This is a genomic window from Desemzia sp. C1 (assembly GCF_020882875.1).
In the GTDB taxonomy this organism is placed as follows: Bacteria; Bacillota; Bacilli; order Lactobacillales; family Carnobacteriaceae; genus Desemzia; species Desemzia incerta.
In genome coordinates this window covers 2,223,539-2,338,881 of the sequence record NZ_JAJIZP010000003.1, presented here as the reverse complement: position 1 = coordinate 2,338,881, position 115,343 = coordinate 2,223,539, and the positions used below count along the sequence as shown (strand labels likewise).

110 protein-coding genes, 1 other RNA gene and 1 riboswitch (2 of these 112 running past the window's edge) are annotated in these 115,343 nt (G+C 38.5%); of the genes, 98 read left to right on the top strand and 13 right to left on the bottom strand.

Annotated features, from left to right (window positions below; all coding sequences use genetic code 11):
* The 18 genes from LMF32_RS11735 to pknB form a co-directional block, all read left to right on the top strand.
* Positions 1-14, top strand: the end of a protein-coding gene (locus LMF32_RS11735; protein WP_230524845.1) for a V-type ATP synthase subunit I. Its footprint begins 1,945 nt before the window's first position; 14 of the gene's 1,959 nt are visible here — the last part of the coding sequence; its start codon lies off the left edge, out of view; it ends in the stop codon at positions 12-14.
* A 37-nt stretch (positions 15-51) separates the two neighbouring features.
* Positions 52-531, top strand: coding sequence for a V-type ATP synthase subunit K (locus LMF32_RS11730; protein WP_092480180.1), 480 nt, complete (start codon positions 52-54; stop codon positions 529-531).
* 45 nt (positions 532-576) lie between these two features.
* A complete protein-coding gene (locus LMF32_RS11725) occupies positions 577-1,158 on the top strand; it encodes a V-type ATP synthase subunit E (protein WP_230524844.1) in 582 nt (193 codons plus the stop codon).
* Positions 1,159-1,173: 15 nt separating this feature from the next.
* Positions 1,174-2,178 carry a V-type ATP synthase subunit C gene (locus tag LMF32_RS11720; protein WP_092480178.1) on the top strand — a complete coding sequence of 335 codons (1,005 nt, stop codon included), beginning with the start codon at positions 1,174-1,176 and terminating at the stop codon, positions 2,176-2,178.
* Entirely contained in the window at positions 2,168-2,479 is a 312-nt protein-coding gene (locus tag LMF32_RS11715) for a V-type ATP synthase subunit F (RefSeq protein WP_092480177.1), read from the top strand. The genes LMF32_RS11720 and LMF32_RS11715 overlap by 11 nt, the downstream gene beginning before the upstream one ends.
* A gap of 12 nt (positions 2,480-2,491) precedes the next feature.
* Positions 2,492-4,276, top strand: a complete 1,785-nt coding sequence (locus tag LMF32_RS11710) for a V-type ATP synthase subunit A (RefSeq protein ID WP_278046299.1) — start codon at positions 2,492-2,494, stop codon at positions 4,274-4,276.
* Entirely contained in the window at positions 4,269-5,645 is a 1,377-nt protein-coding gene (locus LMF32_RS11705; protein WP_092480175.1) for a V-type ATP synthase subunit B, read from the top strand. Before LMF32_RS11710 ends, LMF32_RS11705 begins: the two co-directional genes overlap by 8 nt.
* Positions 5,646-5,651: 6 nt before the next feature.
* Positions 5,652-6,281, top strand: coding sequence for a V-type ATP synthase subunit D (locus tag LMF32_RS11700; RefSeq protein ID WP_092480174.1), 630 nt, complete (start codon positions 5,652-5,654; stop codon positions 6,279-6,281).
* Positions 6,282-6,440: 159 nt separating this feature from the next.
* A complete protein-coding gene (locus LMF32_RS11695; RefSeq protein ID WP_230524843.1) occupies positions 6,441-7,808 on the top strand; it encodes a patatin-like phospholipase family protein in 1,368 nt (455 codons plus the stop codon).
* A gap of 131 nt (positions 7,809-7,939) precedes the next feature.
* Complete coding sequence (locus LMF32_RS11690; RefSeq protein WP_092480172.1) at positions 7,940-8,167, top strand: YdbC family protein; 228 nt, start codon at positions 7,940-7,942, stop codon at positions 8,165-8,167.
* 47 nt (positions 8,168-8,214) lie between these two features.
* Positions 8,215-8,829 carry a guanylate kinase gene (gene gmk / locus LMF32_RS11685; RefSeq protein WP_092480171.1) on the top strand — a complete coding sequence of 205 codons (615 nt, stop codon included), beginning with the start codon at positions 8,215-8,217 and terminating at the stop codon, positions 8,827-8,829.
* A gap of 5 nt (positions 8,830-8,834) precedes the next feature.
* On the top strand, positions 8,835-9,050 hold the full coding sequence (gene rpoZ / locus LMF32_RS11680) for a DNA-directed RNA polymerase subunit omega (RefSeq protein WP_092480170.1): 216 nt from the start codon (positions 8,835-8,837) through the stop codon (positions 9,048-9,050).
* A gap of 540 nt (positions 9,051-9,590) precedes the next feature.
* Positions 9,591-10,796: a bifunctional phosphopantothenoylcysteine decarboxylase/phosphopantothenate--cysteine ligase CoaBC gene (gene coaBC / locus LMF32_RS11675; protein WP_092480168.1), complete on the top strand. Its 1,206-nt coding sequence runs from the start codon at positions 9,591-9,593 to the stop codon at positions 10,794-10,796.
* 14 nt (positions 10,797-10,810) lie between these two features.
* On the top strand, positions 10,811-13,231 hold the full coding sequence (priA, locus tag LMF32_RS11670) for a primosomal protein N' (protein WP_230524842.1): 2,421 nt from the start codon (positions 10,811-10,813) through the stop codon (positions 13,229-13,231).
* 65 nt (positions 13,232-13,296) lie between these two features.
* Positions 13,297-14,244, top strand: a complete 948-nt coding sequence (gene fmt, locus LMF32_RS11665; RefSeq protein WP_230524841.1) for a methionyl-tRNA formyltransferase — start codon at positions 13,297-13,299, stop codon at positions 14,242-14,244.
* Positions 14,237-15,607: a 16S rRNA (cytosine(967)-C(5))-methyltransferase RsmB gene (gene rsmB, locus LMF32_RS11660; protein WP_188203765.1), complete on the top strand. Its 1,371-nt coding sequence runs from the start codon at positions 14,237-14,239 to the stop codon at positions 15,605-15,607. The genes fmt and rsmB overlap by 8 nt, the downstream gene beginning before the upstream one ends.
* Positions 15,608-15,711: 104 nt before the next feature.
* Positions 15,712-16,476, top strand: coding sequence for a Stp1/IreP family PP2C-type Ser/Thr phosphatase (locus LMF32_RS11655; protein ID WP_317450519.1), 765 nt, complete (start codon positions 15,712-15,714; stop codon positions 16,474-16,476).
* A 3-nt stretch (positions 16,477-16,479) separates the two neighbouring features.
* Complete coding sequence (gene pknB, locus LMF32_RS11650) at positions 16,480-18,471, top strand: Stk1 family PASTA domain-containing Ser/Thr kinase (RefSeq protein WP_230524840.1); 1,992 nt, start codon at positions 16,480-16,482, stop codon at positions 18,469-18,471.
* 191 nt (positions 18,472-18,662) lie between these two features.
* On the opposite strand, the gene LMF32_RS11645 is transcribed toward pknB, so the two are convergent.
* A complete protein-coding gene (locus tag LMF32_RS11645) occupies positions 18,663-19,943 on the bottom strand; it encodes an ISL3 family transposase (RefSeq protein ID WP_230524118.1) in 1,281 nt (426 codons plus the stop codon).
* A 275-nt stretch (positions 19,944-20,218) separates the two neighbouring features.
* Here LMF32_RS11645 and rsgA point away from each other — a divergent pair, with 275 nt between their 5' ends.
* From rsgA to LMF32_RS11630, 3 genes are read left to right on the top strand one after another with little or no spacing between them, the layout of a single operon-like run.
* Entirely contained in the window at positions 20,219-21,115 is an 897-nt protein-coding gene (gene rsgA / locus LMF32_RS11640) for a ribosome small subunit-dependent GTPase A (protein ID WP_188203763.1), read from the top strand.
* Positions 21,116-21,126: 11 nt separating this feature from the next.
* Positions 21,127-21,777: a ribulose-phosphate 3-epimerase gene (rpe, locus tag LMF32_RS11635; RefSeq protein ID WP_188203762.1), complete on the top strand. Its 651-nt coding sequence runs from the start codon at positions 21,127-21,129 to the stop codon at positions 21,775-21,777.
* The gene (locus LMF32_RS11630; protein ID WP_223155917.1) at positions 21,777-22,433 is read left to right on the top strand and encodes a thiamine diphosphokinase; all 657 of its coding nucleotides are present in this window, start codon (positions 21,777-21,779) and stop codon (positions 22,431-22,433) included. The genes rpe and LMF32_RS11630 overlap by 1 nt, the downstream gene beginning before the upstream one ends.
* A 70-nt stretch (positions 22,434-22,503) precedes the next feature.
* On the opposite strand, the gene rpmB is transcribed toward LMF32_RS11630, so the two are convergent.
* Positions 22,504-22,692: a 50S ribosomal protein L28 gene (gene rpmB / locus LMF32_RS11625; RefSeq protein ID WP_092480160.1), complete on the bottom strand. Its 189-nt coding sequence runs from the start codon at positions 22,690-22,692 to the stop codon at positions 22,504-22,506.
* A 271-nt stretch (positions 22,693-22,963) separates the two neighbouring features.
* On the opposite strand from rpmB, the gene LMF32_RS11620 reads away from it, so the two are divergent.
* From LMF32_RS11620 to LMF32_RS11485, 28 genes are all read left to right on the top strand, one after another.
* A complete protein-coding gene (locus LMF32_RS11620; protein WP_092480159.1) occupies positions 22,964-23,326 on the top strand; it encodes an Asp23/Gls24 family envelope stress response protein in 363 nt (120 codons plus the stop codon).
* A 58-nt stretch (positions 23,327-23,384) separates the two neighbouring features.
* A complete protein-coding gene (locus LMF32_RS11615) occupies positions 23,385-25,052 on the top strand; it encodes a DAK2 domain-containing protein (RefSeq protein WP_188203761.1) in 1,668 nt (555 codons plus the stop codon).
* 214 nt (positions 25,053-25,266) lie between these two features.
* Positions 25,267-27,321, top strand: coding sequence for an ATP-dependent DNA helicase RecG (gene recG / locus LMF32_RS11610; protein ID WP_092480157.1), 2,055 nt, complete (start codon positions 25,267-25,269; stop codon positions 27,319-27,321).
* Between the two features lie 41 nt (positions 27,322-27,362).
* On the top strand, positions 27,363-28,385 hold the full coding sequence (gene plsX, locus LMF32_RS11605; protein ID WP_188203760.1) for a phosphate acyltransferase PlsX: 1,023 nt from the start codon (positions 27,363-27,365) through the stop codon (positions 28,383-28,385).
* 130 nt (positions 28,386-28,515) lie between these two features.
* Positions 28,516-28,758 (top strand): acyl carrier protein, encoded by a 243-nt coding sequence (acpP, locus tag LMF32_RS11600; RefSeq protein WP_092480155.1) that lies wholly within the window; start codon positions 28,516-28,518, stop codon positions 28,756-28,758.
* 405 nt (positions 28,759-29,163) lie between these two features.
* Positions 29,164-30,204 (top strand): ABC transporter ATP-binding protein, encoded by a 1,041-nt coding sequence (locus LMF32_RS11595; protein ID WP_188203759.1) that lies wholly within the window; start codon positions 29,164-29,166, stop codon positions 30,202-30,204.
* 1 nt (position 30,205) lies between these two features.
* Positions 30,206-31,165, top strand: coding sequence for an ATP-binding cassette domain-containing protein (locus LMF32_RS11590; protein WP_188203758.1), 960 nt, complete (start codon positions 30,206-30,208; stop codon positions 31,163-31,165).
* Positions 31,165-32,127, top strand: coding sequence for an oligopeptide ABC transporter permease (gene opp4B, locus LMF32_RS11585; RefSeq protein ID WP_230524839.1), 963 nt, complete (start codon positions 31,165-31,167; stop codon positions 32,125-32,127). Before LMF32_RS11590 ends, opp4B begins: the two co-directional genes overlap by 1 nt.
* A gap of 32 nt (positions 32,128-32,159) precedes the next feature.
* Positions 32,160-33,071: an ABC transporter permease gene (locus tag LMF32_RS11580; RefSeq protein ID WP_092480151.1), complete on the top strand. Its 912-nt coding sequence runs from the start codon at positions 32,160-32,162 to the stop codon at positions 33,069-33,071.
* An 18-nt stretch (positions 33,072-33,089) separates the two neighbouring features.
* Positions 33,090-34,928: an oligopeptide ABC transporter substrate-binding protein gene (locus LMF32_RS11575; protein ID WP_188203757.1), complete on the top strand. Its 1,839-nt coding sequence runs from the start codon at positions 33,090-33,092 to the stop codon at positions 34,926-34,928.
* 540 nt (positions 34,929-35,468) lie between these two features.
* Complete coding sequence (gene ltrA, locus LMF32_RS11570) at positions 35,469-36,758, top strand: group II intron reverse transcriptase/maturase (protein ID WP_230524382.1); 1,290 nt, start codon at positions 35,469-35,471, stop codon at positions 36,756-36,758.
* A 196-nt stretch (positions 36,759-36,954) separates the two neighbouring features.
* Entirely contained in the window at positions 36,955-37,674 is a 720-nt protein-coding gene (gene rnc, locus LMF32_RS11565; protein ID WP_188204224.1) for a ribonuclease III, read from the top strand.
* Positions 37,675-37,856: 182 nt separating this feature from the next.
* Positions 37,857-39,335 (top strand): AAA family ATPase, encoded by a 1,479-nt coding sequence (locus LMF32_RS11560; RefSeq protein ID WP_230524838.1) that lies wholly within the window; start codon positions 37,857-37,859, stop codon positions 39,333-39,335.
* The gene (gene smc / locus LMF32_RS11555; RefSeq protein ID WP_230524837.1) at positions 39,293-41,425 is read left to right on the top strand and encodes a chromosome segregation protein SMC; all 2,133 of its coding nucleotides are present in this window, start codon (positions 39,293-39,295) and stop codon (positions 41,423-41,425) included. The genes LMF32_RS11560 and smc overlap by 43 nt, the downstream gene beginning before the upstream one ends.
* A 28-nt stretch (positions 41,426-41,453) precedes the next feature.
* Positions 41,454-42,272, top strand: coding sequence for a Cof-type HAD-IIB family hydrolase (locus tag LMF32_RS11550; RefSeq protein ID WP_188204222.1), 819 nt, complete (start codon positions 41,454-41,456; stop codon positions 42,270-42,272).
* A gap of 25 nt (positions 42,273-42,297) precedes the next feature.
* Entirely contained in the window at positions 42,298-43,305 is a 1,008-nt protein-coding gene (ftsY, locus tag LMF32_RS11545) for a signal recognition particle-docking protein FtsY (RefSeq protein ID WP_188204221.1), read from the top strand.
* Positions 43,306-43,509: 204 nt separating this feature from the next.
* Complete coding sequence (locus LMF32_RS11540) at positions 43,510-45,111, top strand: PTS transporter subunit EIIC (protein WP_092480145.1); 1,602 nt, start codon at positions 43,510-43,512, stop codon at positions 45,109-45,111.
* A gap of 535 nt (positions 45,112-45,646) precedes the next feature.
* Positions 45,647-46,936 (top strand): group II intron reverse transcriptase/maturase, encoded by a 1,290-nt coding sequence (gene ltrA, locus LMF32_RS11535; protein ID WP_230524654.1) that lies wholly within the window; start codon positions 45,647-45,649, stop codon positions 46,934-46,936.
* A 218-nt stretch (positions 46,937-47,154) separates the two neighbouring features.
* Positions 47,155-47,499, top strand: coding sequence for a putative DNA-binding protein (locus LMF32_RS11530; protein WP_092480144.1), 345 nt, complete (start codon positions 47,155-47,157; stop codon positions 47,497-47,499).
* 15 nt (positions 47,500-47,514) lie between these two features.
* Positions 47,515-48,942, top strand: coding sequence for a signal recognition particle protein (gene ffh / locus LMF32_RS11525; protein WP_188204220.1), 1,428 nt, complete (start codon positions 47,515-47,517; stop codon positions 48,940-48,942).
* 103 nt (positions 48,943-49,045) lie between these two features.
* A complete protein-coding gene (gene rpsP, locus LMF32_RS11520) occupies positions 49,046-49,318 on the top strand; it encodes a 30S ribosomal protein S16 (RefSeq protein ID WP_092480142.1) in 273 nt (90 codons plus the stop codon).
* 14 nt (positions 49,319-49,332) lie between these two features.
* Entirely contained in the window at positions 49,333-49,575 is a 243-nt protein-coding gene (locus LMF32_RS11515; RefSeq protein ID WP_092480141.1) for a KH domain-containing protein, read from the top strand.
* A 146-nt stretch (positions 49,576-49,721) separates the two neighbouring features.
* Positions 49,722-50,240 carry a ribosome maturation factor RimM gene (gene rimM, locus LMF32_RS11510; protein ID WP_092480140.1) on the top strand — a complete coding sequence of 173 codons (519 nt, stop codon included), beginning with the start codon at positions 49,722-49,724 and terminating at the stop codon, positions 50,238-50,240.
* Positions 50,237-50,968 carry a tRNA (guanosine(37)-N1)-methyltransferase TrmD gene (gene trmD / locus LMF32_RS11505; protein WP_092480139.1) on the top strand — a complete coding sequence of 244 codons (732 nt, stop codon included), beginning with the start codon at positions 50,237-50,239 and terminating at the stop codon, positions 50,966-50,968. Before rimM ends, trmD begins: the two co-directional genes overlap by 4 nt.
* Positions 50,969-51,123: 155 nt before the next feature.
* A complete protein-coding gene (rplS, locus tag LMF32_RS11500) occupies positions 51,124-51,471 on the top strand; it encodes a 50S ribosomal protein L19 (protein WP_092480138.1) in 348 nt (115 codons plus the stop codon).
* A gap of 130 nt (positions 51,472-51,601) precedes the next feature.
* Positions 51,602-52,042: a hypothetical protein gene (locus LMF32_RS11495; RefSeq protein WP_188204219.1), complete on the top strand. Its 441-nt coding sequence runs from the start codon at positions 51,602-51,604 to the stop codon at positions 52,040-52,042.
* Positions 52,043-52,066: 24 nt separating this feature from the next.
* A complete protein-coding gene (locus LMF32_RS11490; protein WP_188204218.1) occupies positions 52,067-52,480 on the top strand; it encodes an OsmC family protein in 414 nt (137 codons plus the stop codon).
* 183 nt (positions 52,481-52,663) lie between these two features.
* Positions 52,664-53,566, top strand: coding sequence for a YitT family protein (locus tag LMF32_RS11485; protein WP_317450536.1), 903 nt, complete (start codon positions 52,664-52,666; stop codon positions 53,564-53,566).
* Between the two features lie 46 nt (positions 53,567-53,612).
* On the opposite strand, the gene LMF32_RS11480 is transcribed toward LMF32_RS11485, so the two are convergent.
* A complete protein-coding gene (locus tag LMF32_RS11480; RefSeq protein WP_230524836.1) occupies positions 53,613-54,425 on the bottom strand; it encodes a Cof-type HAD-IIB family hydrolase in 813 nt (270 codons plus the stop codon).
* A 108-nt stretch (positions 54,426-54,533) separates the two neighbouring features.
* Between LMF32_RS11480 and LMF32_RS11475 the strand changes: the two genes are divergently transcribed.
* Both LMF32_RS11475 and LMF32_RS11470 read left to right on the top strand, forming a co-directional pair.
* Complete coding sequence (locus LMF32_RS11475) at positions 54,534-55,292, top strand: prolyl oligopeptidase family serine peptidase (protein WP_092480134.1); 759 nt, start codon at positions 54,534-54,536, stop codon at positions 55,290-55,292.
* 47 nt (positions 55,293-55,339) lie between these two features.
* Positions 55,340-55,681, top strand: a complete 342-nt coding sequence (locus LMF32_RS11470) for a metal-sulfur cluster assembly factor (RefSeq protein ID WP_092480133.1) — start codon at positions 55,340-55,342, stop codon at positions 55,679-55,681.
* A 146-nt stretch (positions 55,682-55,827) separates the two neighbouring features.
* Here the strand turns inward: LMF32_RS11470 and LMF32_RS11465 are convergent, their stop codons facing one another.
* Positions 55,828-56,763 carry an NADP-dependent oxidoreductase gene (locus LMF32_RS11465; protein WP_188204216.1) on the bottom strand — a complete coding sequence of 312 codons (936 nt, stop codon included), beginning with the start codon at positions 56,761-56,763 and terminating at the stop codon, positions 55,828-55,830.
* A 167-nt stretch (positions 56,764-56,930) separates the two neighbouring features.
* On the opposite strand from LMF32_RS11465, the gene clpB reads away from it, so the two are divergent.
* Positions 56,931-59,543, top strand: coding sequence for an ATP-dependent chaperone ClpB (clpB, locus tag LMF32_RS11460; protein WP_230524835.1), 2,613 nt, complete (start codon positions 56,931-56,933; stop codon positions 59,541-59,543).
* 46 nt (positions 59,544-59,589) lie between these two features.
* Here the strand turns inward: clpB and LMF32_RS11455 are convergent, their stop codons facing one another.
* Complete coding sequence (locus tag LMF32_RS11455) at positions 59,590-59,778, bottom strand: YjzD family protein (RefSeq protein WP_092480130.1); 189 nt, start codon at positions 59,776-59,778, stop codon at positions 59,590-59,592.
* Between the two features lie 226 nt (positions 59,779-60,004).
* Between LMF32_RS11455 and dnaE the strand changes: the two genes are divergently transcribed.
* The 22 genes from dnaE (at position 60,005) to LMF32_RS11345 (ending at position 85,823) form a co-directional block, all read left to right on the top strand.
* Entirely contained in the window at positions 60,005-63,334 is a 3,330-nt protein-coding gene (gene dnaE / locus LMF32_RS11450; protein WP_230524834.1) for a DNA polymerase III subunit alpha, read from the top strand.
* A gap of 191 nt (positions 63,335-63,525) precedes the next feature.
* Complete coding sequence (gene pfkA / locus LMF32_RS11445) at positions 63,526-64,488, top strand: 6-phosphofructokinase (RefSeq protein WP_230524833.1); 963 nt, start codon at positions 63,526-63,528, stop codon at positions 64,486-64,488.
* 115 nt (positions 64,489-64,603) lie between these two features.
* On the top strand, positions 64,604-66,361 hold the full coding sequence (gene pyk / locus LMF32_RS11440; protein WP_230524832.1) for a pyruvate kinase: 1,758 nt from the start codon (positions 64,604-64,606) through the stop codon (positions 66,359-66,361).
* Between the two features lie 133 nt (positions 66,362-66,494).
* Complete coding sequence (locus LMF32_RS11435) at positions 66,495-67,373, top strand: S1-like domain-containing RNA-binding protein (protein ID WP_092480126.1); 879 nt, start codon at positions 66,495-66,497, stop codon at positions 67,371-67,373.
* Between the two features lie 61 nt (positions 67,374-67,434).
* Positions 67,435-68,325 (top strand): site-specific tyrosine recombinase XerD, encoded by an 891-nt coding sequence (gene xerD, locus LMF32_RS11430; protein WP_092480125.1) that lies wholly within the window; start codon positions 67,435-67,437, stop codon positions 68,323-68,325.
* 78 nt (positions 68,326-68,403) lie between these two features.
* Positions 68,404-69,573, top strand: coding sequence for a phosphopentomutase (gene deoB / locus LMF32_RS11425; RefSeq protein WP_278046297.1), 1,170 nt, complete (start codon positions 68,404-68,406; stop codon positions 69,571-69,573).
* Positions 69,574-69,594: 21 nt separating this feature from the next.
* Complete coding sequence (locus LMF32_RS11420) at positions 69,595-70,416, top strand: purine-nucleoside phosphorylase (protein ID WP_092480123.1); 822 nt, start codon at positions 69,595-69,597, stop codon at positions 70,414-70,416.
* Positions 70,417-70,596: 180 nt separating this feature from the next.
* Positions 70,597-71,916: a diaminopimelate decarboxylase gene (gene lysA / locus LMF32_RS11415; RefSeq protein WP_230524831.1), complete on the top strand. Its 1,320-nt coding sequence runs from the start codon at positions 70,597-70,599 to the stop codon at positions 71,914-71,916.
* Positions 71,917-71,982: 66 nt separating this feature from the next.
* Entirely contained in the window at positions 71,983-72,357 is a 375-nt protein-coding gene (locus LMF32_RS11410) for a GNAT family N-acetyltransferase (protein WP_092480122.1), read from the top strand.
* Positions 72,358-72,371: 14 nt separating this feature from the next.
* Positions 72,372-73,142 carry a segregation/condensation protein A gene (locus tag LMF32_RS11405; RefSeq protein WP_230524830.1) on the top strand — a complete coding sequence of 257 codons (771 nt, stop codon included), beginning with the start codon at positions 72,372-72,374 and terminating at the stop codon, positions 73,140-73,142.
* Positions 73,135-73,719, top strand: a complete 585-nt coding sequence (scpB, locus tag LMF32_RS11400) for an SMC-Scp complex subunit ScpB (RefSeq protein ID WP_230524829.1) — start codon at positions 73,135-73,137, stop codon at positions 73,717-73,719. Before LMF32_RS11405 ends, scpB begins: the two co-directional genes overlap by 8 nt.
* Positions 73,720-73,831: 112 nt before the next feature.
* On the top strand, positions 73,832-74,551 hold the full coding sequence (locus LMF32_RS11395; RefSeq protein ID WP_092480119.1) for a pseudouridine synthase: 720 nt from the start codon (positions 73,832-73,834) through the stop codon (positions 74,549-74,551).
* Positions 74,552-74,787: 236 nt separating this feature from the next.
* A complete protein-coding gene (locus LMF32_RS11390; RefSeq protein WP_230524828.1) occupies positions 74,788-75,510 on the top strand; it encodes a response regulator transcription factor in 723 nt (240 codons plus the stop codon).
* 12 nt (positions 75,511-75,522) lie between these two features.
* Entirely contained in the window at positions 75,523-77,349 is a 1,827-nt protein-coding gene (locus LMF32_RS11385) for an ATP-binding protein (protein ID WP_230524827.1), read from the top strand.
* A 72-nt stretch (positions 77,350-77,421) separates the two neighbouring features.
* Positions 77,422-77,544, top strand: a riboswitch (FMN riboswitch).
* Positions 77,545-77,672: 128 nt separating this feature from the next.
* A complete protein-coding gene (locus LMF32_RS11380; protein WP_230524826.1) occupies positions 77,673-78,266 on the top strand; it encodes an ECF transporter S component in 594 nt (197 codons plus the stop codon).
* 168 nt (positions 78,267-78,434) lie between these two features.
* The gene (locus LMF32_RS11375) at positions 78,435-79,502 is read left to right on the top strand and encodes a helix-turn-helix domain-containing protein (RefSeq protein ID WP_230524825.1); all 1,068 of its coding nucleotides are present in this window, start codon (positions 78,435-78,437) and stop codon (positions 79,500-79,502) included.
* Positions 79,495-80,952 carry an ATP-dependent DNA helicase RecQ gene (locus LMF32_RS11370; protein ID WP_230524824.1) on the top strand — a complete coding sequence of 486 codons (1,458 nt, stop codon included), beginning with the start codon at positions 79,495-79,497 and terminating at the stop codon, positions 80,950-80,952. The genes LMF32_RS11375 and LMF32_RS11370 overlap by 8 nt, the downstream gene beginning before the upstream one ends.
* Before the next feature lie 59 nt (positions 80,953-81,011).
* Positions 81,012-81,653 carry a LysM domain-containing protein gene (locus tag LMF32_RS11365; RefSeq protein ID WP_230524823.1) on the top strand — a complete coding sequence of 214 codons (642 nt, stop codon included), beginning with the start codon at positions 81,012-81,014 and terminating at the stop codon, positions 81,651-81,653.
* 147 nt (positions 81,654-81,800) lie between these two features.
* Positions 81,801-82,472 (top strand): (d)CMP kinase, encoded by a 672-nt coding sequence (cmk, locus tag LMF32_RS11360; RefSeq protein ID WP_230524822.1) that lies wholly within the window; start codon positions 81,801-81,803, stop codon positions 82,470-82,472.
* Positions 82,473-82,575: 103 nt separating this feature from the next.
* Positions 82,576-83,802 carry a 30S ribosomal protein S1 gene (gene rpsA, locus LMF32_RS11355; protein WP_230524821.1) on the top strand — a complete coding sequence of 409 codons (1,227 nt, stop codon included), beginning with the start codon at positions 82,576-82,578 and terminating at the stop codon, positions 83,800-83,802.
* Between the two features lie 175 nt (positions 83,803-83,977).
* Positions 83,978-85,291 carry a ribosome biogenesis GTPase Der gene (gene der / locus LMF32_RS11350; RefSeq protein ID WP_230524820.1) on the top strand — a complete coding sequence of 438 codons (1,314 nt, stop codon included), beginning with the start codon at positions 83,978-83,980 and terminating at the stop codon, positions 85,289-85,291.
* Between the two features lie 256 nt (positions 85,292-85,547).
* Entirely contained in the window at positions 85,548-85,823 is a 276-nt protein-coding gene (locus tag LMF32_RS11345) for an HU family DNA-binding protein (protein WP_092480109.1), read from the top strand.
* A 189-nt stretch (positions 85,824-86,012) separates the two neighbouring features.
* Here LMF32_RS11345 and LMF32_RS11340 read toward each other — a convergent pair whose 3' ends face one another.
* A complete protein-coding gene (locus LMF32_RS11340) occupies positions 86,013-86,231 on the bottom strand; it encodes a DUF3006 domain-containing protein (protein WP_230524819.1) in 219 nt (72 codons plus the stop codon).
* Positions 86,232-87,071, bottom strand: a complete 840-nt coding sequence (locus LMF32_RS11335) for a ComEC/Rec2 family competence protein (protein WP_230524818.1) — start codon at positions 87,069-87,071, stop codon at positions 86,232-86,234. It lies immediately after the preceding gene.
* Between the two features lie 309 nt (positions 87,072-87,380).
* On the opposite strand from LMF32_RS11335, the gene LMF32_RS11330 reads away from it, so the two are divergent.
* Both LMF32_RS11330 and LMF32_RS11325 read left to right on the top strand, forming a co-directional pair.
* Positions 87,381-88,646 (top strand): tetratricopeptide repeat protein, encoded by a 1,266-nt coding sequence (locus tag LMF32_RS11330; protein WP_092480106.1) that lies wholly within the window; start codon positions 87,381-87,383, stop codon positions 88,644-88,646.
* Between the two features lie 46 nt (positions 88,647-88,692).
* Entirely contained in the window at positions 88,693-89,268 is a 576-nt protein-coding gene (locus LMF32_RS11325; protein WP_230524817.1) for a ReoY family proteolytic degradation factor, read from the top strand.
* A 54-nt stretch (positions 89,269-89,322) separates the two neighbouring features.
* On the opposite strand, the gene LMF32_RS11320 is transcribed toward LMF32_RS11325, so the two are convergent.
* Together LMF32_RS11320 and LMF32_RS11315 are read right to left on the bottom strand one after the other, a co-directional pair.
* Entirely contained in the window at positions 89,323-90,210 is an 888-nt protein-coding gene (locus LMF32_RS11320) for a YitT family protein (RefSeq protein WP_188204197.1), read from the bottom strand.
* A gap of 203 nt (positions 90,211-90,413) precedes the next feature.
* A complete protein-coding gene (locus LMF32_RS11315) occupies positions 90,414-90,830 on the bottom strand; it encodes a hypothetical protein (RefSeq protein WP_230524816.1) in 417 nt (138 codons plus the stop codon).
* A 253-nt stretch (positions 90,831-91,083) separates the two neighbouring features.
* Between LMF32_RS11315 and LMF32_RS11310 the strand changes: the two genes are divergently transcribed.
* From LMF32_RS11310 to nth, 10 genes are all read left to right on the top strand, one after another.
* Positions 91,084-91,407, top strand: a complete 324-nt coding sequence (locus LMF32_RS11310) for a nucleotide pyrophosphohydrolase (protein ID WP_188204195.1) — start codon at positions 91,084-91,086, stop codon at positions 91,405-91,407.
* Between the two features lies 1 nt (position 91,408).
* Entirely contained in the window at positions 91,409-92,197 is a 789-nt protein-coding gene (gene dapB / locus LMF32_RS11305; RefSeq protein ID WP_230524815.1) for a 4-hydroxy-tetrahydrodipicolinate reductase, read from the top strand.
* Positions 92,194-93,390, top strand: coding sequence for a CCA tRNA nucleotidyltransferase (locus LMF32_RS11300; protein ID WP_230524814.1), 1,197 nt, complete (start codon positions 92,194-92,196; stop codon positions 93,388-93,390). Before dapB ends, LMF32_RS11300 begins: the two co-directional genes overlap by 4 nt.
* 12 nt (positions 93,391-93,402) lie before the next feature.
* Complete coding sequence (locus tag LMF32_RS11295) at positions 93,403-93,585, top strand: hypothetical protein (protein ID WP_230524813.1); 183 nt, start codon at positions 93,403-93,405, stop codon at positions 93,583-93,585.
* Positions 93,586-93,762 carry a hypothetical protein gene (locus LMF32_RS11290; RefSeq protein WP_230524812.1) on the top strand — a complete coding sequence of 59 codons (177 nt, stop codon included), beginning with the start codon at positions 93,586-93,588 and terminating at the stop codon, positions 93,760-93,762.
* A 104-nt stretch (positions 93,763-93,866) separates the two neighbouring features.
* Positions 93,867-96,671 carry an ATP-dependent DNA helicase DinG gene (gene dinG / locus LMF32_RS11285; protein ID WP_230524811.1) on the top strand — a complete coding sequence of 935 codons (2,805 nt, stop codon included), beginning with the start codon at positions 93,867-93,869 and terminating at the stop codon, positions 96,669-96,671.
* A gap of 79 nt (positions 96,672-96,750) precedes the next feature.
* Complete coding sequence (locus LMF32_RS11280) at positions 96,751-97,227, top strand: DUF5590 domain-containing protein (protein WP_230524810.1); 477 nt, start codon at positions 96,751-96,753, stop codon at positions 97,225-97,227.
* 93 nt (positions 97,228-97,320) lie between these two features.
* Positions 97,321-98,619, top strand: a complete 1,299-nt coding sequence (asnS, locus tag LMF32_RS11275; RefSeq protein ID WP_092480097.1) for an asparagine--tRNA ligase — start codon at positions 97,321-97,323, stop codon at positions 98,617-98,619.
* 143 nt (positions 98,620-98,762) lie between these two features.
* Positions 98,763-99,479, top strand: a complete 717-nt coding sequence (locus LMF32_RS11270; RefSeq protein ID WP_230524809.1) for a DnaD domain-containing protein — start codon at positions 98,763-98,765, stop codon at positions 99,477-99,479.
* A 1-nt stretch (position 99,480) separates the two neighbouring features.
* Entirely contained in the window at positions 99,481-100,128 is a 648-nt protein-coding gene (nth, locus tag LMF32_RS11265; RefSeq protein ID WP_278046318.1) for an endonuclease III, read from the top strand.
* 51 nt (positions 100,129-100,179) lie between these two features.
* Here the strand turns inward: nth and LMF32_RS11260 are convergent, their stop codons facing one another.
* Positions 100,180-102,786, bottom strand: a complete 2,607-nt coding sequence (locus tag LMF32_RS11260; RefSeq protein WP_230524807.1) for a PBP1A family penicillin-binding protein — start codon at positions 102,784-102,786, stop codon at positions 100,180-100,182.
* 74 nt (positions 102,787-102,860) lie between these two features.
* Positions 102,861-103,478, bottom strand: a complete 618-nt coding sequence (gene recU / locus LMF32_RS11255) for a Holliday junction resolvase RecU (RefSeq protein WP_230524806.1) — start codon at positions 103,476-103,478, stop codon at positions 102,861-102,863.
* Positions 103,479-103,546: 68 nt separating this feature from the next.
* On the opposite strand from recU, the gene LMF32_RS11250 reads away from it, so the two are divergent.
* The 4 genes from LMF32_RS11250 to LMF32_RS11235 all read left to right on the top strand — a co-directional run bounded on the left by LMF32_RS11250 (position 103,547) and on the right by LMF32_RS11235 (position 106,237).
* Complete coding sequence (locus LMF32_RS11250) at positions 103,547-104,089, top strand: DUF1273 domain-containing protein (RefSeq protein ID WP_230524805.1); 543 nt, start codon at positions 103,547-103,549, stop codon at positions 104,087-104,089.
* A gap of 138 nt (positions 104,090-104,227) precedes the next feature.
* Complete coding sequence (gene gpsB / locus LMF32_RS11245) at positions 104,228-104,566, top strand: cell division regulator GpsB (protein WP_092480091.1); 339 nt, start codon at positions 104,228-104,230, stop codon at positions 104,564-104,566.
* A 32-nt stretch (positions 104,567-104,598) separates the two neighbouring features.
* An RNA gene (gene rnpB, locus LMF32_RS11240) (RNase P RNA component class B) lies at positions 104,599-104,973 on the top strand.
* A 106-nt stretch (positions 104,974-105,079) separates the two neighbouring features.
* Positions 105,080-106,237 (top strand): class I SAM-dependent RNA methyltransferase, encoded by a 1,158-nt coding sequence (locus LMF32_RS11235; protein ID WP_230524804.1) that lies wholly within the window; start codon positions 105,080-105,082, stop codon positions 106,235-106,237.
* Positions 106,238-106,567: 330 nt separating this feature from the next.
* Here LMF32_RS11235 and LMF32_RS11230 read toward each other — a convergent pair whose 3' ends face one another.
* Positions 106,568-106,978 carry a ribonuclease HI family protein gene (locus LMF32_RS11230; RefSeq protein ID WP_188204183.1) on the bottom strand — a complete coding sequence of 137 codons (411 nt, stop codon included), beginning with the start codon at positions 106,976-106,978 and terminating at the stop codon, positions 106,568-106,570.
* Positions 106,979-107,084: 106 nt separating this feature from the next.
* On the opposite strand from LMF32_RS11230, the gene LMF32_RS11225 reads away from it, so the two are divergent.
* Complete coding sequence (locus tag LMF32_RS11225) at positions 107,085-107,522, top strand: EbsA family protein (RefSeq protein ID WP_143084237.1); 438 nt, start codon at positions 107,085-107,087, stop codon at positions 107,520-107,522.
* Positions 107,523-107,660: 138 nt separating this feature from the next.
* On the opposite strand, the gene LMF32_RS11220 is transcribed toward LMF32_RS11225, so the two are convergent.
* The gene (locus LMF32_RS11220; protein WP_092480087.1) at positions 107,661-107,864 is read right to left on the bottom strand and encodes a cold-shock protein; all 204 of its coding nucleotides are present in this window, start codon (positions 107,862-107,864) and stop codon (positions 107,661-107,663) included.
* 233 nt (positions 107,865-108,097) lie between these two features.
* On the opposite strand from LMF32_RS11220, the gene LMF32_RS11215 reads away from it, so the two are divergent.
* The 7 genes from LMF32_RS11215 to msrA form a co-directional block, all read left to right on the top strand.
* Entirely contained in the window at positions 108,098-109,768 is a 1,671-nt protein-coding gene (locus tag LMF32_RS11215) for a formate--tetrahydrofolate ligase (RefSeq protein ID WP_230524803.1), read from the top strand.
* 191 nt (positions 109,769-109,959) lie between these two features.
* Positions 109,960-111,852, top strand: a complete 1,893-nt coding sequence (locus LMF32_RS11210) for an ABC-F family ATP-binding cassette domain-containing protein (RefSeq protein ID WP_230524802.1) — start codon at positions 109,960-109,962, stop codon at positions 111,850-111,852.
* A 43-nt stretch (positions 111,853-111,895) separates the two neighbouring features.
* Positions 111,896-112,843: a thymidylate synthase gene (locus tag LMF32_RS11205; RefSeq protein ID WP_230524801.1), complete on the top strand. Its 948-nt coding sequence runs from the start codon at positions 111,896-111,898 to the stop codon at positions 112,841-112,843.
* Positions 112,844-112,892: 49 nt separating this feature from the next.
* Positions 112,893-113,387, top strand: a complete 495-nt coding sequence (locus LMF32_RS11200) for a dihydrofolate reductase (RefSeq protein ID WP_230524800.1) — start codon at positions 112,893-112,895, stop codon at positions 113,385-113,387.
* 213 nt (positions 113,388-113,600) lie between these two features.
* The gene (locus LMF32_RS11195) at positions 113,601-114,440 is read left to right on the top strand and encodes a GDSL-type esterase/lipase family protein (protein WP_230524799.1); all 840 of its coding nucleotides are present in this window, start codon (positions 113,601-113,603) and stop codon (positions 114,438-114,440) included.
* Positions 114,441-114,481: 41 nt separating this feature from the next.
* Entirely contained in the window at positions 114,482-115,108 is a 627-nt protein-coding gene (locus tag LMF32_RS11190; protein WP_230524798.1) for a YpmS family protein, read from the top strand.
* 23 nt (positions 115,109-115,131) lie between these two features.
* A protein-coding gene (msrA, locus tag LMF32_RS11185; protein WP_230524797.1) for a peptide-methionine (S)-S-oxide reductase MsrA crosses the window boundary here: on the top strand, positions 115,132-115,343 show its beginning. 310 nt of this gene lie beyond the right edge of the window; only the first 212 of its 522 coding nucleotides appear in the window; the start codon lies at positions 115,132-115,134; its stop codon lies beyond the right edge, outside the window.

The following is a 115,343-nucleotide window of genomic DNA, read 5'->3' as shown; positions in this document are numbered from 1 at the left end:
AGGATACAAAATAAATAAAAATAGATTTATATATAAATGGAGGAATTACAAATGGAAAACTGGTTAACTTTTTTTGCTGAAAATAATGGTGGACTTATGTTTGCTGCATTAGGAGCAGCTATGGCAACAATCTTCGCAGGTATCGGATCTTCTAAAGGTGTTGGGATGACAGGGGAAGCAGCTGCTGCTTTAACGACAGAACAACCTGAAAAATTCGGTCAAGCATTGATTCTTCAATTGCTTCCAGGTACTCAAGGTCTTTACGGTTTCGTTATTGCTTTCTTGATTTTCTTGAATACAGGAGCAGATACTACTTTAGCTCAAGGTCTTTACATGTTTATGGCTGCTTTGCCAATCGCATTCACTGGTTTATTCTCAGGGATTTCTCAAGGACGCGTTGCTTCTGCAGGTATCCAAATTTTAGCTAAAAAACCTGAACATGCAACAAAAGGGATCATCTACTCAGCCATGGTTGAAACTTACGCAATCTTAGGATTCGTTATTTCATTCTTATTAGTATTAAACGGCTAGTCAGTTATTTATGGCCTGCAATATGAAAGAGAATGGAGGGAAAATATGGCTGACTTAAAATTACTCACAGATCGCTTAATGGAAAATGAGCGCTCAAAAACTCAAGTTTTGATCAAAGAAGCAGAAAAGGAAGCAGAAGAAATTTTGCGTGCCTCTGATGAAGCTTTAAAAGATGAAAAACAAAAGAGACAAGAGCGTATTCAAACTGAACAAAAAGCGCAATATGAGCAAGATAAAAATGCTTTATCGAATAAAAGAAGAAATGAACTGTTAACGGTAAAACAACATGCTTTGACAGATGTATTTGATTCGGCAAAAGAACGTATGGAACAATTGGATAATACTGAATTTCAACAGTTTTTTACCGCTGTTCTAGGGCAATACCAAGACAAAGAAGTGGACTTGATTTTAGGTGAAAAAACTCAACCGCTGGTTTCTCCTGAGTTTATCAGTGAGTTGAAGGAAACAACTAAGACAACGGTTCATTTAAAAGAAGAAACGATTGCTAAAACAGCTGGTTTTATTATTCGTCATAACGGTATTGATTACAACTATACGTTTGATGCTTTGATTGATGACATCAAAGAAGACGTTTTACCTACTGTGTCACAAAAACTGTTTCAATAAGGAGGAGGGGAATAAATGAGAGATACAGCTTTTGCTGGATCGAATGCACGAATTCGCGTTTATGAAAGCCAACTCCTTCAAAATGATCAATTTGAGCGTATGTTGCAAGCTAATAGTTTTGAAGAAGCGGCTCGGGTCTTAAGAGACACTCCTTATCGAAATGACGTGGATGAACTGCTAGAAACGAGAGATTATGATGAATTACTCTCTAAAGAACTACAACGTGTGTACGATGAAATGTTCAGCTTAAGTCCAGATCCTGCTTTGGTAGAACTTTTTTCCTTGCGTTATACGTACCATAATCTAAAGGTTCTCTTTAAAGCACGAATGACAGGAGAAAATTTTGATTCAATGCTGATTCCGATTGGAAAAAATCCAATGTCTGACTACCGTCAAGCCGTTGAGATCGGAAAGTCAGATGAGTTAGATCAAGCCTATATTGATAGTATTCAAGAAGTACTCGTTGCTGAGGAAGAATATAATTCTATACAGTCTGTAGATATCATTTTAGATCGTCGCTATTTTACTCATTTAAGATGGCTGGCTGAAAAAATAGATGATCGCGAAATTATCGATTTTGTGAAATATTATATTGATCTAAATAACTTGTCTACTTTGTCAAGAGCGATCAAACAACGCAAAAACCGGAATTTCTTAGTGACTATTTTATCTAGTTCTGGAAATATTCCGAAAGAAACTTTAGTTGAATTAGGCAAAGAAAGCTTAGAAACAGCTGGGAAATTGTTATCAGAAGGACCATTTGCTTCTATTGTTCAAGATTCGTTAGACCCAGAAACGCATGAGTTGTCTCCAGTGAAAGTAGACTTAGAGACGGATAATGCCATTATGGACAAAATGAAAGAAGCTAAATTGCAACCTTTTGGTGCACTTCCATTACTAGCCTTTATTCATGCTAAAGAAACAGAAGTGAAGAATTTACGGATGATTTTCGCAGGTAAAGAGAATAATTTGCCTATCGAGAGCGTCAGAGAAAGGATGCGTATGAACTATGGCTCATAAAATAGGTGTAGTTGGAGACAAAGATTCTATCTTACCTTTTAAAATGCTGGGTTTTGATGTTTTTTACGCATCTGAAGCTAAAGAAGCCAGAAAAATGGTTGATCAACTAGCGAAAAATGAATATGGAATCATTTACCTTACGGAAGAACTAGGGGCAAAGATTCCAGATACCATTAAGCGTTACGACAGCAAAATACAACCCGCAGTTATTTTGATCCCAAATCATACGGGAACATTGAATATCGGGAAACAACGTATTCAAGATAATGTTGAAAAAGCAGTGGGACAAAATATTTTATAGGAGGTAACCAGTTTGAACAAAGGAAAAATTGTTAGTGTCTCTGGACCGCTTGTTACGGCTGAAGGCATGGAACATGCCAATATCCAGGATATCTGTAAAGTCGGAAATCTTGGTTTGATTGGTGAAATTATTGAGATGCGAGGAAGCATTGCCTCCATTCAGGTATATGAAGAAACTTCAATGGTTGGACCAGGAGAACCAGTTGAAACAACAGGGGAAGCTCTGTCTGTTGAATTGGCTCCAGGAATCATGTCACAAATGTTTGACGGGATCCAAAGACCATTAGACACGTTTTTAAATCAAACACAAAGCAATTATCTTAACCGTGGGGTTTCCATTGAACCACTTGATCGCACAAAAAAATGGACTTTTGAACCAACTATTACAACCGGAACTAAAGTAACTGCTGGCGATATCGTTGGGCACGTTAAAGAGACTCCTGTAGTGGATCACAAAATCATGATCCCAATTGGAATTGAAGGAACAGTTACAGATGTTAAAGCTGGAGACTTCACTATTTCTGAAACGATTTATTCTGTAGAAACAGAAGAAGGCGTTAAAGATTTTACCATGACTCAAAAATGGCCTGTTCGTCGTGGACGTCCAGCTGCTCGTAAATTAAACCCAACAACTCCTTTAAAAACAGGACAACGAGTAATTGATACGTTGTTCCCAGTTGCTAAAGGTGGATCTGCGGCAGTACCTGGTCCTTTTGGAGCTGGTAAAACAGTCGTACAACATCAAATCGCTAAGTATGCAGATGTAGACATCGTAGTATACGTAGGTTGTGGTGAACGTGGAAATGAAATGACGGACGTTATTAACGAGTTCCCTGAATTGATCGACCCGAATACCGGCGAATCTATTATGGCTCGTACTATTTTGATTGCAAACACATCTAATATGCCCGTTGCGGCTCGTGAAGCCTCAATTTATACAGGTATCACTATTGCAGAATATTTCCGTGACATGGGATACAGTGTAGCTATCATGGCTGACTCGACTTCTCGTTGGGCGGAAGCATTGCGTGAGATGTCTGGACGTTTAGAAGAAATGCCTGGTGATGAAGGATATCCAGCTTATCTGGGTAGTCGTTTGGCTGAATTCTATGAACGTGCTGGAAAAGTCATCACATTAGGAAGCGAAGGCCGTGAAGGAAGCATCACTGCTATCGGTGCTGTTTCGCCTCCAGGTGGAGATACTTCTGAACCCGTTACTCAAAATACAATGCGTGTAGCAAAAGTATTCTGGGGATTAGATGCAGATTTATCTAGAAGACGTCACTTCCCGGCAATCAACTGGCTTGATTCTTATTCATTGTATTTGACTGAAATGACTAGTCATATCGGTGAAACACTAGGTGTAGACTGGAGCAGTATGGTAGCTCACAGCTCTTCTTTATTGCAAGATGAAGCTGAATTAGAAGAAATCGTTCAATTGGTCGGAGCTGAATCGTTATCTGAGAGAGATCGCTTGAAACTTGTGATCGCACGAATGATTCGTGAAGACTACTTGCAACAAAACGCTTTTGATGATGTAGATACAACGACTTCTCTTAAAAAACAATATGAAATGTTGCATACTATCTTAACATTTGAAGAAGAGTCGAAAAAAGGAATGGAATTAGGTGCCTACTTTGATGAAATCGTCAAAGGTACGGTAGATATCAGAGAGCGTATTGGTCGTGGTAAATTCTTACCTGAAGCAGAGATTGCTCAGTTTGAAGACATGCGTAACTCAATAAAAGAAACCATCCACCAAGTTGTTGAAAAAGGAGGAATGGATACAGATGCTTAAAGAATACCGTACAATTAATGAAGTTGTAGGTCCTTTGATGACTGTTGAAGGCGTTGAAGGTGTAAAATTTGATGAATTAGTAGACATTCAAATGCAAAATGGCGAAAAACGTCGAGGACAAGTATTGGAAATCGATGGCGACAAAGCTATGGTCCAAATCTTCGAAGGTCCGTCTGGAATCAACTTGAAAGATACAAAAGTTCGTTTTACAGGAAAACCGTTATCTTTAGGCGTTTCTGAGGACATGGTTGGACGTGTGTTCACTGGGATGGGTGAGGTCAACGATGGTGGTCCTCAAATCATTCCTGAAAAAACATTGGATATCAACGGTGAAGCGATCAATCCGATGGCTCGTGATTATCCGGATGAATTTATTCAAACAGGAATCTCTAGTATTGACCATTTGAACACATTAGTTCGTGGACAAAAATTGCCAGTATTCTCTGGTTCAGGTTTGCCGCATAAAGAATTAGCTGCTCAAATTGCTCGTCAAGCAACTGTTTTAAACTCTGATGAGAAATTTGCTGTTGTGTTCGCAGGTATAGGGATCACTTTTGAAGAAGCTGAATTCTTTATGGAAGATTTCCGTAAAACGGGTGCTATCGACCGTTCAGTAGTCTTCTTGAACTTAGCAAATGACCCAGCGATCGAACGTATCGCTACACCTCGTATGGCACTGACAGCTGCTGAATATTTAGCTTACGAAAAAGGGATGCATGTATTGGTTATCATGACCGACATGACAAACTACTGTGAAGCTTTACGTGAAATTTCTGCAGCACGTCGTGAAGTACCTGGTCGTCGTGGTTATCCTGGTTACTTGTATACCAACTTAGCAACGTTGTTTGAACGTGCTGGCCGTTTGGTAGGAACATCAGGGTCAGTTACTCAGATTCCTATCTTAACGATGCCTGAAGATGATATCACTCATCCAATCCCAGATTTAACTGGATACATTACTGAGGGACAAATCATTCTTTCGAGAGATTTGTACAACAATAATGTCCAACCTCCAATCGATGTATTGCCTTCTTTATCTCGTCTAAAAGATAAAGGAACTGGAGAAGGAAAAACCAGAAAAGATCATTCTGCAACCATGAACCAATTGTTCGCGGCGTATGCAGAAGGGAAAAAAGCGAAAGAATTAGCAGTAGTATTAGGTGAATCAGCTTTATCAGATACAGACAAGAAATTTGCTGCATTTGCTACTGAATTTGAAGAAAAATATGTCAACCAAGGTTTCTATACGAATCGTACGATTGAAGATACGTTAGACTTAGGTTGGGAGTTATTGTCTATCTTGCCTAGAACTGAATTGAAACGGATTAAAGATGACATGTTAGATGAATACTTACCGAAAGGGGAGTGAGTCTAAATGGCTAGGTTGAATGTTAATCCGACTCGTATGGAACTGGCAAATTTGAAAGACAGACTCAGTTTGGCAAGTCGTGGACACAAATTATTAAAAGATAAACAAGATGAATTGATGCGTCAGTTTATTGAGTTGATCAAAAAAAATAATGAACTGCGTACTGTTGTAGAGGGGAAATTGATTTCTGCAATGCAATCTTTCGTTATGGCGAAATCATTGTTAAACGAAAAATACATTGAAGAGTTAGTGGCTGTTCCTCCGCGCAGCGTTAGTTTAAGTGTCTATGAAAAAAACATCATGAGTGTAAATGTACCGGTCATGAACTTCGATTATTCAGAAGAAGAGGCTAATCCAAGTGATGTCCCATATGGATATCTGAACTCTAACAGCGAGTTGGATGTTTCGATAGAAGAAATGTCTGCCGTTATGAAAGAGTTGTTGGAACTCTCTGAAATCGAAAAAACATGTCAATTATTGGCAGATGAGATCGAAAGTACAAGACGTCGAGTAAATGCTTTAGAGTACCGTACGATTCCACAATTAGAAGAAACGATTTACTTCATTCAAATGAAATTAGATGAGAGCGAGCGTGCTGAAATCACTCGCTTGATGAAAGTTAAAGACATGGGCTAAGTCCTGTGTGCATTTGCTGGATAGATTTTTTATTTGAAATGTCTTCAAAAGAAGAGAAAAACCAGTTTAGATGGTTTTTCTCTTCTTTTTATTTTGGTTACCGCATAGTTCTAGGTATACTAAGGATAAAGCTGCAATCGATAGGAGTTGATTATTGGAATGAGTGAAGAGAGGTATGTAAAAACAGAAAGCTCTCGAGTGGCATTAGTTCTTGGAGGAGGGGGCGCACGAGGATCTTATCAGGTCGGCGTGTGGAAAGCTATCAGAGAATTAGGCATTCAGCCGGATATCATTACGGGTACTTCTGTAGGAGCTTTAAATGGGGCAGCGATTTTACAAGGTGATTATGAACTTGTTGAGCAGATGTGGAAAGAGTTGGAAATTAAAAACGTGGTTGAATTTGAACTGCCTGAAAAACCATCCAGCTTTAATGAATATGGAGCAGTTCTCAGCAAATTTATACTGACCGCTATTAAAAATAGAGGGATCAGCTCCAAACCGCTTCATACCTTAATCAAAGAATTCATTATCGATGAGAAAAAGATTCAAGAAAGCGGAATCGATTTCGGAATAACCGTTACCGAACTCTCTTCTAGAGAACAACAAACTTATTATTTAGAGGATATTCCATACGGACAGCTGGATTTGTATTTGTTAGCCAGTGCCTCGCTTTACCCGGCAATGTCTTTTACTGAAATTGAAGGCAAGCATTATGCAGACGGAGGATACAGAGAAAATGTTCCAGTTGATCCAGCGTTAACTAAACAGCCAGATCTCTTGATCATAGCAGACATCAATACCAATGGAAAAATAAGAGACTATACGATTCCTGATGAAATCGAGACACATCATATCACAAGCAAATGGCCATTGGGGGATATGCTGCTTTTTGATGGAAGCCGAGCAAAAGTCAATATTCAATTAGGTTACTTGGACACAATGAAGAGTTTTGAAATGTATGAAGGCTCTTGGTATACATTCGATAAAGACAGTCTTCAACAGCACTCTAAACGATTCTACAAACAACTTGCGGATTTTTTATTGACGGTAAATGACGATGTGAAAAGTTACTTGCATCAAGAAGAAAACCAATTGTTTTTGTTGGGGCAGCTCAATACTGAATGGATGGGGATGATGGGGAAAAAAGAACTCCCATATGCTCTATATGAACTGACAGGGAAAATGCTTCATATCCCTCCTACAAAAGTGTATGAGTTTAACGAATTTGAGCAAGAAATATTGGATCGTTATGAACGAATGACGAATGAAACGTCTTTTCAAGATTTAGTAAAAGTACTGCAAAACAACCGCACTTATGATTTTGTAAAAACGGCCAAAGAATGGCAGGAAGAATTGAAAGAAAGCATCCCGTTTTTGTCTCCTCTAAAAGTGTGCTTTTACTTTTTATCTGTACTAGAGAACGAAAATGCAAATGCTTTTAAAGACTGGAAAGGACAACTATTGATTCGAATATATCCTTATCCATTTGCGATAGCATTATTTTTGTACTTTCTGAAACAAAAATAAGATAAATTAATCATGAAAGACTAAGGAAAGCAAAAAAGTTGTTTAGTAAATGGCGGATTTATGTTAAAGTAGAAGGTAAGCAAAAAAATCTTTGATACTTGCTCAATCTTTTTTGAACGAGGTGAATAAATATGGCACAAAAATTTTCTTTTGAAATCAAAGAAGAACTTTTAGTCCTTTCTCAAAATGCTAAAGGCTGGCAGAAAGAATTAAACTTGGTGAGTTGGAATGGAAATCCGCCCAAATTTGATTTACGTGATTGGTCTCCTGAACATGAAAAAATGGGCAAAGGAATTACCTTAAGCAATGAAGAAATGAAAAAGTTGACAGATTTTTTAAAAGAGTCTGAATTTATGTAATGAGGATTATCTTTAAGTGGAAACTGTTTAGATAGGAAGGGTAACGTATGACTGAACGTGGTTTATTGATTGTTCTTTCTGGACCATCCGGTGTAGGAAAAGGAACAGTCAGAAAAGCAATTTTTGATAGTGGAGAAATTGATTTTGAATATTCTATCTCTATGACGACTCGTCAAAAACGAGCGGGCGAAGAAGATGGAGTAGATTACTTTTTTAGATCTAAAGAAGTATTTGAGCAACTGATTGAAGATGGTGGATTATTGGAATATGCTGAATATGTTGGGAACTATTATGGCACGCCGCTTGAATATGTTGAACAGACTTTAAGTAGTGGAAAAGATGTATTCCTTGAGATTGAAGTAAATGGAGCAAAACAAGTACGTGAAAAAATGCCAGAGGGTATTTTTATTTTTTTAACTCCGCCAGATATAATGGAACTCAAATCGCGTATTCTTAATCGAGGCACTGAAAAAATCGCTTTGGTCGAACAACGTTTAGAAAAAGCCGTCGAAGAAATCAAAATGATGGATCACTATGACTATGCTGTCGTGAATGACAAAGTAGAAAATGCTGTCACGAAAATCAAGCATATCATCGAAAGTGAACACTTAAAAGTACCTAGAGTAATCAATAGATATAAAAAAATTGTTGAGGAGATGTAAAAATTATGATGTTAGATCCTTCTATAGACGCATTACTAGAGAAAATTGATTCAAAATATTCACTAGTCATCGTTTCAAGTAAAAGAGCTTACGAATTAGATGATAAAGCTATGCCAATGTTGGAAGAATACAAATCGTATAAAAACGTAGGAAAAGCTTTAGAAGAAATAGCAAGCGGAGATTTGGTCATCGACCCAACAACCGTAGACCCTGAAGTATAATTTAAAAGACAAAAGAGTGGAACAGACAAATGTTCCACTCTTTTATTTTTAGAGAGCGGAGCGAGGCGTTCAGCTTACTGGATAGCATCCGGATTTGACCAGTTAGGTGTTTTATCTAACAGGTCAAATCCAGATGATAGACATGTAAGCTGCCTCGCGCAGCTCGTTTTAAAAGTAGAGAGCGTTTAGGGTTCCGTAGAGTTCGATTTCCCCTCTTTTAATTGGGTGGTCTTTCCCAATAAAAGAGGGGAAACGAAACCATAGGAGACCTGCTCTGTCCAGCTCGTTTTAGAAGGATCTGACCAGTTAGGCGTTTTACCTAACAGGTCAGATCCAGATGATAGACATGTAAGCTGCCTTGCGTAGCTCATTTTAAAAGCAGAGCGTTTAGCTTGTTGAATATGAACCCGATGAGACACGCAAAAAGCCATTTTAAAAATCCCCTTGGAGTATTTTTATTCAAGAAGACAAACGGAAGTATTTTTAGTAGAATAGAGAAGAATGCACAGATAAAGTGCTTTAAAGATCGGGGGACTTTAAGTGTTAAAAGGGAAAAAAATAGCGGTATACATTACTGGCGGGATAGCGGCGTATAAGGCAGCTGATTTGGTGAGACGTTTGATCAAACAAGGAGCTGAAGTGCGAGTCGCCATGACAAAAGCGGCAACAGAATTTATTACACCGTATACTTTACAGATTTTGAGTAAAAATGAAGTCTTTACGAATGTATTTGAAGATAAAGACCCAGCTGAAGTGAGCCACATCCACTTAGCAGACTGGTCAGAATTAGCAGTTGTAGCACCTGCTACAGCGAATGTTATGGCAAAAATGGCTCATGGAATAGCGGATGATTTTGTGACAACGACTTTATTAGCTACAACAGCGCCTGTTTTTATTGTACCTGCGATGAACACGCACATGTTAGAAAATCCAGCAACGGTCAGAAATTGGGAACGATTAGAGCAAGACGGACATTTTGTGATGGAACCCGATACGGGATTTTTAGCAGAAGGATATGAAGGAAGAGGCCGTTTTCCAGAGCCTGAAGCTATTGTTGAAGCTATCCAAGAATATTTGATCCGACAACAGACTGATTTACCTTTGAGTGGTAAAAAAGTAGTTGTTACAGCGGGCGGAACAAAGGAACGGATTGATCCAGTCCGTTACATTACGAATGATTCATCGGGTAAGATGGGGTACCAATTAGCTATGGCTGCTAGAGATAAAGGGGCGAAAGTAGTGTTGATCTCTGCTTCTACGCAATTAAAACACCCTTTTGGAATGGAAGTTGTTGCCGTAGAATCTGCTCAGCAGATGTCAGATGCTGTGTTCAAGGAGTTCGAATCAGCAGACATCGTTATTATGGCAGCGGCAGTGTCGGATTATACACCAGAAACGCAAGCGACCCAAAAAATCAAGAAAAAAGAAAACCAAATGGTTATATCTTTAGCTAAAACGCAAGATATTTTAGCGACCATGGGGCAGCAAAAAAGTCATCAATTTTTAGTTGGTTTTGCGGCTGAAACCCATGATGTTGCAGAATATGCTATGGGGAAATTAGAAAAGAAAAATGCGGATATGATTGTAGCCAATGATGTTTCTAAACCTCATGCAGGATTTAACAAAGAAACAAATGAAGTTACGTTATTTTCCAAAGATACCCCACCTATAGAATTATCTGTGCGATCAAAAAGAGACATCGCAGATAGTATCATTCAAGAAGTGATTCAGAAATTGAGCAAATAAAGGTGTGAACACTAGTGAATTTAATTGCTAAAGTTATTGTTGACGTACCGACGATGCAAACAAATCAACCGTATGATTATCAGATCCCAGATCAATTCAAAGATCAAATCCAACCAGGGATGCGAGTCGAAGTTCCTTTTGGTCAAGGGAAAAGAGTTGTTCAGGGATTTGTGGTATCAATAGTTGAAGAACCTTCATTTACTGGAGCATTGAAAAACATCACAGGTGTAATGGATCTGCATCCGGTTTTGAACGATGAATTGATCCAATTAGGAAAAGACATGGCTGAAAAAACTTTCAGCTTTCGAATTACTTGTTATCAGACTATGCTTCCAGCTGTACTGAGAGCTAAATACGAAAAAACCATTCGTCTCATTGATGATATTGATGAAGACTTGTTTTTTGAATTGTTTAAAGGGAAAGACGAACTGACATGGGAAGATGCGGTCAATCGTGATTTGCTGCCTCAATTAGCCCAGCTGAAAAAGCAAGAGCGTGTAGAAGTCGTGTATTCAGTCAAAAATCGCGCAAACAAAAAGAAAAGAAGAATGATCAAACCCGCTTTGTCATTTGAACAACTAGAAGAAGAAAAAATGGGCTTACGAAAAACGGCTAAAAAGAAACTCGAGTTGTTAGAAGTGTTGCAGACTCTCTCTCTCGCTGACCAATCGATCAGCAGTCAAGAATTGAGCAAAAACTATCAGTTGACCTCATCCCATATTCGTGATGGAGAAAAGAAAAACTGGTTGACAGTCTATGAAGAAGAAGTTTATCGTGATCCATTTGAATCACAAGATTTCAAACAAACAGACTCTCATACTCTGACTTCCCATCAACAAGCTGCATTTGATAAGATACAAGAAGCCGTGAAACAAGAACGTGCTGAAACGTTCTTATTAAGAGGTGTAACAGGGAGCGGGAAAACAGAGATCTACCTTCAAACCATCGCTTCTGTGTTAGAAAAAGGACAAACCGCATTGATGTTGGTTCCTGAAATCGCTCTGACTCCACAAATGGTAACGAGTTTTAAAGGACGTTTTGGAGAGAAAGTAGCTGTGTTGCACAGCGGCTTATCAGATGGAGAAAAGTACGATGAGTGGCGGAAAATCGAACGAGAAGAAGCCAAGGTAGTTGTAGGGGCGCGTTCTTCCATTTTTGCTCCTGTGAAAAACTTAGGAGTTATCATTATGGATGAGGAACATGAAACAAGCTACAAACAAAGTGAAAATCCGCGTTATCATGCTCGTGATGTAGCGTTGTGGCGTTCTGAATTCCATAATTGTCCGCTGATTTTAGGTAGTGCGACACCTTCTTTAGAATCACGCGCAAGAGCACAAAAAAAGGTTTACACCTTAGTGGAACTACCAGAACGGGTAAACAAAAAAGTGTTGCCTGAAGTAGAGATTATCGATATGCGAGATGAAGGCAAAAACGGCAATCGCAGTAGTTTCTCAATTCAGCTGCAAGAAAAAATTCGTGACCGGTTAGCTAAAAAAGAGCAGATCGTATTGATGTTGAATCGAAGAGGGTATTCTTCATTTGTGATGTGCCGAGATTGCGGATTTGTTTTACCTTGTCCGAATTGTGATATTTCATTGACACTTCATATGGATACTAAAAGTATGAAATGCCATTACTGCGGTCATGAGGAGAGAATCCCTCATACATGTCCAGTTTGCAAAAGTTCAAAAATTCGGTATTATGGTACAGGTACGCAAAAAATACAAGAAGAATTGGAACAAGTCATTCCTGAAGCAAGAGTGATTCGGATGGACGTGGATACGACTCGTAAAAAAGGTGCTCACGAGAAAATACTGAGTGCGTTCGGCAACCATGAAGCAGACATCTTGCTGGGAACGCAAATGATCGCTAAGGGTTTAGATTTTCCGAATATTACGTTGGTGGGTGTGTTGAATGCTGATACTTCACTAGGTTTACCAGATTTCAGGTCCAGCGAAAAAACCTTTCAGTTGTTGACTCAAGTGAGTGGAAGGGCAGGAAGAGCGGAGTTGACTGGTGAAGTCATCGTGCAAACGTATAACCCTGAACATTACGCTATCCAATTGGCTCAAATGCATGATTACAACCAATTCTATAAAACAGAGATGATTATTCGTCACCGTGGAAATTATCCACCTTATTATTTTACAGTGTCTATCACTGCTAGTCATGAAGACGAAAAAAAAGCGGCCAAAAAGATGTATGAGATCGTCAACTTTTTAGCGCCTCATTTGCAAAAAGAGACCATTGTATTAGGCCCTACGCCAAAATCGATCGCCAGAGTGAACAATCGCTTTTATTATCAAGTTTTGATCAAATATAAAACCGAACCGCAATTGATTCCTTTGCTGCATCAGATTATCAATGAATCTCAAAAAGAAATGGCTAAGGGATTAATGATCGCGATAGATAAAGAACCGCAACAATTCATGTAAAAAGAAATGATAAAAAATTGACAGATTCTCACTATCCACACGAGAAGATGAAGGAGTTAAGACAAATGAAAATAGTTTTTATGGGGACACCAGCTTTTTCAGTACCAATTTTAGAAGCCTTAGTACAATCTTCTTATGAAGTGATCGCAGTTGTTACTCAACCGGATCGCCCAGTAGGACGAAAAAAAATATTGACTCCATCACCAGTAAAGAAAGCTGCTTTGGAGCACAATATTGAGGTGTTGCAACCAGAAAAAATCTCAGGCTCACAAGAAATGGAAAGAATCATGGCTTTGGAACCTGATTTGATCGTGACAGCCGCTTTTGGACAGTTTTTACCTACTAAACTGTTGAATGTGCCTCGCTTTGGTTCGATCAATGTCCACGCTTCTTTGTTGCCTAAATATCGAGGAGGCGCTCCTGTTCATTATGCTTTGATCAATGGAGAGACAGAAACGGGCGTCTCTATTATGTATATGGAGAAGAAAATGGATGCCGGAGATGTGATCTCGCAAAAATCCCTTCCAATCACGCGTAACGATGATGTAGGAACTTTATTTGACCGCTTAAGTCTATTGGGAAGAGACTTGTTGATGGAGACTATCCCTCATATTATTGACGGAACCATTGATCCGGTCAAGCAAGATGAAACGCAAGTGACTTTTTCTCCAAATATCACTCGAGAACAAGAAGTTTTGGACTGGAACAAAGAAGCCAAGCAAATTGATTTTCAAGTTCGAGGAATGCGTCCATTCCCAGGTGCTTATACCTTTTTAAATGGGGAAAGATTTAAGATTTGGGCTGTTACACCTCTTTCTAACCAAACTGACCAGGAACCAGGAACCATTGTAGATATCCAAAAAGAGTCTATTTTAGTAGCTTGCGGCAATGGGACTGTTGTACAGTTAGACGAAGTTCAGCCAGCTGGGAAAACAAGAATGTCAGTTGCGGCTTATATCAGCGGATTAGGCAGTCAATTAACACCAGGAGAGGTTTTGGGAAAACATGAGTGAAGAACAACCAACAGGTAAACGTACTATAAAGAAAACAAGTCGTTTCCAAGCATTGCAAATTTTAGAAAAAACAGAAAAAAGCGGTTCGTATTCGAATCTTCTTTTGAACGAAGCCATTCAAAAAAATAACTTAACTCCAGCGGATGCACGTTTGATGACAGAATTGGTGTACGGGGTTTTACAACACAAAATTACCTTAGACTACTATTTGAGTCGATTTGTGAAAAAAAATCAAAAAGTCGACCCATGGGTAAGCAATTTATTGAGAATGTCAGTATATCAAATGGTTTACCTGGAAAGAATTCCTAGTCATGCCATTTTGTTTGAAGCCGTTGAAATCGCAAAAAAACGCGGCCATGTCGGTATCAGCAAATTCGTGAACGGTATTTTACGAAATGCAGAACGCAAAGGATTTCCTTCTGTAGAAGATATCGAAGATCCTATCGAACGGTTGAGTGTGACGTATAGTTTGCCTAAATGGTTAGTAGAAAAATTTGTTTATGAAATTGGTTATGAAGAGACGGAAGCGTTGGGAGAATCATTGTTGATGTCCAGCCATTCAAGTGCACGGGTAAATCGTAAACTGACTACAGTCCAAGAAGCTTTGGATTATATGGAAGAAGAAGGCTTTTATGTGCGCCAGAGTGAACTGTCTACGGATGGTATCGTAAGCGACAGCGGACATTTTGCTTCTTCAGAATTGTTCAAAAACGGGAAAATAACCATTCAAGATGAAACATCCATGCTGGTAGCTCCAGCTTTACAAGTAGAGCCTCATCACCAAGTATTAGATGCTTGTGCAGCACCAGGTGGAAAAACGACTCATATTGCGGCCTATCTTTCTAAAGAAGCCGGAGGAAAAGTAACTGCACTGGACTTGCATAAGCACAAAGTAAAACTGATCAATGAGAATGCTCGCAGATTGCAAGTGGATGATGTAGTAGAAGGCCTTGAACAAGACGCACGAAAAGTGAAAGACGTCTTTGAGGATGAAACATTTGATCGTATACTAGTAGATGCACCATGTTCTGGATTGGGATTGATGCGCAGAAAACCAGATATCAAATACACTAAACGACCAGAAGACTTTGATCAGCTGCACAATATTCAAATGGCTATTTTAAATGAAGTAGCTCCTAAATTAAAATCTGGTGGACTTCTTGTCTATAGTACATGTACAATAATCAAAGAAGAAAATCATCAGACTGTAGCGGCTTTTTTGTCACAGCATCCAGAGTTTGAAAAAGAAGACGTATTTGTTGAAGGTCCTGCCAAAGATTGTTTAGAAGACAACTTATTAACTATTTATCCGCATCATTTTGATTCTGATGGATTCTTTATCAGTGCCTTAAGGAAGAAATAAACTAAGGAAATCTCGAAGAAAAGTAAAATCTGAGAGATTCTCCTTTTTACTGCCTTGATCAGCAGTCGTTTAAATCAATCGTCAATATAAAGGGGCTTGAAAAGGTGGAAAAATGGGGTGTCGGTATGAAAATGGTTGTAAAGACCGATAAAGGAAAAAAAAGAGAAACCAATCAAGATTTTGCCAATACATATAAAAACAAACAAGATTTTACCCTAGCTGTACTGTGTGACGGCATGGGAGGACACCGAGCAGGCGATATCGCCAGTGAAATGGTCGTATCGCACTTGGGAAATCATTGGGAAAAATCTTTTTTCGCATCAGTAAATGATGTGGCAGAGTGGCTGGAAGAGAGAATCAATCGGGAAAATGAACGATTGGTTGAAAAATCTCAGCAGTATTCTGATCTAAAAGGCATGGGAACGACGTTAGTGGCAGTAGCAGAAGCTAACGATGGATTTGTTATTGCCAATATAGGGGACAGCCGAGCTTATCGTTTGATTGATGGCCACTTGACTCAAGTGACAGATGATCATTCCTTAGTGGGAGAATTGCTTAGAAGCGGTGAATTGACAGCTGAAGAAGCTTCAAATCATCCGAAAAAAAATATTTTGACTCGCTCTTTGGGTGTTTCAGAACAACTAGGCATCGATATTGATATTTATTCCTATAAAGAGGATGAGTTTATTTTACTATGCTCTGATGGGCTGACCAATATGGTAGCTGATAAGGAAATTGAGAAAATCATTTATGCGTCTGAATCATTAGAAACGCGTGCTGCTATGCTGGTAGACTTAGCCAACGAACGTGGCGGAATCGATAATATTACGGTCATTATGATCGATTTATATGAAGGAAAGGGGGAATAGACAATGGAAATCGGAAAGAAATTGAGTGGACGATACAAAATTTTGAAACCTATCGGCAGTGGCGGTATGGCAAATGTTTATCTAGCACATGATTTGATTTTGAATCGTGATGTAGCGGTCAAGGTACTGAGATATGATTTTAGAAAAGACGAAGATACGATTCGCCGCTTCAAACGAGAAGCCCTATCTTCTACAGAATTGGTTCATCCTAATATTGTCAGCATCTATGATGTTGGAGAAGAAGATGGAACACAATTTATTGTAATGGAATATGTTAAAGGAATGGATTTGAAAGAATACATCATCAATCACTTCCCTATCGCTTACCACAAAGTATTGAACATTATGGATCAAATTTTATCCGCTGTTTCTTATGCGCATCAAAACCAAATCATTCACCGAGATTTAAAACCGCAAAATATCTTAATGGATGAAAACGGAGTAGCGAAGATCACTGATTTTGGAATCGCAGTAGCTGTTTCACAATCTTCGATCACTCAAACGAACTCCCTGTTGGGATCGGTACATTACTTATCGCCAGAACAAGCTCGCGGGTCGATGGCTACAAACCAATCAGATATTTATTCCTTAGGGATCATTTTATATGAACTGCTGACTGGCAGCGTACCATTCGAAGGGGAATCTGCGGTTTCGATTGCTTTGAAGCATTTCCAAGAAACCATTCCTTCTGTTAAAAAGTTTGATCCAAGAATCCCTCAAGCATTAGAGAATGTTGTTTTGAAAGCTACTACGAAAGAAATAGCAGATCGTTACAAGACAGTTGAAGAAATGGCAAAAGATTTAGAGACATCATTGTCTTCAAGCAGAGTAGATGAGCCGCCGTTTACACCAGTTAGTATGCTGCAAGAAACAAAAGTAATTACGCCAATATCTGTTCCTACAGACAATGAACTGGAAGATACAATGGTCATTGAGCCGGTCAAAGAAAGTCCGAAAAAATCGGATCCTGAAGAACCTAAGAAAAAGAAAAGCAAGAAATGGTTGTGGATCGTTCTTTTGGGTATTTTCTTGATTGCAGCGATCAGTGTCTCGGCTGTATATATGATGACACCCAAAGACGTTGTGATCCCCAATGTTGTTGAAATGACGCCAGAAGAAGCTGAAGAAGAACTATTGACAGTCAGTATTACTGTCGATGAAGTCATTGAAGAGCCTAATGAGGACATCGAAGAAGGATTGGTCATTCGGACAAACCCTGATGTTGGAAATAGTGTAAAAGAAGATACGAGTGTCGACTTGTATGTGAGTTCGGGGAAAGCTACAGTGGAATTCAAAGATTATACTGACGAAGATTACCAAGAAGTAAAAGCCGAATTGACCGAATTAGGTTTTACAGTAGAAGCGGTTGAAGAAAGCAGTGAAACTGTACCCGCCGGTATGATCATCGAGCAAGATGTTGACGAAGATGAAGAAGTGGTTCCTTCTGAAACGACAGTTACCTTCACTGTAAGCAGTGGTAGAGCCGGCTTTAGTATGAGAGATTTAGATGGTTACTCTCAAAAAGGAGTCGAAGATTACGCAGCAGAAAATGGGCTGAATCTACAAATCACAGAAGAATATTCTGAAGAGACTCCTGTAGGTTACATTATTTCACAGGATATCGAACCGGGAACAACTGTTTACAGCGGAGACACGCTGAATATCGTTGTTTCATTAGGGCAAGAAGACATTCCAGAACGTCAATTTACAGTTCCGGTGTCTATCCCTTATAAAAACCCAAGTGAAGAATCCTCTTCGCAAGAGGATTCAGACGGAGAGAGTTCCGAAGAGCCGGATCCAATGCCTAATACGATCGAAATTTATATTTCCGATGCAGAACACACGATGGACACATTGTTCCAACAATTTACCATCACTGAAGATTCAGATATGGCTATACCGTTTATTTTAGAAGAAGGCGCTACGGGCGGTTACAAAATCGTTAGAGACGGAGAAACAATAGAAGAAAACAATTCTGTTAAAGCTCCTGAATAAGTTATTAAGACTCTTCGTTGAGTGTATACACGTATGTTGTATACTGCTCAATGAAGAGTTTTTTGTCGTCATTCACTGAACCATCTGTGTAAAATTGTGGCTCTTTGTCAAATAGTGTTGGTAAGAAAATAATTCAATAAAATGAAGTATCCAATAGAGTATTCAAACCTAGTCGTTTGAATACTCTATTGCTATTTTTGAACCGTATTACAAGATAAAAGAATACGGGTTTTAAACTTGGTAAAACGACGAAAACCAAAAGCAATTCGCTTCAATACTTTGATTTTGTTATTCGTCCCTTCTAACGGTCCATTTGTGAAGGGATAAGAAAACGTGTTTTCTACGTAGATCTGGTATTTTTTAAGCGTTCGTAAACTAGTTTTCATATAAGAGGAGAGCCCTTTAGGAGCTGATTTTAAACAATCATTAAACATGGCGTAGTCTTGCTTATCAAAGGCGTATAATAGGCGTTGATAAAAGTCATAGGTCACCTTAAAGGTGTCTCCTAAATCCAATAAGTAATCGACAATTCCTCGTTGTGTTTTCATTCCTTTGAATAAGCGTTGGTAAGTGTAGTCAAAGGAATGAAGATTTTTCTCTTTTTTTAAGACGAGCGGCCAGTAGTTTTTTAGCTTACGATACTTTTTCATCTCTTCTCCATCAGAGGTTCGGTAAGAGTTCATTAAGGCTACTCTTGTTTGATTCATCGAGCGACTGATGAGCTGGACTAAATGAAACGGGTCAATAATGATTTTTGCCTTGGGAAAGAGTTCGTTGATTAAAGTAAAATAAGGTGCATTCATATCAATAACGATAGTTTTAACCTTTAACCGAGTTTTGTAAGCATATCTTCCAAAATGCAGCCGTAAGGTTGTCAGTTTTCTATCAGGGAGAACATCGAGTACTTGGTGCGTTTCAGCGTCCATATAAATAAAGCTTAACTTCTTAGAGACCGATTTAAATTCATCAAAACAAAGGTTCTCAGGAAGCCATTCGGTATTCAATTTATAGTGGTTTCCTAACAACTCCAAGATTCTCGAGGTGGATGCAACACTAACATGGTGCCGTTTAGCCAAATCTTTTTCAGAAATTTTATCCGCTGCTTCAATCGCAATGGACTGTTTTGTTTGCTTTGAAATAAAACAATGACGAGCCACTTCGTCTGTTTCCGCAGAAAAGGTAGACGCACATTGCTTACAGAAAAAACGTTGTTTTTTCAAAAACAAATAAGTAGGGTAGTGAGTCGGACTGTTTAAGGTAATGCGCGATTCTTTATACCCATGTTTGATAATAGAGTACTCTTTTTTCTTCATGCCGCAGTTGGGACACCGTTCAGGTGTGTAAGTTAATGTAGCATAGAAAGCTTTAGCAGACCGCTCTTTTAGCTGAATATCTTTACAAAATTCTTTTTCAAATTGAATGTTTATATCTTTCAAATTCAGTGAAGTTCTTATAGAATGAGAGTAGGACATGTGAGATTCTCCTTTAGAGTGGTTGTGTAGTAACTTCATTCTATCGAAAATCTCCACATGTCTCTATTTTTTTGCCAAAAAAGAGTGCTAGTGATTTTTCTTCACCAACACTAAAAATTATAGAACCAAAATTGTCTGTTCATGTAAAAGGATAAAATAACTTATAGATAAGCCGATATTAAGGAAAGAAAGAGAAATAATGCTTTTTAAGTTTGCATTCTAGTTCATAGTTCAGTAAAGTAAAAAGGGAAGAAAACGTTGAGGAGGACGCCTATTTGCCAGAAGGACAAATTAGAAAAGCTTTAAGTGGTTTTTATTATGTATATTATCAAGGCGAAACATATCAAACCAGAGGAAGAGGGAATTTCAGAAACCGTAACTTGACACCTTTAGTAGGAGATTTTGTAGAGTTTGAGAGTGGAAATAAAGATGAAGGCATCTTAAAAGAATTGCTGGAACGAAGAAATGAACTGGTACGTCCGCCGATCGCCAATATTGATTTAGGAGTTGTAGTGACATCTGCTGTTGAGCCTGATTTTTCTCCGCAACTGTTAGATCGGTTTTTAGTGACATTAGAAAATAAAGGAATCAAAGCCATTATTTATATCACAAAAACAGACTTGATCGATGAAAAGACTTACCAAGAGTTAAAAGAGTATCAAGAGTATTACAAGTCTTTGGGATACACAGTTTATTTGCCCAAAAAAGCGGAGCAAGAAGCTGCTGTTCAACAATTGTGCACACATTTTGCTGACCAATTGACCGTGTTCATGGGGCAGTCGGGAGCAGGAAAATCAACCTTACTGAATACGATCTCTCCAGAATTAGTGCTCAAAACTGCTGAGATCTCAACCTCTTTAGGTCGAGGAAAGCATACTACAAGACACGTAGAATTGATTCCACTGCATGGAGGATTGGTGGCAGACACACCAGGATTCAGTGCAATTGATTTGGCTGAAATAGAATTGGAAGATTTGAGAGAGTTGTTCCCAGAATTTTTAAGGGTACAAGAAGATTGTCGTTTCAGAGGCTGTGTTCACCTTAAAGAACCTAAGTGTAAAGTAAAAGAGTTGGTTGAAGCCGGTGAAATAGCTGATTACCGCTATGCAAATTACAAGCAGTTTTACGACGAAATCAGTCAACGCAGACCAGATTATTCTAAAAAGAAATGAGGAAAAGAACAATGAAATTAGCTCCATCTATTTTAAGCGCAGACTTTGCCAATTTAGAAAGAGATATCAAACTTGTTGAAAGAGGGGGTGCTGATTACATTCATATTGATGTAATGGACGGACATTTTGTTCCCAACATTACTTTTGGACCAAATGTGGTAAGTGCAATCAGACCCATTACTAAACTGACCTTAGATTGCCATTTAATGATTGAAAATCCAGAGAATTATATTAACGATTTTGCTAAGGCAGGAGCGGATATCATCAGTGTGCACGTTGAAAGTACTCGTCACATTCATAGAACGCTGCAAATGATTCGCAACGCCGGAGTTAAACCTGGAGTAGTGATCAACCCGGGAACTCCTGTAGCAGCAATTGAACCCATTTTAAATGATGTAGACTTAGTATTGGTCATGACAGTGAATCCTGGGTTCGGCGGTCAAAGTTTTATTCCTGAAATATTGGATAAAATCCGCCAGTTGGAACAATTGAAAAAAGATAATGGCTACCATTATGAGATTGAAGTAGATGGTGGGATCAATGAAAAAACGATTCAACTCTGCCATGAAGCGGGCGCATCTGTATTTGTCGCAGGATCTTATATTTATTCAGCAGATGCTCCATTAAAACGAATGGATCAGCTGAAAGAAGCGGTCCAATAATGACAGAAGTTAAAATCATGGTTGGCGGGCCTGAAAGCTCGCTGCCTTTAGACGTCTACCAATCGAATGCCGCTGATGTGATATGGGTCGGAGTAGATCATGGAGCTATTCGCTTATTGAAAGAAGGCATCTTGCCTGATTTGGCTGTGGGAGATTTCGACTCTGTCACAGAGGAAGAGCGAACCTTACTAGAAGAGAAAATCACCGATGTCCGGTCTGCGCCTTCTGAAAAAGATGATACAGATACAGAACTGGCTTTACAGTTAGCGCTTGAAGAGTATAAGCCGGACAAAATTTCGATTTATGGCGCAACAGCTGGAAGATTAGATCATTTGATGAGTAACTTTTTCTTTGTTTTTCAACCTAGATTCAAATCTCATGCGTCCTTAATTTCGTTGTACGATCGTTTCAACAGCGTTTCTTTTTATCTTCCAGGCGAGTATGAGCTGACACGAGAAAAAAATAAATCATATGCTGGGTTTGTTTGCATGACTCCAGTACAGAAATTATCTTTGAGAGGGTTTAAATATCCTTTAGATGAGAAAGACTATGCGTATCCGATCTCATTAGCCAGCAATGAATTTAAAGAAACGACTGCTTCGTTTTCTTTTACAGAGGGATTAGTTGCTTTTATCCAAAGTAAAGATGGAAAATAAAGACAAAAAAACAACCTGAGCAATAAAAGCTGCTTAGGCTGTTTTTTTGTTTCGTTCATAAATAGAAAAATTAAACACGTTCAACTTTTCCAGATTTAAGAGCACGAGCAGAAACCCATACTTTTTTAGGTTTACCGTCTACTAAAATACGGACTTTTTGCAAGTTTGCGCCGAAACTTCTCTTTGTTTTGTTTACTGCGTGAGAACGGTTATTACCACTTTGTGCTTTACGTCCTGTTACATAACATACTTTTGCCATTTTTTCTTTCCTCCTTTGCCGTAAATGAAGCAAAGCTTCAATAATCATACCTAAACAATTTAGCATATCTTTTGTTTATTTGCAAGATAATTCGTTCAAGTAATTTTACTTGACACAATTAAATGATCAGGAAGAAATCAGGTTATAGTAAGGTTAGAATGAAATGGCTAAAAACGACCGTTTTCGGTTTTATCTTTTATTCTTCAAGTTGCTATGCTACAATGTAAGGTAGTTATTTATGACTTTTTAAGTCAAGAGGAGGATTTTAAACATGGCAGTTAAAATCAAAACACAATATGGTTTAGTAGATATTTCAAATGACGTGATCGCTACAGTAGTAGGCGGAGCAGCGACTGAGATTTTTGGAATCGTTGGAATGGCGAGCAAAAATCAAATTCGCGACAATCTTAACGAAATTTTGAAAAAAGAAAATTATTCCAAAGGTGTTATTGTTCGCCAAGAAGAAAACGGAGTAGCCGTAGATGTTTACATTATTGTCAGCTATGGTACAAAGATTTCTGAAGTTTGTCGAAATGTACAAGAAAAAGTGAAATACAACTTGGAATCTATGCTAGGTGTTTCTGCAAATGCAGTTAACGTTTTTGTGCAAGGTGTACGAGTATTACAAGATTAGAATAAAGAAGGTTAATGTCACCGTTTCTTAGCGTAGTGACATGAGGAGGATATTAACGGTGAAAGTTGAAAAAATTGAGGCGAAGCAGTTCCGATTAATGGTAGCAAGGGGAGCTAAACGCTTAGAAAAAAATGCAGAATATGTGAATTCTTTAAATGTGTTCCCTGTGCCTGATGGCGATACTGGAACGAATATGAATTTATCTATGACTAGTGGAGCAAAAGCAGTAAGCACTAGCTCTGCAGAGCACGTAGGCGAATTGGCAGGTGCTTTAGCTAAAGGTCTTTTAATGGGAGCTAGAGGAAACTCTGGAGTTATTTTATCTCAATTGTTCAGAGGGTTCGGCAAATCGATGACAGACAAAGAAACTGTCAATGCATCTGATTTAGCTGCAGCTTTTACAAAAGGTGTTGAAATTGCCTATAAAGCAGTTATGAAACCTGTAGAAGGAACTATTTTGACAGTGGCTCGCGAATCTGCAAAAGCAGGTGAGAAAAAAGCTGCCCAAACGACAGATGTTGTAGAAGTAATGGAAACAGTCTTGTCAGCAGCTAAAAAATCTTTAGCTAAAACTCCTGATCTATTGCCGGTATTGAAAGAAGTAGGAGTTGTAGATAGCGGTGGTCAAGGGTTAGTCTACATTTTTGAAGGATTCTTAGAAGTTTTATCCGGTAAAGTGATTGAAGAAGAAGTATACCAACCAACTGAACCAGAAATGACAGATATGATCAATGCTGAACATCATAGAGGCGTTCATAACCATATTGCTTCAGAAGATATTAAATATGGCTACTGTACTGAAATCATGGTTCACATCGGTCAAGGAGAAACGGTAGACAGTGAATTTGATTACGATACATTCCGTAACCATTTGAATGAAATCGGGGATTCTTTATTGGTAGTAAACGATGATGAGATCATCAAAGTGCACGTCCATACAGAAAAACCAGGAGAAGTAATGAACTACGGCCAAAAATTTGGTTCTTTGATCAAAATCAAAGTAGACAACATGCGTGAACAACATGATGCATTAGTGGAAACTGATACAGCTGCTAAACCTGCTGAAAAAGCTCCATACGGCATTATTGCTGTTGCAGCAGGAGAAGGAATCCAAGAGTTGTTCAGAAGTCTGGGTGTCAACTACATCATTAATGGTGGGCAAACAATGAACCCTAGTACAGAAGATATCTTGAAGGCTATTGATGCTGTTCATGCGGAAAATGTTATTGTGTTGCCAAACAACAAAAACATTTTCATGGCTGCTGAACAAGCTGCACAAGAAAGCGACACACCTGTAGTTGTAGTACCTAGCCGCACGATTTCACAAGGTATGACTTCTATGCTGGCTTTCAATGAACAAAATGATTTGGAAACCAACAAAGCTGAAATGAGCAGCGAATTGGAAAACGTTATTAGTGGACAAATTACCAATGCTGTACGCGATACTGAAATAAACGGCGTTAAAATCACTAAAGACGACTTCATGGGAATTATTGATGGAGATATCGTTTTATCAAAAGACGACCGTAAAGAAGCGACTATTGAAACGCTTAAACAAATGTTGAATGACGATAGCGAAATCGTAACGATCATTTTAGGAGATGGCGTGCCTCAAGAGGAAGCTGAAGAAATTGCTTCAGTCATTGAAGCAGACTACTCAGATGTCGAAGTTGAAATCCACGAAGGTAAACAGCCTGTGTATCCTTATTTCTTATCTGTAGAATAGAATAAAAAAGTAGACAAAAATAATAAAGAAGTTTTCTTGATTATTTTTCTGTCTACTTTTTACTGTTTCTATTTTGAGGAACAGAATATGCAGGACTAAAGGAGCTCGGATAGTATCCCGGCTCCTTTGACGAATACCAATTAAGACACAAGGAGGGCTGGAGACAATCTTAAAGGAACGGAATTCCTTTAATGGATAGATTGTCCGTATACTAATGGAAAAAACAATCTATGACCCTGTCTCAGTACTTCAAAATGTAGGTGAGAAAAGGGTAGAAGCTTTAAATGAATTGGGCATTTACACGATTGCTGATTTATTGAACCATTTCCCTTTTCGTTACGAAGATATTCAAGTAAAGAATTTATTCGAGTTAGAAGATCAAGAGAAAACCAGTCTAAGAGGAGAAGTATTAGCAGATGCAGTAGTTTCTCGTTTTGGGTATAAGAAAAGCCGGCTTTCTTTTCGTATGAAAATCGACCAGGCTATTATCGTAGTTACTTTTTTCAACCAGCCGTACCTTGCCAAACAAATCGTCGGCGGCAGTGAAATCACTGTCTATGGCAAATGGGACGATAGAAGAAAAAACTTAACAGGGATTAAGATTATCGGATCTACATCAGTGGAACAAGATGCGGATTTTGAGTCTGTTTACCATACGAACAAAAAAATACGCCAAAAGACTATAGTGGCTTTGATCAAACAAGCTTATGACAGTTATAAAGACGTGATACCTGAGACTATACCGAATGAATTGCGTGTGAAGTATCGCTTGATCTCGCATAAAGAAGCGGTCTATGCTATGCATTTCCCCGTCTCTCCTGAGCAGACCAAGCAAGCGCGCAGAGAAGTCATTTTTGAAGAGTTTTTGTTGTATCAAACTAAAATGCAACTGTTGAGAAAGAAGCAAAAAAAAGTTGGATTTGGTACAGCTATCCACTATGACATCCAACGCTTAAAAAACTTTATTGCTACACTGCCATTTGAATTGACGAATGCTCAAAAAAGAGTCGTCAATGAAATCTGCAGAGATATGAAACAACCGATCAATATGCATCGGCTTCTGCAAGGAGATGTAGGGAGTGGGAAAACGCTAGTGGCGGTTTTGGCTATTTATGCTGCCGCTACTGCCGGGTATCAATCTGCATTGATGGTACCGACAACGATATTGGCTGAACAGCACAGCAAAAGTTTAAACGACTTATTTGACCCTTTAGAAATCCGCACAGCACTGTTGACAGGATCCACTACGGCCAAAGAGAAGCGGCTGATCGAAGAACAATTGCGTTCAGGTGAAATCGATGTAGTAGTCGGGACCCATGCTTTGATTCAAGACACCGTTGAGTTTTCTAAGTTAGGATTGGTCATTACGGATGAGCAGCATCGATTTGGTGTGAATCAGCGTAAAAAACTGCGCAGTAAAGGAATCGAACCGGATGTGTTGTTTATGACGGCAACGCCTATTCCTAGAACATTAGCCATCACAGCGTTTGGAGAAATGGACGTTTCCATTATTGATGAAATGCCTGCTGGCAGAAAACCAATCCAAACGACTTGGGTAAAGCCGAAACAATTCGAACATACATTGGAATTTATTGAAAAACAATTGAGCATAGGATCTCAAGCTTATGTGATTTGTCCACTGATTGAAGAATCAGAAAGTTTAGATGTAAAAAACGCTACAGAAGTATATCAAAAATTATCTCAATTTTACCAAGGGAAATATCGAGTCGGTTTGCTCCATGGTCAAATGAAACCAGCCGAAAAAGATGCCGTGATGCAAGCTTTTAAACAGAACGAACTGCAAGTGCTTGTTTCCACAACAGTTATCGAAGTGGGTGTCGATGTCCCTAATGCTACAACGATGGTCATATATGATGCAGACCGTTTTGGTTTAGCGCAATTGCACCAATTAAGAGGACGAGTCGGTCGAGGATCGAAAGAGTCGTATTGTATCTTAGTAGCCGATCCTAAAGGCGACATGGGGATCGAGCGGATGAAAATCATGACAGAAACAAATAATGGTTTTATATTGAGCGAAAAAGATTTAGAATTAAGAGGTCCAGGGGACGTTTTTGGAAACAAACAATCTGGGATCCCTGATTTTAAAGTAGGGGATATTGTGACGGATTTCAATGCTCTTGAAACGGCTCGTTTAGATGCTGCCGAGCTGGTCCAGCGACCAGACTTTGAGTCTCATCCGGATTTTGCTGCTTTAAGAACGGCAATAGCATTTGACCCGATGACTAGCGAGTCTGATGTGTTCCATTAAGCTGCAACAAATAGAGTATGGAATTAAAAGGAGGAAGATACATGAAAATTGCTGTAGATGCTATGGGTGGAGATAATGCTCCAAAAGCTATAGTAGAAGGAGTAGTGTTAGCTGCTCAAGAATTTAAAGATATCGAGTTTCAATTATATGGAAAAGAAAGTGCTATTCGTGAGCACTTGATTGATGAGACAAACATCACTATTATTCATACCGACGAAAAAATCATGAGTGAAGATGACCCTGTACGTGCTGTACGGAGAAAAAAAGATGCTTCTATGATTCTTGCAGCTAAAGCTGTTAAAGAAGGTAAAGCGGATGCTTTATTCTCTGCTGGGAACACAGGAGCTTTACTTGCAGCAGGATTGCTGATTGTAGGAAGAATGAAAGGTATCGACCGACCAGGGTTATTAGTTACCTTACCAGCCCTTGGGGAAGGCGTAAACGCGTTTAATATGATGGATGTTGGAGCCAATGCTGACAGCAAACCTGAGAATTTGAATCAATTTGCTACTTTGGGCAGTTATTATGCTCAATTTGTCCGCGGAATTCAAAAACCGAGAGTTGGTTTATTGAACAACGGAACTGAAGAAAATAAAGGTAACGAACTGACAAAACAAGCCTATGCCTTGTTGAAAGAAAACCACGAGATCAACTTTATTGGAAATGTAGAAGCCCGCGAATTATTGAACGGTGTGGCTGATGTTGTTGTGACAGATGGTTTCACTGGTAACGCGGTCTTGAAAACAGTAGAAGGAACGGCTTTGAGTATGATGAAACTCGTCAAAAAAGCTACGATGGAAAATGGTACAAAAGCTAAATTAGGCGGTTTATTATTGAAAGACAGTCTAACTGGACTAAAAGATGTGTTGGATTACTCAAAACACGGCGGCGGCGTCTTATTTGGGTTGAAAGCGCCCGTTGTAAAAACACATGGGTCAACCGAAAAAGAAGCGGTATACTTTACCATTAAACAAATCCGTGAAATGCTGGCTTCTAATGTCATGCGGGATCTAGTGAACTATTTTGAAACAAAAACGGATTCTAAAGAAGAAGAAACTAAGTAATGCCCATTGGACATAATAACGGTTTCAAAAAAAGAGATAGACAGAAATTGGGAATAAAGTTAAAATAGAATAGACATAAGATTTAAAATATAGTCAACTGACTATAACATAAGAGTTGGAGGTGTATGGTGTGTTGAATAACGAAACCTTTGAAACAGTAAAAAAAATCATCGTAGAACGTTTTGGAATCGATGAAGATCGTGTAACAGCAGAAATGACTTTTAAAGAGGATTTAGGTGCTGACTCGTTAGATATTGTAGAATTGGTAATGGAAATGGAAGACGTTTTCGGAACTGAAATATCTGATGAAGATGCAGAACAAATCACTACAGTAGGAAATGCAGTTACTTATATCGACAATAATCGTCAATAATCAAAGATAAAAACATAACTGAAACCAATAGACTGGAAAGGAAACTTTCTGGTCTATTTTTTTACCTAAAATTAAGTCGTCAACCAATCCTTTAGACAAATATTATTCACAGATGTATTTATCAAAATAAAGTTGGTTCTGAAAAAATTAAAGTATTCTTTTCATGAATAAAGTTGCAGTAATCACAAGGGTTCTTTTCGTTTTTTCATTTTATTTCAAGACTTATTTATTTCTCATTCAAATAATTTGTCACCCCTTTCAAAATAACGAAGTCAAGGATGATAGCTCTTTTTATTATAGAATGATTAAAAAAACTATTGCAATGCTAGATTTCGGTGTGTATAATTCAGTTAAGTTATTAAATCAAATGTTACATAAATTTAATACTTTTCTCATTTTGATGAGATGCGAAAGTCTTTAGGAGGTATAATTTTGGCCGTAGAACGTTCTTTATTAGAAATCAATCATTTAGAAACAGCTTTTAGAATCAATGATCAATATTACAATGCAGTCGACAATGTTTCGTTAACATTAGAAAAAAACGAAATCTTAGCGATTGTTGGAGAATCGGGCAGTGGTAAAAGTACATTAGCTACTTCTATCGTTGGTCTGCATGACCTATTGAATACCCGAATCACAGGTGAGGCATTATACAAAGATTTAAATTTGTTAAACTTGAATGAGCAACTGTATAACCGTATTCGAGGAAACGACATTGGGATGATTTTTCAAGATCCATTAGGTTCTTTGAATCCCTTAATGACAATTCATGATCAAATCGCAGAAGCATTGATTTACCATACAAAATTAGATAGTGAAGCTCGAACAAATCGAGTGTTGGAATTGTTGGAGCAAGTTGGAATTCCCAATCCAAAACGAGTGATGAAATTATACCCTCATGAATTATCTGGTGGTATGAGACAACGTGTAGTGATTGCAATAGCGTTATCTTGTAAACCGCCAATCATTATTGCAGATGAGCCTACTACTGCTCTTGACGTAACGATCCAAGCTCAAATTTTGGATTTACTAAAAGATTTGCAAGAAGAGATGGGAACAGGAATCATCTTGATTACCCACGATTTAGGAGTCGTTGCTGAAATGGCTGACCGAGTGGCTGTTATGTACGCAGGAGAGATCGTTGAACAAGCAACGGCTTTAGAATTGTTTGAGAATCCGATGCATCCTTACACGCGTTCATTGCTGAACTCTATTCCGCAAAGTAGTGATGAATTAGAAGACGAAAACAAAGAATTGCATGTTATTCAAGGAACAGTACCATCGCTTCCTAAACTTCCAAGAAAAGGCTGCAGATTTGCTCCTCGTATTCCTTGGATACCAGCAGAAGCACATGAGGAAGATCCAATATTACATGAAGTAGCACCTAATCATTTCGTAAGATGTACCTGCTACAAACATTTCCATTTTGAAGGGAAGGATGAGTAGCATGGGATTTATTGAAATCAAAGACTTAAATGTACATTATCCGATCCGAGGCGGTTTTTTCAATACTATTCAAGATCATGTGCGTGCAGTTGACGGCGTGTCTTTTGAAATAGAAGCCGGTAAGACTTACGGATTAGTTGGGGAATCAGGATCAGGAAAAACCACTATTGGAAAATCCATTATTGGATTGGAAAAAATTACAAGTGGAAAAATCTTTTACGATGGCGTAGACGTGACCAATAAAGCACGAAAACGTTCTGGGAAATACGAAGAATACAACCGCGAAGTACAAATGATTTTCCAAGATTCAGCTTCTTCTTTAAATCCAAAGAAACGAATCATTGACGTAATCGCTGAACCAATCCGAAACTTTTCAAAAGTTTCTCCCGGCGAAGAGAAAAAACGAGTTCTTGAATTACTGGACATCGTTGGAATGCCGGAAGATGCACTATACAAATATCCGCATGAGTTTTCTGGTGGGCAGCGACAACGTATAGGGGTCGCACGTGCGGTAGCTTGTAAACCAAAATTGATTATTGCGGATGAACCAACATCAGCACTAGATCTTTCTGTACAAGCTCAAGTATTGAACTTTATGCGCAACATTCAAGATCAGTACCAATTAAGCTATTTATTTATTTCGCATGACTTAGGTGTGGTAAAACACATGTCTGATGATATTGCTATTATGCATAGAGGTAGATTTGTTGAAGTAGGAAGTAAAAATGAGATTTTTAACAATCCTCAGCACATTTATACCAAACGATTGCTGTCTGCTATTCCAGATATCAATCCTAGAGATCGCGAACAACATAAGGCACTTAGAAAAGCAGTGGAGAATGAATATATTCAATCTGAGAGTCAGTACTACGATGAAAATAAACGTGTATTTGACTTGAAACCTCTAACCGATACTCATCTTGTTGCCTTAAAACCAGATGAAGAAGGAGGAGATTTCTAATGTGGAAAACAATATTAAGACGATTCTTAGTGATGCTTCCTCAAGTCTTTATTTTAAGTATCATTGTTTTTGCTTTAGCACAAGCAATGCCAGGTGATCCATTTACTGGGTTGATCACTCCAGAAACAGATCCAGCCGTTATCGAAAACTTAAGAGAACAAGCAGGATTGAATGATCCTATACCTGTACAGTATGTACGTTGGTTGGGAAATGCTTTGCAAGGTGACTTTGGACAAAGTTACACATATAAAATTTCTGTAGGTTCTATTATCGGTCAACGAGCTTCCAACACTGTGTTGCTTTCGTTATTGTCGTTTATTTTAACGTATGCGATAGCCATTCCGTTAGGTATGCTGGCTGGTCGTTACAACAATTCTATTTTAGATAAGATGGTTGTTGTGTACAACTACGTAAGTTATGCTATTCCTACCTTCGTATTAGCATTATTGATGCTATGGTTGTTCGGTTACACGATGAACTGGTTCCCAACTAGTGGATCTGTGGATGTTACAATTCCTGCTGGAACGATGGAGTACTATTTGGATAAAGCTTATCACTTGATTTTGCCGGCTATTACGTATGCATTATTAGGAACAACAATGATCATTCAATATTTAAGAAGTGAAGTAGTAGACGCTAAGACACAAGATTATGTAAAAACGGCTCGTTCAAAAGGTGTACCGGAAAAAGTAGTGTACAGCCGTCATATTTTTAGAAACTCAGCTTTACCGATTGCCTCGACAATGGGATATCAAATTACCGGTTTGATCGGTGGTTCAGTATTTATCGAACAAATCTTTGCTTTCCCAGGAATGGGACAATTGTTTATCAGTTCCTTAAATTCCCGTGATTACAGTGTCATTGTGGCATTGACTCTGCTGTTCGGGGTGGCTATTTTAGTTGGGACGTTATTGTCAGATATCATTATGACTATCGTAGATCCTCGTATCCGTATCGATTAATAGCAGAAATTACAGGAAAGGAATGAAACTAAATGGCTGCTAATACAAATATAGAAGCACAAACACAAGATATGAACACAAGTGTACCGCCAATGGGATTCAAAGTTATTGCTAGAGAGTTTGCTAAAGACAAAGGTGCTTTGATTGCTCTAGTCCTTATGATCGGTTTAATTTTAAGCATTATGATTGGTTCGTATGTAATCGATCAAGACAAAGTCATGTGGGTCAGCTTATTAGATCAATACGCCCCACCTGGGGATAATTTCTTATTAGGTGCAGACTCAGGCGGGCGAGATATTTTCGGACAGTTGCTGATTGGTGGGAGAAACTCCATCTTAATCGGAATCGCTGTTACTTTTATTACCAGTGTTGTGGGAATTACCGTAGGCCTGATTGCAGGTTATTATGGTGGTTTGGTAGACAACATTTTAATGCGTATCATTGATTTTATCATGGTATTGCCAACAACGATGTTGATCATTGTTTTTATCACGATCATTCCAACGTATGATGTTTGGACATTCATTTTCATTATGAGTGCTTTCTACTGGACTGGACAAGCTCGTCTCGTTCGGAGTAAAGCTTTATCCGAAGGCAGACGTGACTATATTAGTGCCTCTAAAACAATGGGGACCAGTTCTTTTAAAATTATGTTCCGAGAAATCATGCCTAACTTAAGTTCATTGATCATTGTTGACTTGACATTGAACTTCGCGGCGAACATCGGAATTGAAACTGGCCTGTCTTATCTTGGTTTTGGACTTCCGTCCAATACACCAAGTTTAGGAACATTGGTTAGTTACGCAACTTCTCCAGATATTTTGGAGAATAAAACTTGGGTTTGGTTGCCTGCATCATTATTAATTTTAGTATTGATGTTGTGTATAAACTATGTCGGCCAAGCATTAAAACGTGCGGCAGACTCTAAACAACGATTAGGATAAGAAAAGGGGAGAAGTAACATGAATAAGAGAAAATTAGGTTTACTTACAGGTTCAGCTGCACTAGCATTAATCTTAGCTGCATGTGGAGGAGGTTCAGACGAGGGGACTGAATCTTCTGCAAACGGAAACGACGGAGCTGCTTCAGAAGGTACTGAAGAGAGCGGAGTTGTTGAGTTCGAAACGGCTGTAACAAATGAAGGAGAAGCAATGGATGGAGGAACGCTTAACGTTGCTTTGGTAACAAGCTCACCTTTCCAAGGACTTTTCAGTTTAGAACTATATGAAGATGGTTATGATGCTGATTTGATGCAATTCGCTATTGAAGAAATTTTTTCTACAGACGAAAACTTCCAAATCACGAATGATGGAGCAGTTAGCTTAGATTTTGATCAAGAAGCTAAAACAGCTACATTAACAGTTAACGAAGGCGTTACATGGTCAGATGGAGAACCTATGACTTCAGAAGACCTATTGTACTCATACGAAGTAATCGGAAGCCCAGACTACACAGGTATCCGTTACGACTCAACAATGACAAATATTGTGGGGATGGAAGAATACAATAGTGGAGAAGCAGATACAATTTCAGGAATCACTGTAAATGACGATAAGAGCATTACAATCCAATACTTAGAAGTTCACCCAGGTATGTTACAATCTGGTGGTGGTATCTGGGCTGGAGCGATGCCTAAACATCAATTAGAAAATATTGCTATCAAAGACTTAGAAAGTTCAGATGAAATCCGTAAAAATCCAATTGGGTTTGGACCATTTGCTGTTTCAAACGTTGTACCTGGAGAATCAGTTGAATTCGTAGCTAATGAGCACTATTACAAAGGTGTTCCTAAATTGGATAAAGTAGTTGTGGAAGTTGTACCACCTGAAAGTATCGTGGCTGCCCTTCAAAACGGCGAGTACGACTTGGCATTATCTATGCCGACAGACGAGTACCCAACTTTTGCTGAACTTCCTGGATACACAATCTTAGGTAGACAAGAGTTAGCTTACACTTACATTGGTTTCAAACTAGGTGAGTGGGATGCTGAAAACAGTGAAGTTGTTCCGAATCCTGATGCTAAAATGAGCAGCAAAGAGTTGCGTCAAGCAATGGGTTATGCTATCGACAATAACGCTGTAGCGACTCAATTCTACAATGGTTTACGTTCTAATGCGAACAGTGCTATTGCACCAGTGTTTGAAGATTTCTGGGCAGAAGACGTTGAAGGATACTCTTACGATCCAGATAAAGCAGCTCAATTATTGGATGACGCAGGATTTGAAGATGTTGACGGAGACGGTTTCCGTGAAGATCAAAATGGCGAAGAGTTAGTAATCAACTTTGCTTCAATGGCTGGTGGAGATACTGCTGAGCCAATCGCTGAATACTACATGCAATCTTGGAAACAAGTTGGATTGAATGTACAATTAACAGATGGCCGTTTGCTTGAGTTCAACAGTTTCTATGACCGTGTAGAAGCGGATGATGAAGCAATCGATATCTACCAAGCAGCTTGGGGAACTGGTACTGATCCTAACCCTGAAGGTCTATATGGACGTAACTCAGCGTTCAACTACACTCGTTGGGCTACTGATGAAAACGACGCATTCTTAGACAACATCTCTGGAAGAACAAGTGATGATGAAGGAGATGCATGGGATAAAGAATGGTTGACAGAACAATACCGTGAATGGCAAGCATACTTCTCTGAAGAAGCTCCAATCATTCCTACATTGTTCCGTAATGAAGTATTGCCAGTTAACGACCGTGTTGCAAACTACGACTGGGGTTACGATGCAGATCCAAGCTTTGGATGGCATGCAGTTGGAGTTACTCAAGACGAAGCAATTACAGAGTAAATCTAAAAATTATTTGAAGAAGTCGGAGTTGATACTCCGACTTCTTTTGTTCGCCCAGCATGGGCGAACTCTAACGGGTGCAAGTCCCGAATGCGACCTGACAGTGGTAAGCATATAGCTGACGGCAAGGGTGTCCACCGTGAGGTGGAATCTGAAGGAAGCCTAAGGCAAAACTCTGGTCTGACGAACAGAAATCACATAAGAGGTGAGTCGAGTGGATAAGGCTGCGAAAGAAGCTAAAGTCCGATAACTGTCCTAACTCGAAGCATAAATGTGGCAGATAGATGGAGTGAAAGAGTTCGCACCTTAACTGGGGAGGTCTCATGACGTTATACCAAATACACTTAGTGATAAGTGCTTGACTCATGAGAAGTCAGCAGAGGTCGTAGTAGTGAAGACAGCTAGTGAAAGCTAGAAAGAGCGAAGGACCGAACAATTTTATCGTTACAAACATCTTTATTGGAGGCCGCCAAAGACTATTGGCTACGACAGCGTAAAAGTAGATAGCTGCCTTACGAGAGCAGAAAAGGAGTAACAAGCATGCAGGAAAACAGGACACTGGATAGAATCCTATCCAGAAATAATTTAAACGAAGCCTTTCGACAAGTGGAACGGAATAAAGGTGCCGCAGGCATTGACGGTATGTCTATCGAAGAGGCTAAAGAATATCTTCGTCAGCACAAAGAAGAGCTTATTCAGACTATTCGTCAACGTCACTATCAACCTAAACCTGTCAGAAGAGTAGAAATACCTAAACCATCGGGTGGGGTCAGACTACTGGGTATACCGACAGTGGTTGACCGAGTTATTCAACAAGCGATTGCACAAGTTCTCACACCCATTTTTGACGAACACTTCCACAACAGTAGTTATGGATTCCGTCCAAACCGCAACGCCCATATGGCTATAGCGCAAGGGCTAAGAGATATGAACGAAGGTTATCACTGGATTGTCGACATTGATTTAGAGAAGTTCTTTGACACTGTTAACCATGATCGACTGATGAATCTAGTTTCTCGGAAAATAACCGATGGTGATGTGATATCATTGATTCGGAAATATCTCGTGAGTGGCATTATGGTAAACGGAGAATATGAGGAAAGTCCAGTTGGCACTCCCCAAGGGGGAAACCTCTCGCCATTATTGAGTAATATCCTCTTAAATGAACTCGACCAAGAACTAGAGAGAAGAGGTCTACACTTCGTGCGATACGCAGATGACTGCATTATCCTCGTTAAGAGCGAATTCGCAGCAAGGCGCGTAATGCGTTCGGTTACACGATATATTGAGGAAACTCTGGGTTTAACTGTGAACACGAGTAAATCGAAAATCATTAAACCTAATGACCCAACCTTTAAATTCTTGGGATTTGGATTCTATTGGTCGAAAGCAGATAAAGGCTATCAAGCAAAGCCTCATGCCATATCAATCGAGACGTTTAAATATAAGCTTCATCAGCTAAGCAAGAAAAGCTGGGGCATTGATATGGCTTACCGCATCGTTAAATTGAATCAAGTCATCAGAGGATGGGTGAACTATTTCAAAATAGGAAATATGCACACAAAACTCAAGAAAATAGCGAGTCATCTTCGTTATCGACTGAGGATGTGTATCTGGCACCAATGGAAAACAGCCAAAAATCGAAGAAGAGCCCTCACTAAACTAGGGATGAGCGACTACAACGCCTACATGAATAGCCACAGTTCCAAAGGAACTGCCCGAATAGCCCTGTCCTGGGTTATGACAACCACAGTAACCAATAAGATACTAGCCTTCAAAGGTCTAGTATCTCCAGATAGTTACTATTTAAGACAAAAGCATGTTATATGAAATTGAACCGCCGTATACCGAACGGTACGTACGGTGGTGTGAGAGGACGATAAATAAATTAATTATTTATCTCCTACTCGATTTTATTATCATAAGCATCAGATAACAGAAGAATCTCTGATTAAAGTTTATTTTTCTTATGAAAACCAGTATAATAAGGCAGTAAGAGTATTTTGATGAAAAAGGGGAATCAGAAATGAATGAGGAATTACTAACAAAGTTAAAATCATTATTTCAAATTGAATTTGCAAACACTGATTTTTTGAAAGAAGCATTTACCCATTCATCATATGTGAATGAGCACCGGGAATTGAACTTGAAAGACAATGAGCGCATTGAGTTTCTAGGAGACGCAGTTTTAGAATTGACTGTCACAAAGTATTTGTTTAATGAATACCCAAATCTCCCAGAAGGCAAATTAACAAGGCTGAGAGCTGCTATCGTTTGTGAGGCAAGCTTAAGTCAATTTGCGAAAGAGTACGGGTTCGACCGTTACATTCTCTTAGGCAAAGGCGAAGAGCGAATGAACGGCAGAAAAAGACCGTCTTTATTGTGTGACTTATTTGAATCGTTCATTGGAGCATTGTATCTAGATCAAGGGTTAGACGGAGTAATCAATTTTTTAAATCAAACCATTTTTCCTCGAATCAAGTCCGGCGCTTTTTCACATGTGATGGATCACAAGACTAACTTGCAAGAGTTCTTGCAACGGAATGGTGAAGTTTCCATTGATTATGTGTTGATTGAAGAAGTAGGACCTGCTCATGAAAAAGAGTTTTTAGTAGAAGTCCTAGCAGAAGGAAATATTTTAGGACAAGGAAAAGGGAAATCAAAAAAGGCAGCTGAACAAATTGCTGCAGCTAATGCCCTAGAAAACCTGCGAGAAGCGAATGAGATAGAAGAAATTCAGGCGTAACAGGGAGATAGAGATAGCTTTCTATACATTACACAGACAACGAAAGTTAGGAGTTGTGGCTAACCTTCGTTGTTTGTGTAATGATAAAGAAGGTTTTATCATCATCCGATAAAGATAAACACCAGATGAATAAGATAGTGCGAGTTCATCAAATTTGAAAATATAGGAAGGAGCCAGTCTTCGTGCAATTAAAAAAAATAGATATTAGTGGTTTTAAGTCATTTGCCACTAAAACGACTATCGAATTTAACGAAGGCGTAACGGCCGTTGTTGGACCAAACGGAAGCGGAAAAAGCAATATTATTGAAGCGATTCGTTGGGTTATGGGAGAACAATCTGCAAAAAGTTTACGCGGTGGGAAAATGAACGATATTATATTTGCCGGATCAGATTCACGTAAACCGGTTAATATCGCTGAAGTAACCTTAGTATTAGAAAATGAAGATCATTTCTTGCCTCTTGATTTTTCAGAAGTAAGTATTACAAGACGGTTGCACCGTTCTGGAGATAGCGAATATTACATCAATAAAAAGCCATGTCGTTTAAAAGACATTGTAGACTTATTTATGGATTCTGGATTAGGAAAAGAGTCTTTTTCAATCATTTCTCAAGGAAAGGTCGAATCGGTATTCAATAGTAAACCAGAGGATCGTCGTGCCATTTTTGAAGAGGCTGCTGGAGTACTGAAATACAAAACGAAAAAGAAAAAAGCTGAACAAAAATTGTTGGAAACAAAAGACAATTTGAATCGCGTTCAAGATATTTTGTATGAACTAGAATCACAAGTAGAACCCTTAAAAATACAAAGCACTATGGCAAAAGATTATCTGCAGCAGAAAGAGCAGTTAAAAGATGTAGAAATCTCTCTAACTGCAGTAGAAATCCAACAGTATCAACAAGAATTAGCTGAAAAAAGCAATCAAAAAGCAGCTTATGATATGCAGTTAGCTGAAATGAAGCAACAATCGGACAAACTGGAAGCTGATTTATTGAATTTGCGCAAAGCGAAACGCACTTTCTCCGAGAAATCAGACAGCTATCAAGAACAACTGATGGAAGCTGTTCAGAAAATGGAGCAATTGGAAGGGAAAAAAAATGTTTTAAAAGAGCGCGACAAACATACTCAAGAAAATAAAGAAAAAGCTCTTCAAAGCAAACAACAATTGCAACACCAAATAGAACATACAACAAATCAGTTAGAAGAAACCATCAAAAATAAAACGGCGAAAGAAAAAGAAAAAAAAGAGCTGGACAAAGCACTAAAAAGCATTAAAAAAGAACGTGAGTTGTTGTCCGGAAATCAAAAGCAAATGGAAGATCATTTGCGTGACGAATACATCGAATGGATGCAACAAGAAACGTCTTTAAAAAATGAGCAAACTTTTTTAAAGAAAAGTGCTTCTCAATTTGAGTTGAGAAATGCCAAATCCATGACTTCTAAACAAAGTCTGGCAGATGAAGTGAAAGAATTGACGGAAACTTCGGCTGTTCAAACAACTCAATTGAAACAAGTGCAGCAAGAAATCGCTGAAAAGTTGCTTCAATTCCAAGAAAAACAAGCCTTGCTTCAAACAATCAAAAAGATCGCGAATCAAAAGAAAGTCAACTCTATGATGCTATGCGTATTGTCCAACAAGCTAAAGCTAAAAGAGACAGCCTAAAAGAATTAAGCGATGATTATACAGGCTTTTACCAAGGTGTACGAGAAGTTCTGAAACAAAAAGAACGACTAGGCGGTATCGTAGGGGCTGTTACAGAATTGATCGAAGTGCCTAAGAACTTGGAGCTGGCGATTGATATTGCGTTGGGAGCTGCCGGACAGCATATTGTTGTAGAAGATGATACCAGCGGACGTCGGGCTATTCAGTACTTAAAGCAAAAACATTCTGGAAGAGCTACATTTTTACCTTTAACAGCTATTAAAGCGCGTTTTTTACCAACCGCTATTCAAACTCAAGCTCAGTCGATTGCTGGATATGTTGGTGTAGGTAGTGAAGTCATTCAATATTCAGATGCTGTCAAAAATGTACTGCAAAATCTATTAGGGACAACTCTAATAGCAGAGAACCTTGAATCTGCGAACCGTTTAGCCAAACATTTTCAATATAAATACCGAGTCGTTTCTTTAGAAGGCGATGTAATGAATGCTGGCGGATCGATGACTGGTGGGTCGAACAAACAAAGTAATAGAGGCAGTTTGTTGTCTAGAAAAAATGAATTGCAATCCTTAAAAGAGCAGATTCAAAAAATGGATGAGTTGATGCATCAAAAAGAAGTAGACATTCGCGCCTTAAAACAGTCTGAGAAAAAAGAAGAGCAAGCAATGTATGAATTGCGTACGGTTGGTGAACAAAAACGACTTGAAGAGCAAGAGCTGAAAAGCAAAGCGAATTACATCACTGAAGAGATCCACCGATTAACACGTGAATTAAAAGCTCAAGAATACGAAGAATCAGCTGCTCAACAAGAAGCCGATGAAACTACTAAGAGATTGAAAGAAATCGAAGTTGAATTAGCTGCAGTCAAGGAAAAGATGGCTGTATTGACCCAGCAAATGGCAATGGTCTCTTCACAAAACGAAGAAAAAGAGCTGAGAAAAAATCAACTAACCGAACAATATCAGTTATTGATCACTCAATCTGCTACTCTTCAGGAATACTTGAATGGTTTGGCAAAAGAAGAACAACGTTTATCAAACACGGTGGACGAACTAAGCAGAGAATTGGCTGCTTTAGAGAATCAGCTTGAAGCAACAACGTTATATGATGGAGACCACCAACTCACTCAAAAAGAGTTGGAAGAATCTTTAGTGCAATTAAAAGAAGACAAAAAGACTATCGAAGAAGCCTTGAAAGTCAATAGACAAAAATTGCGAAAAACCGAAGAAGACATTGATTCGTTAGACCAGCAAGTCTCTACCAAGCACAATCAGCAGCAAGCTGTAAGAGAACAAAAATCAATCGTTGAAGTAGCTATGAATCGCTTAGACGTCGCTATCGAAACGCGTTTAATGATCTTGAGTGAAGACTATGGGTTGACTTATGAAGCAGCAGCGGCGAACTACGTGATTGAAATTTCTCTCGAAGAGGCCAAACGAAAAGTGAAGTTACTGAAAAAAGGGATTGAAGAGTTAGGAACGGTCAATCTAGCGGCTATTGAAGAATATGAACGAGTAAACGAACGCTATACGTTTTTAGCAGAACAAAAAGCCGACTTAGAGGAAGCTAAAAACAGTTTGTTTGAAACAATGGATGAAATGGATGCTGAAGTAATCAAACGTTTCTCTGAGTTGTTTGAAGCGATCCAAAGCAAATTCACACTAGTCTTCCAACAATTATTTGGCGGAGGAACAGCTGAACTGAAATTGACGGATCCGTCTAACATGCTGACGACAGGTATTGAGATCATTGCTCAACCACCAGGTAAAAAATTGCAGCAGCTCAGCTTGCTTTCTGGCGGAGAACGGTCATTAACAGCAATAGCTTTGTTGTTCTCTATTTTATTGGTGAGACCTGTTCCGTTTTGCATTTTAGACGAAGTGGAAGCGGCTTTAGATGAGGCAAATGTGGTTCGATTTGGCCGTTATCTCCGCAGATTTGAAAAAGATACACAGTTCATTGTGATCACTCACCGTAAGGGAACGATGCAAGAAGCGGATGGTTTGTATGGGGTAACAATGCAAGAATCAGGAGTGTCAAAAATCGTTTCTGTTCGTTTGGAAGAATTAGAAGCTGTACCTGTTAACAAGTAAGTAAGAAGACAAGGAGAGTATTCTAGACATGATCAAATTAATTGCAATTGATTTAGATGGTACATTGCTGAAAAGTGATGGCAGTATTTCAGTGGAAAATAAACAAGCGTTAAGAAGAGCTAAGGAACTAGGCGTTAAAGTAGTGATTTGTACTGGACGTCCGCTGCTTAGTGTAGCGGCCATCTTAGACGAAATGAATCTTAGAGAAGCTGGCGACTATGTCATCACTTACAACGGCGGTCTAGTGCAAAAAGCTGATACAGGAGAAATTTTGTCTCAAAAGTATTTGTCAAAAGAACAAGCTATTGAGTTGTATGAGCTGAGCAAGTCAATCAATTTACCATGCAACCTATTGGACTTAGACAATATTTACGAAATGCCGGCTCCAAATGGAAGAGAGTCTTGGTATAAGAAAACAAAACCAGCTTTGCCTTTTGTGCATACAACATTGGATGAACTTCCAGATGATATTCGATTCAACAAAATTTTATTTTGTTATGAAGAGAATGTTTTGGAGCAAGAGATCAAACGCATTCCAACAGAATTTTATGAAAAGTTTACGATCGTAAAATCACGTCCTATCTTGATTGAAATGATGAATAAGGAAGTCGATAAAGGACGTGGAATAGAAGTGTTGTGTGATTTGCTTGGATTTACGGCCGATGAAGTGATGTCTTTTGGCGATGAAGCGAATGACCATGCGATGATCGAATACGCTGGGATGGGTATTGCTATGGGTAATGCAACGCCTGCGTTGAAAGAAATCGCTCAGTATGTGACGGATACGAATGACGACCACGGTATTGCTCGAGCAGTTGAGAGATTCATTTTAAATGAAGTACATTAAACAAAGTTAAAAAGGGGATGGAGATATGGGGTTATTTGACCGCATTAAACAAGCCTTTACCGGTGAAAAGAAAGAAACACCCGTTGAGCAAACTGAAACAACTGAAAAATATGAAAAAGGGCTAGAGAAAACGCGAAAGACTTTTTCTAGTCGAATGAACGAATTGTTCGCGAATTTCCGGACGGTCGATGAAGACTTTTTTGAAGATCTGGAAGAAGTTTTGATTGAGTCAGATGTTGGTTTCGAAGTCACAATGGAAATCACGGAAGCCTTGCGTCAAGAAGTAAAACTGAAAAACGCTAAAAACAAAAATGATGTTCAGCAAGTAATCATTGAAAAAATGGTAGATATTTACGAGGAAAGCGAAAGTGGAGACCGCTCAATCCAGTTAAACAAAGATGGACTAACGATTATTTTATTCGTTGGAGTAAACGGAGTCGGAAAAACTACTACAATCGCTAAAATGGCTCACCAATACATTGATGAAGGCAAAAAAGTTGTTTTAGCAGCTGGAGATACATTCCGTGCTGGAGCTATCGAACAATTGGAAGTTTGGGGAGAGCGTGTAGGAGCGACTGTTGTCTCTGGAAAAGCTGGTGGAGATCCTGCATCAGTTGTTTTCGACGCTGTTAAACGTGCAAAAGATGAAAATGCCGATATCCTTATTGTAGATACTGCTGGCCGTTTGCAAAATAAGGTGAATTTGATGAAAGAACTGGAAAAAATGAAACGAATCATTTCCAGAGAAGTTCCAGATGGACCGCATGAAGTGCTTTTGGTTCTGGATGCAACGACAGGTCAAAACGCTATGATCCAAGCTCGTCAATTTAAAGAAACAACAGATGTTACGGGAATTGTATTGACCAAATTAGACGGAACGGCCAAAGGTGGGATCGTTTTGGCAATTCGTAAAGAATTAGGCATACCAGTAAAATATGTTGGACTCGGGGAAAGCATGGACGATTTAGAAGAGTTCAACCCAAATGAGTTTGTTTTCGGCTTATTCAGCGAATTGATTAAAGATACATTATAAAAATCTTTTTATTTAGAGAGTGCAGACGCTTCCAGTGTTGGAGGCGTCATTTTTGTTGAGTTTTTTTATTTTTATCCAATAATCTTGAATATTGTTCCTAATTTCAAAATGTGCTATGATTCGAAACGTGGCCTGAAATCCTATGCGCTGTAGTGCGGATGATTTCAGTAAAGCTGCAGTTAAAAATTTATAGGAGGAATGATTGTGAAAGACAAGATTTTTGAAACCTTGCAAAAAATGGGTAAAACATTTATGCTGCCGATTGCATTGTTACCGATTGCTGGGTTACTTCTCGGTATTGGAGCTTCTTTTACCGGAGACGCATTTATTAATTTATATGATTTAGAGTGGTTGTTAGGAGAAGGAACTGTCCTAAATAGCGTATTGACGATCTTAAAAGATTGTGGACAAATCATTTTTGACAACTTGCCGCTATTATTTGCAGTAGCCGTTGCTCTTGGATTTGCTAAAGCAGCTAAAGAAGTTGCTGCTATTTCTGGAGTTGTAGCTTACTTTATGATGTATGCTGCTCTGACTAGTACAGTAGCAAACTTTGGCAATATGGAAGAATTATCATCTATCCCAGGATTGATGAGCAGTTTCCTTGGGTTTGAAAACACAATGAATACAGGAGTTTTTGGCGGGATTATTATTGGTTCGATAGTAGCTTTCTTACATAATCGCTACTATAAGATCGACTTGCCAGATGCTTTGTCATTCTTTGCAGGCACGCGTTTTGTACCGATCGTTTCAGCTTTAGGTGGTATTGTTGCAGGGGTTGCTTTAGCATTCCTATGGCCATTTGCCGCTCAATTTATCGCATGGTTGGGTTCATTGGTAGCTGATTTAGGATATGTAGGGACATTCTTATATGGATACATCTACCGTGCATTGATTCCACTAGGATTGCACCATGTCTTCTACTTGCCATTCTGGCAAACAGCTTTAGGCGGTACTGCAGAGATTGCAGGACAAACTGTAGAGGGAGCACAAAATATTCTATTTGCTCAATTAGCGAATGGTCTGCCAGTTGGCGCGGAAGCCGCTAAATTCTTCTCTGGAATGTTCCCGTTCATGATCTTTGGTTTCCCAGCAGCTGCTTTGGCAATGTACCATACAGCTAAACCTGAACGCAAAAAAGATGTTAAAGGTTTAATGACGTCTTCATCTTTGACTTCAGTGTTCACAGGGATTACAGAACCTCTTGAATTCTCATTCTTATTTGCTTCACCATTATTATACTTTGGAGTACACTGTGTCTTAGCTGCATTTTCATTTGCATTCATGCATTTCTTAAATGTTGGAGTAGGATTGACATTCTCTGGTGGATTGATCGACTTCGTATTATACGGAATCTTGCCTGGGCAATCTGTCACGAACTGGATACCAGTCGTTCTTGTCGGAGTAGTATACGCTTTAGTGTATTACTTTGTGTTCCGTTTCTTCATCTTGAAGTTTGATTTGAAAACTCCAGGACGTGAAGATGACGTAGTAGAAACGAAGTTATATACAAAAGCAGATTACCAAGCTAAAAAGCAAGGCGGAAAAGAAGAAGCATCATCTAATGAAGACAGTTTGTCGAAAGACATTGTTGAAGGATTAGGTGGAGCCGATAACTTAGTTGATGTTGACAACTGTGCAACTCGTTTGCGAGTGAAAGTAAAAGACGGCGAGTTAGTTAATGAAAGCTTGTTGAAATCAACGGGAGCTGCTGGCGTTGTTATTAAAGGAACCAGCGCTCAAGTAATTTATGGGCCAAAAGTTTCTAACATCAAATCTAATATTGATGAATATTTGAAAAAATAATTCACTACGATAAGGAAAAGACCTCAAGTCTTTTCCTTATTTTGTTCGCCCAGCATGGGCGAACTCTAACGGGTGCAAGTCCCGAATGCGACCTGACAGTGGTAAGCATATAGCTGACGGCAAGGGTGTCCACCGTGAGGTGGAATCTGAAGGAAGCCTAAGGCAAAACTCTGGTCTGACGAACAGAAATCACATAAGAGGTGAGTCGAGTGGATAAGGCTGCGAAAGAAGCTAAAGTCCGATAACTGTCCTAACTCGAAGCATAAATGTGGCAGATAGATGGAGTGAAAGAGTTCGCACCTTAACTGGGGAGGTCTCATGACGTTATACCAAATACACTTAGTGATAAGTGCTTGACTCATGAGAAGTCAGCAGAGGTCGTAGTAGTGAAGACAGCTAGTGAAAGCTAGAAAGAGCGAAGGACCGAACAATTTTATCGTTACAAACATCTTTATTGGAGGCCGCCAAAGACTATTGGCTACGACAGCGTAAAAGTAGATAGCTGCCTTACGAGAGCAGAAAAGGAGTAACAAGCATGCAGGAAAACAGGACACTGGATAGAATCCTATCCAGAAATAATTTAAACGAAGCCTTTCGACAAGTGGAACGGAATAAAGGTGCCGCAGGCATTGACGGTATGTCTATCGAAGAGGCTAAAGAATATCTTCGTCAGCACAAAGAAGAGCTTATTCAGACTATTCGTCAACGTCACTATCAACCTAAACCTGTCAGAAGAGTAGAAATACCTAAACCATCGGGTGGGGTCAGACTACTGGGTATACCGACAGTGGTTGACCGAGTTATTCAACAAGCGATTGCACAAGTTCTCACACCCATTTTTGACGAACACTTCCACAACAGTAGTTATGGATTCCGTCCAAACCGCAACGCCCATATGGCTATAGCGCAAGGGCTAAGAGATATGAACGAAGGTTATCACTGGATTGTCGACATTGATTTAGAGAAGTTCTTTGACACTGTTAACCATGATCGACTGATGAATCTAGTTTCTCGGAAAATAACCGATGGTGATGTGATATCATTGATTCGGAAATATCTCGTGAGTGGCATTATGGTAAACGGAGAATATGAGGAAAGTCCAGTTGGCACTCCCCAAGGGGGAAACCTCTCGCCATTATTGAGTAATATCCTCTTAAATGAACTCGACCAAGAACTAGAGAGAAGAGGTCTACACTTCGTGCGATACGCAGATGACTGCATTATCCTCGTTAAGAGCGAATTCGCAGCAAGGCGCGTAATGCGTTCGGTTACACGATATATTGAGGAAACTCTGGGTTTAACTGTGAACACGAGTAAATCGAAAATCATTAAACCTAATGACCCAACCTTTAAATTCTTGGGATTTGGATTCTATTGGTCGAAAGCAGATAAAGGCTATCAAGCAAAGCCTCATGCCATATCAATCGAGACGTTTAAATATAAGCTTCATCAGCTAAGCAAGAAAAGCTGGGGCATTGATATGGCTTACCGCATCGTTAAATTGAATCAAGTCATCAGAGGATGGGTGAACTATTTCAAAATAGGAAATATGCACACAAAACTCAAGAAAATAGCGAGTCATCTTCGTTATCGACTGAGGATGTGTATCTGGCACCAATGGAAAACAGCCAAAAATCGAAGAAGAGCCCTCACTAAACTAGGGATGAGCGACTACAACGCCTACATGAATAGCCACAGTTCCAAAGGAACTGCCCGAATAGCCCTGTCCTGGGTTATGACAACCACAGTAACCAATAAGATACTAGCCTTCAAAGGTCTAGTATCTCCAGATAGTTACTATTTAAAACAAAAGCATGTTATATGAAATTGAACCGCCGTATACCGAACGGTACGTACGGTGGTGTGAGAGGACGATAAATAAATTAATTATTTATCTCCTACTCGATTGTCCAAACGAGTGAAAAGGACTTTAGATTTGGAGAAAAAGTCCGGCTTCTATTGACTAAAAGCTCAAAAATAGGTAATCTAAAGTAGTGTGTAAAAGTAAATTACTTTACAGTAAGTACTAGGAGAGAGCCGATAATGGAATTAGAAAAAACAAATCAAATGAATGCATTATTTGATTTTTATGGTGCTTTACTGACAGATAAACAACAAGAGTACATGCAATTGTATTACGGAGATGATTTTTCTCTCGGTGAAATAGCGGATGAATTTAACGTGAGCCGCCAAGCTATCTATGACAATATCAAGCGAACAGAAAAAATTCTTATTGAGTACGAAGAAAAGTTGAACTTGTTTAAAAAATTCAGCGAAACCAATGCCATAATTGATCAGTTGGAAGAATATGTGACTGCTCATTATCCAAAAGATACTGCATTTAAAGCTGAACTTGAAAAATTAAGACAAACAAATGATGAAGAGTAGGATAGGTGGAAAAATATGGCATTTGAAGGATTAACAGAAAGACTCCAAAATGCAATGACGAAATTGCGTCGTAAAGGTAAAGTTTCTGAAGCTGATGTTAGAGAAATGATGCGGGAAGTCCGCTTAGCTCTACTAGAGGCCGATGTCAACTTTAAAGTTGTTAAAGAGTTTGTAAATAAAGTAAGTGAACGTGCGATTGGAACAGAAGTATTAGACAGTTTGTCTCCAGGACAACAAATCATCAAAATCGTAAACGATGAATTGACAGAATTGATGGGTGGCGAAACTGCTACGATCAATTACTCTGTCAAACCGCCGACAGTAGTCATGATGGTTGGTTTGCAAGGGGCAGGTAAAACAACAACTGCTGGTAAGATCGCCAACTATGTCCGTAAAAACGACAATAAGCGCCCATTGCTGGTTGCAGCTGATATTTATCGTCCTGCTGCTATCCAACAGCTGCAAACGATCGGAAACCAATTGGACATGCCTGTTTTTACATTAGGCGACCAAGTAAGTCCGGTAGAAATTGCTCAAAAAGGAATTGAAGAAGCCGTAAGAACGGGTCGCGATCTAGTATTGATCGATACGGCTGGGCGTTTGCACGTAGATGAAAACTTGATGACGGAATTGTCTGATATCAAAAAAATTGCTGAACCTTCTGAGATTTTCTTAGTTGTTGATGCGATGACTGGACAAGATGCAGTCAATGTTGCCAAGTCCTTTAATGAGCAATTAGATGTAACAGGGGTTGTACTAACGAAATTAGATGGGGATACACGTGGTGGGGCTGCATTGTCTATCCGTTCCGTTACAGGTAAACCAATCAAATTTGTTGGTCAAGGTGAAAAGCTTGACGCTTTAGAACCATTCCATCCAGATCGTATGGCAAACCGTATTTTGGGTATGGGGGATATGTTGACGCTGATTGAAAAAGCGCAGCAAGATATCGACGAGAAAAAAGCCGAAGAAATGGCTGAAAAACTACGCGACAATTCGTTTGATTTTAATGATTTCATCGATCAAATGGATCAAGTTAGCAACATGGGGCCTCTAGAAGATATCATTAAAATGATTCCAGGAATGAACAATATGCCAGGGTTAGATCAACTACAGATTGATCCAAAAGATACGGCTCGAATGAAAGCCATTGTTCTCTCTATGACTCCCAAAGAAAGAGAAAATCCGGATATTATTTCTCAAAGCAGACGAAAAAGAATTGCTAAAGGATCAGGCCGTCCATTGGTTGAAGTGAATCGTTTGATCAAACAATTCAATGAGTCAAAAAAAATGATGAACAAAATGTCCAACGGCAACTTCCAAGGGATGGATAATTTGTTCGGAAGCGGCGTAAAAGGGAAACTGGGCAAGCTGGCAATGAATCAAATGGCGAGAAAAAACAAAAAGAAAAAGAAAAAAAACGTTCGCAAAAAGAAAAAATAGAAAAAAATGCAGAAAAAATGAAGTGTAAAGAAAAAACACTTTACAAGCATGGAAATAACTGATAAACTATCATTTGTGAGATTGTTAATGGAGGTGTTAAAGTATGGCAGTAAAAATCCGTTTGAAACGTATGGGTTCTAAAAGAAAACCTTTTTATCGTATAGTAGTTGCTGATTCACGTTCTCCACGTGATGGTCGCTTCATCGAAGAAATTGGTTACTACAACCCAATTGTTGAACCTGTTCAAGTAAAAATCGACGAAGAATCAGTTCTTAAATGGTTAAGCAATGGTGCTCAACCTTCTGATACTGTTCGTAATATCCTTTCTCGTGAAGGTATTATGAAAAAATTCCACGATTCTAAATACAGTAAATAAAAGGGATGTTTAATATGAGTGACATTAGTGAATTGATTCTTGCAATCGTTCATCCGCTTGTCAGCCATCCAGAAGAAGTTACGTTGGAGACTGATGAAACCGATGAATTTATTGAATACCATTTAAGCGTTCATGAAGATGATATTGGGCGAGTGATCGGTAAAAAAGGTCGTGTAGCGAAAGCTATTCGAACGATTGTATACAGCGCAAAGGTTCAAGGACCTAAGCGTGTAAGATTGACCATTGTCGACAATTAATATCCATCATAAGACGAAGCCGTTTCTTTAGAGAAATGGTTTTTTCTTTTTTTTAACGATAAAAAGAAATCTACTGTAGACATCTAGATAATTCCTAGTAAAATAAGTCTGAGGGAACGATAAAACGAATTAAATGAGGGAATCGAATGGAAAAATTATACAATGTTGGAAAAATAGTGAATACACACGGCATTAAAGGTGAAGTCCGGGTTATATCAGTAACTGATTTTCCAGAACAAAGATACAAAAAAGGTTCAGTATTGATTCTAGAACAAGAAAAAACAAAAGCCGTTGAGCTGGTAGTCGCTAGTCATCGAAAACACAAAAATTTTGATTTGTTGACGTTTGAAAACCATCCTACGATCGAATCTGTTGAAGGGTACAGAGATGGTATCTTAAAAGTAACTGAAGAACAACTAACAGATTTGCCGGAAGATGAATTTTATCTGCACCAAATCATTGGATTGACTGTAATAGACGATACTGGCCGCGAAATCGGTAAAATCAAAGAAGTTTTACAGCCTGGAGCAAACGATGTATGGGTCATTCAAAGACAGAAACAAAAAGATCTGTTGATTCCGTATATTGCGGATTGTGTATTGAATGTCGACTTAGAAGAAAAAATAGTGACGGTCCATCTTATGGAAGGGCTAGAAGATTTATGAAAATAGATGTTCTTACGTTATTCCCTCGTATGTTTGAAGGTCCAATGTCAGAATCCATTATCGGCAAAGCTGTCGAAAAAAATCTGTTGTCGATAGACGTTTTAAACTTTCGCGATTTTTCGGGAAATAAACATCAGCATGTAGACGATTATCCTTATGGCGGTGGAGCTGGGATGTTGTTAAAAGCTCAACCAATCTTCGATGCATTTGATCATCTTCAAGAGAAACATCCTGACACTAAAAAAAGAGTGATCTTGCTCGATCCAGCTGGCGAACCGTTCAATCAAAAGAAAGCCGAAGAACTAGCTGAAGCGGAGCACTTAGTCTTTATTTGCGGTCATTATGAAGGGTATGATGAGCGTATCCGATCAATTGTGACAGATGAGATCTCTCTAGGAGATTATGTGCTGACAGGCGGAGAACTGGGCGCTATGGTGGTGATTGACGCTACAGTAAGGTTGTTGCCTGAAGTGCTGGGGAATGAAGAATCAGCTGTAACAGATTCTTTCTCAACAGGTCTGTTAGAACACCCACATTACACAAGACCTGCTTCTTACAGAGACATGGATGTACCCGAAGTTCTATTGAGCGGGAACCACAAGCTTATTGAAGAGTGGCGAGAGAAAGAATCTTTGAGACGGACCTTGGAACGCAGACCCGATTTGCTGGATCATGTTGAATTGACCGATCAACAAAAAAACTGGATTGAGGAATTCAAACGCAGCTGAGTACCGATAAAATAACCAAATAAAGAAAAAATACTTTACAGGCATTCTATAATATGATAAAGTTATTTGGTGAGTGGGCAAACCACCGCTATTAACGATATTCCGCTGTATCCGAATGGAGATATACGAATGTTTGTTGGAAGGAGAAAAAATTCATGAGTCAATTAATTGAAGCAATTACTAGCGAACAATTACGTAGTGATATTCCTAGTTTCCGTCCTGGAGATACAGTTCGTGTACATGCACGTATTGTTGAAGGGGAAAGAGAACGTATCCAGTTATTCGAAGGCGTAGTTATCAAACGTCGCGGTGCAGGAATCAGCGAAACATATACTGTTCGTAAAATTTCTTACGGTGTGGGTGTTGAGCGTACGTTCCCAGTACATTCTCCACGTGTTGCTAAACTTGAAGTTATTCGTCAAGGTAAAGTACGTCGTGCTAAATTGTACTACATTCGTAAATTACATGGTAAAGCTGCTCGTATCAAAGAAGCTCGCCGTTAATTCGAAAAGAAAAAAGTCTGATCCGTCTACTAAGATGGTCAGGCTTTTTTTATTTATTCTATATATTCTGCATTATTTACGTTATAATAAAATGGAGCAAGGCATTTAAGTTAGGTAGGGGGAAATAAAATTGTCAGAAACGATTGAAAACTTTGAGGTTTACTTAAAAGAAAAAAATATTCCATTGAAGAAAAGCCAATTGAAAAATGGTCAAATTTTATTTAATGGAAATTTTCGGTTAACGAAAACAAGAGTATTGCCGTTTGGGATAGTATTCGACAGCAAAGATGCTAAATCAATTGATTTTCAGATTACATACCATAAGTTAGCTTATGTAAAAGATTTTACTAAAAAAGCTGAGATTCTTGAATTGCTGAATGAGTTAAATCAAGTAAAAGCGGGTTATTACAGCGTTATTTTAGCGGGCGATGGTGAGGTTTATCTGAAACAGCTTAGTCGCACGACAAGCGATGTTTTAGCAGCTTATGAAATGATGGTATTTGGTTCTACGATTGCTAAAGTGATCATCAAAGAAATCGAAAAAGTATTGGAACCAGCTGCGGCAGAGTAAAATACGATAAAAGGCAGGGGTTATATGGCTCATCCGAAAAGTTTGTTTCACGCAGAAGTAGTGAATGATCAAGCCTTGCAAGGAGAAGCTTTTGTAAAGAATGATGGACTGAGAGTGGTAATTTCTGATCCTTTGAGTCCAGATCCTGGCACTAATCCTGAAGAACTGTTGGGATTATCTTTAAGCACTTGTTTAAACGCTACGATTCAAGCGTTATTAAAAGGCAGAGGCTTAAAGAATAAAAGCCAAGTAGAAGTACACATTGATTTAGTGCCGGAAGAAAAAGGCGGATTCTTCTTCGAAGTATTGGCATTGGCTAAAATTGAGGGCTTGCCGTTTGAAAAAGCGGATCGAATCGTCCAAGCAGCAGAAAAGCGTTGTCCGGTAGCCAAACTCCTGGAAGGTAGTAAAACGGTAACCGTTAAAACAGTAGAATAAATCAGCTGAGTGAAGTAGGCAATTGTCTGCTTCGCTTTTTTTGTTGCCTAAAGTAATATTACTTAACAGACTCTTAATGTAAAGCGGATACAATGAGACTTTTCTTAATGTTATTATGTTTTTCTTTCTTTCCCATTAGTTTGTTGCTATTCTTGTCTAGAATTATCTTACGGAGGTGTTGTGGTGAAAAATTTTAAATCTCCCGTTGCATGGTGGGAATCATTAAAAATTATGATCGTATTAGTTTTTTCAGCGATAACAGGGGCGATATCTTTTAACTTCTTCTTTATCCCGACGAATGTTTATGCATCTGGTTTAAATGGTTTCGCGCAATTGTTTACGGGTATCACATCAGAATATTTGAACATCCAGCTAGAAACTGGATTGATTATTTTACTATTAAATATCCCAATCGCTATTTTAGGTTGGTTTAAAATAGGAAAGACATTTACTTTATTAAGTTTTCTTTCTTCTTTCTTAGTCTCTATTTTAATGGTTGTCTTACCAGTAGTTCAATTGACTCCTGACCCAATCATGAGTGCATTATTTGGTGGGGTAATTGGTGGAGCTGGAGTAGGTTTCGCATTAAAATATGGTTTTTCGACTGGCGGGATGGACATCATTGCAATGGTTCTAGCTAAAACGACTGGCAGAACTATTGGAAACTTGATGATGGTTATGAATGCAATCATTGCAGTAACAGCAGGAGCTACTTTTGGGTGGGAATATTCTTTCTATACGATTCTATCCATTTATGCTTTTACCAAAGTTGTAGACACTATTCATACGAGCCATCAAAAAGTAACAGCAATGATCGTAACAACAGATCCGGATACCTTAGTAGAAGCTATCCATAAAGAACTAGTCCGAGGCGTTACAGTCTTGCCGGCTACAGGCGGATACAGTAAAACAAACCGTGCTGTGTTAATGATCGTTGTTTCGCGCTATGAGATCTATAGCTTAGAACAAGCCGTTAAAGAAGCGGACGCAGCGGCATTCGTCAACTTTATGCAAACGAATAAAGTAATGGGCGAGTTCTTAAACAGCGAACAGCAAAAAGAACGTAGAGCAAGTAGTGTATTTTAGATAAAATCAAAAAAAAGAATTGGATCTGATCAGATCCAATTCTTTTTTAGATTAAGCGGAAATATTTCTCCAAGTAAAGTGCCAGACCATCTTCATGATTAGAAAAATCTGTCACATCATCAGCAATCGCCTTTAATTCATCGATCCCATTATTCATCACTACACCATGACCAGCGTATTGAATCATTTCATAGTCGTTATTTTCGTCCCCAAAAGCTAAAATATCTTTTTGTTGCACTCCGTAGACTTGTGCAATACGTTCTACACCCATAGCTTTTTGTACTCCGGCAGCAACAACTTCTAAACAAGGTGTCAGTCCGCCCCAAGTTCTCACTTCCACAGCATCCCCGTAGCGGTGGATGATTTTGTCAGTGATAGCTTGTTGGTTTTCTTTCCCTGTGAATACACTGATAGCTGTTGGTTCTTCTTTCAATGTATCTTCTGATAGTTTGAAAGACATGTTTTTACCAGTAGCGAAGAAATCTTCGTAAGGAACAAAATCATCATCAACATAAACAGAGTCGCGAAGCTCAGCTGCTATAAGTTGAATATCCATATCTTTACGCAAAGACAGCATATCGATAGCAATTTCTCTGTTGAGGGTCTTATGGTACTGAGACTCCCATGCTAATTCGGTAGGCCTATGGCACAATGCACCATTAAAGTTTACGATCGGAGTATCCAATTGTAATTCTGCGTAATATTGGCGACTGCTCCGGTAAGGTCTCCCGGTAGCGATCGAGACGATGTGTCCTTCTTTTTTCAAACGAGTCAAGACTTCACTCGTTTTTTGAGAGATTTGAGACTGGTTATTTAAGGTAGTTCCATCTAAGTCAAGAGCGATTAGCTTTCTATTCATCTGTATCTGTATCCCCCAACGTTTTTATGCTAAACTATAAAAAAAAGTAGTTAAACATACACTACCATAAAATCACTGAGAAAAAAATAATTATTAAGAGGTGTCAAGTTGATTTCCATTAAAAATGTAACCGTTAAGGGTTTGCCTTTATTAGAAATAGTTTCAGAGGAACATTTTTCCAAGAAGTTGCCGACCGTATTTTTTTATCACGGATGGACAAGTTCGAAAGAAAGTTCCATGGTCAATGGCTACGAGTTGGCTAAACAAGGATTTCGCGCGTTGTTGCCGGAATCTTATTTACATGGAGAACGAAAAATCAGCGCCTCATCTCCTGGAAATATGGAATTTTGGGATGTCGTATTACATAATTTGAGCGAGATCACCATTTTGAAAGACTATTATGTTGAAAAAGGACTAACAGACCCAGAAAAAATAGGGGTAGCTGGACTTTCTATGGGAGGCATTACGACAAATGCGATGTTGACACAATTTCCTTGGATCAAAGCAGCGAGTGTATTAATGGGAACTCCTTCACCAATTGCTTTTTCGAAATGGCTTTTAAATGCTCCATGGGCAGAGGGGTTAGATATTCAATTGACAGAGCAGGAAGTCAATGATGCGATGGAACCGTTGAAAAATATTTCGTTAGACCTGCATCCGGAAAAAATCAACGGACGTCCTATCTATGTCTGGCATGGAACAAATGATGAGTTAGTCCCTTATTCATTAACGAAAAAATTTATTCAAGCGGTTCAGGATAAGTCTTACGCCCAAAACATCCAATTTGAAACGACTATCGGCGGGATTCATAAAGTCCCTTATGCAATATCTGTAGAAATGGCTGAATTTTTTAAGAAAAATCTGTAAGATGCACATCAAATAAAACAAATAGTTAGTGGAAAGGATCATGTCTTATGTCTGAAAACGTATCTTCTTGGACGGAACAAGAACAAGCAGAAATCAGTCAACGTATTATGGCTGCATTAGAGCAAGTGATCGATCCAGAATTGGGGATCGACATTGTTAATTTAGGGTTGGTTTACGGTGTAGAATTGCTGGAAGAGGGGCATTGTGTGGTTAAAATGACGCTGACAACAATGGGATGTCCATTAGCAGATGTTATTACAGAAGAGATCATGAAAGCTCTCAAAAGTGTGCCAGAAGTCCAAACGAGTGAAGTGAAGTTAGTTTGGTATCCAGCGTGGGATACCTCTAAAATGTCTCGATACGCTAGAATTGCATTAGGCATCAGATAAAAGAAAAACTAAGTAGAAAAAAATAAAATCCTGTTAATAATGGTTAGATCAAAAAAGAGGCCCGATTAGGCACTGACCCCCAAAAGTTAGACTAAAATCTAAACTTTTGGGGGTCGCCACCTTATGGCCTCTTTTTTGATGAAAATTTAATCTATATGAATGACAACTTTACCTGGAATAGACTCGTTTTCACTTACATCATGCGCCTCACGTAAGCCTTCTTGAGTAAAAGGGAAAGTTTTCCCAACAATCGGTTTTAAGTGATCTTCTTCAATCAATTTTGCTAGCGCCTTCATACGTTCGCCGGTCGGCTCCAAGAAGAAGTAGCCAGTTAAAACGCCTTTTTCAGCTGCTTTTTCTTCATCTGGAGGAGCAACGATGGAAACTAATGTGCCGCCTTTTTTGAGAATGTTGTAACTTTTTTCTTGGATTTCTCCACCTTGGGTATCCAACACGAAATCAAAATCAGATAGAATTTGTTCGAAATCTTCTTCTTGGTAGTTGATGAACTGATCTGCACCAAGAGATTTGACAAGTTCTTCATTTTTTCCGCTGGCAGTTGCTGCTACGTAAGCTCCGAAGTATTTAGCGATTTGGATCGCTAAATGACCTACACCGCCAGAACCTCCATGGATCAATACGCGATCGCCTTCTTTGATTTTTCCGATTTCCACCAGCGCCACCCAGGCAGTTTGGCCAGTTAGAGGAATAGCCGCTGCTTCATCGAAAGAAATATTGTCGGGCATTTTACTAACTAGGTTTTCTTCGATAGCCGTATATTCCGCATAAGTTCCTCTAGGTGTGGTAGCAGGGCGAGCCAATACTTTGTCTCCTACAGAAAAAGAGGTCACACTTGTTCCTACTTTCTTGATGATGCCTGCTGCATCCCAACCTAAGATAATGGGAAAATCATAAGGCACCATTTCTTTTAAATAACCGGCTCTCATTTTCCAATCGATTGGATTGATTGAGGTAGCTTTCAATTCGACTAAAACTTGATCGTCTGCTAGTTCTGGAGTAGGCAGCTCTTTTTCTACAAGTTGATCTGATCCTCCATATTGATTAATAACGATTGCTTTCATGTAAACACCCTTTCTATATGGTTAAGCTGAAAATTAAATCTTATCTTCAGTATATAGATACAAGACAAAATTGAAAAATAATTTGTTTGTTGGAAAATATTTGACCATTTTTGACCAATAGAGTAAAATAAAATCAGTAAATTCGATAGAAAGAAAGTGGTGAGCTTATGGAAATGGATAAATTAACCAGCACGATGCAACAAGCTTTAGGTGAAGCTCAACAAGTTGCAGTCACGAGACAACACCAAGAAATCGATATTGTGCATCTATGGAAAATATTTTTAACGCCTAGCCATTTTGCTAAGAATGTTTATGAACAAGTAGACGTAGACACAGCTCAATTTGAATTCAATATTGATCAAGAGTTGGATAAATTGCCGATCGTAGAAGGAAATAATGTGCAGTATGGTCAAACGATGAGCCAAAATCTTTATCGGTTGTTGACAGAAGCAGGTAAAATCAGTGAATCTTTTCAAGATGAGTATGTATCCACTGAAGTCATTCTATTAGCATTGATGAAACTGAAAAATCATGTTTTGACAAAGTACTTGCTGGCGCAAGGACTAACGGAAAAAAGATTGCGCGAGAAAATCATGGAATTAAGAGGAGGAGAGCGAGTGACATCACAAAATCAAGAAGAGAATTATGAAGCATTAAGCAAATATGGAATAGATCTGGTTGAAGCTGTTAAGAGCGGGAAACAGGACCCTATTATCGGAAGAGACGAAGAAATACGAAATGTCATTCGAATATTGTCTCGTAAAACAAAGAATAACCCTGTATTGATCGGAGAGCCGGGAGTAGGTAAAACAGCTATTGTAGAAGGCTTAGCTCAACGAATCGTACGAAAAGATGTTCCTGAAAATCTGAAAGATAAGACGATTTTTTCATTAGATATGGGAGCGTTGATCGCTGGGGCGAAATATAGAGGAGAATTTGAAGAACGATTAAAAGCAGTGCTAAAAGAAGTGAAGAAAAGCGATGGACAAATCATTTTGTTCATTGATGAAATCCATACGATCGTTGGAGCAGGTAAAACAGAAGGAAGCATGGATGCAGGTAACCTTTTGAAACCGATGTTGGCACGTGGAGAATTGCACTGTATCGGCGCTACTACTCTAGATGAATACCGCAAATATATGGAAACAGACAAAGCTTTAGAACGTCGTTTCCAAAAAGTGTTGGTCAATGAGCCGACCGTTGAAGATACGATCAGTATTTTAAGAGGATTGAAAGAGCGTTTTGAAATTTACCATAGTGTAAATATCCATGACAATGCCTTAGTAGCTGCTACTACATTGTCTAATCGCTACATCACGGATCGTTTTTTACCGGATAAAGCCATTGATTTGGTGGATGAGGCTTGTGCCACCATCCGTGTAGAAATGAATTCCATGCCTACAGAATTGGACCAAGTCAGAAGACGTTTGATGCAGCTGGAAATAGAAGAAGCCGCATTGAAAAAAGAAGAAGATGAAGGAAGCCGCCGTCGTTTGGAACTGATTCAAGAAGAGTTGGCAGATTTGAAAGAAGAAGCGCATCAAGTGCAATTGAAATGGGATTCCGAAAAAAATCAAGTGTCTCAGTTGAGAGATAAAAGAGAACAGCTTGATCGATTGCGTCATGAATTAGACGAAGCTGAGAATCAATATGATTTAGAAAGAGCGGCTGTTTTGCGCCATGGAGAAATACCGGCTTTAGAAAAAGAATTAGCTGAATTAGAAGTGAGTCAAACAAAAGCTAATGCCGATGTCGTTCGATTAGTGCAAGAGTCCGTTACGGAAGAAGAAATTGCTTTGGTCGTTGGAAGACAAACTGGGATTCCAGTGAACCGATTGGTCAAAGGGGAAAGAGAAAAACTGCTGCAATTGGCTGACAACATGAAAGCTAGGGTAATCGGACAAGACGAGGCAGTCGATAGCGTGACAGACGCAGTGATCCGAGCGCGTGCAGGTATTCAGAATCCGAATAAACCTTTAGGCTCTTTTATGTTTTTAGGACCAACTGGTGTAGGGAAAACAGAATTAGCCAAAACGTTGGCTGAAAATCTATTTGATTCCCAAGATCATATGGTTCGGATCGATATGAGTGAATACATGGAAAAACATACTGTCTCCAGATTAGTAGGAGCGCCTCCTGGTTATGTAGGTTATGATGAGGGCGGTCAATTGACAGAAGCGGTCAGAAGAAGCCCTTATACGATTATTTTATTGGATGAAATAGAAAAAGCTCATCCCGATGTGTTCAATATTTTATTGCAAGTGTTAGATGATGGTCGATTGACTGATTCTAAAGGACGCGTCGTAGATTTCAAGAATACTGTATTGATCATGACCAGTAATATTGGATCAAATCTATTGCTTGACGGAACCAGTGAAGAGGGAGAGATTTCGCAACAAACAAAAGATCAAGTCTTCGGCTTATTAAGAGCCAATTTCAAACCGGAGTTTTTAAACCGGATAGATGATACGATCTTGTTCGCTCCTTTAAACTTTAACGTAGTGAAGAAAATCGTTTTGAAGATGACCAAAGATTTGGAAAAACGATTAGAGCAACAAGAAATTGGATTGGAGATTACGGAAGAGGCTCAGTCTTGGATTGCGGATAAGGCCTATGATCCAGCTTATGGAGCTCGGCCGCTGCAACGTTATCTTACAAAAGAAGTCGAAACCCCGATTGCAAGACTAATTATTGAAGGGAAAATATACCCAGGTCTAAAAGCCGTTCTAACGGTCATTGCAGATCAGTTGACTATTGAAGTAGCGACTAAAGAAGAATAAAAAAAAGCCGGATGATATTCCGGCTTTTTTGTCTTTATACGGTTGTTTATGATTGATGTCCGTCTTGACTTGGTTTAGGAACGGCATTAGAGAGCAAGATGACTAGAACGCCACTTAGCAGACCAATTACTGTAGCCGTCGTAAAAGAAAAACTTCCGCCGGTCAACGAACCACCGATATAGTTAACGACTTGTCCTAAACAGAATCCCCAAAATAAGGTTGCAATATACTTCATGGTACCAACACCTTCTTTCTATCACACTCATTTTACCACTTTTTTTTCAGAATGAAAGAAAAAGCCGATAAATGAGACAGAATTTGCTGTTTGTCTCCTATTCAGAGTATAATAAGAGAGTATGAAATTGTGCTGAGAATCCTTTTCTTAGTTGGAACATGGTAAGAAATAGGATAGAGTAAAAAATAAATACCTTCATCAAATTGATGAAAAGGAGGACTGGAAAGTGTCTTTTGTACCATTACAAGTTAAAAGTGCCTATTCCTTGCTTCAAAGTACTTTATCGGTAGAAGGATTAGTAGGAGCCGCTAAAAAAAGAGGGTATCAATCCTTAGCTTTGACTGACCATAATGTCCTGTATGGTGCTGTCGACTTCTACAAACTATGTTTGAAACATCAATTGAAACCGATCATAGGATTAACCTTGGATATGCAAGGCATCATAGAGACAGAACACTCATTTCCTTTAGTTTTGCTGGCTGAAACGAACCAAGGATACAAACACTTAGTGGCTTTGTCTACTAAAAAGATGATAGAGCCTGAAACTTTATTTTCTCCTAATGATCTAGCACCTTACTCAGAAGGTTTGATTGCTTTGACACCTGGGATAACGGGTGAAATCGAGCAGTACTTATTAGCGGGTAAAATAGAAGAAGCTGAAAAAATAATTGCTGCTTACAAAAGGTTATTCTCTCCAGAACACTTTTATCTTGGAATTCAGCTGCACGAAGAGTTGATGCCGATAAAAGATGCGCTTTTACAGACAGCCAAAGAAAATGACCTAAAGACAGCAGCTTTGACTGATGTACAGTATTTAAACGAAGAAGATGCCTTCAGCTTAAAAGTATTGAAAGCCATTGATAAAGGAGAACAATTAGAGGAACATCAAAAGGTCTTGACTGGCACCCGTCATCTTGGTGATCCCGTTCAAGTAGAAAAGCAGTTTGTGGATGCTGGACTTTCGGAAGCTGTTCAACAGACAAGAAACATTGCGGATCGTATCAAGATAGAAATTCTTTTACAACAAAGGTTGTTGCCAAAATACCCTATCCAAACAACGGATACAACTTCAGATTTTTTAAAACAATTGTGTTTAGATGGATTAAAGAAAAGAGTTCCAGAAGCGGATGCAAGATACTTCAAGAGATTGGAGCATGAATTGACTGTGATCCAGAAAATGGGATTTGAAGATTACTTTTTAATCGTATGGGATGTTATGGCTTATGCTCATCGCGCAAAAATCGTTACAGGTGCTGGGCGAGGATCTGCAGCAGGTTCTTTAGTGTCTTACGTTCTAGAAATAACAGACGTGGACCCTATTGAATACAATCTGCTGTTTGAACGCTTCTTAAATGAAGAGCGATATAATATGCCGGATATCGATTTAGATTTCCCAGATAATCGAAGAGAAGAATTATTGCAATACGTAAAAGAGAAATACGGTAAAGACCACGTTGCCCAGATTATTACCTTTGGAACGCTTGCTGCCAAAATGGCTTTACGAGATACAGCTCGCGTTTTTGGGCTGAAACAAGACGAATCCAATGAGTGGTCAAAAGCGATTCCGAATCAATTAGGAATTACTTTAGAAGAGGCGTACAAAAAATCTTCGGCATTGCAACAATTGGTCAAACAGTCGGAACGAAACCAGTTGATTTTCAAAACAGCCAAAAATATTGAAGGTTTGCCAAGACATGCTTCCACCCACGCAGCAGGAGTCGTGATCAGTGACCAAAAACTGAGCAGCATCATTCCTCTTCAATCCGGGAGCAGTTCTATTGCATTGACCCAATATGCTATGGGAAATGTTGAAGAAATCGGACTGTTGAAAATGGACTTTTTGGGATTGAAGAATTTAACGATTTTGGGAGATGCGTTAAAAACAGTTGAGTACGACACCGGAAAGCAGATTCGATTGCAAGACATTCCAATGGATGATAAAGAAACCTTAGAACTGTTCCAAAAAGCAGACACAGTAGGAATCTTTCAGTTTGAATCCAACGGTATAAAGAACGTTTTGCGCAAGCTGCATCCAGAATCCTTAGAAGACATTGCGGCCGTCAATGCTTTATATCGACCGGGTCCCATGGAACAGATCGATGTGTTCATCAAACGGAAAAAAGGCGAATTGGCCATGGAATATCCACATGAAAGCTTAAAAGATATCCTAAACGTCACATATGGTGTCATGGTGTATCAAGAACAAGTCATGCAAGTGGCGTCTAAAATGGCGGGGTACTCTTTAGGACAAGCAGATATTCTTAGAAGAGCCATTGGGAAAAAGAAAAAAGAATTGATTGATGCGGAAAGAGTTCATTTTACAGCTGGTGCTGCAGACAAAGGATACCCAGAGCAGGATGCAAGACAAGTTTATGACTATATCGAACGTTTTGCCAATTACGGGTTCAACCGATCTCATTCCATTGCTTATTCTTTTATCGGCTACCAAATGGCTTACATCAAGGTCCATTATCCGCAAGCCTTTTATATTGCCTTGTTGAATTCAGCTTTGCATAACTCAAATAAGGTAAAAGAATATCTACTAGAAGCTAAGAAAAAGAAAATCGATGTCTATCATCCAGATATTAATGCCAGTTACGGACGTTTTACGAAAAAAGATGCAGGTATTTTATTTGGTCTTAGTTCTATAAAAGGATTGAGAAGAGACTATGTAGCTGAAATTATCCAAAATCGAAAAGCAAATGGCGTCTATAAAGACTTCATTGATTTTTTAAGAAGAATGGATACCAAATGGGTAAAAGAAGATTATATTCTGCCATTGATCTACGTTGGCGCTTTTGATGGATTCCGTTACAGTAGAGGAACGTTGTTGAACTCCTTAGAGAGTATTTTGACAAGTGTGAAATTCAGCGGAAATAACATCGGCTTATTTGATGTACTGCAGCCAAAATATGAAGAAGCACCAGATTTGACTCCTCAAGAAAAATTAGAGGCGGAAAATACTTACTTAGGGGTCTACTTATCAGGGCATCCTACTGAAAAGTACGAAGACATTTTAAAAAGTAAGCAAGGCATTTATGTTAAAGATGCTGTTGAAAATCAAAAAATCCGATTGGTCGGACAGGTAAAAGATGTCAAAAAAATCACTACTAAAAAAGGCGAACCAATGGCTTTTATGACGGTTAGTGATACTACGGGAGATATTTCATTGACTTTGTTCCCGACAGTATACCGCAAATACATTCAATGTGTTGTCCAAAACAAAGTTCTTTATGTAGAGGGGAAGACGGAAGTCAGACAAGGTCAAGGTTTGCAAATTTTAGTCTCTCACCTTAAAGAAGCAGCAGAGATAGAAGAAGAGAAGAAAGTCAAAAAATGTTTTGTCCGAATTGAACAACAGTATGAGGACGGTGAAACGTTAAATAGACTGAAAGAACTCTTTACAGAACACTCAGGCTCTATTCCTGTAATTTTGTACTACATGAGAACGAATAAAAAACTAGGGCTCCAAGAAGCATTCTGGGTCAATGAATCATCTGATTTGGTGAAATCAGTTGAAGAATTGTTAGGAAAAGGGAACATAATCATAGATTGAAATTAAAGTTCTCTAAAATTTATGAAATATCTTGAAAGAAAAGCAGAATTCATAAGACAATTTATATTAAAAATGGTAGAATGTCATTGTTGAACTAATTTATGGGTAACTTATTATCACATTGTTTGTTCATAATCATCTTTATGTATATATTTTTACAACTATAACTTTTTATGAGGTGAAAGTGGAATATGAAACGTATCGCTGTTTTAACAAGCGGGGGAGATGCTCCTGGAATGAACGCGGCTATTAGAGCTGTTGTTCGAAAAGCTCTTTACGAAGGAATGGAAGTTTTTGGTATCAACTACGGTTATGCTGGATTGGTAGCTGGAGATATACGTCAATTACACCATAACGATGTAGGAGATATGATTTCAAGAGGGGGTACTTTCCTTTATTCAGCACGTTATCCTGAATTTGCAACTGAAGAGGGGCAATTGAAAGGTATCGAACAATTGAAGAAATTTGGAATCGAAGGATTAGTAGTTATCGGAGGAGACGGCTCTTACAGAGGAGCTTTAGCGTTAACAAAACACGGCTATCCAACTATCGGACTTCCTGGAACAATCGATAACGATATTCCTGGAACTGATTTTTGTATCGGTTTTGATACAGCCATCAATACTGTATTAGACTCATTAGATAAAATTCGTGATACAGCTACAAGTCACGTCCGTACATTTATTGTGGAAGTTATGGGACGCAATGCAGGGGACATCGCTTTATGGGCGGGTGTTTCTGGCGGAGCAGAACAAATCATCATTCCTGAAAAAGAATTTGATATGGCAGAAGTAGCAGCTAAAATTACTGAAGGCCGTGAAAAAGGTAAAAAACACACGATTATCGTTCTTGCTGAAGGTGTAATGAACGGGAATAAATTTGCAGAAGAATTGTACAAATTCGGAGATTATCACGCACGCGTTACTGTTTTAGGACACGTACAACGTGGTGGATCACCAACTGCTAGAGACCGTGTTTTAGCTAGTCAATTTGGAGCAAGAGCAGTTGATTACTTGAAAGAAGGTAAAGGTGGATTGTGCCTAGGAATAGTGAACAATGAAATCATTGCTTCTGATATCATTGATACATTAGAAAAAGGATCACATAGACCAAATGTAGCTTTATACAAATTAAATCAAGAAATTTCTAACTAAAGATTTTTCAAAAAATTGGATTTCCTTCATTTTCTACGGTAAGATTATGAAGGAGATTATATTATTGTGTGTATAAAATATAAAAGTTAAACCAAAATGTTAGGAGTTTTGAAGAATGAAAAAGACAAAAATTGTATGTACCATTGGACCGGCAAGTGAGTCGGTGGAAACTTTAGTAAAAATGATCGACGCAGGAATGAACGTTGCTCGTTTAAATTTCTCGCATGGTGATTTCGAAGAGCATGGTGCTCGTATCCAAAACATCCGTGAAGCTTCAAAAATTACTGGGAAAATGGTTGCTATCTTATTAGATACTAAAGGCCCAGAAATCCGTACTCACAACATGAAAGATGGTAAAATTCAATTTACTTCAGGCGATGTAGTACGTGTAGCGATGAATGAAGTTGAAGGAACAAAAGAGAAATTCTCTGTTTCTTACTCAGAATTGATCAATGACGTACATCCTGGATCTCACATTTTATTAGATGATGGTTTGATTGATTTATTGGTAACTGATCTAGACATGGAAAACCAAGAAATCGTAACAACTGTTCAAAACTCAGGAACATTGAAAAACAAAAAAGGTGTAAACGTTCCGGGAGTATCTGTTAACCTTCCAGGAATCACTGATAAAGATGCTGCTGACATCCGTTTTGGTTTACAAAATGATGTTGACTATATTGCTGCAAGTTTTGTTCGTCGTGCTTCTGACGTTTTAGAGATCACTCAAATCTTAGAAGAAGAAAACATGACTCATGTTCAAATCATTCCTAAAATCGAAAACCAAGAAGGCGTAGACAACATTGACGAAATCTTAAAAGTTTCAGACGGTTTAATGGTTGCTCGTGGAGACCTTGGAGTAGAAATTCCTACAGAGGAAGTTCCTATCGCTCAAAAAGACTTAATCAAAAAATGTAATAAATTAGGTAAACCGGTTATCACTGCTACTCAAATGTTGGATTCAATGCAAAGCAATCCTCGTCCGACACGTGCAGAAGCAAGTGACGTTGCCAATGCTATCTTTGACGGAACAGACGCAATCATGTTATCAGGTGAAACAGCTGCTGGTGATTACCCAGTAGAAGCTGTTCAAACAATGGCTCGTATTGCTATGCGTACTGAAGAAGCTTTAGTAAACCAAGATTCATTCACGTTAAGAGCTTACGATCAAGGCGATATGACAGAAGCTATTGGACAATCTGTTGGACACACTGCTCGTAACTTGAACATTGATACAATTGTGGCTGCAACTGAATCTGGACATACAGCGAGAATGATCTCTAAATACCGTCCTAAATCAACTATCGTAGCTGTTACTTTCTCTGAAAGAACTATGCGCGGTCTAGCTTTATCATGGGGAGTATACCCAACAGTTGCAGAAAAACCAGAATCTACAGATGACATGTTCAATTTAGCTACTGGCATTGCTCAAGAAAAAGGCTATGCTAAAGAAGGCGACTTGATCATCATTACTGCTGGTGTTCCAGTTGGAGAACGTGGAACAACGAACTTGATGAAAATTCAAATGATCGGCTCAAAATTGATCAGCGGCCAAGGTATCGGCAGCGAGTCAGTTATTGGAAAAGCTGTAGTAGCGACAAACGCTCAAGAAGCTAACGTGAAAAGTGTAGAAGGTTGCGTTTTAGTAACAAAAACTACTGACAAAGACTACTTGCCTGCAATCGAAAAAGCTGCGGCTATCATTGTTGAAGATGGTGGTATGACTAGTCATGCTGCAGTTATCGGAATTGCTATGGGAATTCCTATAATCGTTGGAGCAGAAAATGCTACTAGCGCTATTGCAGATGACGAATTGATCACAGTAGACTCTCGTCGTGGTATTGTTTACCGCGGAGCAACTGCTGCTATCTAATGGTATATTCAATCGAAAGAAAACTCTCAGAGATTATTTTCTGAGAGTTTTCTTCGTATAAAAGACTATTTCACATAATAAAATTATGGTAAACTAAGTAATGACTAAAAAGTATTTAAAGGAGTGCAGAAAAATGAATCAATCACTAGGAACTGTTATTACAGGTATCGTGACAGATATCAATGAAAAAGCGTATTTCATTCAAAAAAATGGGGTAACTTATGAATTGCCTAAGAGCGACACGACCGATTATAAACTTGGCGATGCAGTAGAAGGGTTCGCTTATATAGGTCAAGACAAATCTCTGAAAATGACTCAAGACATTCCAAGAATCCAAGTAGGTGATTACGCTTTAAGCAAAGTAATCGATGTCCGCAGAGATTTAGGAGTATTTGTTGATATTGGATTGCCAGATAAAGAGATTGTTGTTTCTTTAGATGAATTGCCAACTGAGAAATCATTGTGGCCTAAAAAAGGTGACCAATTGATGGTAACTATTCGAGTGGACGAAAAGGATAGAATGTGGGGACAATTAGCAAGTGAAGAATTCTTTGAAGATATTGCTAAAAAAGCACCTGAAGATCTTGTTAACAAAGACATCAAGGGTATTGCTTACCGTTTGAAAATTGTTGGAACATATGTATTAACAGATGGTCAGCATTTAGGGTTTATCCATCCATCGCAACGAGATATAGAACCTAGATTAGGGGAAGAGATATCTGGTCGTGTCATTGGTATTGGACAAGAAGGAACAGTAAATATTTCGTTAAGACCTAGAGCACATGAAGCTATCCCAGACGATGCAGCGATGTTGCTGGCTATTTTAGAACGTTCTAAAAACGGCAGCTTCCCTTATACAGATAAAAGTTCGCCTGAGGAAATTAAAACATATTTTGGAATCAGTAAAGGTCAATTCAAACGCGCTTTAGGAAACTTGCTAAAACAGCGTAAAGTGGTTCAAGTGGATGGAGAAACACGTTTAGTAGAATCACCAAATCAAGAAAATAAGTAAATTTCTCTATTGAAAAAGAACCATTAAAGAGCCGTTTGACATAGATTGGAGCGGGTTTTGAATGAAAGAAGATTTAGAAGAGTATATTCGCTACTTGCAAATTGAACGCGGATTGGCGGATAATACCATTGAAAGTTACAAAAGAGATTTAAATCAGTACCTAGTTTATTTGGAAAAAAATGAGCTGAGGGATTGGGAAAAAATCGATCGTTACACCATTTTATCATTCATGCAAGAGTTGAAAGAAACGAAGAAATCATCTGCAACAGTTATTCGAATGGTCTCAAGTCTTAGGAAGTTTCATCAATATTTAAAACAAGAACAACGTTCAAGCGTAGATCCTATGCTGCATATCGATACGCCTAAAAAAGCACATCATTTGCCTAAAGTATTATCGATGACGGAAGTCGAGAAATTGATTGAAACACCGAATACTAATGAAATACTCGGATTAAGGGACAGAGCAATACTAGAAGTCATGTACGCTACTGGGTTGCGGGTCACTGAGTTGACAGAATTGAAGATGGATGATTTGCATTTGTCATTAGGTTTGATCCAAACGATTGGAAAAGGTGATAAAGAGCGCATCATTCCAATTGGGGATTTAGCTATCAAATGGATTGAGAATTATTTGAAATACAGCCGAAATAAACTGGAAAAGCCAAGTAAAAGAAGCCCATATCTATTTTTGAATCACCATGGCAGAAAGCTGACACGCCAAGGGATATGGAAAAACTTGGGTGCTTTAGTCAAAAAAGCTGGTATTGAAAAAGAAGTAACTCCACATACTTTGCGGCATTCATTTGCTACTCATTTATTAGAAAATGGAGCTGATCTGAGGGTGGTGCAAGAGTTGTTGGGACACTCGGATATTTCGACTACTCAGATATACACGCATATTACTAAACAGCGAATGGCAAAGGTTTATAAAACTTACCATCCAAGAGCTTAGGGGAAATAAATCCCTCGATATTTTAGCTGTTTTCTACTATAATTAAAGTGTTAGTAAAAATGATAAGGAGGAATAATTTTGGGCTATAAACGAGTACATTTGATAGTTATGGATTCAGTGGGTATTGGCGAGGCTCCAGATGCGGAAAAATTTAACGACGTTGGGAGCGATACGCTAGGTCATATTGCTGAAGAGGCAGGATTGACTATTCCTCACTTAGAAAAATTAGGATTAGGGAATATCCGTTCTTTGAAAGGTGTAAACAACGTATCTGATCATTTAGGATACTACACGAAATTGGAAGAAGTTTCGGTAGGAAAAGATACAATGACAGGTCACTGGGAAATTATGGGGTTGAATATCCAATCTCCGTTTAGAGTTTTTCCAGATGGATTTCCAGATGAATTGATCCAAAAAATCGAACAACACACTGGACGTAAGATCGTAGGGAATAAACCTGCCAGCGGTACAGGTATTATCGATGAGTATGGAGAACATCAAATGAAAACAGGAGATTTGATCGTTTATACATCAGCAGATCCCGTACTACAGATTGCTGCTCACGAAGAAATTATTCCATTAGAAGAATTATACAGCATTTGCGAGTACGTAAGAGAAATCACTTTAGATGACCCTTATATGATTGGAAGAATCATTGCTCGTCCATACTTAGGAGAACCAGGCAACTTTACTCGAACAGCTAATCGTCACGATTACGCTCTTGATCCATTCGGAAAAACAGTTTTAGACTCTTTGAAAGAGGCTGGAAAAGACGTTATTGCTATTGGTAAAATCAACGACATCTATAATGGACAAGGATTGACTGAATCTGTCCGTACAAAAAGCAATATGGATGGCGTAGACCAACTATTGAAAGTCATGGATAAAGACTTCAATGGATTGAGTTTCTTAAACTTAGTAGATTTTGATGCATTATACGGCCATCGTCGTGATGTAAAAGGATACGCTGAAGCGATAGAAGATTTTGACCAACGAATTGAAGAAATTCTAGGCAAGTTAAAAGAAGACGATCTGCTGTTGATTACTGCAGACCATGGGAATGACCCTACAGCTCCTGGTACAGATCATACACGTGAATATGTGCCGCTGTTAGCTTATTCTCCTTCCATGAAACAGAATGGCGAATTGAAACAAGGTCACTTTGCAGATATCGGAACAACGATCGCAGACATTTTTGATGTTCCAAGTACCGGTTTCGGAGAAAGTTTTTTAGATCAATTAACATAAAACTTATTTCAGGAGGAAAACATGACACAACTATTACAAGAACGCATTACTCAAGCAGCAGCTTTCATTAAAGAACAAGGAGTTCAACAAGTGGATATTGGGTTGATCTTAGGTTCAGGATTAGGAGAATTAGGAGAAGAAGTAGAAAATCCGATCGCTATCCCTTACGGAACGATTCCTCATTTTCCTGTGTCTACTGTTGTAGGACATGCTGGTCAATTGGTGTACGGTACACTAGGCGGACAAAAAGTGTTGGCTATGCAAGGCAGATTCCATTATTATGAAGGCTATTCTTTAGAAGAAGTAACTTTCCCAGTACGCGTAATGAAAGAATTGGGTATCCATTCAGTAGTGGTAACGAATGCTGCTGGCGGTGTAAATACGGAATTCACACCAGGAGATTTGATGATGATCACTGATCAAATCAACTTTACGGGCGTCAACCCATTACATGGACCAAACGATGAAAATATGGGTCCGCGTTTTGCAGATATGAGTCATGCATACGATGAAAGTTATCAAGAAATCGTTCGTAAAGTGGCAAAAGAAAGCGGTCTGGACTTAAAAGAAGGCGTTTATATGGGATTCTCCGGTCCTACATATGAAACTCCTGCTGAAGTGAGAATGGCGCGGACTCTTGGTGCTGATGCAGTAGGAATGTCTACCGTTCCGGAAGTTATCGTAGCGAACCATGCGGGGATGAAAGTCGTTGGTGTTTCTTGTATTACCAACTTAGCTGCAGGAATGCAAGCGAACTTGAACCACGAAGAAGTAGTAGAAACAACTACAAGAGTAAAAGAAACATTCAAATCATTTGTCAAAATGATCTTAGCTCAAATGTAATTCTCCATTAAAATAACCCAAAGGGCAAGGTGTTAGACCAAACTCCAACTGGTCTGGCACCTTGCTGATTTTTCTGCTGGATTATGGAAGGATAAGCGTTACATAGAGGATGCCGTTGTGAAAAATGATTTATTATGATACAGTATCTAAAGTATATTATGGAGTGGGGAGTATATGAAGATGAATGAACGCATGTTGACAGGAACAATGAAGATCAATGCTAAAAATCATTTGGAAATCGGCGGAGTGGATACTGTAGATTTAGTTCAAAAGTATGGTACTCCTGTTTACGTTTATGATATAGCTCGAGTAAAAGAACAAGCAGATAAATTCAAGAAAACCTTTAAACAAAAAAATGTAAAAGCTCAAGTGGCCTATGCAAGCAAAGCTTTTTCTAGTTTAGCTTTGTACCAGATCTTAGCTAAAGAAGATGTTTCGTTGGATGTCGTGTCAGGTGGAGAATTATATACAGCCATTCAAGCAGGCTTTCCAAGTCAACGGATCCATTTTCATGGAAACAACAAATCGGAAAGTGAAATAGAAGCTGCTTTAGATTACCACATCGGTTGTTTTGTAGTGGATAATTTTTACGAGTTGGAGATGCTGGATCGTTTATCTCGCGAGCGCGAACAAATGATCAACGTGTTGATTCGTGTAACTCCAGGTGTAGAAGCACACACTCATGAGTACATTTCAACTGGACAAGTGGATTCAAAATTTGGTTTTGATTTGAACAGTGGTCAAGCCCAGAAAGCTTTGCAGTCGATTGCCGGCATGCCTTACATTGAGTTGCTTGGGTTGCATAGTCATATCGGTTCGCAAATCTTTGAAACTGAAGGTTTTACAATGGCTATCGAAACGCTGTTAAAACAAGCTAAACAATGGCAAGAGGATTTTGGGTTTGAATTGAAAGTATTGAATTTGGGTGGGGGATTTGGTATTCGCTACATCCCCGAAGATGAACCGTTGGCGATTGAAGAGCATACAACAGCCATTATTGAAAGTGTAGAATCCAGCATAAAAGAGCTGCAGCTATCAATGCCGGAGATTTGGATCGAGCCGGGCAGAAGTTTAGTTGGGGATGCTGGAGTCACGTTGTATCAAATTGGTTCGCAGAAAAAAATACCGGATGTCAGACAGTATTTGGCGGTAGACGGTGGAATGGCGGATAACATTCGCCCGGCTCTATACGATGCAAAATATACAGGTATTTTAGCTAACAGAGCGAATGATGCAACTGAAGAAACTTATTCGATTGCTGGAAAAGCTTGCGAATCCGGAGATATGCTGATTTGGGATCTTCCATTACCTAAAGCCGAATCAAAAGATATTCTAGCGATTTTCAGCACAGGGGCTTATGGATACGCTATGGCCAGCAATTACAATCGTATTCCGCGTCCGCCTGTTGTTTTTGTAGAAAACGGAAAAGATTTCTTGGCTATTAAGCGTGAGACTTATGCAGATATGCTGCGTTTAGATCAATCGATCAATGCTGAGTAAGATCATAAGAATGTTAGACTCAAAATCTTGCTTAACGAACGATTTTAAGTCTACAGGAGGATAATTATGCTAGTCGTTTATAAAAAAAGTTACGAAAAAATCACAATGGGTCTTCTTTCATTTGTGCCAGATCTAAAAGACATTCAACGATTGAATGACGAAATGGAATGGTATGAACGAGAGGAAAACCGCCATCTTTATTTATGGACAAGTGAAGAAACAAATGATTTTATTGGGGTAATTGGAGTAGAAGTTGGTGGCGAAATGGTGTTGCTTCGTCATATTGCTATTAATCCTTCCTATCGTAATGAAGGAATCAGTTTTGATATATTAAATGCTTTAGAAGAAACATATCCTGATAAAAAAATCATCAGCACATTGGAGACTGGGCAAATCGTCTCCAAATGGGAAATTGAAAAGAACAACAAAGAACAGTTGTAAGGAGGACGCCGTCAATGTCAGAAATCAATATAAAAATTGATGTTTTTGAGGGACCTCTGGATCTATTATTGCATTTGATTCAGCATTTGGAAGTGGATGTTTACGATATTCCTATTGCAGAAATCACTTCTCAATACCTTGCCTATATTCAGACCATGAAAATTCTTGAATTGGACGTTGCTGGAGACTATTTAGTCATGGCAGCCACGTTGATGGCTATTAAGAGCGACATGCTGCTGCCTAAACCAGAACTCACTGAAATAGAAGAGTTTTATGAAGAGGGAATCGATCCTAGAGATGCTTTAATAGACCAATTACTGGAATACAAACAATACAAGCAAGCTGCTAGTGTATTGAAAAATAAAGAAGAAGAAAGAAGTCAATTTTTCACGAAAGATCCTAGTAATTTAGAAGAGTACCAAGAAGACATTGAATTAGAACCCGAAAAAGTCAGTGTGATCGATTTGGTCCTCGCCTTTCAAGAGATGTTGTCTAAGAAAAAATTGAAAGAACCGGTACAGACTAAGATCGTGTCAGACGATATCACGATGGAAGACAAGATGCAGACTATTATGACCAAAATTCAGTCTGCATCACGTCAGACACCGGTATTATTTTCTGAATTATTTGAGACAGTCAATAGAAATGAAGTTGTCGTAACGTTCTTAGCTTTGTTAGAATTGATGAAGCAGAAAGAAATCGATATCAAGCAAGAAAAAGCCTTTGATGAAATTGTTCTTTTTTCTGTAATGGAAGAAAAAGTAGGAGAGAGTATACATGGATGAAGCAACTATTGAAGCGTTACTTTTTGTCGCTGGTGATGAGGGATTATCTTTAGAAGAAGCAGCTTCTTTGTTAGAAAGCACAACTCAAGAAGTTTATGCTGCATTGATGAAATTGCAGCAAAAGTATAAATCTAAAGACAGTGGGTTGACCTTACTTGAAGTAGGGAATCGATTTGAATTGGCGACCAAAAAGGACTATTCAGCAGTCATCAAAAAATATGCTGCCTCTCCTTATGCAACTAATTTATCCCAAGCAGCTTTGGAGACTTTGGCTATCGTAGCTTATAAACAACCCATCACTCGAATGGAAATCGATGAGATCCGCGGAGTACAATCCAGCGGCTCCCTCCAAAAATTGGTGTTAAGAGGATTGGTGCAAGAAAAAGGCCGCGTGGAAACACCTGGAAGACCAATTCTTTATGGAACGACAGAATATTTCATGGATTATTTCGGCTTAAAAGAATTAGGCGATTTACCTGATATTTCTGAACTTGGAGTGGAAAATGAAGAAAAAGAAACTGATCTGTTTTTTGAACGCTTTAGTGAGCAGTTCAATGAAGCGGGAAGTCAACTATAAATAAACCGTTCGAACGTTTATAAGAGCGCCGTATCTTTGGGCGCTAACGAATAGGCTGAGAAACAACAGTGCTCGCTTTGGCGAGATGCAGATAAATAAGGAGTGGATAAGTATGGAAAGATTACAAAAAGTCATGGCTCATGCTGGAGTAGATTCGAGACGTAAATGTGAAACGTTAATTACTCAAGGTCGTGTTAAGGTTAATGGTAAAGTAGTGACAGAGTTAGGCGTTCAAGTAAACTCAAATGATCGTATCGAGGTCGATAATATTCCGATAGACCGCGAAGAACCGGTTTATTTCTTACTGAACAAACCAAGAAATATGATTACAGCTGTTTCAGATGATAAAGGCAGACCTGTAGTCACGGATCTATTTATGGGAATTGAACAAAGAATCTATCCTGTAGGCAGATTAGATTATGATACAACAGGAGCACTTATCTTAACCAATGATGGGGAGCTTTCACAATTGCTGATGCACCCTAAACACGAGATCGAAAAAGTATATGTGGCTAAAGTCAAAGGTGTTGTCTTGAAAAAAACGTTGCGTCTTTTAGAAAAAGGAATCGTTATTGAAGGCCGTAAAACAGCTCCGGCAAAAACAAAATTGCTGTCTGTTAACGCAGAAAAAGGAACATCTATTGTGCAAATCACTCTTCATGAGGGTAGAAATCGACAAGTAAAGAAAATGTTTGAAGCTGTTGGACATCCGGTTCAAAAACTAACTCGCGAAGTTTATGGGAATTTGACCATTGCTGGGTTAGCTTCAGGAGAATGGCGCGAATTAAAACATTTTGAGATTCAGCAATTAAAGCAGTTAGCTAAAGATTAGAAAAATATCATAGTACCTTTTTTTTGAGCTTATTCAAAAAAGGGGTGCTTTTTTTGAACATATTGTGTCGAAGGTATGTTATGATAATTTTATGCTATAAAAACTGAATAATCTGAAAATATGGAAAAGTGTGTACGACATGGGAAGAAAGCGGATAAGTTGCTTAAAAGACAAAGTGTTTTGTATAATAAAATCAGTAAAGTATACACTTGTGATGTGAAAGGGTGTAATGAATAATGAAGAACGAAACAGTAAATATACTTGTAGTTGATGACGAAGACCGTATCCGAAGATTATTGAAAATGTACCTTGAACGTGAGGATTACATTGTTTCTGAAGCAAATGATGGAGAAGAAGCATTAAAGATGGCTTTAGAAGAGGATTATGATTTGATTCTATTGGATTTGATGATGCCTAAAATGGATGGTATCGAAGTAGCAGAAAAGTTAAGGGAAGAAAAAACCACACCTATCTTGATGATAACTGCTAAGGGAGAAGAAACGAATCGTATTCAAGGGTTCGAGATCGGAGCAGATGATTATATTGTGAAGCCTTTTAGCCCTAGAGAAGTTGTACTGAGAGTAAGTGCAGTTCTAAAACGAACTCACACAGAGAAAAAAGGGGAAGAAGATGCGGACGTTATATCGACTCCTCATATTGAAGTAGATAACCGTTCCCATACTGTTTTTGTAGACAAATCAGTCATCAGTCTTACACCAAAAGAATACGACCTCTTGCTATTCTTAATGAAGTCTCCAAATCAAATCTTTGGTAGAGAACAGTTATTACGAGAAGTGTGGAAATACGAATTCTTTGGGGATTTAAGAACAGTTGATACCCATATCAAGCGTTTAAGAGAAAAATTGGCTAAACAATCTAAAGAAGCCTCTAAAAATATCGTAACTGTTTGGGGATTAGGGTATAAATTCAATGCTTATCCTGAGGAATCAGAAAAGTAGGTCGATCAGTCAATGAAAGTCACTAACATATCTGCAAAAATATGGATGATCATTATGGGGATCATTGGATTGTTTTTCTTCACTTGTATTTTGGCTTTCCGTTCCTTATATAATCAGGACCTAGAGCAAAGTTATATTCGTGAATTTAAAAAAACAATCCAACAAGTTGAGGGTTATGCAGAAACCGATCCAGAATCTTTTTTAGAGCAGCTGGATAGTATAAATATTGCCACAAATCATATAGAATACAGAGTTTTTTTAGATGAAGATTTGGCCAGTCAAGTAGACTTAGAGGAAGATTTAACATCTTTTCAAACAAAAGTAATCAAGGATCCAGATGTATTGTCTAGTTTACAAGCTAGAGAGAATGCTCAAGTGGTGAAGACGATCCGTCAAGAAAATCAAATACTCACACCCTTTATTATGCGGTTGTTCAAATTTGAAGCAGCCGGAGAGGGAATGTTGCTGATATCATTTGGGGACCTGCTTTTCTTGAATGAGCTGCAAAGCAATTTTAGAGATTGGATCATCATCATCGTCATCCTCTATTTGATAGTGGGTGTCTGGTTGTTTTATTTTTTGAAAAAACGCTTAGGCGAACCTATCACAGAGCTGCGAGATATTGCTTTTGATTATGCAACAAATGATTTTAGTCGTAAAGCTCAAGTCCGACATAAAGATGAGTTATCGCAATTAGGACTAGCAATGAACAAAATGGCTCGTTCACTTGAAACCAGCGGTGCTGCAACACGTCAAGAGAAAGAATTGTTGGAAAACATCGTTACAAATATCACCACAGGAATCTTGTACTACAATCAAGATAAAACCTTGCTGATGTCGAATCCGAGCGGAGAAGAATTTTTAGGAAATTCTGAGCAAGGGTATCTTCCAGAAGATGTACGTGTTCCTCAATTCTTAGAGGAAAAAATCCAAGAAGTGATTTCCAATTCAGAAAAGATTCATTTCAAGCATTCTGCCAACGACTTTTATTATGAAGTTTATATCATTCCTTTATTTGATGAAACGATTGAGAATGTGCGTGGAGTTCTGGTTTCTGTGCAAGATGTGACTCAAGAGAGACGATTAGATACGATGAGAGTCGACTTTATCAATAATGTATCTCATGAGCTGCGAACACCATTAGTTATGATCCAAGGGTATAGTGAAGCAATCGTAGATGATGTTGCAGAAACAGTGGAAGAAAAACATGAAATGGCTAAAATTATTGGAGAAGAATCACGTCGAATGAACCGCATGGTAAATGAAATGTTGGATTTATCTCGTGTAGAGTCGGGGTATATTACTCTTGAAAAAACTAAGGTGAGTTTATCGAAGTTTTTCAACCAACTATTTTCGCGCTTCAGTACTATGGCTTCCAATGGGAATGTGACACTGAGTTTAGAGATACAGCCAACACTGGAAAATTACTTTATGGATAGGGACAAAATGGACCAAGTTTTTGTCAATCTGATCAACAATGCTATTCGTCATACCATTATGGCTGACAGAGAAGAAGGTCAAGTGAAAATTAGTGTCTACTTGGACACTATCGTTGACGAAGTGTTGATGGAAGTACAAGACAACGGGACTGGAATTCCAGAAGAAGATGTGCCATTTGTTTTTGAGCGTTTCTATAAAGCAGATAAGTCCAGAGCGTCTCAAAGAGACAATCGAATTGGGACGGGGATCGGATTATCGCTCGTGAAAAATATTGTCGAAGCTCACAGTGGTTACGTCGAAGTGAAAAGTGAAATGGATGTAGGTACTAGTTTCATTGTCCACATGCCGTATATTGATGAAAAAGAACAAATTATGGACAATGATTTTCCAAACGAATAAAAAGTAAGTAAAAGCTTGTTTTTTAATGACGACTGTCGTATAATCATAAGTGAATTAAAAAATAAAATATTGATTCGTCTTCAGGGGCAGGGTGTAATTCCCGACCGGTGGTAAAGTCCACGAGCCAAATGTCTTGTTTGGTTGAACTGGTGTAATTCCAGTACCGACAGTAAAGTCTGGATAAAGAAGATGGGGTTATTTGAATTGTGATATATTCAATGCTCTGTTTGCTATTCTGAAGAAAAGCAGACGGAGCATTTTTTATTTCTATTCTGTTTAACCGCAAGATGCTCATGCTGATGAATCCTTTTAGGAGGATTTTTATGCAAACAAGATCTACAAGAAACACAAAGAAAATGGTGGGAATCGCTATATTAGGCGCTATGTCTTTTATTTTGATCAACTTTTCTTTTCCTATCGTACCAGGAGTCTCTTTTTTGAAAGTAGACTTCAGTGATATGCCAAGTATCATTGGCATGTTCTTATACGGACCGGTTGGTGGTATCGCTATCGCCTTTATCCGAAGTCTCTTACATTATGTACAAACAGGTGGAGATGCCGGTTTTCCAATCGGAGACCTTACAAGTTTTGTCGCGTCAGTCTCTTATTTGCTTCCGCTCTACTGGGTCGTACGTAAGAAAGGAACATCTTTAAACAATTTGATCCTAGGCAGCGTGGCTGGTACGCTGACGTTGACTGCAGTATTGTCTGTTCTGAACTATTACGTTGTTGCACCACTTTATATGTGGGTGTTAAACTTTGATGTAGGACCAATGATGCAATACGTGCTATATGGGGTACTGCCGTTCAATTTAGCTAAAGGGTTTTTGATCAGTGTGGTATTTATTGTTCTTTTCGGAAAATTAAAACCTTGGCTTTTACGCAATGGATTATATAAACTAAACACTGCAAAATAACAAATAGACTTTTAACATACGAGAAACTAAAGATCGCTTTTAGCGGTTTTTAGTTTTTTTTTGTTTAAAAGCCTATTTTATCTGTAATTTTGGTATAGTAGTGTAAAGAACAGAAAATTATAAGTTCATGCAACAGAAATTTTTAATACGTAAAGGCTGGAAAAAAATATGGTACTTACATACACAGATTATTTTATACTGACTCTCTTTTCTACTGAGCAGCCTAAAAAGGGGTCTACTGTCTTTCATATATTACAAGGTAAAAAAACAGCCTCTATTTTATATCGTGCAGCAGACTATAGTTTGGACTGTTTTTTTGGTTTTTTTCCAACTATCGTGCGGCACGCTTTTTTTCAAAGATTAGATCAATTAGTGTCTGTCGGATATGTAACTTTTAATTCTGATATTGACGAATACCGACAGACTGTTGAAGGCAAAGAGGCTGCAGAACGGTATTTTTCCCATCATTATTATCCCACAAAAGTGCGTTGGATGACTCATGGGCGTGCAGTCCAAGAATTTCAGAAAAAAGTTTATTTTTTAACGCAAATCTTTTCAGAAATCCGACACAACAACTCACGGTATATTCCGTTAGAAAAAAACGGCGCTATCCAGCAGTGGGCCAAACAGTGGTTAAAGCAGCAACGTTCTGATGTGCAAGAGTCTGCTGTGAAATTTGGACAAGAATGGAAATTGCTGCTGTCTCAATTAGAAAGCGAGAATGCAATCGTCATTGCTCAGTCGATGTCCGGGCATCAAATTGTCGGATTGACCAAAAAACAGCTTGCGGAACGGATGTCTGTAGAAGCACTAGAAATTAGTATGAGGGAAGCAGATACCTTCAGCAGACTGGTGGAATTGACAGCAAAACAACAAACGGAAGTTCCTTTGTTCTATTCGATTCTGAAAGAAATCATGGAACAAAATGACAACAGTCTGTCTAAAAGCGCTAAAGAAACGATTCAGCTGATTCAAAAAGGGTATTCATTGGAACAAGTTACGAATTTGCGCAACTTGAAAAAAAGTACGGTCTCTGAACACCTTATTGAGTGGGTTATACTGTTTCCCAAGGTAGACATCAAACCTTTTATTCCAAAAGAAATTTACCAAATAGCAGAAGACCTGATGAATGAAAATCCAGCATACACATTTAAAGACATGCAGGAAAAAATTCCGGCAATGGAATTTTTGTGGTTTCGATTGATGCAGATCGAAAGGAGGAGAAAAAATGGATAGTAAAGTGGATATTCATGAGTTGCTGAAGCTCAAATTTGGATATGACACCTTTAGAGAAGGGCAAGAAGAAACGATAAGAGCTGCCTTATCTGGCAAGAATACTCTAGTTATGCTGCCGACAGGTACTGGAAAATCCATCTGTTATCAGCTGACTGGCTATGCTACCAATGGAACGGCTATCATTGTTTCTCCTTTGATTTCATTGATGCAAGACCAAGTAGAACAATTGAAAATGAATGGAGAAAAAAGAGTCGTGGCTTTAAACAGTTTGCTCTCTCCAAATCATAAACGTCAAGTACTCAGACAGTTGCATCAATTCAAATTCATTTATTTGTCGCCTGAGATGTTGTTGCAGCCTCAAGTATTGGAAGCTTTAAAAACCATTTCAATCAGTTTGTTCGTGATCGATGAAGCGCATTGTATTTCTCAATGGGGGATGGATTTCAGACCAGAGTATTCCAGTTTAGGTCAAATCAGAAAAGCTTTAGGAAATCCTTTGACTATGGCGTTGACGGCTACTGCAACTCCGCGAGTCAGAGAAGAGATTCTCACGAGCTTACAGTTGTTGCCGGATGATACGCACCAAATCCTTTACTCGGTGAACCGGCCAAATATTTCGTTGGGGACGATCCAGTGCGAGAATCATGCGCATAAGAATGAGTTAGTGATTGAAATGGTGCAAAAAATCAGCAAACCAGGGATCATTTATTTCTCGAGTAAGAAAATGGCGGATGAGATTGCTTTATTGATTCGTTCTCAGACCTCGTTGGCGGCAGAAAGCTACCATTCTAGTTTAGAAACAGGAGACAAAATCAAGATCCAGCACCAATTTATCCAAGGGGCAATAGATGTTATTTGTGCAACTAGTGCGTTTGGTATGGGGATCAATAAAAGCAATATTCGATTTGTATTCCATTATCACTTGCCAGCCAGCCCTGAAGCTTACTTGCAGGAAATCGGGAGAGCAGGTCGAGATGGCCAGCCTAGTGTGGCTTTATTGTTCTATGAGCAAGGAGACCACTATATCCATCAACGTTTTCAAGAAGAAGCTTTGCCGAGTGAAGATGTGATTGAAATGGTTTATCGAGATCCGTCTAAATTGGATTTGTTTCCGAATGAAGATAGCCACAAGCAATTATTGAGTTCGTTTATAGAATTGAAGCGGCCGCTGCAAGAGGTCAAAAGGCAAATGGAGCTGCAGCGAAAAGTAAAACAGAATCAATTGTACTTTATGATTCATTACATCCAGTCTCCTGAGTGCAAGCGTGAGTTGCTGCTGCATTATTTTGAAGAAACGTTAACGCAGAAACCGGAAATCTGCTGTTCTTCGTGCGGATTAGACTTGGAAAAATATCAAACCAGTGAAGAAAATCAAGTAAATAGTCATAAAGAGTTCAAAAAAGAGTGGCAAAATACGCTAAATGACCTATTTTTGTTGGAAAATTTATAAGGAAATGACAGAGATCCTATGCTATAATAATCATGAAATTAGAAAGGAGAGGGATGTACATGGCCAGAAAGAAAAAAGGTCATTCAAATGATGCGGATGAGTTATGGTCTCGCAAATTTGACGAAGATGAGGGATATACAAACGGCAATTATTCTAGAACTGAAAGAAAAAAAGCTGATAAAGCAATATCGCCTGTATTGAAATCATTATGGATATTTTTAGCCCTTTTTATTATATTACCAACAGGTGTTTATTTATGGTATACCTATAACGACCAAGTTACTACGGCAGCCGAATCTGAATCTGAAACTTTAATCGTAAAAGAAAATGAAGCCGACAACAGTGAAGAAAAACAACCGGAAAAAGAATCCAGCGAATCTGAATCTGAATCCAAAGAAACAGAAGCTGCTGAAGAAAAAAGTGAAAGTTCACAAGCTGCTTCCAGCGAATCTTCTAAAGTAATAGAATCTTCTCAAGCAGTGGAGAGCGAATCCAAACCAGTTGAAGAAAGTGCAGCAACTGAATCTTCTCAAGCTGCGGAATCTAAACCTGCTGACGCATCAAAGACGTACACTGTAAAACCAGGAGATAATTTATACCGAATTGCGTTAAATCATGGAATGTCAACAGATCAATTAAAAACTTTAAACGGTTTGACAACAGATGAAGTTGCAGTAGGTACCGTTCTAATGGTAAAATAGTGAAGCATTAAAGAGTTGAGATCATCGTCTCAGCTCTTTATTTTTGTGCAAATCAACCTAATGGTCTGTACAAAGCTCAGTAAAGAAAACAGCTTGGCAGCTATACTGCTGATCAAGGACATTTTTTGGAAGAAAGAAGGAACTTAAGTGGATAAAAAGTTGAGAATAGCGATAGATGGACCGGCTTCCGCTGGTAAAAGTACAGTAGCAAAAATTTTAGCAAGTGATTTAAATTACATTTACTGTGATACGGGAGCCATGTACAGAGTTCTGACACTGCAAGCGTTAAGACATGACGTAGATGTAGAAGACGAGAGTAAACTGGTAGCTCTTTTAAAAGATACGGACATTACTTTTGAACCTGATGGAAATCAGCAAAAAGTATTCTTAAATGGTGAAAATGTAACGACTGACATCAGACAACCAGATGTAACAAATGCGGTTTCAGCTGTATCAGCTCATAAAGGCGTTCGCGAAGAATTAGTGCGCCGCCAACAAGTGATCGCAGAAGCAGGCGGCATCGTTATGGATGGAAGAGATATTGGAACGGCTGTATTACCGGATGCTGAGGTAAAGATTTTTCTTGTAGCTAGTGCAAAAGAAAGAGCAGAAAGAAGATACAAAGAAAATATCAGCAAAGGAATCGAAACTCCTTTAGAAGTCTTGCAAAAAGAAATCGAAGATCGCGATTATAAAGATTCTCATCGCGAGGTATCGCCTCTAGTCCAAGCAGATGATGCAGTTTTGCTGGATACTACCAGTTTATCGATTGATGAAGTAGTAGGTAAAATGAAAGAAATTATTCTAAAATTAATCTAATTGTAATCTTTTTTCAAAATTACAGTACTTTTATTGGCATTCTTACTAATGATTAGGTAAAATAATATGTGTAGGATTTATTTCGTTATTAGGAGGATGCCACATGACAGAAAATGAGAATATACATGAAGTTGAAGAACAACAATCTATGTCAGATGTTATGAAAGACGTTGAGGAAATCAGCATCGGAGATATCGTTGAAGGTGAAGTTTTAGCGATTGATGAAAACAAACAGGCAATCGTGGGATTAGGCGGCGGATTAGAAGGCGTTATTCCCCACAATGAATTGTCAGCGTCACCTTTTGAAAATGTTTCAGACGTGATCAAAGTCGGCGATAAAATGGATCTTGTCGTGATCAAAGAAAGTAAAGACAAAGAAAACGGCAGCTATTTGTTATCTAAACGCCGTATCGAGGCGAAAAAAGTTTGGGAAAAAATCCAAAAAGATTACGAAGAAGGCAATATTATCGAGGCTCCAGTAACGAACGTTGTTAAAGGCGGACTTGTTGTAGATGTTGGAGTACGCGGTTTTGTGCCAGCCTCTATGGTAGAAGTTTTCTTTGTAGATGACTTTTCAGAATACAAAGGAAAAACCATGACCTTTAAGATCATTGAGATTGAACCAAGCGAAAATCGTTTGATTTTATCTCATAAAGCAGTCGCAGAAGCAGAAAATGAAGCGAAGAAAGAAGAAGCGTTGGCTAACTTAGTTGAAGGAGAAACGGTTACAGGTACAGTAGCTCGTTTGACTAACTTTGGTGCTTTCATCGATCTTGGCGGAGTGGACGGTTTGGTTCACATTTCTGAAATTTCATATGGCCATGTCAATGAGCCTAGCGATGAATTGACTGTTGGAGAAGAAGTACAAGTCAAAATTCTTTCTGTAAATAAAGAAGAAGGCCGTATTTCTTTATCTATCAAAGAAACATTGCCTGGACCATGGGATGACATTGAAGAACGTGCTACAGCAGGCGCGATCTTGGAAGGTGAAGTTAAACGGTTAACAAGCTTTGGAGCTTTCATTGAAGTATTCCCAGGTGTTGAAGGTTTGGTTCACATTTCTCAAATTTCCCACAATCACATTGCGACTCCGCATGAAGTATTAACAGTTGGAGAAAAAATCAAAGTGAAAGTGTTGTCTGTCAGCCCTGAAGAACAACGCTTATCACTAAGTATCAAAGCTCTAGAAGAGAAACCTGAACGTATCCATCAAGAACCAAGAGCTGAAGAAGTTCCCGAAGTTGAAGAGGAAACAGGCTTTACTTTAGGAGACTTGATCGGAGACCAATTGGCAGATATCTCAACTGAAGAGGAAGATTCAAAAGAGTAATCAAGCATATAAACAACAGGAGCATGTGGTTTCCATGGAGACCACATGCTTTTTTGTGGCTAAAAACAAAATAAAAACGTAAACAACGCGTTAAATTGCAAATGTTGTTTGCAACTTTGCACAAATTAAACTAAACTAGTAAGAGTACAAAAGTAGAAAAAGAGGAGGCTAGAACATGGCAAAACCAGTAATCGCCATTGTTGGTCGTCCAAATGTAGGAAAATCAACAATTTTTAACCGTATTGTCGGAGAACGTGTTTCTATTGTCGAAGACATTGCAGGAGTTACCCGTGACCGGATATATTCTCCAGCAGAGTGGTTAGGAAAAGAATTTAATGTGATTGATACAGGTGGAATTGATATAGGGGACGAACCCTTTTTAGAACAGATTAGACAGCAAGCAGAAATCGCTATTGAAGAAGCAGACGTGATCATTTTTCTTACGAGTGCAAGAGAAGGTGTCACAGATGCTGATGAAAATGTAGCTCAAATTTTATACCGCAGCAATAAGCCGGTGTTATTAGCGGTGAACAAAGTAGATAATCCAGAAATGAGAACGGATATTTTTGATTTCTACTCATTAGGACTAGGAGAACCGTATCCTGTTTCAGGAAGTCATGGAATTGGATTGGGAGACTTATTAGATGCAGCTATCACGCATTTTCCAGAAGAAGGCGAAGAAGAATACGACGATTCAGTCATTAAATTCAGCTTGATCGGTAGACCGAATGTTGGAAAATCTTCATTGGTCAATGCGATCCTTGGAGAAGAACGAGTGATTGTTTCTAATGTAGCGGGAACAACAAGAGATGCGATCGATACCTCTTTCACGTCTAAAGACGGAGAAGAATTTGTGATGATCGATACTGCCGGGATTCGTAAAAAAGGGAAGGTCTATGAGAATACAGAGAAATATAGTGTTTTAAGAGCCCTTAGAGCGATCGAACGGTCAGATGTTGTCCTTTGCGTGTTGAATGCTGAAGAAGGCATCAGAGAGCAAGATAAGAAGGTTGCTGGATACGCGCATGAAGCTGGTAAAGGAATCATTATTTTAGTGAACAAGTGGGATGCAATCGAGAAAGATACAAAGACGATGAAGACTTTTGAGGATAATATCCGTGAAGAATTCGCGTACTTGAGCTATGCTCCGATCATTTATGTTTCTGCTTTAACGAAACAACGCTTGCACCAATTACCAGAATTAATCAGCAGAGTAAGCCAAAACCAAAGATTGCGTATTCAATCATCTACGTTAAACGAAGTGATTTTGGATGCAGTAGCTATGAACCCAACGCCTACAGACAAAGGAAAACGTCTGAAGATTTACTATGCAACTCAAGTGGCTACCAAACCACCTACATTTGTGGTGTTCGTTAACGAACCAGAAATGATGCATTTCTCTTACGCTCGTTATTTAGAAAATCGTTTGCGAGATACCTTTAGTTTTGAAGGGACTCCAATACGCTTGATTACGCGCCGTAGAAAGTAAAATTCGGTATTTTACCACAGTTGATATGGAAGTTCAACTTTTTCCCAAGTTTTGATCAAACCTTTGGGAAAATTGCTGAATATCACTAAAAAACATTGCAGTATCAATATTTGTGTGATATCTTTTTAGATGAAATGTCATTTAGATCAACTAATTTTCATTTCACTACTTGTTGTTTTTGGACCACTCAAAAATGACTTAGGATGTTTATAAAAAACGAACATCGATTCTTCTTTTCGAGGAGGTGAAATTATAAATGGCTAATAAAGCACAATTAATCGAGAGTGTAGTATCTAAAACAGATCTTAACAAAAAACAAGCAACTGTAGCAGTTGACGCTGTTTTCGGATCTATCCAAGAATTACTAAGCGATGGTGAAAAAGTTCAAATCATCGGATTTGGTAACTTCGAAGTACGTGACCGCGCAGCTCGTAAAGGACGTAACCCTCAAACAGGGGAAGAAATCCAAATCGATGCAAGCAAAGTACCTGCATTCAAACCAGGTAAAGCGCTTAAAGATGCAGTTAAATAATCTGTACTTAAAAACCCCTGATACGTCAGGGGTTTTTGTCATGTCTAGGGTGGTTTAAAATTTAAATATAGCAAAAATATAGCACTTCTTTTACAAACAACTTTTTTCTAGCTGTTCAATAAAGTTGGATTGCATAGAGTTAACTAATAGAGCAAAAAATCCCCTGCTGGAATTCAGCAAGGGATTTTTTTATTCTTCTTCAAATAATTCATTCATCAATTCTTCGATCTCAGCGCGTAGTTTCTCGGTTCCGGCTTTATCAATAGTAATCGACTTACCATCAAAAATCAGCATATCGCCAACTTCAGCGTTTTTAGGCAGCTCATTTCTAGGAATATCCCGCATTTCCTTGCCAAATTCTACAACAGCTAGGTTGTCTTCAAAGCGATCAATAATTCCTTTTTCCATTTATTTCACCGTCTTTACTGTTATTTTTGAACCATTAGAAGTGAAGATAACGTTGCCAGATTTATCCGTACGGTAAACGGTTGACTTCACTTTTTTCAAACGATTTAAAACATCAGAAGTAGGGTGCTTGTATCCATTTTTACCTACAGAGATGACAGAATATGTAGGTTTTGCTTTATCTAAAAATTTAGCAGACGTAGAGTATTTAGAACCGTGATGGGCAACTTTTAAGACATCTACTTTAGAAATCAATTTTTTAGCCAACAGATCATTTTCAGATTTTGTTTCAGCATCTCCCGTGAATAGGAAGGATTTTTTATTGTGTTTCAGATGTAAAACAGCACTCCAGTTGTTTAAATCGCTTTTAGCATACGACTTGACTGGACCTAGGAATTTCAAGGTAATATCTTTTGCTTTTGTTGGAATCTCTAGACCTTGTTTAACTGCAGTGATCTTTAGTTTCTTGTTTTTAACAGCTGTTAAAAAGTCTTTATATGCTTGGGTAGTATGACTGACATTTGGAGCATACACTTTACCAACTTTCATATTCTTAATCACATGAGCTAAACCTCCCACATGATCAGCATCTGGATGAGTAGAAACAACAGCCGTAAGAGAAGTGACTTTGTTTTTCTTCAAATAGTTAACGACATCCGGGCCTTTACCTTTTCCTCCACCATCAATCAAAATATTCTCATTGGGTGTTTGAACCAGTATAGCATCACCTTGACCAACATTTAGAAAATGAACTTTGACTGAGCTGGCTGCGCTAACATCCTTGACCCCTATAAAAAACAGTGCAAACAATAAAACAAGAGAAAAAACTTTTAATTTCTTCATGTCTGCCTCCTCCAATACTATGTGGTATACCAATTAATTTATTTCATTTTGAGTATACTCCATTTTTTGAGATGAGTATATACGCAAATAGATGGATTTTCCGTTTTTAATTTAAAAAAATAACAAAATTTATCTATAAGAGTAAATCAATAAAACAAATTCTAGAACCAAACTCGTTTATGGGGAAAAGGGCTATTCTAAACTCAAATAAAAATACTGACGCTTGGTGCGATAGCTGTTTTTCTCTGTTAAACTGTGTTAAACTGGGAACTAACAAAATTGTGTAGTACTGTGAAAGAGGTTTTTGTGATGTCATATGGAGAAAAAATGATTCAATCTTTAAAAGATGGAAATTTAGAAGAAGCTAATCTCTTATTTGCTCAAGCTTTGGAACACGATTCTGATGAAGAATTGTATCTTTTAAGCGATAGCTTGTATGAACTAGGTTTTATTGAAGAGACGAAAGCCATCAACTTGCAATTATTAGAAGTTTATCCAGAAAACGATGAATTAAAAGTTGGGTTGGCAGAGATTGCTATTGAAGAAGGCGATATGGAATCAGCAATGGATTGGCTGGCAAAAATCGAAGAGACAAGTGAAGCTTATCCTCAAGCACTATTGGTGTCGGCAGACTTGTACTATGTTCAAGGGCTGTATGAAGTCAGCGAGCAAAAATTGCTGCAAGCTAAAGAAGTAGTAGGAGACGAACCGGCTGTTATTTTCGCTTTAGCAGAATTGCACTTTTCGATGGGAAAATACGCTCAAGCTATTAAAGGTTATGAAGATTTAATGGTACAGGGATACGATGAGTTATCGGGTATCAATTTGTCTGCACGATGTGGCGGAGCTTACAGTGCCATGGGAGATTTTGAAGAAGCGATCAACTACTTGAAGCAAAGCTTAGAAGAAAGCGAGCACGTAGACACGCTATTCCAGTTAGGTTTCACGTACATGCAGCAAAAAGAATACCAACGAGCGAATGAAGCATTCTTTAAATTAAAAGAATTGGACCCGAGTTATACGTCTGTGTACCCTTATTTGGCTAAAGGGTTGGAAGAAGAGCTTCGGTTGGATAAAGCACAAGAAGTCATCCAGGAAGGATTACAGTATGATGAATTCAATCCTGAACTGTATGTTCAAGGAGCAAACATTTATCTCAAACTAGAAGATGAAGAAGCCGCAGAAGGTTATTATCAAAAAGCGCTCGAATTAGATCCTGATAATGCAGCTTACTTGTTGGCGTATACCAACTTATTGAACAAGCAAGAACGTTTCTCAGAAACTGTTGAGATCATTCAACATGCTTTAACAGAAGATGAAGTTGATCCACAATTCTATTGGAATATGGCTATCGCTAACGAAGGGCTGGAAGAATATGAAGCAGCAGGGAACTCTTTTGCCAAAGCTTATCCTTCTTTCAAACAGAACGCTTCGTTCTTGAAGAACTATATTTCCTATTTGAGAGAAGAAGGAGACCGCGTATTCATTAAAGAAGTCTTGCGCGACTACTTGCTCATTGAACCAAGTGATGAAGAAATGTTGAGTTTCTACGAGTCAATAAATAGCAACTATTAACATCCTGGGGTATAATAAGCTAAAGGGAGTATAAGGGGGTTTTCCTATGAATATCCAAGTTTCTTTAGAAGAAAAAAAATCCTTCATTGGCTGGTTTTTAGATCGTCATCAACTAAAAAGAAGAGAATCTATGTGGATTTTGAATTACTTGTTGAATCACGATATTGTGTTGAACAAGGTTCATTTTGTTGAGGATGTGGAAACTACTCCTAGAGGGATCATGATGTCGACTGTTGGAATGGACAATGAACCTTTTCTATTTTACAAAGACGGAAAGTCTTTTAGTGACCCTGAGCAAGCTTTTCATGAAGTCAGACTCAATTGGCATGAAGATATGTATCTCGAATTAGTATTCAGAGAACCCTGGAAAACAGAGGAATATTTAGCTATTTTAGAAGACAACCCTTACCACAGATGGAATGATACTATCCCTAAAGACGTGAAGAAAGACGCTGAACATGCCATCATCCATTTAAATTTAAGCGAAAAGAAACAAGTGATGCTGAAATTGATCGATGAAGCATTGGAATCCGGCAACCGTCAAGAGTTTATTGAATTTTCTACGAAGCTGAAAGAAATCGATAAAGAATTATTGAACCATCAAAAGAAAATTAATTTATAATCAAAAAGGTGTCGATTCTCTTTTCGAGAAGCGGCACCTTTTTTGATTATGCAGTTATTTTTTAGCTTTCAGCAAGCGATTCTTAGGTTTCGGGTCATAAGAAAATCCTTCACCTAAAACTTCGTGGACTGAAAGGATCGAAATGAATGCATTGGGATCCGTTTGATTGATGATATTTTTAGCTAGTACGATTTCATGAGCACCCATCACACAATACAAAATATTTTTTTCTTCTTTAGAATAAGCACCTTCTGCTTTGATATATGTTACACCGCGATTCAGTTCAGCTAGAAGATTATCGGCAATAGCGCCGCTTTTATCAGAAATCACTAACACACCTCGACCAGAATAAGATCCATCTTGGATGAAATCTACCATTCGAGTAAAAACAAATGAGTTCAATAAAGTATACATCATGTGAGGCAAATCAATATAAGTTAAAGACAACACCAAAACCAATACATCAAAGGCCAATAAAGTTTTCCCCATCGCAATACCGTATTTCTTTTCTGCAATACGCGCAATGATATCAGAACCTCCAGTAGTGCCTCCAGCTCGGTAAATCAACCCACTTCCGATACCGCCGCCTAATCCGGCAAGTATAGCTGCAATCAGCAAGTCATCTCCAATAGGAATCGTTACTGGGACTCGTTGCCAAACATCTAAGAAAAAGGACAACATAACTGTCCCATAAAGAGTGTAAATCAAAGACTGATTGCCCAATAATTTCCATCCGATAAAAATCATGGGGATGTTTAAAATCAATGTAGAATAGGCCGGATTGATTCCGAATAAACTATTGAGAATCAACGTGATCCCCGTAAAACCGCCTTCTGCCAAGTCATTAGCTATGTTGATATTTACTAAACTAAATCCAAATAAAGCACACCCGAAAGTGATTAAAAAGAGGTTCTTTAGTATATGTAACTTATTTATTTGCATTTTATCATTCCTTATTTCTGAAAATCATGTTTCCTTAGGGTATCCAAATAGATGATTCTTCAGTTAATTTATAGACACCCTTAAGATAATACCTTCTTTTTTTATAAGAAGCAATACGAGTTCAAAAGTGTTTTCTCATATAAAAAACGGAATATAAGAAAAGCAAACTCCATATAATGTGAGTTCGTGTTATGTAAAAACCACTAGACAGCCAGTTGTTTTTGCAGTCTTTCAACAATTGCAGCAACATTCGTTTTTTGCCACGGGTGTTTTGCAATCCATTTGTTGACTTGGTAAACATCTTTTTTTCTATAGGCGTGATTGTGATATTTGATGAACATTTTATAATAAAGGCCTCTATTTTTAATTGCGATACTTGCAACATCTGACAGGGGAATAGCATAAATTTCTTCTGGAACCAACTTTCCCCAAAAGGATAAAGGCAATACAATCATTTCTTGTTCGTCATTAAAGGTTAAATAGTGAACTTTTACTTTAGTAGCTCTGGCCATCGGAGATAACAAAGCCCCTTTAGGTTGAAGAGTTCCCATAACGGTTTGGCCGATGGCTGCTTGATAACCTTTATCTGATAATGCCGACAAAACTTCTTTTTCTTCCATAGTGTTCCTCCTCAATAAAATAAAATTATTTATTATTATATAATGAAACGATTTTGGAAGCTACCGTGTACTTTTATGAGGGACAAAAGAGATATACGTTAACTTCTTGATTTTTCTGTTAATAAAAGAGAAAATAGACTAGTATAAAAATGGAAAGGTTCGCCATTTTTGAAGAAACTGAAACTGGTAACAAAAAGCACAGCATAATGGTTGCGGGTTTAATTTAAATACTGACAGAATCGAGGAAGAAGAAATGGAAAAAAGTCTCTCAGCTATCCAAAAAGAAGTGGATGAGTATATCCAACAATTCAAGACAGGGTATTTTTCTCCATTAGGTCAATTGGCGCGACTCACAGAAGAAGTGGGAGAATTGGCCAGAGAAATCAATCACTATTATGGCGAAAAACAAAAGAAACCCTCAGAAGAAACAAAAGAAGTGAAAGAAGAAATAGGAGATACATTGTTCGTGTTGATTTCGTTAGCCAATTCTTTAGATATTGACTTAACAGAATCGTTTGATACGATCATGAAAAAATTCAATGAACGAGATGCCAATCGTTTTGAAAGGAAAGAATGACATGATAAAAATAATCGTTGCTGGATTTAAAGGGAAAATGGGCAGCACAGCGACCAAAATGGTCTTAGATACGCCTGAATTCGAACTGGTAGGTGTATTGGATCCTCACGCTGATGAAAGTAATTTAAATGAATTGAGCGAGTATACGGAAGATATTCCTGTCTTTCATCGCAAAGAAGACGTACTAGCGGAAACTTCAGTAGACGTATGGATCGATTTTACGATTCCTGAAGTAGCGTATGAAAATACACGATTTGCTTTAGAGAATAGTATTCGCCCCGTAGTAGGGACAACAGGGTTAGACGAAGAAGACGTTAAGGAATTGCAAAGACTGGCAGATCAAAAGCGTATAGGAGGCCTTATAGCGCCTAATTTCGCTATTGGAGCTATCTTGATGATGCAGTTTGCAGCTCAAGCAGCGAAATACTTTCCAGATGTAGAAATCATCGAATTGCACCATGACAATAAATTAGACGCTCCAAGCGGTACAGCGATCAAAACCGCTGAAATGATCGTTGAAGAAAGAGGAGCCCATCAACAAGGACACCCAGATGAAAAAGAAAGTCTTGCAGGAGCACGTGGAGCGGATTATCAAGGAATGAAGATCCACAGTGTTCGACTTCCGGGATTAGTGGCTCACCAACAAGTCCAATTCGGGAGCACAGGTGAAGGACTGACCATTCGCCACGATTCTTATGACCGCTCTTCTTTTATGACAGGTGTAGCATTAGCGTGTACTAAAGTGATGGAAAATGAACAATTGGTCTATGGATTGGAAAATCTGCTATGAAATTAATCCATCAAACTTTTGTGCAAGCATTACCCTTGATCGAACAAATCGAAGCGGTAGGTTTTGAAGCTTATTTCGTAGGGGGCAGTGTCAGAGATGCCCTGTTAGGCAAAGAAATCAATGATGTCGACATCGCGACTAGTGCTTTTCCTGCTGAAATTAAGCAGATTTTTCCTAAAACGATCGATGTTGGAATAGAACATGGAACAGTCATGGTGTTATGGGATGGAGAGGCTTATGAAATCACGACTTTTAGGACAGAATCGACGTACCAGGATTTTAGACGTCCGGATAAAGTTGAGTTTGTCCGCTCATTAGAAGAAGACCTGAAAAGAAGAGATTTTACCGTGAACGCTCTAGCAATGGATAAAAAGGGGCAGATCATGGACTACTTTAATGGACAAGAGGATTTGAAACAAGGGATCATTAAAGCAGTAGGGTCTCCTCAAGAACGATTTCATGAAGATGCTTTACGTATGATGCGGGCTGTTCGTTTTGTAAGTCAACTAGGTTTCACTATGGAACACGACACTCAAGAAGCCATTAATCAGCATCAGGCATTATTGGAAAAAATCTCAGTAGAACGTATTGCCATAGAGTTTATGAAATTACTGCAAGGAAAAGGACGTAGTAAAGGATTGACGCTGTTTATCGACACTGGACTCTATCAATATTGTCCCGGATTAGCCGCTTACCGATCACAATTGGTGCAGTTCGCTCAATTTGAAGGAGAGCTTCCTACTCGTTTATCTGCATGGACACTATTGCTGTACCATTTAGGTATCCCGACCGAAAAAACAACGGCCTTTTTAAAAGGATGGAAGTGCTCGAATAAAGAAATGCAGGCGGTAACGCTTGCCGTTGGTACATTGAGAACTAGAATAAATCATCCTTTGACTTCTTTAGAGCTGTACCAAGCAGGTTTGGAGATTGCGCTGGAAGTGGAAGAAATGGTCTCTAAGCTGCAAGTACCAGCTGACCTGGAATCTGTAAAAACGCGTTACGAGCAATTAGCGATCAAAGGAAAAAGCGATATTGTCGTTACAGGGAATGATATTTTAGCGGTTTTGGCTATTAAACCTGGAAGATGGTTAGGCGAAGTATTAAATGAAATCGAGCAACTGATCGTGACAGAACAGTTAGAAAATACGAAAGAAGCTATTTTAAATTGGGTGAAAAATACACACCAGTGAGGGGATCAAAGGATGAAAGACTATGCCAGTAAACTGTTTGTTGTGGAAGAAAAACATACAGCTGCTGCTATGGGATCGGGTGATTTAGCAGTCTTAGCCACTCCGGCTCTAGTAGCGATGGTCGAGAACACAGCTAAAGAGAGCATCCAAAACCTTGTAGATCCCGGACAAACCACAGTCGGGATCGAGATATAGATGAATCATTCAGCTGCTACAGCCTTAGGGAAAAAGGTGTTGTGCAAAGTAAACCTGGTTCAGCAAGAAAAACGAGTGCTGGTTTTTCAATTTGAAGCAACGGTAGAAGACCAGCTGATTGCTTCAGGTATTCATAAACGTGCGATCGTTGAGACAGAAAAGTTTATGAGCAAATGATCATGCCGCTGATGTGATAGATAGATCACGAAAGACAGCTCTATAGAATCAAAACTGTGGTATGATGTGAGAGATGAAATCGATAAAAGAATTAGGTGACAATAATGGATGAGAAAACCACATATGCTGTTGTCGATATAGAAACAACAGGTGGAAATGTGCAAAGTGGAGACCGGATAATTCAATTTGGATGTGTGTTGATCGAAAATGATCAAATCGTCCATCAATTTGCGACTGATGTGAACCCGTTAAGAAATATCCCTAAAGAGATCGAACACTTAACAGGGATATCCAATAAAACAGTAGCTACTGCTCCTTATTTTGAAGATGTGGCAGCAACTATCTTCAATTTGCTGGAAGGGTGCGTCTTTGTGGCGCACAATATTCAATTCGACTACTTTTTTCTATCTGAGGAGATGGTTCGTTGCGGGTTGCCTCCTTTGACGTTGAAAGGGATAGATACTGTTGAATTAGCGCAAATTTTATTTCCTACAGAACCCAGTTTTACGTTGAATGACTTAATGAACGCGCAAGGTATTGTACATACCAATCCTCATCAAGCTTACAGTGATGCGTATGCAACAGCAGAACTGTTTTTATTGATGAAACAAAAACTTCTGGAATTGCCGTTGGTAACGGTAGAAAAGATCACGTCTATTGCTGCTCATTGTACGATGGACACGCAGCTCTTTTTCCAAATCAATCTAGCAGAAATGAAAGACAACATTGCTGAACTTCCCGAGCAGTTGATGATTAAAAAAGGGTTGGCATTACGCAAAAAAAATGTATCTTTTGAGCAGAAAAACCATCGTGAACGATTTGATTACCCGTATACCTCCGATAAAAAAGCCGCCTTGTTTACACCTCATTTTGAATTGAGGGATACTCAGATTCGAATGATGGATACGATACAAGAAACACTTACTGGAGAAAAAACGGAGCATATTGCTATAGAAGCCCCGACCGGAATTGGGAAAACTTTCGGTTACTTGTTTCCGGCTGTTTTTCATGCGTCCAGCGAGAAACCAATCGTAGTGAGTACGTATACGACTTTGCTGCAACAGCAGCTCTTTTATAAAGATATCGTCCAATTGCAAAAGATTATTCCTTTTCCCATTCAAGCAGCAATGTTGAAAGGCAAAAGTCATTATATCCATTTGTCTAAATTTGACAGTTTGTTGCAGAAACCTGTTACCCAAAAACTGGAAGCCATTTACCAAATGAAAGTACTGGTATGGTTGACTCAAACGGAAACTGGAGACTTAGACGAATTAAACTTGACGAGTTACGATCAGCCTTTTTGGAACAAGGTTCGTCATCGCGGTTGGCTGGGCAACGAAACAGAAGATGAGTGGTATGAAGAAGATTTTTATCTTCATGCAAAAAATTTGGTCCAACATGCTGGCATCATTGTGACGAATCATGCGTATTTGTGCCATGACCTTCAAAAAGAAGACAAGACATTGTCCAATTTCACGAGTTTGATCGTTGATGAGGCACATCATTTAAGTGAAGTTGCGCAAAGCTCCACAAGCCAGGTTTTTCGGTATTATTATTTGCAGAAAATGGGCAAACGGTTGGGTAAGAAAGACGATAAAAGCAGCTTGATCGGTCAGTTGACAGACTTACTCGATAAGCCGACACAATCGATTACTCAACAAGTCGAAAATATTGAGATGAGTGTGTACTTTTTGATGGATACATTGTCTCAATTAGTGGATGAGTTGCTTCAATTCTGTGCAGAAGCAGAGCTGAACGAGGAGTTTAGAAAAGACCGTTACGATATTCCTTATGACAGAGAGAAAGACGGTCTTTTATTTAAAAAAACGTCAAAACAGGTCATTCAATTGATGAATGAGGTGTGTTTCCAAGGATTTGAAGTCGTTCATGCGTTATTAAAAGAGAGAGAACGATTTACTCAAACTGAATTGCATTTGATCACTGATTTTTATGACTGCTTGACGGACTTGGAAAACCAAAAAGACATTTTTATAACGGTATTCCAAAACCCTAATGAGCAAGAAGTGACTTGGTTTTCTTATACTGAAAAAAGTCCAAAAAATAGTTTTACTGCGCAACAGTCCTATGTAACCAACGATCAATTTTTAAAAGAACGGTTGATCACTAAAGTACCGACGATCATCTATACAGGAGCGACGTTAGAGGTAGATGGCAGTTTCGATTATTTTCAAAAACAGATTGGGGAAACGGCTCTAAAGACATTGAAGTTAAATTCTCCTTATGACTACGAAAAACAAGTCAGATTCTGGATACCAAAAGAAGTCACACCTATAAAATCTATGACAAAAAAACGGTATGCTCAAATGATTGTCCGTTACTTAAGCAGTATTTGCAGAAATTCTCAAGAGAATATGTTAGTGCTGTTTACTTCCTATGAATCGCTTCATGAAGTATATGCCGAATTGCAGAAAAAACCGGAATTTTTTGGAAGAGAGATTCTGGCACAAGGGCTTTCTGGAAGTCGAGAACGTATCTTGAAACGCTTTTTCAGGTCTCAAGGAGGTATTTTGCTGGGCGCGGACAGTTTCTGGGAAGGCGTCGATTTGCCGGGGAAATCCTTGAGTGTTATCGTGGTGACCAGGTTGCCGTTTGAATCGCCGGATCGTCCCTTCGTCAAGGCTAAGCATTATTGGATGAAAAAGAATCATTTGAATCCTTTTTATGTAGATACGTTGCCTAAAGCGACACTGCGATTGAAACAAGGATTAGGCCGTCTGGTACGTTCTGAAACAGATAAAGGGGTTTTTATCGTCTTAGATGAGCGCTTGGTTCATTCCAATTTTGGGAAACAAATGCAGCGATCTTTACCAAATGGTGTGAGAATCGAAAAAATTGCGGAGAACCAAATGGAAGAGGAATTAAGAAAATTCTTAATTGATGAGATATAGAAAATGGCTTTTATATCTGCTATACTGAGTTAATTAAAGCAAGATTTATTTTACTAAGAGACAGACGGGATTGTCAAAAATGAAAAAAAAAGTTTTAATCGTTTCGATTATTTTAATGATCGTAGTAATTGTTTTTTCTATTTCAGTGTATCGAACAGCCAATGCGCCTCTAAGAAGAGCCGAAAAGGAAGCTTTCGCGGTTGCTAAAGATGCGGCGGGTTTGACTGAAGTGACAGACTTTTATTGGTATAATGGAACACAAACTTATTTCACAGTTACCGGATTAAATGAAGAAAACGAAGAAATCGTGGCCATCGTTGCTCAAGATGGTGGTGCAACGACTGTATTGAATAAAAAAGATTTAGTGACGGAAAAACAAGCGATTCAATTAGCTAAAAAAGAAACCAATGCAAAAGAGGTTCTTGAAGCCAGAATTGGGATCGAAGAAGATACAGCCATATGGGAAGTTGCGTATAAGCAAGAAAATGGACGTTTGGGCTACTATGTCCTGTCATTAGAGACGGGCGAATGGATCAAAGGAATCGAGAATATTTAAAAGTCCTTTTTCAAAAGAGATTCCTGTAGTACAATGAAGTAAGTGAAAGAAAGAGACAAAAGAAAATTTTATAGGCAAAAGGGGATTACTAAGTTGAATCGTATCAGAATTATTGACTCTAAAAATCACGTTGGCGAAGAAGTACAGATTGGTGCTTGGATCGCTAATAAACGTTCTAGCGGAAAAATTGCATTTCTAGAATTAAGAGATGGATCAGCTTTCTTCCAAGGCGTTATTGTGAAAAGTGATGTAGAAGAAGAAGTGTTCCAACTGGCAAAAAGTATCAATCAAGAATCATCTGTTATGATCACAGGGATCATTCAAGAAGACAGCCGTTCAAAATTCGGTTACGAGATCCTTGTAAAAGATATTCAATTAATCGGTGAAAGCCATGATTACCCGATCACTCCTAAAGAACATGGAGTTGAATTCTTGATGGACAACCGTCATTTATGGTTGCGTTCATCTAAACAGCATGCCATTATGCAAGTACGTAACGAAATTATTCGTGCTACGTATGAATTCTTTAATAAAGAAGGTTTCATGAAGATCGACCCGCCAATTTTGACTGGAAGTGCTGCGGAAGATACAACAGAATTATTCCATACTGAATATTTTGATCAAGATGCGTTCCTATCTCAAAGTGGACAATTATACATGGAAGCAGCAGTAATGGCTTTTGGAAAAGTATTTTCATTTGGACCAACGTTCAGAGCTGAAAAATCTAAAACGAGAAGACATTTGATTGAGTTCTGGATGATGGAACCTGAAATGGCATTTACGAACCATGAAGAAAGTCTAGTTGTTCAAGAAAACTACGTTGCTTACATTGTTCAACAAGTTATCGACAACTGCGAACAAGCTTTGCATACATTAGACAGAGACGTAGAAACATTGCGCAAATACACTCAATTGCCTTACCCAAGAATCAGCTATGATGATGCAGTTACTTTGCTGCAAGAGAATGGCTTCGAAGATTTAGAATGGGGAATAGATTTTGGTTCTCCTCACGAGACGTTTATTGCGAGTCAATATGAAACACCTGTATTCATCGTAAACTATCCAAAAGCTATCAAAGCCTTCTACATGAAACAACACCCAGAAAGAGAAGATGTTGTATTGTGTGCAGATATGATTGCTCCTGAAGGTTACGGAGAAATCATCGGCGGTAGTGAACGTGAAGAAAATTATGAGCTTTTAAAAACTCGTATTCATGAGTTTGGATTGAAAGAAGAAGATTACGATTGGTATTTAGACTTGCGTAAATACGGAAGTGTTCCTCACTCAGGATTCGGATTAGGTCTTGAGAGAACGGTAGCATGGATTTCAGGTACGGAACATGTACGTGAGACGATTCCATTCCCACGCTTGTTGAACCGTATTTACCCATAAGAAATTTCTAAAAAGAACGAACCCGAACGGGAGCTGGGACATTAATCCCGGCTCCTTTTTGATGATTGTTGAAACAACATGCATTAAAAATTTAGATCAATAGACATGTTTAAGAATACAAGATTAAGAAGGGAATGGTATGAATGAATCTTTCGCCGCTGCAAAAATGGCTCAAATATGGTGATACAACCATTTCTAATTTGTTATTAGCTCATTACCGTCAGTTAGGTTTAAGTCATGAACAGCTGATATTGATCATACAGTTGAAATCGCTAATGGATAGCGGAAGCGATTTTCCGGATATTGAAATTATTGCAGGAAGAATGCAAATGCCAACAGCTAAAGTGTTTAATGCCATACACGATTTGATTCAGCAAAAATATTTAAGTATTCAAACGAGTATCGATAAAGACGGAAAAACAAACGATAGCTACCAGTTGGACTTGTTATGGGAACGCCTAGCGACATTGTTAGATCAAGAAGACCGTTCTGTAAAAATAAAAACGGAGCAATTCTCTGAAAAAGAGTTGTTTAACCGATTTGAATCTGAATTTGGTCGGCCGTTGTCTCCGATGGAAATGCAGACGATCGGAATGTGGCTGGATGATGATAAATACGCTATTGAATTGATTGAGATGGCTTTGAGAGAAGCTGTACTGAGTCAAGTATATAATTTGAAATATGTAGACCGGATATTATTGAATTGGGAAAAGAAAAATATTAAGACCAAAGCTCAAGTGGTACAAGAATCTAAACGAAGACGTCAGCAACAAGCTTCTGCACCAGCTGCCCCGATTCAAAACGATACAAGTTCTAAACCAAAAGTGCCCTTATACAATTGGTTGGAAAATCAAGATTAAACTGAAGGAGTGGTTTCTTGTTGTCAAAAAGAAAACTGTCCAAATTATTGAAGCAATGGGAGAGATTTTTCCTGAAGCAGAATGCGAATTGATTCATCAGAATGCTTTTGAATTATTGATCGCCGTTATGTTGAGTGCCCAAACAACAGATGTCTCGGTCAATCGTATCACGCCTCAATTGTTTGCTGCATTTCCTACTCCAGAAGCTTTTGAACACGCGACAGTAGAAGAGATCCAAGAGCACATCAAATCAATCGGCTTATACCGAAACAAAGCCAAATATATAAAAGGATGCTGCCACAAGTTAGTGACTGAGTTCAATGGACAAGTTCCTGAAACGTTAGAAGAACTTCAGTCGTTGCCTGGCGTTGGAAGAAAATCTGCTAATGTTGTTCTCAGTGTAGCTTTTGGAGTGCCGGCAATAGCGGTAGATACTCATGTTGAACGAGTAACGAAACGATTGGGAATCGTTCCTCAAAAAGCTAATGTAAGAGAAGTAGAAGAGGTTTTGATGAAGAAATTGCCGCCAGAATTATGGAGTAAAGCTCATCACCGACTGATCTTTTTTGGCAGATATCAATGCTCTGCGCGCAAACACGATCACGAAAAGTGCTTGGCTTTACTGGAAAGCCATATGACAGAAATCTAAAAGAGCACAAAAAAAGAATGGGAATTTTCATCCCATTCTTTTTTTGTGCTCTTATTCGTCTTCGTCTTCGTCATCTTCAGTTTCTGAAGCAGAACTGCTGCTTGATTGAGCTTCTGATGCTGATGATTCAGAAGAACTCGAACTGCTTTCTTGTGACTGACTTGAGGAACTTTGCGAGCTTTCAGATTCAAAAGAACTAGATTCTTCTGACGAGCTTTCGCTTTCATCGCCATCTGATTCTTCATCACTGCTTTCTTCGTCTTCCCCTGAAGGAGGAACGGTTACGCTGGCAGAAGCTCCTGGACTAGTTTTACCACGTGCTTTAACTTTCAAGGTGATGTTCATGGTTCCTTCTGGCGGATCTTGTACAACATAACCTAAGTCACCAGTTGTAGCAGTTTGATCACCTATTTTCAGTTCATAAGTGACATCTCCGTCTCCCTCTAGAGAGTAGGCATCCCAATTGATAATGACTTCATCTGCTTCTGCATCATAAGAGGCAGTTAAACCAGTCGGAGCAGTCAAATCTTTATCAAAAGTAGTTGAAACTTTTGTCGGTTCAGTGCCTCGAACAAACAATTCCGTTACTTTTTCAGAACTTGGAGTGCCAGGGCCTGGTAATGCAGCTGGATTTGATCCTTTTTCTACAGCTACCTCAACTACAGAATTAGGTTTGGACCAATCTCTATTTTCAACAGATTCAGCAAGATAAGCCATCACTTCGCGATAAACCAATCTAGGAATTTCACGAGTACCATCATCAAATGATAACCAATGACCTTCTTGAGTCCGATTAACGTAACCTGTCCAGACAGCTACGGAGTAATTCGTTGTATAACCAACGAAAGTAGAATCAGGAACAGCTCCATCTGGAATATTGTTTTGTGCTATTTCATCAGCAGTATAATTAGACGTTCCTGTTTTACCGGCTTGGATCAATCCAGGAATATTAACTGTTTGAGAAGTGAACTCTACATTGACAACATCTTTTAACATATCTGTGACCATATAAGCTGTATAATCGCTCATAGCTTTATTAGTAGAAGGCGTCAGATCGATTTCTTCTCCATCAGCTGTAACGATTTTTGAAACAGTATACGGCTCAGTGTACTCTCCACCATTAGCAAATGCAGCATAAGATCCTGCAAGTTCAATTGGCGTTAATTCACCACTAATCGAATCAGATTCGTTGATTCCTTCACCGTTGGCTTTTCCACGATAGTTTCCAAGACCAATGTTTTCCATAAATTGTTGCGTGTTTTGTTTACCTACATCTTTGAAAATTTTGTATGTCGGAACATTACGAGAATCCACTAGAGCACGACGCATGCTGATTTGTCCCTCGTAATCTCTGTCCCAGTTGTTGATTTTTTGACCAGAGCTGTAATTTGTCGGTTCATCAACTACTTGATGATACGTTGAGTATTTCAAATATTCGATGGCTGGACCATATGTCGTCAAAGGTTTGATAGTAGAACCGATTTGTTTAGGGTCACTAGCATGGTTAAAGCTTAATTGACCTTCGGCTTTACGAGAACCGCCGATTGCTTTCAATTGACCAGTCTTAGGATCTACGACTGTTACAGCTGTCTGCATCTCGTCATTAGGGAAAATATTGTATTCATCAGAATTTAAAACCTCATATACTTGTTTTTGTGCATCCATATCAATGTTTGTATAAATTTTCAGACCAGCTGTCTGAGGATCTAAACCGGTTTTTTCTTTTACTTCATCTATTATCGTTTTTAAGTAACTGTCAATTACCATAGAATCAGCTGAATTGTCATTGTTTTCCACTAATCCTTCTGTAATAGGGATCTCGCGTGCAGTTTTCATTTCATCTTCAGAAATTTTTTCGTTTTCGAACATCATGTATAGAACGGTATCGCGTCTTTTTTTAGCTCTTTCTGGGTCATTGTGAGGGTTGTATGCATTTGGCGCTTGAGACATTCCTGCCAATAAAGCTGCTTCATGTAATTCCAACTCAGAGATAGGTTTGCCGAAGTAATATTCACTGGCTGTTCCCATTCCATATTGATTATCTGACATATATACTTTATTGATATACAATGTTAAAATTTGTTCTTTAGAAAATTCTTGTTCTAGTTTTAGTGCCAACCAGGCTTCTTGAGCTTTCCGTTTTATTGTTTGGTCTTCTTTTTTAGTAGAAAAAACGGATAACTTGATCAATTGTTGCGTGATCGTGCTTCCGCCTTCAGAACCAAAACCATCTGTGACGTTAGCTAACACGGCCCCACCAATACGAATAGGGTCTACACCAATATGTTTGTAGAAACGTTGATCTTCAATAGAGAGAACAGCGTCTACTAAGACTTGAGGAATTTCTCCCGCTTCAACGTAATCTCTTTCTTCTCCGCCTAAATTATAAAATTCCTTTCCATCTTGATCATACAATACAGTGGATTGCCCATCCATGAGATCATCCATCGAGATCTCAGGAGCACTGGAGGCGTAATAAGCGAATAGACTTGCACCGCTTAATACAGCTAAAACGATAAGAGCTGCTAATCCAAGTAGAATCTTTTTGAACAACGATTTATTGGATTTCTTCTTCTTTGGAACTTTTTTTCGAGTACCATTTTTCTTCTTTTGATTCTTTTTCTGAGAAACACGAGACATTTCATTATTTTCTGGCATATCTTAATTCTCCTTAACTAATTTCCACATAAACTATGTGCTTTGACATTTAAATCTGATTTCCTATATCTTCATTACATACGGAATTTCTCTATGATTTGATCTACCACATCTAAATAAGGAATGCGTGGCGAAAAACCATAATACATCTCATAAGCCTTTTTTTCAAGCTCAGTTAGCGGAATAGATTTCCTGCCATGAGCTTGTTTATCCCAAAAATCCAATAAGTGACAAGCTTCCAAGAGAAACAAACGGTTTAATGACGAAAACTTTAAAATGACAAAACAAATACCCTCATGACGCAAACACTGACGCATATGAGTAATTTGATGCTGATGAAAATTCTTTAAAGGAAAAGACTGTTTGTTTTTGGTTTCTTTTGCTTCAAAGTCTAAATAAAATCCTTTATAAACTCCATTGTAGTCAGTAGTAGAAGCTTGCTTAAAATAAGCTTCTTTAATAACTGCAGCACTTCGTTTAGGATAATCGACGTTAACAATTTGAATAGGTGTGGGTTTTTTATGGATCACAGCCCGTTCTTGTATTAGATAGGTTATATTGCTATCATTGATATCATCCTCTAACGACATTCCTCGGTTGCTGAAGACGTTTTTTTTGCGCTGTCTATTTTGTTGGGTTTTAGCAACAACAGGCTTTGTATATTGCTTGCCATTTGGATAATTAACTACCATTTGCATCACTTCCTAATGTGCATTATACCAAATATAATACTTGAAAGAAAAGGAGATTCAGTGACTTTATGACAAACTTATATATCAGCGGCTATCGAACCTATGAATTAGGAGTATTTACTGGTAAAGATCCTAAAATCGACGTAATTAAAAAAGCTTTAAAAAATGAAATCAGTCAATTTATCGAAAGTGGAGTCGACTGGATTCTGACGAGCGGCCAATTAGGAGTAGAACAATGGGCTGTCGAAGTGGTCGACGAATTAAAGGAAGACTATCCTGAAGTTAAACAAGCCATTGTGTTTCCTTTTCTCGAATTCGGTTCAAATTGGAAAGAAGAAAGCAAAACAAAATTGATGGAGCTTCAACAAATGGCTGACTATACAGAGTCAACTTCTCATCAACCTTATAAAGATCCATCACAGTTAAAAAATCATCAACAGTTTATGTTAGACCATACGGACGCCGCTTTATTTGTTTATGATCCTGAACATGAAGGGAAAACGTCGTTTGTCTATCAAGCGATCCAAAAGAAACAAGAAAAGACCCCTTATGAATGCCGCTTAATTGATTTCGATCAGTTGCAAAATACAATTGAATTCGGGATGGAATAAACCGGCATAAAATGAAAAAAAGGATAAAATATTAAAAGTTCAGTTTGCTGTTTTTTTTTGACGTTATCTTTGTTATAATAGGAATGTATAAGAGAGTTTCTATTAAGATATAAAAGTTGAGACGAATGAGGTGTAATTATGGCAGATAGAACTTTAACGACTAAAGACATCCTTCAAAAAGAATTTAAAACAGGGATGCGCGGATATAACCCAGCAGAAGTAGATGAGTATTTGGATGAAGTCATTCGTGATTATGAATCCTACAATAAAGAAATCAGTCAGTTAAAAGCTGAAAATGAACGTCTACATAGCAAGGTAGATGAATTAACAAAACAAGTTTCGTTGCAAAAACCAAGTCAATCTGGTCAATCAGCGAATACAGTTACTAATTTTGACATTTTGAAGCGACTTTCTAATCTAGAAAGACATGTATTCGGTTCTAAATTAGATGCGGATCACTCAAATGATTTTGAATAATCTTTAGATAATGTGTTACACTAATATTTGTAAATTTCGGGCAATCGCGGTCTAGCTTGACTAGGCTGAGGAAAGTCCATGCTCGCACAAACTGAGATGTTTGTAGTGTTCGTGCTTAGCGAAATCATAAGCTAAGGCCTCCAACTTATGTTGGAGTGACGGCAGAAAAAAAGGCTAAGGCGGAAACGCTATGCCTGAGTATTCTTGAAAGTGCCACAGTGACGAAGCAATATTGGAAACAATATTGGTGGAACGGGTAAACCCCTCGAGCGAGCAACCCAAACTTTGGTAGGGGCACTCTTTCTATGGAAATGAACAGATGAAAGAGGCAATTTTTTGCAGACAGATGATTGCCTCCGGATAATTTGAGCCTGAAGATTATCCGAGACAGAACATGGCTTACAGAAATTTACAAATCAGGGAAACCCTCCTTTTTTAAGGAGGGTTTTGTACATATTTTTTGCTTTTTTATCAATAGGCATTAGTATAGTAGAAAAGAATGGAGTACTCTATATGAATTCAAAAAAATTTAAATTGGTTGCTACTGCAGCTAGCGGTATTGAAGCTTTAGTAGGAAAAGAATTGCGTCAACTCGGCTACGAATGCGAAGTTGAAAACGGAAAAGTTTATTTTGAAGGCGGTTTGGAAGACATCGCCCGCACGAATCTTTGGTTGCGTACAGCGGACCGTATCAAAATCGTTATAGCTGAATTTGAGGCTTTTACGTTTGATGAATTATTTGAAAAAACAAAAGCAGTGGCATGGGAAGACCTTATTCCAATGGATGGAGAATTTCCTGTAGCTGGTAAATCAATCAAATCTAAATTGTACAGTGTGTCAGATTGTCAATCAATCGTAAAAAAAGCCATCGTAAACCGATTAAGCGATGTTTACCATCGTACAACTCGTTTGCCTGAAAGCGGAGCATTGTTTCCTTTGGAAGTAGCTTTGCTGAAAGACAAAGTAACCATCACTTTAGATACGACAGGTTCAAGTCTATTCAAACGGGGCTACCGTACTGAAAAAGGTGGAGCACCGTTGAAAGAAAATATGGCTGCCGCTTTAGTGATGTTAACTACATGGAGAAAAGACAAACCCTTTTTAGATCCTATGTGCGGTTCAGGTACAATTGCTATTGAAGCTGCGTTGATGGGTCACAATATGGCACCTGGTTTCAATCGTTCTTTTGTTTGTGAAGAGTGGGACTGGTTTGATAAAGAAGTTTGGGATAGCGCACGTGAACAAGCTGAAAAAGAAGCAGATTATGATGTAGAATTGGACATCCAAGCATCAGATATCGATGGCAAATTGATTGAGATCGCTAAGCGCAATGCTGCTGAAGCAGGAGTATTAGACAGCATCACGTTCAAACAAATGCAAGTGGCTGACTTTACGACAGAAAAAGAGTATGGAGTCATGGTAGCTAATCCGCCTTACGGACAACGTTTGGGAGAAGAAGAAGAAGTGCGCCAACTCTATCGTGAAATGGGGAAAGTTTTCCGCCCATTAGATACTTGGAGCAAATACATTTTAACAAGTGATTTGACCTTTGAGAAAGAATACGGAGAAAAAGCGACTAAAAAACGTAAATTGTATAATGGAGCTTTACGTACGGACTTGTTCCAATATTGGGGAAAACGTCCACCTCGTGTGAAAAAAGAAAACGAATAAAGAGTAAAAAAATCCGCAGGGAACTTCTCGCCTGCGGTTTTTTTTATTGCTATCCGTTTGTGACTAATAAGCATTAATGATTGCTTTCATTATGGCGTTTCCAGCAGTTAGTTTCTTGATACAACTAGTGAGGAAACGAAAATTACAGAGCAGAAAAATCTAGTTTCTGTATACAACCAACCAACCAACCAACCAACCAACCAACCAACGAAAGACTTATCTGACAAAGGTTAATTTTTTCTAAAGATATTGTATAAACAAGGCTGGAATATAAATTTCCGTATACCATTCAATGAGACAATGGTACAATAGTGAAATGATTCATCATCTTTAAGAATCTGAAAGGTTTATTTTTCGCAATGCTTGTCGAGCTAAATTATCAGCTCCTTTGTTTTGAGCGTCTGGGATCCAGTGAATCAAATAGACTTCAAAATGTTTCAATAGAGAGAGTAAATCTTTTAGATAAGGTTTAAAACTTTCGTTTTTGACGTATTTTTTCTCAACGGCTGATACCACTATCTTGCTGTCAGAGAATATTTGTAATAATTCACTTTCCATGTTATGTTCAATAACATAAGACAGCCCTTTAATTAAAGCGATAAATTCAGCTTCGTGATTGCTATAAATACCTTTAAGAGGGACCGCGACTTGTTCGTGCTGATTCTCGCCAACTATGACGAACCCTATTCCGCTAGGACCAGGATTTCCTTTAGTAGCTGCATCAGTATAAAGTTTCAACATGTATATAGACTCCTTTAGCGAATGAGTTAATTTCTTTTTTAATAATGATGACATAGATAGAAATCTTTATGTATTGTTTTACATAGGATGAATGTGAGGGAATTGTGTGAAGCGCAATAAAATGTTTAAAGTGATCCTTTCTTTTGAACCTGCTTATCAGATCATTTATTGGTCTGTTTGTTGGCTGACTTTTTTTATAGCTGTTATAGCAGCTTTGGAATACACTACTTTTAATTGGATCAGTGTATTATTTGGAATTCTTGCGGTTGGGTTGATCGTTTTGGCTAGAGCTCTTCAGCTAAGTATCGAAAATCAGCAATTTATTTTTGCTTACTTTAGAAAGAAAAAAATCATCTCTGCAGAATCGATCACTAAAATCATGTTCTCCAGTACTAGAGGCTTGATTTTGTTTAATAATGATGATGTTGAACCATATCGGTTTTATTTGAATCAAAAAAACAAACAACGATTTTTATCCTATGTAAAAGTTTCTTATCCGGGAATACTGTTAGAAGAGCAGCAAGAAATTTTTTCAGAATATTGAGTAAGATAGTAGTAGGATAAAAAAGTGGAAAATAAGAAAAAAGAGCGGGGATTAAGCCCACTCTTTTTTTCTTGCACTAAACTCGTTTTATCTGTTATTTCTCATATGTCTCTGCTGTCTTTTAGTGGACTGCAGATATTATTCAACGACTCTAACACTGGTGGCTTGAGAGCCGCGGCTTCCTTCAGCGATTGTAAAAGTTACTTTTTGTCCATCTGAAAGAGATTTATACCCCTCTGCTTCAATACCTGTAAAATGTACGAATATGTCTTCTGAATCATTGTATTCTATGAAGCCATAGCCTTTGTCATTATTGAACCATTTCACAACACCATTTTCCATGATAGGGTTCCTCCTAAGTAGGGGATATTTTGAATGCGATGGTATTACAAGCCAAAATGCAGGGCTTTAAATCATTATATGGATAAACAAATAATCCGTCAACGAAAAAATGATTCAATTTGGTTGAGATTCTTTGATCAAAATGTTTAAGAGAAGTTTTGTTCGTTTAAATAATACGGTATACTAGAAAAGAAGGAATAAAGAGATCCAATATAGGAAGGATGAACGCTTGTATGTTATCAGATATCCAAATTGCACAGCAATCAAAGAAAAAGAAAATCAAAGAGATTGCTCAAACGATCCAATTAACAGAAGAAGATTTAGAACTGTACGGAGACGATAAAGCTAAAATAAAGTTGGAGACGATCCAACAGTTGAAAGATAAGCCAAATGGAAAATTGGTGTTAGTCACGTCTATCAACCCGACTCCTGCCGGGGAAGGAAAATCGACTATATCTGTCGGTTTAGCAGATGCTTTATCAAGAGTTGGAGAATCTACTATTCTTGCTTTAAGAGAGCCTTCTCTGGGTCCTACGATGGGAATTAAAGGTGGAGCAGCTGGAGGCGGGTATGCGCAAGTCATTCCTATGGAAGATATTAATTTGCATTTTACAGGAGATCTTCATGCATTGACGTCAGCTAACAATGCATTGTCTGCTTTTATCGATAATCATATTTATCAAGGAAACGAATGCAACATCAATCCAACGACTGTTTCTTGGAAAAGAGCGGTGGATTTGAATGACCGTGCGTTACGCCAAGTGGTCGTTGGTTTAGGCGGAAGAATAAACGGCGTACCTAGGGAAGATGGATTTGATATCACAGTCGCCAGCGAGTTGATGGCCATTCTTTGTTTGACTACTGGGTTGAATGATCTAAAAGAGCGTTTAAAACGGATCGTAGTAGCCGAAACATATGATAAAAAACCTGTTACTGTAGCAGATTTACAAGTTGAAGGGGCTCTAGCTTTATTATTAAAAGATGCAATCAAGCCGAATCTTGTTCAAACATTGGAACATACTCCTGCTTTAGTTCACGGTGGTCCATTTGCAAATATTGCTCATGGCTGCAACAGTGTTTTAGCCACAAGCACAGCGATGAAGTTAGCGGATTACACGGTAACCGAAGCTGGATTTGGTGCAGACTTAGGCGCAGAAAAATTCTTAGACATCAAAGTCCCTAATTTGGAAAAATCTCCTGATGTGGTGGTTATCGTAGCGACGATTCGCGCCTTAAAAATGCATGGTGGGGTTTTGAAAGACCAATTAGAAGAAGAAAATGTAGAAGCTATTCGTAAAGGATTCAGCAATCTAGAAAAACACATTGAAAATATCCAACGGTATGAATTGCCAGTTGTCGTCGCTATCAATGAATTCAGTAAAGACACTCCTTCTGAAATCAACGGATTAGCTGAATTACTGGAACAAAAGAATATCCCTTACGCAAATGCTTCTGTTTGGGCAAAAGGCTCAGAAGGCGGAGTTGAATTAGCTCAAAAAGTTATTGAAATCTCCAATCAAAAACGTGAAGCCTTTGTGCCTCTATATGATGACTCTAGTGCATTAGCAGAGAAAGTGCAGCGAGTTGTCACAGATATTTACGGAGGAAAAGAAGTTTCTTTTACTAAAAAAGCTGCGGCCCAAATGAAATTATTTGAACGCAGAGGGTGGGGGCACTTGCCAGTCTGTATGGCGAAAACCCAGTATTCCCTTTCAGATGACCCGAAAAAACTAGGTCGTCCTGAAGATTTTTCGATTACAGTTAGAGAATTCATCCCTAAATTAGGTGCTGGATTTATTGTGGCATTGACCGGGGATGTATTGACGATGCCTGGTCTGCCGAAAAAACCGGCAGCCTTAAATATGGACATTAAAGAAAATGGAGAGATTACCGGACTCTTTTAATAAACAATAAAAATAGAACCCGCCTTGGCACTGAAAAACGGTCAAGACGGGTTCTGTTTTAGCAGATTATTCTAAAGTAACTTTAAAGGGTTTCAATTTGATATAAGAATGTTAAAATAAGAAAGACCATTTTAACCTGATAATTAAAATATCATCCAAATATATATAAATGAAAGAGTTGAGATCGGATTATGAAAGAATTGAAAGTAGAAAATTTGACTCGTACGTATGGAGAAAAAGTACTTTTGAATGAAGTGAATTTTTCCATTATGGAAGGCGATCGTATTGGATTGATCGGTGTCAACGGTTCTGGAAAGACCAGTTTATTGAACACACTGACAGGTAGAGACAAAGCTGAAAAAGGGTCTATTCAAAAACCAAAAGACTATCGGATCGGTTATTTGATGCAAGATCCCGAATTAGACGGAGATAAATCGGTTTTTGATGCTGTTTTCCAAGGAGAAACTCCCATCTTAAAAGCTGTCCGTGAATACGAAAAAGCTTTAGAACAGCTGAACAAAGATCCAATGAACGAAACTTACCAACACCAATTCTCTAAAGCTGAGCAAGTCATGACTCAAGAAGATGCTTGGATCGCTGATACCAACGCAAAAATTATTTTGACTCAACTAGGTGTTACTCAATTGAACCAGCTGGTTTCTACTCTTTCTGGTGGGCAGCGTAAAAGAGTTGGGTTAGCTCAAGTGTTGATTCAAGCACCAGATCTATTGATTCTAGATGAGCCGACCAACCATTTGGACTTCGAGACAATCAGTTGGTTAGAGAACTACCTTAGTCAATACAAAGGCGCTTTGCTGTTAGTTACCCATGATCGTTATTTCTTAGACCGAGTGGTCAATCGTATCATCGAGTTGTCACATGGAGATCTGCATTTCTATAAAGGAAATTATATGCAATATGTAGAAGAACGCGCGATTCGCCAAGAAGCAGCTGTCCAAGCTGAGCACAAACGGAATCAGTTGTATAAAAAAGAATTGGCATGGATGCGTACAGGGGCTAAAGCGAGAACGACGAAACAACAAGCTCGTATTGATCGTTTTCAAGACTTGGAAGACAACTTAAATCAAGTGAAGTTAGATGGACAAGTAGAGGTCAACTTAGAAGGATCTCGTTTAGGAAAACGAGTTTATGAGCTGAAAGATGCCAACCTGACCATTGAACATAAAACAATCTTAAAAGACTTTAACTTGCTGGTTCAAAGTAATGACCGTATTGGAATCATGGGGAAAAATGGAACCGGAAAATCATCGTTGTTGAACATTTTGGCAGGAAGAAGAGAAATAGATTCTGGAGTGTACACTGTCGGTGAAACTGTCAGAATGGCTTACTTCACTCAAGAAATCGAAGATATGGATCCGACTAAACGGGTAATCGCTTATTTGCAGGAAGTGGGAGAAGAAGTTTCGACCAGTGCTGGAGAACGGATCAGTGTGACCAATTTATTAGAGCAATTTCTGTTCGAACGATACACTCACGGAACCCAAATCGGAAAACTATCAGGCGGAGAAAAGAAACGTCTGTACCTATTGAAATTGTTGATGCAGCAACCAAATGTCTTATTGTTGGATGAGCCAACTAATGATTTGGATATTGCAACATTAACCGTTTTGGAAGATTACATTGAAACTTTCCCAGGCGCTGTGATTGCTGTTTCGCATGACCGTTATTTCTTAGATAAGATCGGCGACAAAATGCTGATTTTTGAGGGTGAAGGAAATATCCATATTCATTACGGCAGCTCGACTTCTTATTTAGAAAAAGAACAATCTGCTGATCAGTCAACTAAATCGACTAAGACAAAAGCTCCACCAAAAGAAACGGAAGAAGCGAAACCGAAAGAAAAAGTGAAATTAACTTATATGGAGCAAAAAGAATGGGATACCATTGAAAATGACATTGCAGAACTAGAAGAAACAATAGACTCTATTCAAGAAGAAATGAATCAAACCGCAAATGACTTTGCTCTCTTGCAAGAATTACAAGCGAAGTTGACCGTTAAGGAAACAGAGTTGGAAAATAAAATGGAACGGTGGGAATATTTAGCTTCCTTTACCGAATTATAAGGCAAACGGGATTTTTTAGGCTGAAAATGTGGAGGGATATTAAGTGGAAGAAGCTTATTTAGCGTTAGGGAAAAAAATACTTGAAGAAGGTGTCAATAAAGGGGATCGCACAGGTACAGGAACCAAAAGCATATTTGGTCACCAGATACGTTTTGACTTGCAAAAAGGATTTCCTTTGTTGACGACAAAAAGAATTCCATTTCGATTGATCAAAAGCGAACTGCTTTGGTTCATCAAAGGTGATACAAGCATTCGTTACTTGTTGGAGCAAAACAACCATATTTGGGATGAATGGGCGTTTGAACGTTACGTAAAAAGTGCCGAGTATAAAGGGCCAGACATGACAGATTTTGGCAGACGAGCTTTGGTCGATGAAGAATTTAATGAGCTTTACCAAGTTGAAATGACAAAGTTTACAGAGCAGATATTGCAGGATGAAGCATTTGCAGCGCAATATGGAGAACTAGGGAATGTGTACGGATCTCAGTGGAGAAATTGGAAGACGTCTCAAGGAGAAACCATTGATCAGCTAAAAGAAGTGATTGAAATGATCCAAAAAACTCCTGATTCTAGAAGATTGATCGTCTCTGCATGGAATCCGGAAGATGTGCCTAACATGGCGTTGCCGCCGTGTCATACGCTATTTCAATTCTACGTTGCAGAAGGAAAACTGAATTGTCAATTGTACCAGCGCAGTGCAGATGTCTTTTTAGGTGTTCCTTTCAATATTGCCAGCTATGCTTTGCTGACTCATTTGATTGCCCATGAAACGGGACTGGAAGTTGGAGAGTTTGTTCATACTTTTGGAGATGCTCATTTGTATGTGAACCATATTGAGCAAATGAAAGAGCAATTAGCTAGAGAACCTCGCGCTTTTCCAACACTTAAACTAAATACAGACAAAAAAAGCATCTTTGATTTTGAGATGGAAGACATTGAAATCAGTGACTACCATCCGCATCCAAGAATCAAAGCTCCAATAGCTGTTTAGAACAGCTCAGTTGGAGACAGATAGGAAGAAAAAGCAGGGGGAATAACAGATGATAGCATTTTTATGGGCAGAAGACCAAAAAGGGTTGATCGGAAAAAACGGGACATTACCTTGGTATTTACCAAATGATCTGAAGTATTTTAAACAGGCTACCATTGGGCAAGCAGTAGTCATGGGACGGAAAACCTTTGAAGGGATGGGCAAAAAGCCTCTTCCAAATCGAATCAATATTATTTTGACAACTGATAAAGATTATCAAGCTGAAGGTGTCGAAGTCATGCACAGCCGAGAAGAAGTATTGAAATTTGCCGAAAGATATGAAAAAGATACTATGATCATTGGCGGTTCAGGAGTATTCCAACATTTCTTAGACGATGTAGATATGTTGCATCGGACCGTTATTGAGCAGGAATTTGAAGGAGATACTTATATGGTTCCCATGAACTGGGATGAATGGACTTTAGTTCGATCTGAAGTAGGTGAATTAGACGAAAAAAATAAGTATCCTCATCGTTTTGAATTGTACAAACGGAAAACTCGATAACGAAACAGCTCTGAACTTTACTGCTTTATAGGGGTAAAGTTCAAGCATGTTTTATTTTTTTATAAATTTTTGAGATATATGGGTCTAGAACTTATTTTTTGTGAGAAAAGATGGTAAAATGGGTTGGATTCAACCAGTTGAAAAAAGCTGGCAGAAAAAAGTTATTTTTGAATATCATTTGGAAAGAAAAGAAAGGAAGCAAGTGTCATAATCATGAAAAAGATACGTTCATTACTGACTAGTTTGCTGTTCCTCGTGTTAGTGAGTTTACTGGTAGTGTTTGTCTTAAATACCGTACTGAATCAGCCGGAAAAAGAAGAGCGGGCAAAAGAAATTCCCCAGAAAGTTGAATTAGTCGCTATTGGAGATTCTTTAACAGAAGGTGTCGGAGATAGTTTAGGCAGCGGGGGATACGTTCCAAGAGTAGCTGAGCTGATGGAAGAAACAAAGCCTGTATCTGAAGTTATTACCCATAATTTTGGTGTAAGCGGCAATCGCAGCGACCAAATCCTATCCCGTATGGAAACCGATCCTGAAATTGAAGCAGCTGTAAAAGAAGCGGATATGGTGATTTTTACGGTTGGAGGAAATGACATCATCAAGACCTTTAAAAATGAATTGCTGAATGTCCAATTGGAGAGTTTTAAAGAACCTTTAAACATGTACGAGCAAAATATCGAAAAAATGATCGAGATGGTTCAACAATGGAAGCCTGATACAGAGATTTATTTGTTTGGCGTGTATAATCCTTATGCACTTTACTTTTCAGAGATTGAAGAGATGCAAGTGATTCTTGATGAATGGAATAAAAAAACGAGTTCCATCGCTCAGCAATATGACAATACACATTATGTGCCGATCGATGAAGCTTTTGTTGTTGAAAGCAATTTGACAGACGTCAAAGCTGCGCAATCATCGCCGGAAAATACTCAAGTGATTGAGAATTCTTATTTATACGAAGATGATTTATTTCATCCAAACGATGCAGGCTATAGTAAAATGGCTGGCATCTTGTTCAATGAAATGAAGAAACATGAAGACCTTTTGGATTAATGAAGCAAGAATTGATATAATGCAGCTAAAAAGGAGAGCCTATGGAAGAGAAACGAGCAAAGAAACAAACTAAATCTCCAATCAATTATTGGAAGTGGGCTTTTTTAACATTAGCAGCCGTTTTGTTGGGTGCGGGCATTTGGCTGGTCCAACAGCTACAAGTTCAACCGGCTGGTCAAGAAATCGTCAATGAAACAGCAGTCGATACTTCAGATGTGATGACATTTAGTGTGTCCGCACGAAAAGAAGAAGTCACACAATTGATGAATCAATATATTGAAGAAGAAGTTGCGGGAAGTAACGTGAACTATGAAGTTCTTCTGGATGAAACGTTCCAGTTAGCGGGAAGTTTTCAATTGTTTGGGTTTGAAGTGCCCTTCAATTTATTCATGGATCCTTATGTGACTGAAAATGGCAATATCCAGTTGAAAGCAAACGAATTATCATTAGGCAGATTGAATTTGCCGATTTCATTTGCGATGAACCAAATAGGCAGTCAATTATCTATTCCAGATTGGGTAGTGATCAATGGAGAGAATGAAACGATCACTTTTAATTTAAATGAATTTCAACTGGAAAGCGGGATGTTTTTCTCTGCTGAACGAATCGATCTGGTGGAAAATGACATTTTAGTCAACGTACACGTGCCTGCTTCTACAAATGAATAATATAAAGAAAAGAGGAAATGAAGATGTTTGAAACAGCTGTTTTTGCAGGAGGATGCTTTTGGTGTATGGTCTCTCCTTTTGATCAACAACCAGGAATCAAGTCCGTTGTCTCTGGATATACAGGGGGCCACACGGTTGATCCAACTTACGAAGAAGTAAAAACACAATTGACTGGTCACACAGAAGCCGTAAAGATTACTTTTGACCCTAAAGTGATCTCTTATGGAGAATTGGT

Bases quoted from the DNA above. Each gene is read 5' to 3' on its own strand.
- LMF32_RS11730 (WP_092480180.1), top strand. From the start codon at position 52: ATGGAAAACTGGTTAACTTTTTTTGCTGAAAATAATGGTGGACTTATG.
- LMF32_RS11725 (WP_230524844.1), top strand. From the start codon at position 577: ATGGCTGACTTAAAATTACTCACAGATCGCTTAATGGAAAATGAGCGC.
- LMF32_RS11720 (WP_092480178.1), top strand. From the start codon at position 1,174: ATGAGAGATACAGCTTTTGCTGGATCGAATGCACGAATTCGCGTTTAT.
- LMF32_RS11715 (WP_092480177.1), top strand. From the start codon at position 2,168: ATGGCTCATAAAATAGGTGTAGTTGGAGACAAAGATTCTATCTTACCT.
- LMF32_RS11705 (WP_092480175.1), top strand. From the start codon at position 4,269: ATGCTTAAAGAATACCGTACAATTAATGAAGTTGTAGGTCCTTTGATG.
- LMF32_RS11700 (WP_092480174.1), top strand. From the start codon at position 5,652: ATGGCTAGGTTGAATGTTAATCCGACTCGTATGGAACTGGCAAATTTG.
- LMF32_RS11695 (WP_230524843.1), top strand. From the start codon at position 6,441: ATGAGTGAAGAGAGGTATGTAAAAACAGAAAGCTCTCGAGTGGCATTA.
- LMF32_RS11690 (WP_092480172.1), top strand. From the start codon at position 7,940: ATGGCACAAAAATTTTCTTTTGAAATCAAAGAAGAACTTTTAGTCCTT.
- gmk (WP_092480171.1), top strand. From the start codon at position 8,215: ATGACTGAACGTGGTTTATTGATTGTTCTTTCTGGACCATCCGGTGTA.
- rpoZ (WP_092480170.1), top strand. From the start codon at position 8,835: ATGATGTTAGATCCTTCTATAGACGCATTACTAGAGAAAATTGATTCA.
- fmt (WP_230524841.1), top strand. From the start codon at position 13,297: ATGAAAATAGTTTTTATGGGGACACCAGCTTTTTCAGTACCAATTTTA.
- rsmB (WP_188203765.1), top strand. From the start codon at position 14,237: ATGAGTGAAGAACAACCAACAGGTAAACGTACTATAAAGAAAACAAGT.
- pknB (WP_230524840.1), top strand. From the start codon at position 16,480: ATGGAAATCGGAAAGAAATTGAGTGGACGATACAAAATTTTGAAACCT.
- LMF32_RS11645 (WP_230524118.1), bottom strand. From the start codon at position 19,943: ATGTCCTACTCTCATTCTATAAGAACTTCACTGAATTTGAAAGATATA.
- rpe (WP_188203762.1), top strand. From the start codon at position 21,127: ATGAAATTAGCTCCATCTATTTTAAGCGCAGACTTTGCCAATTTAGAA.
- LMF32_RS11630 (WP_223155917.1), top strand. From the start codon at position 21,777: ATGACAGAAGTTAAAATCATGGTTGGCGGGCCTGAAAGCTCGCTGCCT.
- rpmB (WP_092480160.1), bottom strand. From the start codon at position 22,692: ATGGCAAAAGTATGTTATGTAACAGGACGTAAAGCACAAAGTGGTAAT.
- LMF32_RS11620 (WP_092480159.1), top strand. From the start codon at position 22,964: ATGGCAGTTAAAATCAAAACACAATATGGTTTAGTAGATATTTCAAAT.
- recG (WP_092480157.1), top strand. From the start codon at position 25,267: ATGGAAAAAACAATCTATGACCCTGTCTCAGTACTTCAAAATGTAGGT.
- plsX (WP_188203760.1), top strand. From the start codon at position 27,363: ATGAAAATTGCTGTAGATGCTATGGGTGGAGATAATGCTCCAAAAGCT.
- LMF32_RS11595 (WP_188203759.1), top strand. From the start codon at position 29,164: ATGCGAAAGTCTTTAGGAGGTATAATTTTGGCCGTAGAACGTTCTTTA.
- LMF32_RS11590 (WP_188203758.1), top strand. From the start codon at position 30,206: ATGGGATTTATTGAAATCAAAGACTTAAATGTACATTATCCGATCCGA.
- opp4B (WP_230524839.1), top strand. From the start codon at position 31,165: ATGTGGAAAACAATATTAAGACGATTCTTAGTGATGCTTCCTCAAGTC.
- LMF32_RS11580 (WP_092480151.1), top strand. From the start codon at position 32,160: ATGGCTGCTAATACAAATATAGAAGCACAAACACAAGATATGAACACA.
- LMF32_RS11575 (WP_188203757.1), top strand. From the start codon at position 33,090: ATGAATAAGAGAAAATTAGGTTTACTTACAGGTTCAGCTGCACTAGCA.
- ltrA (WP_230524382.1), top strand. From the start codon at position 35,469: ATGCAGGAAAACAGGACACTGGATAGAATCCTATCCAGAAATAATTTA.
- rnc (WP_188204224.1), top strand. From the start codon at position 36,955: ATGAATGAGGAATTACTAACAAAGTTAAAATCATTATTTCAAATTGAA.
- smc (WP_230524837.1), top strand. From the start codon at position 39,293: ATGCGTATTGTCCAACAAGCTAAAGCTAAAAGAGACAGCCTAAAAGAA.
- LMF32_RS11550 (WP_188204222.1), top strand. From the start codon at position 41,454: ATGATCAAATTAATTGCAATTGATTTAGATGGTACATTGCTGAAAAGT.
- ftsY (WP_188204221.1), top strand. From the start codon at position 42,298: ATGGGGTTATTTGACCGCATTAAACAAGCCTTTACCGGTGAAAAGAAA.
- ltrA (WP_230524654.1), top strand. From the start codon at position 45,647: ATGCAGGAAAACAGGACACTGGATAGAATCCTATCCAGAAATAATTTA.
- LMF32_RS11530 (WP_092480144.1), top strand. From the start codon at position 47,155: ATGGAATTAGAAAAAACAAATCAAATGAATGCATTATTTGATTTTTAT.
- ffh (WP_188204220.1), top strand. From the start codon at position 47,515: ATGGCATTTGAAGGATTAACAGAAAGACTCCAAAATGCAATGACGAAA.
- rpsP (WP_092480142.1), top strand. From the start codon at position 49,046: ATGGCAGTAAAAATCCGTTTGAAACGTATGGGTTCTAAAAGAAAACCT.
- LMF32_RS11515 (WP_092480141.1), top strand. From the start codon at position 49,333: ATGAGTGACATTAGTGAATTGATTCTTGCAATCGTTCATCCGCTTGTC.
- rimM (WP_092480140.1), top strand. From the start codon at position 49,722: ATGGAAAAATTATACAATGTTGGAAAAATAGTGAATACACACGGCATT.
- trmD (WP_092480139.1), top strand. From the start codon at position 50,237: ATGAAAATAGATGTTCTTACGTTATTCCCTCGTATGTTTGAAGGTCCA.
- rplS (WP_092480138.1), top strand. From the start codon at position 51,124: ATGAGTCAATTAATTGAAGCAATTACTAGCGAACAATTACGTAGTGAT.
- LMF32_RS11490 (WP_188204218.1), top strand. From the start codon at position 52,067: ATGGCTCATCCGAAAAGTTTGTTTCACGCAGAAGTAGTGAATGATCAA.
- LMF32_RS11480 (WP_230524836.1), bottom strand. From the start codon at position 54,425: ATGAATAGAAAGCTAATCGCTCTTGACTTAGATGGAACTACCTTAAAT.
- LMF32_RS11470 (WP_092480133.1), top strand. From the start codon at position 55,340: ATGTCTGAAAACGTATCTTCTTGGACGGAACAAGAACAAGCAGAAATC.
- LMF32_RS11465 (WP_188204216.1), bottom strand. From the start codon at position 56,763: ATGAAAGCAATCGTTATTAATCAATATGGAGGATCAGATCAACTTGTA.
- clpB (WP_230524835.1), top strand. From the start codon at position 56,931: ATGGAAATGGATAAATTAACCAGCACGATGCAACAAGCTTTAGGTGAA.
- LMF32_RS11455 (WP_092480130.1), bottom strand. From the start codon at position 59,778: ATGAAGTATATTGCAACCTTATTTTGGGGATTCTGTTTAGGACAAGTC.
- pfkA (WP_230524833.1), top strand. From the start codon at position 63,526: ATGAAACGTATCGCTGTTTTAACAAGCGGGGGAGATGCTCCTGGAATG.
- pyk (WP_230524832.1), top strand. From the start codon at position 64,604: ATGAAAAAGACAAAAATTGTATGTACCATTGGACCGGCAAGTGAGTCG.
- LMF32_RS11435 (WP_092480126.1), top strand. From the start codon at position 66,495: ATGAATCAATCACTAGGAACTGTTATTACAGGTATCGTGACAGATATC.
- xerD (WP_092480125.1), top strand. From the start codon at position 67,435: ATGAAAGAAGATTTAGAAGAGTATATTCGCTACTTGCAAATTGAACGC.
- LMF32_RS11420 (WP_092480123.1), top strand. From the start codon at position 69,595: ATGACACAACTATTACAAGAACGCATTACTCAAGCAGCAGCTTTCATT.
- lysA (WP_230524831.1), top strand. From the start codon at position 70,597: ATGAATGAACGCATGTTGACAGGAACAATGAAGATCAATGCTAAAAAT.
- LMF32_RS11410 (WP_092480122.1), top strand. From the start codon at position 71,983: ATGCTAGTCGTTTATAAAAAAAGTTACGAAAAAATCACAATGGGTCTT.
- LMF32_RS11405 (WP_230524830.1), top strand. From the start codon at position 72,372: ATGTCAGAAATCAATATAAAAATTGATGTTTTTGAGGGACCTCTGGAT.
- scpB (WP_230524829.1), top strand. From the start codon at position 73,135: ATGGATGAAGCAACTATTGAAGCGTTACTTTTTGTCGCTGGTGATGAG.
- LMF32_RS11395 (WP_092480119.1), top strand. From the start codon at position 73,832: ATGGAAAGATTACAAAAAGTCATGGCTCATGCTGGAGTAGATTCGAGA.
- LMF32_RS11390 (WP_230524828.1), top strand. From the start codon at position 74,788: ATGAAGAACGAAACAGTAAATATACTTGTAGTTGATGACGAAGACCGT.
- LMF32_RS11385 (WP_230524827.1), top strand. From the start codon at position 75,523: ATGAAAGTCACTAACATATCTGCAAAAATATGGATGATCATTATGGGG.
- LMF32_RS11380 (WP_230524826.1), top strand. From the start codon at position 77,673: ATGCAAACAAGATCTACAAGAAACACAAAGAAAATGGTGGGAATCGCT.
- LMF32_RS11375 (WP_230524825.1), top strand. From the start codon at position 78,435: ATGGTACTTACATACACAGATTATTTTATACTGACTCTCTTTTCTACT.
- LMF32_RS11370 (WP_230524824.1), top strand. From the start codon at position 79,495: ATGGATAGTAAAGTGGATATTCATGAGTTGCTGAAGCTCAAATTTGGA.
- LMF32_RS11365 (WP_230524823.1), top strand. From the start codon at position 81,012: ATGGCCAGAAAGAAAAAAGGTCATTCAAATGATGCGGATGAGTTATGG.
- rpsA (WP_230524821.1), top strand. From the start codon at position 82,576: ATGACAGAAAATGAGAATATACATGAAGTTGAAGAACAACAATCTATG.
- der (WP_230524820.1), top strand. From the start codon at position 83,978: ATGGCAAAACCAGTAATCGCCATTGTTGGTCGTCCAAATGTAGGAAAA.
- LMF32_RS11345 (WP_092480109.1), top strand. From the start codon at position 85,548: ATGGCTAATAAAGCACAATTAATCGAGAGTGTAGTATCTAAAACAGAT.
- LMF32_RS11340 (WP_230524819.1), bottom strand. From the start codon at position 86,231: ATGGAAAAAGGAATTATTGATCGCTTTGAAGACAACCTAGCTGTTGTA.
- LMF32_RS11335 (WP_230524818.1), bottom strand. From the start codon at position 87,071: ATGAAGAAATTAAAAGTTTTTTCTCTTGTTTTATTGTTTGCACTGTTT.
- LMF32_RS11330 (WP_092480106.1), top strand. From the start codon at position 87,381: ATGTCATATGGAGAAAAAATGATTCAATCTTTAAAAGATGGAAATTTA.
- LMF32_RS11325 (WP_230524817.1), top strand. From the start codon at position 88,693: ATGAATATCCAAGTTTCTTTAGAAGAAAAAAAATCCTTCATTGGCTGG.
- LMF32_RS11320 (WP_188204197.1), bottom strand. From the start codon at position 90,210: ATGCAAATAAATAAGTTACATATACTAAAGAACCTCTTTTTAATCACT.
- LMF32_RS11315 (WP_230524816.1), bottom strand. From the start codon at position 90,830: ATGGAAGAAAAAGAAGTTTTGTCGGCATTATCAGATAAAGGTTATCAA.
- LMF32_RS11310 (WP_188204195.1), top strand. From the start codon at position 91,084: ATGGAAAAAAGTCTCTCAGCTATCCAAAAAGAAGTGGATGAGTATATC.
- dapB (WP_230524815.1), top strand. From the start codon at position 91,409: ATGATAAAAATAATCGTTGCTGGATTTAAAGGGAAAATGGGCAGCACA.
- LMF32_RS11300 (WP_230524814.1), top strand. From the start codon at position 92,194: ATGAAATTAATCCATCAAACTTTTGTGCAAGCATTACCCTTGATCGAA.
- LMF32_RS11295 (WP_230524813.1), top strand. From the start codon at position 93,403: ATGAAAGACTATGCCAGTAAACTGTTTGTTGTGGAAGAAAAACATACA.
- LMF32_RS11290 (WP_230524812.1), top strand. From the start codon at position 93,586: ATGAATCATTCAGCTGCTACAGCCTTAGGGAAAAAGGTGTTGTGCAAA.
- dinG (WP_230524811.1), top strand. From the start codon at position 93,867: ATGGATGAGAAAACCACATATGCTGTTGTCGATATAGAAACAACAGGT.
- LMF32_RS11280 (WP_230524810.1), top strand. From the start codon at position 96,751: ATGAAAAAAAAAGTTTTAATCGTTTCGATTATTTTAATGATCGTAGTA.
- LMF32_RS11270 (WP_230524809.1), top strand. From the start codon at position 98,763: ATGAATCTTTCGCCGCTGCAAAAATGGCTCAAATATGGTGATACAACC.
- LMF32_RS11260 (WP_230524807.1), bottom strand. From the start codon at position 102,786: ATGCCAGAAAATAATGAAATGTCTCGTGTTTCTCAGAAAAAGAATCAA.
- recU (WP_230524806.1), bottom strand. From the start codon at position 103,478: ATGGTAGTTAATTATCCAAATGGCAAGCAATATACAAAGCCTGTTGTT.
- LMF32_RS11250 (WP_230524805.1), top strand. From the start codon at position 103,547: ATGACAAACTTATATATCAGCGGCTATCGAACCTATGAATTAGGAGTA.
- gpsB (WP_092480091.1), top strand. From the start codon at position 104,228: ATGGCAGATAGAACTTTAACGACTAAAGACATCCTTCAAAAAGAATTT.
- LMF32_RS11235 (WP_230524804.1), top strand. From the start codon at position 105,080: ATGAATTCAAAAAAATTTAAATTGGTTGCTACTGCAGCTAGCGGTATT.
- LMF32_RS11230 (WP_188204183.1), bottom strand. From the start codon at position 106,978: ATGTTGAAACTTTATACTGATGCAGCTACTAAAGGAAATCCTGGTCCT.
- LMF32_RS11220 (WP_092480087.1), bottom strand. From the start codon at position 107,864: ATGGAAAATGGTGTTGTGAAATGGTTCAATAATGACAAAGGCTATGGC.
- LMF32_RS11215 (WP_230524803.1), top strand. From the start codon at position 108,098: ATGTTATCAGATATCCAAATTGCACAGCAATCAAAGAAAAAGAAAATC.
- LMF32_RS11210 (WP_230524802.1), top strand. From the start codon at position 109,960: ATGAAAGAATTGAAAGTAGAAAATTTGACTCGTACGTATGGAGAAAAA.
- LMF32_RS11200 (WP_230524800.1), top strand. From the start codon at position 112,893: ATGATAGCATTTTTATGGGCAGAAGACCAAAAAGGGTTGATCGGAAAA.
- LMF32_RS11195 (WP_230524799.1), top strand. From the start codon at position 113,601: ATGAAAAAGATACGTTCATTACTGACTAGTTTGCTGTTCCTCGTGTTA.
- LMF32_RS11190 (WP_230524798.1), top strand. From the start codon at position 114,482: ATGGAAGAGAAACGAGCAAAGAAACAAACTAAATCTCCAATCAATTAT.